At 70.6% G+C, this 110,586-nt stretch carries 106 protein-coding genes, 1 pseudogene and 1 riboswitch (2 of these 108 running past the window's edge); of the genes and pseudogenes, 49 read left to right on the forward strand and 58 right to left on the reverse strand.

All coding sequences use genetic code 11. The features are described from left to right. Positions 1-112 carry the start of a polyamine ABC transporter substrate-binding protein gene (locus CRP50_RS10560; RefSeq protein WP_097279126.1) on the reverse strand. It extends 1,001 nt beyond the left edge of the window, so 112 of the gene's 1,113 nt are visible here — the first part of the coding sequence; the start codon lies at positions 110-112; the stop codon falls past the left edge of the window. Positions 113-303: 191 nt separating this feature from the next. Next, on the reverse strand, positions 304-1,686 hold the full coding sequence (locus CRP50_RS10565) for an aspartate aminotransferase family protein (RefSeq protein WP_097279127.1): 1,383 nt from the start codon (positions 1,684-1,686) through the stop codon (positions 304-306). A gap of 307 nt (positions 1,687-1,993) precedes the next feature. On the opposite strand from CRP50_RS10565, the gene CRP50_RS10570 reads away from it, so the two are divergent. Beyond that, a complete protein-coding gene (locus CRP50_RS10570; RefSeq protein WP_097279128.1) occupies positions 1,994-3,271 on the forward strand; it encodes an NAD(P)/FAD-dependent oxidoreductase in 1,278 nt (425 codons plus the stop codon). Positions 3,272-3,487: 216 nt separating this feature from the next. On the opposite strand, the gene moaD is transcribed toward CRP50_RS10570, so the two are convergent. The 6 genes from moaD to CRP50_RS10600 form a co-directional block, all read right to left on the reverse strand. Beyond that, on the reverse strand, positions 3,488-3,742 hold the full coding sequence (gene moaD / locus CRP50_RS10575) for a molybdopterin converting factor subunit 1 (protein ID WP_176525121.1): 255 nt from the start codon (positions 3,740-3,742) through the stop codon (positions 3,488-3,490). Then, the gene (gene pgsA / locus CRP50_RS10580) at positions 3,739-4,371 is read right to left on the reverse strand and encodes a CDP-diacylglycerol--glycerol-3-phosphate 3-phosphatidyltransferase (RefSeq protein WP_245913435.1); all 633 of its coding nucleotides are present in this window, start codon (positions 4,369-4,371) and stop codon (positions 3,739-3,741) included. The genes moaD and pgsA overlap by 4 nt, the downstream gene beginning before the upstream one ends. Positions 4,372-4,429: 58 nt before the next feature. Then, on the reverse strand, positions 4,430-6,382 hold the full coding sequence (gene uvrC, locus CRP50_RS10585) for an excinuclease ABC subunit UvrC (protein ID WP_097279130.1): 1,953 nt from the start codon (positions 6,380-6,382) through the stop codon (positions 4,430-4,432). Positions 6,383-6,849: 467 nt separating this feature from the next. Then, positions 6,850-7,263: a dihydroneopterin aldolase gene (gene folB, locus CRP50_RS10590; RefSeq protein ID WP_322090850.1), complete on the reverse strand. Its 414-nt coding sequence runs from the start codon at positions 7,261-7,263 to the stop codon at positions 6,850-6,852. Between the two features lie 81 nt (positions 7,264-7,344). Further along, positions 7,345-8,133: an SDR family oxidoreductase gene (locus CRP50_RS10595; RefSeq protein ID WP_097279132.1), complete on the reverse strand. Its 789-nt coding sequence runs from the start codon at positions 8,131-8,133 to the stop codon at positions 7,345-7,347. Beyond that, positions 8,130-9,104 (reverse strand): calcium/sodium antiporter, encoded by a 975-nt coding sequence (locus CRP50_RS10600; protein ID WP_245913436.1) that lies wholly within the window; start codon positions 9,102-9,104, stop codon positions 8,130-8,132. Before CRP50_RS10600 ends, CRP50_RS10595 begins: the two co-directional genes overlap by 4 nt. A 281-nt stretch (positions 9,105-9,385) precedes the next feature. Here CRP50_RS10600 and CRP50_RS10605 point away from each other — a divergent pair, with 281 nt between their 5' ends. Next, a complete protein-coding gene (locus CRP50_RS10605; RefSeq protein WP_097279133.1) occupies positions 9,386-10,741 on the forward strand; it encodes a glutamine synthetase family protein in 1,356 nt (451 codons plus the stop codon). A gap of 63 nt (positions 10,742-10,804) precedes the next feature. Here the strand turns inward: CRP50_RS10605 and CRP50_RS26345 are convergent, their stop codons facing one another. Beyond that, on the reverse strand, positions 10,805-10,933 hold the full coding sequence (locus CRP50_RS26345) for a hypothetical protein (RefSeq protein ID WP_281257914.1): 129 nt from the start codon (positions 10,931-10,933) through the stop codon (positions 10,805-10,807). Positions 10,934-10,941: 8 nt separating this feature from the next. Continuing rightward, positions 10,942-11,526, reverse strand: a complete 585-nt coding sequence (locus CRP50_RS10610; RefSeq protein ID WP_097279134.1) for a hypothetical protein — start codon at positions 11,524-11,526, stop codon at positions 10,942-10,944. Between the two features lie 136 nt (positions 11,527-11,662). Between CRP50_RS10610 and CRP50_RS10615 the strand changes: the two genes are divergently transcribed. Both CRP50_RS10615 and murI read left to right on the forward strand, forming a co-directional pair. Then, positions 11,663-13,261, forward strand: a complete 1,599-nt coding sequence (locus CRP50_RS10615) for a glucan biosynthesis protein (protein WP_097279135.1) — start codon at positions 11,663-11,665, stop codon at positions 13,259-13,261. Between the two features lie 89 nt (positions 13,262-13,350). After that, the gene (gene murI / locus CRP50_RS10620) at positions 13,351-14,175 is read left to right on the forward strand and encodes a glutamate racemase (RefSeq protein ID WP_097279136.1); all 825 of its coding nucleotides are present in this window, start codon (positions 13,351-13,353) and stop codon (positions 14,173-14,175) included. 10 nt (positions 14,176-14,185) lie between these two features. On the opposite strand, the gene CRP50_RS10625 is transcribed toward murI, so the two are convergent. Beyond that, positions 14,186-14,413: a hypothetical protein gene (locus tag CRP50_RS10625; RefSeq protein WP_097279137.1), complete on the reverse strand. Its 228-nt coding sequence runs from the start codon at positions 14,411-14,413 to the stop codon at positions 14,186-14,188. Between the two features lie 247 nt (positions 14,414-14,660). Between CRP50_RS10625 and CRP50_RS10630 the strand changes: the two genes are divergently transcribed. From CRP50_RS10630 to CRP50_RS10650, 5 genes are all read left to right on the forward strand, one after another. After that, entirely contained in the window at positions 14,661-14,948 is a 288-nt protein-coding gene (locus CRP50_RS10630) for a YciI family protein (RefSeq protein ID WP_097279138.1), read from the forward strand. Positions 14,949-14,954: 6 nt separating this feature from the next. Further along, positions 14,955-15,368 carry an EVE domain-containing protein gene (locus CRP50_RS10635; protein ID WP_097279139.1) on the forward strand — a complete coding sequence of 138 codons (414 nt, stop codon included), beginning with the start codon at positions 14,955-14,957 and terminating at the stop codon, positions 15,366-15,368. Beyond that, entirely contained in the window at positions 15,365-15,796 is a 432-nt protein-coding gene (locus CRP50_RS10640) for a Rieske (2Fe-2S) protein (RefSeq protein ID WP_176525122.1), read from the forward strand. Before CRP50_RS10635 ends, CRP50_RS10640 begins: the two co-directional genes overlap by 4 nt. A 205-nt stretch (positions 15,797-16,001) precedes the next feature. Further along, a complete protein-coding gene (gene acs / locus CRP50_RS10645; protein ID WP_097279141.1) occupies positions 16,002-17,939 on the forward strand; it encodes an acetate--CoA ligase in 1,938 nt (645 codons plus the stop codon). A gap of 144 nt (positions 17,940-18,083) precedes the next feature. Then, positions 18,084-18,455 (forward strand): PRC-barrel domain-containing protein, encoded by a 372-nt coding sequence (locus tag CRP50_RS10650; protein ID WP_097279142.1) that lies wholly within the window; start codon positions 18,084-18,086, stop codon positions 18,453-18,455. A gap of 204 nt (positions 18,456-18,659) precedes the next feature. Here the strand turns inward: CRP50_RS10650 and CRP50_RS10655 are convergent, their stop codons facing one another. From CRP50_RS10655 to CRP50_RS10665, 3 genes are read right to left on the reverse strand one after another with little or no spacing between them, the layout of a single operon-like run. Next, positions 18,660-19,157, reverse strand: coding sequence for a DinB family protein (locus tag CRP50_RS10655; protein WP_097279143.1), 498 nt, complete (start codon positions 19,155-19,157; stop codon positions 18,660-18,662). Beyond that, positions 19,154-20,092 (reverse strand): DMT family transporter, encoded by a 939-nt coding sequence (locus CRP50_RS10660; RefSeq protein WP_097279144.1) that lies wholly within the window; start codon positions 20,090-20,092, stop codon positions 19,154-19,156. Before CRP50_RS10660 ends, CRP50_RS10655 begins: the two co-directional genes overlap by 4 nt. Positions 20,093-20,130: 38 nt before the next feature. Continuing rightward, positions 20,131-20,370: a DUF1127 domain-containing protein gene (locus CRP50_RS10665; protein ID WP_097279145.1), complete on the reverse strand. Its 240-nt coding sequence runs from the start codon at positions 20,368-20,370 to the stop codon at positions 20,131-20,133. Between the two features lie 132 nt (positions 20,371-20,502). Here CRP50_RS10665 and CRP50_RS10670 point away from each other — a divergent pair, with 132 nt between their 5' ends. Further along, complete coding sequence (locus CRP50_RS10670) at positions 20,503-21,444, forward strand: transcriptional regulator GcvA (protein WP_097279146.1); 942 nt, start codon at positions 20,503-20,505, stop codon at positions 21,442-21,444. Positions 21,445-21,470: 26 nt separating this feature from the next. Here CRP50_RS10670 and CRP50_RS10675 read toward each other — a convergent pair whose 3' ends face one another. Further along, complete coding sequence (locus CRP50_RS10675; protein WP_097279147.1) at positions 21,471-21,821, reverse strand: hypothetical protein; 351 nt, start codon at positions 21,819-21,821, stop codon at positions 21,471-21,473. An 84-nt stretch (positions 21,822-21,905) separates the two neighbouring features. Here CRP50_RS10675 and CRP50_RS10680 point away from each other — a divergent pair, with 84 nt between their 5' ends. Both CRP50_RS10680 and CRP50_RS10685 read left to right on the forward strand, forming a co-directional pair. Next, complete coding sequence (locus tag CRP50_RS10680) at positions 21,906-22,349, forward strand: GIY-YIG nuclease family protein (RefSeq protein ID WP_245913437.1); 444 nt, start codon at positions 21,906-21,908, stop codon at positions 22,347-22,349. A 26-nt stretch (positions 22,350-22,375) separates the two neighbouring features. Then, positions 22,376-22,587: riboswitch (cobalamin riboswitch) on the forward strand. Positions 22,588-22,643: 56 nt separating this feature from the next. Then, positions 22,644-23,324: an energy-coupling factor ABC transporter permease gene (locus CRP50_RS10685; RefSeq protein ID WP_097279149.1), complete on the forward strand. Its 681-nt coding sequence runs from the start codon at positions 22,644-22,646 to the stop codon at positions 23,322-23,324. A gap of 81 nt (positions 23,325-23,405) precedes the next feature. Here the strand turns inward: CRP50_RS10685 and parE are convergent, their stop codons facing one another. Further along, positions 23,406-25,394: a DNA topoisomerase IV subunit B gene (parE, locus tag CRP50_RS10690; protein WP_097279377.1), complete on the reverse strand. Its 1,989-nt coding sequence runs from the start codon at positions 25,392-25,394 to the stop codon at positions 23,406-23,408. Positions 25,395-25,510: 116 nt separating this feature from the next. On the opposite strand from parE, the gene CRP50_RS10695 reads away from it, so the two are divergent. Then, a complete protein-coding gene (locus CRP50_RS10695) occupies positions 25,511-25,906 on the forward strand; it encodes an acyl-CoA thioesterase (protein ID WP_097279150.1) in 396 nt (131 codons plus the stop codon). A 33-nt stretch (positions 25,907-25,939) separates the two neighbouring features. Here CRP50_RS10695 and CRP50_RS10700 read toward each other — a convergent pair whose 3' ends face one another. Then, positions 25,940-27,910 carry a cache domain-containing protein gene (locus tag CRP50_RS10700; RefSeq protein WP_097279151.1) on the reverse strand — a complete coding sequence of 657 codons (1,971 nt, stop codon included), beginning with the start codon at positions 27,908-27,910 and terminating at the stop codon, positions 25,940-25,942. 581 nt (positions 27,911-28,491) lie between these two features. Here CRP50_RS10700 and CRP50_RS26485 point away from each other — a divergent pair. Both CRP50_RS26485 and CRP50_RS26050 read left to right on the forward strand, forming a co-directional pair. Next, a pseudogene (locus CRP50_RS26485) lies at positions 28,492-28,626 on the forward strand (Lrp/AsnC family transcriptional regulator); the annotation flags it as partial. A 57-nt stretch (positions 28,627-28,683) separates the two neighbouring features. Next, positions 28,684-28,974 (forward strand): Lrp/AsnC ligand binding domain-containing protein, encoded by a 291-nt coding sequence (locus tag CRP50_RS26050; RefSeq protein WP_245913438.1) that lies wholly within the window; start codon positions 28,684-28,686, stop codon positions 28,972-28,974. A 19-nt stretch (positions 28,975-28,993) separates the two neighbouring features. Here CRP50_RS26050 and CRP50_RS10710 read toward each other — a convergent pair whose 3' ends face one another. The 3 genes from CRP50_RS10710 to CRP50_RS10720 all read right to left on the reverse strand — a co-directional run bounded on the left by CRP50_RS10710 (position 28,994) and on the right by CRP50_RS10720 (position 32,874). After that, a complete protein-coding gene (locus CRP50_RS10710) occupies positions 28,994-29,590 on the reverse strand; it encodes a DUF924 family protein (protein WP_097279153.1) in 597 nt (198 codons plus the stop codon). Between the two features lie 88 nt (positions 29,591-29,678). Beyond that, on the reverse strand, positions 29,679-30,857 hold the full coding sequence (locus tag CRP50_RS10715) for a GNAT family N-acetyltransferase (protein ID WP_097279154.1): 1,179 nt from the start codon (positions 30,855-30,857) through the stop codon (positions 29,679-29,681). Between the two features lie 58 nt (positions 30,858-30,915). Further along, entirely contained in the window at positions 30,916-32,874 is a 1,959-nt protein-coding gene (locus tag CRP50_RS10720; protein WP_176525123.1) for a DUF2207 domain-containing protein, read from the reverse strand. A 218-nt stretch (positions 32,875-33,092) separates the two neighbouring features. On the opposite strand from CRP50_RS10720, the gene CRP50_RS10725 reads away from it, so the two are divergent. Both CRP50_RS10725 and CRP50_RS10730 read left to right on the forward strand, forming a co-directional pair. Further along, positions 33,093-33,929 carry an ABC transporter ATP-binding protein gene (locus tag CRP50_RS10725; RefSeq protein ID WP_097279156.1) on the forward strand — a complete coding sequence of 279 codons (837 nt, stop codon included), beginning with the start codon at positions 33,093-33,095 and terminating at the stop codon, positions 33,927-33,929. After that, the gene (locus CRP50_RS10730) at positions 33,926-34,795 is read left to right on the forward strand and encodes an ABC transporter permease (RefSeq protein WP_097279157.1); all 870 of its coding nucleotides are present in this window, start codon (positions 33,926-33,928) and stop codon (positions 34,793-34,795) included. The genes CRP50_RS10725 and CRP50_RS10730 overlap by 4 nt, the downstream gene beginning before the upstream one ends. A 16-nt stretch (positions 34,796-34,811) precedes the next feature. On the opposite strand, the gene CRP50_RS10735 is transcribed toward CRP50_RS10730, so the two are convergent. Together CRP50_RS10735 and CRP50_RS10740 are read right to left on the reverse strand one after the other, a co-directional pair. After that, positions 34,812-35,318, reverse strand: a complete 507-nt coding sequence (locus CRP50_RS10735) for a GNAT family N-acetyltransferase (RefSeq protein WP_097279158.1) — start codon at positions 35,316-35,318, stop codon at positions 34,812-34,814. Positions 35,319-35,350: 32 nt separating this feature from the next. Then, on the reverse strand, positions 35,351-37,642 hold the full coding sequence (locus CRP50_RS10740; RefSeq protein ID WP_097279159.1) for an MASE3 domain-containing protein: 2,292 nt from the start codon (positions 37,640-37,642) through the stop codon (positions 35,351-35,353). Between the two features lie 565 nt (positions 37,643-38,207). On the opposite strand from CRP50_RS10740, the gene CRP50_RS10745 reads away from it, so the two are divergent. From CRP50_RS10745 to CRP50_RS10765, 5 genes are all read left to right on the forward strand, one after another. Then, complete coding sequence (locus CRP50_RS10745) at positions 38,208-40,409, forward strand: VTT domain-containing protein (protein WP_097279160.1); 2,202 nt, start codon at positions 38,208-38,210, stop codon at positions 40,407-40,409. A gap of 4 nt (positions 40,410-40,413) precedes the next feature. After that, positions 40,414-41,175, forward strand: coding sequence for an endonuclease/exonuclease/phosphatase family protein (locus CRP50_RS10750; RefSeq protein WP_097279161.1), 762 nt, complete (start codon positions 40,414-40,416; stop codon positions 41,173-41,175). Next, positions 41,172-43,949 (forward strand): ATP-binding protein, encoded by a 2,778-nt coding sequence (locus CRP50_RS10755; protein ID WP_097279162.1) that lies wholly within the window; start codon positions 41,172-41,174, stop codon positions 43,947-43,949. Before CRP50_RS10750 ends, CRP50_RS10755 begins: the two co-directional genes overlap by 4 nt. Before the next feature lie 42 nt (positions 43,950-43,991). Further along, positions 43,992-44,696 carry a response regulator gene (locus tag CRP50_RS10760; protein ID WP_097279163.1) on the forward strand — a complete coding sequence of 235 codons (705 nt, stop codon included), beginning with the start codon at positions 43,992-43,994 and terminating at the stop codon, positions 44,694-44,696. Between the two features lie 67 nt (positions 44,697-44,763). Continuing rightward, positions 44,764-45,246, forward strand: a complete 483-nt coding sequence (locus CRP50_RS10765) for a hypothetical protein (protein WP_097279164.1) — start codon at positions 44,764-44,766, stop codon at positions 45,244-45,246. 262 nt (positions 45,247-45,508) lie between these two features. Here CRP50_RS10765 and CRP50_RS10770 read toward each other — a convergent pair whose 3' ends face one another. Both CRP50_RS10770 and CRP50_RS10775 read right to left on the reverse strand, forming a co-directional pair. Continuing rightward, a complete protein-coding gene (locus tag CRP50_RS10770) occupies positions 45,509-46,081 on the reverse strand; it encodes a PRC-barrel domain-containing protein (protein ID WP_176525124.1) in 573 nt (190 codons plus the stop codon). Positions 46,082-46,121: 40 nt separating this feature from the next. Further along, positions 46,122-46,985: a LysR substrate-binding domain-containing protein gene (locus tag CRP50_RS10775; protein ID WP_176525125.1), complete on the reverse strand. Its 864-nt coding sequence runs from the start codon at positions 46,983-46,985 to the stop codon at positions 46,122-46,124. A gap of 118 nt (positions 46,986-47,103) precedes the next feature. Here CRP50_RS10775 and CRP50_RS10780 point away from each other — a divergent pair, with 118 nt between their 5' ends. After that, complete coding sequence (locus CRP50_RS10780; RefSeq protein ID WP_097279167.1) at positions 47,104-47,715, forward strand: isochorismatase family protein; 612 nt, start codon at positions 47,104-47,106, stop codon at positions 47,713-47,715. A gap of 45 nt (positions 47,716-47,760) precedes the next feature. After that, positions 47,761-48,267 carry a MarR family winged helix-turn-helix transcriptional regulator gene (locus CRP50_RS10785; RefSeq protein ID WP_176525126.1) on the forward strand — a complete coding sequence of 169 codons (507 nt, stop codon included), beginning with the start codon at positions 47,761-47,763 and terminating at the stop codon, positions 48,265-48,267. 15 nt (positions 48,268-48,282) lie between these two features. Here the strand turns inward: CRP50_RS10785 and CRP50_RS10790 are convergent, their stop codons facing one another. Both CRP50_RS10790 and CRP50_RS10795 read right to left on the reverse strand, forming a co-directional pair. Further along, positions 48,283-49,347: a glycosyltransferase family 4 protein gene (locus tag CRP50_RS10790; protein WP_097279169.1), complete on the reverse strand. Its 1,065-nt coding sequence runs from the start codon at positions 49,345-49,347 to the stop codon at positions 48,283-48,285. Continuing rightward, entirely contained in the window at positions 49,281-50,210 is a 930-nt protein-coding gene (locus CRP50_RS10795) for a UDP-2,3-diacylglucosamine diphosphatase (RefSeq protein WP_097279170.1), read from the reverse strand. Before CRP50_RS10795 ends, CRP50_RS10790 begins: the two co-directional genes overlap by 67 nt. Positions 50,211-50,438: 228 nt before the next feature. Between CRP50_RS10795 and CRP50_RS10800 the strand changes: the two genes are divergently transcribed. Then, on the forward strand, positions 50,439-51,389 hold the full coding sequence (locus tag CRP50_RS10800) for a diacylglycerol/lipid kinase family protein (RefSeq protein ID WP_245913439.1): 951 nt from the start codon (positions 50,439-50,441) through the stop codon (positions 51,387-51,389). A 222-nt stretch (positions 51,390-51,611) separates the two neighbouring features. Here CRP50_RS10800 and CRP50_RS10805 read toward each other — a convergent pair whose 3' ends face one another. From CRP50_RS10805 to CRP50_RS10820, 4 genes are all read right to left on the reverse strand, one after another. Next, positions 51,612-52,682: a porin gene (locus CRP50_RS10805; RefSeq protein ID WP_097279171.1), complete on the reverse strand. Its 1,071-nt coding sequence runs from the start codon at positions 52,680-52,682 to the stop codon at positions 51,612-51,614. Positions 52,683-52,961: 279 nt separating this feature from the next. Beyond that, on the reverse strand, positions 52,962-54,065 hold the full coding sequence (locus CRP50_RS10810) for a porin (protein ID WP_097279172.1): 1,104 nt from the start codon (positions 54,063-54,065) through the stop codon (positions 52,962-52,964). A 392-nt stretch (positions 54,066-54,457) separates the two neighbouring features. Next, positions 54,458-55,813: a TldD/PmbA family protein gene (locus CRP50_RS10815; RefSeq protein ID WP_097279173.1), complete on the reverse strand. Its 1,356-nt coding sequence runs from the start codon at positions 55,811-55,813 to the stop codon at positions 54,458-54,460. A gap of 239 nt (positions 55,814-56,052) precedes the next feature. Then, positions 56,053-57,561, reverse strand: coding sequence for a UbiD family decarboxylase (locus CRP50_RS10820; RefSeq protein ID WP_097279174.1), 1,509 nt, complete (start codon positions 57,559-57,561; stop codon positions 56,053-56,055). Between the two features lie 247 nt (positions 57,562-57,808). Here CRP50_RS10820 and CRP50_RS10825 point away from each other — a divergent pair, with 247 nt between their 5' ends. Continuing rightward, a complete protein-coding gene (locus CRP50_RS10825; RefSeq protein ID WP_097279175.1) occupies positions 57,809-59,566 on the forward strand; it encodes an HD family phosphohydrolase in 1,758 nt (585 codons plus the stop codon). A 28-nt stretch (positions 59,567-59,594) separates the two neighbouring features. On the opposite strand, the gene CRP50_RS10830 is transcribed toward CRP50_RS10825, so the two are convergent. The 9 genes from CRP50_RS10830 to cobS form a co-directional block, all read right to left on the reverse strand. Beyond that, a complete protein-coding gene (locus CRP50_RS10830; RefSeq protein WP_097279176.1) occupies positions 59,595-59,966 on the reverse strand; it encodes a DUF2237 family protein in 372 nt (123 codons plus the stop codon). 69 nt (positions 59,967-60,035) lie between these two features. After that, complete coding sequence (locus tag CRP50_RS10835) at positions 60,036-61,478, reverse strand: cobyric acid synthase (RefSeq protein WP_097279177.1); 1,443 nt, start codon at positions 61,476-61,478, stop codon at positions 60,036-60,038. Positions 61,479-61,521: 43 nt separating this feature from the next. Beyond that, positions 61,522-62,505, reverse strand: coding sequence for a lipid-binding SYLF domain-containing protein (locus tag CRP50_RS10840; protein ID WP_097279178.1), 984 nt, complete (start codon positions 62,503-62,505; stop codon positions 61,522-61,524). Between the two features lie 49 nt (positions 62,506-62,554). Next, positions 62,555-63,172: a cob(I)yrinic acid a,c-diamide adenosyltransferase gene (cobO, locus tag CRP50_RS10845; RefSeq protein WP_097279179.1), complete on the reverse strand. Its 618-nt coding sequence runs from the start codon at positions 63,170-63,172 to the stop codon at positions 62,555-62,557. After that, positions 63,169-66,879, reverse strand: coding sequence for a cobaltochelatase subunit CobN (gene cobN / locus CRP50_RS10850; RefSeq protein ID WP_097279180.1), 3,711 nt, complete (start codon positions 66,877-66,879; stop codon positions 63,169-63,171). The genes cobO and cobN overlap by 4 nt, the downstream gene beginning before the upstream one ends. Then, the gene (gene cobW / locus CRP50_RS10855; RefSeq protein WP_097279181.1) at positions 66,879-67,940 is read right to left on the reverse strand and encodes a cobalamin biosynthesis protein CobW; all 1,062 of its coding nucleotides are present in this window, start codon (positions 67,938-67,940) and stop codon (positions 66,879-66,881) included. The genes cobN and cobW overlap by 1 nt, the downstream gene beginning before the upstream one ends. A 16-nt stretch (positions 67,941-67,956) precedes the next feature. Beyond that, a complete protein-coding gene (cobU, locus tag CRP50_RS10860) occupies positions 67,957-68,532 on the reverse strand; it encodes a bifunctional adenosylcobinamide kinase/adenosylcobinamide-phosphate guanylyltransferase (RefSeq protein ID WP_097279182.1) in 576 nt (191 codons plus the stop codon). Then, on the reverse strand, positions 68,532-69,122 hold the full coding sequence (locus tag CRP50_RS10865; protein WP_097279183.1) for a histidine phosphatase family protein: 591 nt from the start codon (positions 69,120-69,122) through the stop codon (positions 68,532-68,534). Before CRP50_RS10865 ends, cobU begins: the two co-directional genes overlap by 1 nt. 8 nt (positions 69,123-69,130) lie before the next feature. Beyond that, positions 69,131-69,907, reverse strand: coding sequence for an adenosylcobinamide-GDP ribazoletransferase (gene cobS, locus CRP50_RS10870; protein ID WP_097279184.1), 777 nt, complete (start codon positions 69,905-69,907; stop codon positions 69,131-69,133). A gap of 77 nt (positions 69,908-69,984) precedes the next feature. Here cobS and cobT point away from each other — a divergent pair, with 77 nt between their 5' ends. Together cobT and CRP50_RS25780 are read left to right on the forward strand one after the other, a co-directional pair. Further along, the gene (cobT, locus tag CRP50_RS10875) at positions 69,985-71,034 is read left to right on the forward strand and encodes a nicotinate-nucleotide--dimethylbenzimidazole phosphoribosyltransferase (protein ID WP_176525127.1); all 1,050 of its coding nucleotides are present in this window, start codon (positions 69,985-69,987) and stop codon (positions 71,032-71,034) included. 103 nt (positions 71,035-71,137) lie between these two features. Continuing rightward, positions 71,138-71,815, forward strand: a complete 678-nt coding sequence (locus CRP50_RS25780) for a prepilin-type N-terminal cleavage/methylation domain-containing protein (RefSeq protein WP_097279186.1) — start codon at positions 71,138-71,140, stop codon at positions 71,813-71,815. Positions 71,816-71,911: 96 nt separating this feature from the next. On the opposite strand, the gene CRP50_RS10885 is transcribed toward CRP50_RS25780, so the two are convergent. The 5 genes from CRP50_RS10885 to CRP50_RS10905 all read right to left on the reverse strand — a co-directional run bounded on the left by CRP50_RS10885 (position 71,912) and on the right by CRP50_RS10905 (position 75,436). After that, entirely contained in the window at positions 71,912-72,367 is a 456-nt protein-coding gene (locus CRP50_RS10885) for a phasin family protein (protein WP_097279187.1), read from the reverse strand. 126 nt (positions 72,368-72,493) lie between these two features. After that, on the reverse strand, positions 72,494-73,213 hold the full coding sequence (locus CRP50_RS10890) for a hypothetical protein (RefSeq protein ID WP_141415105.1): 720 nt from the start codon (positions 73,211-73,213) through the stop codon (positions 72,494-72,496). 42 nt (positions 73,214-73,255) lie between these two features. Next, positions 73,256-74,053 carry a pyrroline-5-carboxylate reductase gene (gene proC, locus CRP50_RS10895; RefSeq protein WP_097279189.1) on the reverse strand — a complete coding sequence of 266 codons (798 nt, stop codon included), beginning with the start codon at positions 74,051-74,053 and terminating at the stop codon, positions 73,256-73,258. A 160-nt stretch (positions 74,054-74,213) separates the two neighbouring features. Continuing rightward, a complete protein-coding gene (locus CRP50_RS10900) occupies positions 74,214-74,711 on the reverse strand; it encodes a YbjN domain-containing protein (protein WP_097279190.1) in 498 nt (165 codons plus the stop codon). 305 nt (positions 74,712-75,016) lie between these two features. Then, the gene (locus tag CRP50_RS10905) at positions 75,017-75,436 is read right to left on the reverse strand and encodes an accessory factor UbiK family protein (protein ID WP_097279191.1); all 420 of its coding nucleotides are present in this window, start codon (positions 75,434-75,436) and stop codon (positions 75,017-75,019) included. A gap of 180 nt (positions 75,437-75,616) precedes the next feature. On the opposite strand from CRP50_RS10905, the gene rfaD reads away from it, so the two are divergent. From rfaD to ychF, 11 genes are all read left to right on the forward strand, one after another. After that, the gene (gene rfaD / locus CRP50_RS10910) at positions 75,617-76,603 is read left to right on the forward strand and encodes an ADP-glyceromanno-heptose 6-epimerase (RefSeq protein WP_097279192.1); all 987 of its coding nucleotides are present in this window, start codon (positions 75,617-75,619) and stop codon (positions 76,601-76,603) included. A 22-nt stretch (positions 76,604-76,625) separates the two neighbouring features. Beyond that, positions 76,626-77,456, forward strand: coding sequence for a prolipoprotein diacylglyceryl transferase (gene lgt, locus CRP50_RS10915; RefSeq protein ID WP_097279379.1), 831 nt, complete (start codon positions 76,626-76,628; stop codon positions 77,454-77,456). Further along, positions 77,453-78,556: a class I SAM-dependent methyltransferase gene (locus CRP50_RS10920; RefSeq protein ID WP_097279193.1), complete on the forward strand. Its 1,104-nt coding sequence runs from the start codon at positions 77,453-77,455 to the stop codon at positions 78,554-78,556. The genes lgt and CRP50_RS10920 overlap by 4 nt, the downstream gene beginning before the upstream one ends. Next, on the forward strand, positions 78,553-79,320 hold the full coding sequence (gene pgeF / locus CRP50_RS10925) for a peptidoglycan editing factor PgeF (RefSeq protein ID WP_097279194.1): 768 nt from the start codon (positions 78,553-78,555) through the stop codon (positions 79,318-79,320). Before CRP50_RS10920 ends, pgeF begins: the two co-directional genes overlap by 4 nt. A gap of 15 nt (positions 79,321-79,335) precedes the next feature. Beyond that, positions 79,336-80,328, forward strand: coding sequence for a hypothetical protein (locus CRP50_RS10930; protein WP_097279195.1), 993 nt, complete (start codon positions 79,336-79,338; stop codon positions 80,326-80,328). A 165-nt stretch (positions 80,329-80,493) separates the two neighbouring features. Then, positions 80,494-81,426, forward strand: a complete 933-nt coding sequence (locus tag CRP50_RS10935; RefSeq protein ID WP_097279196.1) for a ribose-phosphate pyrophosphokinase — start codon at positions 80,494-80,496, stop codon at positions 81,424-81,426. Positions 81,427-81,504: 78 nt separating this feature from the next. Further along, positions 81,505-81,756 (forward strand): antitoxin, encoded by a 252-nt coding sequence (locus CRP50_RS10940; protein ID WP_097279197.1) that lies wholly within the window; start codon positions 81,505-81,507, stop codon positions 81,754-81,756. Beyond that, positions 81,753-82,148, forward strand: a complete 396-nt coding sequence (locus CRP50_RS10945) for a type II toxin-antitoxin system VapC family toxin (RefSeq protein WP_097279198.1) — start codon at positions 81,753-81,755, stop codon at positions 82,146-82,148. Before CRP50_RS10940 ends, CRP50_RS10945 begins: the two co-directional genes overlap by 4 nt. A 170-nt stretch (positions 82,149-82,318) precedes the next feature. Then, a complete protein-coding gene (locus CRP50_RS10950; protein WP_097279199.1) occupies positions 82,319-82,933 on the forward strand; it encodes a 50S ribosomal protein L25/general stress protein Ctc in 615 nt (204 codons plus the stop codon). Positions 82,934-82,954: 21 nt separating this feature from the next. After that, positions 82,955-83,692 (forward strand): aminoacyl-tRNA hydrolase, encoded by a 738-nt coding sequence (gene pth / locus CRP50_RS10955; protein WP_097279200.1) that lies wholly within the window; start codon positions 82,955-82,957, stop codon positions 83,690-83,692. Between the two features lie 2 nt (positions 83,693-83,694). Further along, positions 83,695-84,798, forward strand: coding sequence for a redox-regulated ATPase YchF (gene ychF / locus CRP50_RS10960; RefSeq protein ID WP_097279201.1), 1,104 nt, complete (start codon positions 83,695-83,697; stop codon positions 84,796-84,798). 52 nt (positions 84,799-84,850) lie between these two features. On the opposite strand, the gene CRP50_RS10965 is transcribed toward ychF, so the two are convergent. The 4 genes from CRP50_RS10965 to CRP50_RS10980 all read right to left on the reverse strand — a co-directional run bounded on the left by CRP50_RS10965 (position 84,851) and on the right by CRP50_RS10980 (position 92,906). Beyond that, positions 84,851-88,186, reverse strand: a complete 3,336-nt coding sequence (locus CRP50_RS10965; RefSeq protein ID WP_097279202.1) for a PAS domain S-box protein — start codon at positions 88,184-88,186, stop codon at positions 84,851-84,853. Positions 88,187-88,261: 75 nt separating this feature from the next. Beyond that, the gene (locus CRP50_RS10970) at positions 88,262-89,674 is read right to left on the reverse strand and encodes a CHASE domain-containing protein (RefSeq protein ID WP_097279203.1); all 1,413 of its coding nucleotides are present in this window, start codon (positions 89,672-89,674) and stop codon (positions 88,262-88,264) included. 196 nt (positions 89,675-89,870) lie between these two features. Beyond that, positions 89,871-91,904, reverse strand: coding sequence for a methyl-accepting chemotaxis protein (locus CRP50_RS10975; protein ID WP_097279204.1), 2,034 nt, complete (start codon positions 91,902-91,904; stop codon positions 89,871-89,873). Positions 91,905-92,060: 156 nt separating this feature from the next. Beyond that, on the reverse strand, positions 92,061-92,906 hold the full coding sequence (locus CRP50_RS10980; RefSeq protein ID WP_097279205.1) for a 23S rRNA (adenine(2030)-N(6))-methyltransferase RlmJ: 846 nt from the start codon (positions 92,904-92,906) through the stop codon (positions 92,061-92,063). A gap of 443 nt (positions 92,907-93,349) precedes the next feature. Here CRP50_RS10980 and pal point away from each other — a divergent pair, with 443 nt between their 5' ends. From pal to CRP50_RS11000, 4 genes are all read left to right on the forward strand, one after another. Beyond that, positions 93,350-93,844, forward strand: coding sequence for a peptidoglycan-associated lipoprotein Pal (gene pal, locus CRP50_RS10985; RefSeq protein WP_101613986.1), 495 nt, complete (start codon positions 93,350-93,352; stop codon positions 93,842-93,844). Between the two features lie 191 nt (positions 93,845-94,035). Further along, the gene (locus CRP50_RS10990) at positions 94,036-94,554 is read left to right on the forward strand and encodes a hypothetical protein (protein WP_141415106.1); all 519 of its coding nucleotides are present in this window, start codon (positions 94,036-94,038) and stop codon (positions 94,552-94,554) included. A 106-nt stretch (positions 94,555-94,660) separates the two neighbouring features. Further along, positions 94,661-97,249, forward strand: coding sequence for a glycosyltransferase family 2 protein (locus tag CRP50_RS10995; protein WP_101613988.1), 2,589 nt, complete (start codon positions 94,661-94,663; stop codon positions 97,247-97,249). Positions 97,250-97,410: 161 nt separating this feature from the next. Continuing rightward, on the forward strand, positions 97,411-97,824 hold the full coding sequence (locus tag CRP50_RS11000) for a hypothetical protein (RefSeq protein ID WP_097279209.1): 414 nt from the start codon (positions 97,411-97,413) through the stop codon (positions 97,822-97,824). A gap of 37 nt (positions 97,825-97,861) precedes the next feature. Here CRP50_RS11000 and CRP50_RS11005 read toward each other — a convergent pair whose 3' ends face one another. Next, on the reverse strand, positions 97,862-98,167 hold the full coding sequence (locus CRP50_RS11005; RefSeq protein ID WP_097279210.1) for a hypothetical protein: 306 nt from the start codon (positions 98,165-98,167) through the stop codon (positions 97,862-97,864). 199 nt (positions 98,168-98,366) lie between these two features. Here CRP50_RS11005 and CRP50_RS11010 point away from each other — a divergent pair, with 199 nt between their 5' ends. From CRP50_RS11010 to CRP50_RS11020, 3 genes are all read left to right on the forward strand, one after another. Beyond that, a complete protein-coding gene (locus CRP50_RS11010) occupies positions 98,367-99,332 on the forward strand; it encodes a calcium/sodium antiporter (RefSeq protein ID WP_097279211.1) in 966 nt (321 codons plus the stop codon). Between the two features lie 43 nt (positions 99,333-99,375). Further along, positions 99,376-99,627: a hypothetical protein gene (locus CRP50_RS11015; protein WP_097279212.1), complete on the forward strand. Its 252-nt coding sequence runs from the start codon at positions 99,376-99,378 to the stop codon at positions 99,625-99,627. Between the two features lie 66 nt (positions 99,628-99,693). After that, complete coding sequence (locus tag CRP50_RS11020; RefSeq protein ID WP_097279213.1) at positions 99,694-100,455, forward strand: SDR family oxidoreductase; 762 nt, start codon at positions 99,694-99,696, stop codon at positions 100,453-100,455. A 10-nt stretch (positions 100,456-100,465) separates the two neighbouring features. Here CRP50_RS11020 and CRP50_RS11025 read toward each other — a convergent pair whose 3' ends face one another. Next, positions 100,466-101,407: a radical SAM protein gene (locus tag CRP50_RS11025; protein ID WP_245913440.1), complete on the reverse strand. Its 942-nt coding sequence runs from the start codon at positions 101,405-101,407 to the stop codon at positions 100,466-100,468. A 157-nt stretch (positions 101,408-101,564) separates the two neighbouring features. On the opposite strand from CRP50_RS11025, the gene CRP50_RS11030 reads away from it, so the two are divergent. Continuing rightward, the gene (locus CRP50_RS11030) at positions 101,565-102,146 is read left to right on the forward strand and encodes a hypothetical protein (protein WP_141415107.1); all 582 of its coding nucleotides are present in this window, start codon (positions 101,565-101,567) and stop codon (positions 102,144-102,146) included. 133 nt (positions 102,147-102,279) lie between these two features. On the opposite strand, the gene CRP50_RS11035 is transcribed toward CRP50_RS11030, so the two are convergent. The 3 genes from CRP50_RS11035 to CRP50_RS11045 all read right to left on the reverse strand — a co-directional run bounded on the left by CRP50_RS11035 (position 102,280) and on the right by CRP50_RS11045 (position 106,153). After that, a complete protein-coding gene (locus CRP50_RS11035) occupies positions 102,280-103,239 on the reverse strand; it encodes a ribonucleotide-diphosphate reductase subunit beta (RefSeq protein WP_097279216.1) in 960 nt (319 codons plus the stop codon). 70 nt (positions 103,240-103,309) lie between these two features. Beyond that, entirely contained in the window at positions 103,310-105,169 is a 1,860-nt protein-coding gene (locus tag CRP50_RS11040; RefSeq protein WP_097279217.1) for a ribonucleoside-diphosphate reductase subunit alpha, read from the reverse strand. Between the two features lie 144 nt (positions 105,170-105,313). After that, positions 105,314-106,153 carry a hypothetical protein gene (locus CRP50_RS11045; protein WP_097279218.1) on the reverse strand — a complete coding sequence of 280 codons (840 nt, stop codon included), beginning with the start codon at positions 106,151-106,153 and terminating at the stop codon, positions 105,314-105,316. A 133-nt stretch (positions 106,154-106,286) separates the two neighbouring features. Between CRP50_RS11045 and CRP50_RS11050 the strand changes: the two genes are divergently transcribed. Both CRP50_RS11050 and CRP50_RS11055 read left to right on the forward strand, forming a co-directional pair. Further along, entirely contained in the window at positions 106,287-106,826 is a 540-nt protein-coding gene (locus CRP50_RS11050; protein ID WP_097279219.1) for a hypothetical protein, read from the forward strand. Then, a complete protein-coding gene (locus CRP50_RS11055; RefSeq protein WP_097279220.1) occupies positions 106,823-107,674 on the forward strand; it encodes a Clp1/GlmU family protein in 852 nt (283 codons plus the stop codon). Before CRP50_RS11050 ends, CRP50_RS11055 begins: the two co-directional genes overlap by 4 nt. A 19-nt stretch (positions 107,675-107,693) precedes the next feature. On the opposite strand, the gene CRP50_RS11060 is transcribed toward CRP50_RS11055, so the two are convergent. The 5 genes from CRP50_RS11060 to hisH all read right to left on the reverse strand — a co-directional run. After that, positions 107,694-108,056: a histidine triad nucleotide-binding protein gene (locus CRP50_RS11060; protein WP_097279221.1), complete on the reverse strand. Its 363-nt coding sequence runs from the start codon at positions 108,054-108,056 to the stop codon at positions 107,694-107,696. 352 nt (positions 108,057-108,408) lie between these two features. Further along, positions 108,409-108,738 carry a phosphoribosyl-ATP diphosphatase gene (locus CRP50_RS11065; RefSeq protein WP_097279222.1) on the reverse strand — a complete coding sequence of 110 codons (330 nt, stop codon included), beginning with the start codon at positions 108,736-108,738 and terminating at the stop codon, positions 108,409-108,411. A gap of 13 nt (positions 108,739-108,751) precedes the next feature. Then, positions 108,752-109,510: an imidazole glycerol phosphate synthase subunit HisF gene (gene hisF, locus CRP50_RS11070; protein WP_097279223.1), complete on the reverse strand. Its 759-nt coding sequence runs from the start codon at positions 109,508-109,510 to the stop codon at positions 108,752-108,754. A 172-nt stretch (positions 109,511-109,682) separates the two neighbouring features. Further along, a complete protein-coding gene (gene hisA, locus CRP50_RS11075; RefSeq protein WP_097279224.1) occupies positions 109,683-110,414 on the reverse strand; it encodes a 1-(5-phosphoribosyl)-5-[(5-phosphoribosylamino)methylideneamino]imidazole-4-carboxamide isomerase in 732 nt (243 codons plus the stop codon). Beyond that, positions 110,411-110,586, reverse strand: partial view of an imidazole glycerol phosphate synthase subunit HisH gene (hisH, locus tag CRP50_RS11080; protein ID WP_097279225.1) — the final stretch only. The gene runs 466 nt beyond the window's last position; only the last 176 of its 642 coding nucleotides appear in the window; the start codon falls outside the window, past its right edge; the stop codon is at positions 110,411-110,413. The genes hisA and hisH overlap by 4 nt, the downstream gene beginning before the upstream one ends.

The following is a 110,586-nucleotide window of genomic DNA, read 5'->3' on the forward strand; positions in this document are numbered from 1 at the left end:
AGTTGTAGACGTTCAGCACCTTGGGCTCGGCGGCCGTGGCGCCCGTCGCGGCGGCAGCCGTCATCGCGGCCAGGCAGACGCCGGCCGCCAGCAGGCGGGTAAAGGTCTTCATGCGGTGAACCTCCCAGTTCGCGAAGGATCCTCCCGTGGAGCCCTGTTTTCTGTGCCGTCGTCTTGCCGCGACGTGCCGTGGGCTTCCGTAACCTGTTCTACGTGCCGGCCGATTGTCGGTGTTTCAAGTGCCCCCGCGGTGCCGCCGGCCGTACGGCCCGCGGGGGTGAAGAAGAAGATGGTAGCAGAAAATTACAGCAGGCCGACGTCCTTGGCGGTCAGGTCGAGCACGCGGCGGATCTTGCCGACCATCTCGTCGACGTGGTCGCGCGTCACGATCAGCGGCGGCGACAGCACCATGGTGTCGTAGACACCGCGCATGATCAGCCCGTTGCGGAAGCTGTGGTCGCGGCAGAGCGTGCCGACCTTGCCGGCGTTCGGGAAGAACTCGTGCTTGGCCTTGTCCTTGATCAGCTCGATGCCGGCGATGAGGCCGATGCCGCGCACTTCGCCGACGATCGGGTGATCGCTCAGCTCGCGCAGGCGGCCCTGGAAGTAGGGGCCGATGTCGGAGCCGACGCGGTCGACGATGCCCTCGTCCTCCAGGATCTTCAGGTTGGCGAGCGCCACGGCCGAGGCCACCGGATGACCGGAGTAGGTGTAGCCGTGGTAGAACTCGCCGCCCTTCTCGATGAGCGTGTTCGCCACCCGGTCGCCGACCAGCACGCCGCCGATGGGCTGGTAGCCCGACGACAGGCCCTTGGCGATGGTCATCAGGTCGGGCTTGATGTCGAAGGTGAACGAGCCGAACCACGTGCCGGTGCGCCCGAAGCCGCAGATCACCTCGTCGGCGATGAGCAGGATGCCGTATTCATTGCAGATGCGCTGGATCTCGGCCCAGTACGTGCGCGGCGGATAGATGAGGCCGCCGGCGCCCTGGATGGGCTCGGCGATGAAGGCGGCCACCTTCTCCGGCCCGATCTCCTTGATCTTGTCTTCCAGCCACCCGGCGGCGCGGATGCCGAAGGCGTCCTCGTCCTCGCCCCAGCCCAGCTGGAAGTGGTGCGGCGGGTCGATGTGGGCGAAGCCCGGCAGCAGGCCCGACTGGGTGTGCATGGCCGACATGCCGCCGAGCGACAGCGCCGCGACCGTGGACCCATGGTAGCCGTTCTTGCGGCCGATGATGACCTGCCGCTCCGGCTGACCTTCCAGCGTCCAGTAGCGGCGCACCATGCGCACATTGGTGTCGTTGGCTTCCGAGCCGGAGCCGGCGAAGAACACATGGTTCATGCCCGGCGGCGCCAGTTCCACCAGCTTGCGGGCCAGTTCGGTGGCCGGCATGGTGGTGGTCTTGAAGAAGGTGTTGTAGTACGGCAGCTCCATCATCTGCTGATAGGCGGCCTCGGCCAGTTCCTTGCGCCCGTAGCCGACGTTGACGCACCACAGGCCGGCCATGCCGTCGAGGATCTGCTCGCCCTCGCTGTCCCACAGGTAGGGGCCGTCGGCCTTGACGATCAGGCGCGACCCTCCTTCCGAGGCGAGCGCCTTGAAGTCGGTGAAGGGGTGCATGTGGTGCGCCGTGTCGATCTGCTTCCACTGCTCGGTGGTGCGGTTGAAGGCCGTCAAGGCGGTCATGGTGGCTCCTGAGACGAAGGGCCCCGCGGGCCGTGTTGCGACTCGGTGTCCCGCTCGGCGGGCGTCCGTGGTGATTATTTTGAACACATCCGCGCGGGCCGGAAAAGCCGAAAAGTGCCCATTGCGCCGCACACCAAGGCGCAAATCCTTGTTCCGCAACCACTTGAGCGGTGAAAATCCTCCGACAGGCGCAGTCGGATCGCCGAACGGCAGCCCTGCGATGTTTTACACCCTGCTTGACAGCTCCCGTCGCGCGGGCATACCGAGAAACCATCTTCCCGCCCCACCACAGCGAGTCGCCCACCCCATGACGCTGCCGCCCCACACGCCGTCCTACTACGCCGCCTCGGCCAATCCCTTCCCGGAGCATCCTCCGCTCCAGGGGGAGGTGACCGCCGACGTCTGCGTGGTCGGCGGCGGCATGACGGGATGCTCGGCGGCGCTGCACCTGGCGGAGCGCGGCTACAAGGTGGTGCTGATCGAAAGCCAGCGCATCGGCTGGGGCGCGTCGGGCCGCTCGGGCGGGCAGCTCATCGCCGGCTACGCCACCGACATGAGCAACGTAGAGAAGCACGTCGCCCCGGAAGACGCCAAGACCCTGTGGGACATGAGCGTCGAGGCCATCGACTCGGTGAAGGAGCACGTCGCCCGCCACGCCATCGCCTGCGACTACCGGCCCGGCCACATCCACGTCGGCGTCAAGCCGCGCCACGAGCGCGAGCTGCACGACCTGGCGGAGGAATGGCAGCGCTACGGCTACGGCGGCCTGCAGTACCTGGACCGCGCCGCGGTACGCGAGCGGGTGGATTCGGAACGCTACACCTGCGGCCTCTACGACCCCGCCGGCGGCCACATCCATCCGCTCAACTACACCCTGGGCTTGGCCGCCGCCGCCGAGAAGGCCGGCGCCATGCTCTACGAGACGACGCCCATGGTGCGGTGGGAGAAGGGCGACCCGGCGGTGGTGGTGACGCCGCAGGGGCGGGTGACGGCCAAGTGGGTGGTCATGGCCGGCAACGCCTACCTGTGGGAGACGGAGCGCAAGCTCGGCCAGACCATCATGCCCGTCGGCACCTACATCCTGGCGACCGAGCCGCTGGGCGAGAATCGCGCCGCCAAGCTCATCCCGCAGAACGAGGCGGTGGCCGACATCCTGTTCGTGCTCAACTATTTCCGCCGCTCCGCCGACCACCGCATGCTGTTCGGCGGCAAGGTGAGCTATTCGCGCATCGACCCCGGCAACGTCGCCGAGTCCATGCGGCGGACCATGCTGCACTACTTCCCGCAGCTGTCGGACGTGAAGGTGGATTTCGCCTGGGGCGGCTACGTGGCGATCACGGTGAACCGCCTGCCGGACTTCGGCCGCCTCGCGCCCAACGTGATCTACGCCCAGGGCTTCTCCGGCCACGGCGTCGGCCTGACCACGCTCGCCGGCCGGCTGATGGCCGAGACGGTGGCGGGCCAGGCGGAACGCTTCGACCTCATCGGCCGCCTGCCGACCATCCCCTTCCCCGGCGGCACCCTGTTCCGCACCCCCGCCCTGGTCCTCGCCATGGCCTGGCGCCGCCTGCGCGACGCGCTGTGAGGGTGGTGGGGCGGGCCGGCGTGCGCCACCGCCCCTCGCCATCGCACGAAATTGTCATGGCCGGACTTGATCCGGCCATCCACGGCGTCCCCGGCGACGGCCGAGGGCTCCGTCTTCCACGGCACCCGCCAGGGGAGCCGTGGATACCCGGCTCAAGGCCGGGCATGACAAGGAAGGAAGAAAGGAAGGAAGGCGGCACGCGGGCGCCCCGCGCCCTCACCCGCCCGTGACGGGCGGGAAGAAGGCCACTTCGTCGCCGGCCTTCACCGCCGTCTGCAGCGTCGCGTAGTCCTGGTTCACCGCGCAGCGCAGCCGCGTCGTGTCGCCGAAGGCCTGGGCGTGCTTGTCGGAGCGGGCAGCCAGCCAGGCGATCAGGTCGGCGACCGTCTCGACGGACGGCGGCGGGTCGATGTCTTCGCGGCCGGTGCCGACGCCGTCGCGCAGCCAGGCGAAGTACAGAACGGTGATCATTCGCCGGCCTCCTTGTGCAGGTCCTGCTGCTGCATGGCCGCGCGCTCGGCGACGCGGGCCTCGGCGCGGCGGCGGTCGTTTTCCTTCATGTGGAACAGGCCGTGGGTCAGGTAGTCCCAGCCCGTCACCACGGTCATCAGCGCCGCCACCCACAGCGCCACCTCGCCGATCAGCGTCGCGGGAATGCCCCACGGCGCCGAATCGCCCAGGATGAGCAGCGTCAGCGCCACCAGCTGGAAGGTCGTCTTCCACTTGGCCAGCTTGGTGACCGGCATGCTCACCTGGATCTCGGCCAGGAACTCGCGCAGGCCCGACACCAGGATCTCGCGACAGAGGATGACCACCGCCGGCAGGTAGCTCCACACCGACAGCCCCTCGAAGCCGACCAGCATGAGCAGCACGGCGGCCACCAGCAGCTTGTCGGCGATGGGGTCGAGGAAGCGCCCGAACGAACTGACCTGGTTCCACCGCCGCGCCAGCCAGCCGTCGAACCAGTCGGTGACGGCGGCCGCGACGAACAGGCCGCAGGCGATCCACTGCGACAGGTCGCCGGGCACATAGAACAGAGCCACCACCGCCGGAATCGCGAAGATGCGCGACAACGTCAGGATGTTCGGCAGGGTATACAACGGCCGGTCCTCTTGCTGGCTGTCCCCGGGGGCGGACTGCGGCGCGATCTTAGCCGCCTTACCCCTCGGGATGGAAGTGATCATAGATCTTGCGGGCAAGTGCGGCGGAAATGCCGTCGACACTTTCGAGATCCTGCAGCGCCGCTTCCGACACCGCCCGCGCCGACCCGAAGTGGTGCAGCAGCGCCTTCTTGCGCGCCGCGCCGATGCCGCCGATGTCGTCCAGGCTCGACTTCTGGATGTCCTTGGAGCGCCGCGCCCGGTGGCCGCCGATGGCGAACCGGTGGGCCTCGTCGCGCAGCCGCTGCAGGAAATACAGCACCGGGTGGTTGGGCGGCAGCTGGAAGGGCGCGCGGTCGGCCATGAAGAAGCGCTCGCGGCCGGCGTTGCGGTCCGGCCCCTTGGCGATGGACACCAGCGCCACGTCCTCGACGCCCAGTTCGGCGAAGACCTCGCAGGCAACGGTCAGCTGGCCCTGGCCGCCGTCCACCAGCACCAGGTCGGGCCACTGGCCGCGGTCGCGGTCGGGGTCGTCGCGCTGGGCGGCCTTGAAGCGGCGCGTCAGCACCTCGCGCATCATGCCGTAGTCGTCGCCCGGCGCCACCGGCCCCTTGATGTTGAACTTGCGGTAGGCATTCTTCATGAAGCCTTCCGGCCCCGCCACGATCATGCCGCCGAGCGCATTGGTGCCCTGGATGTGGCTGTTGTCGTAGACCTCCACCCGCTCGGGCGTGCGGTCCATGCCGAACACCTCCGCCACGCCGTCCAGCAGCTTGCGCTGGGCGGAGCTTTCCGCCAGCCGGCGGCCGAGCGCCTCGCGGGCGTTGCGTTCGGCGGTCGCCACCATGGCGGCGCGGTCGCCGCGCTTGGGGATGTGGATGCGCACGCGGCGGCCGGCCTTGGACGTCAGCGCCTCGGTCATCAGGGCTTCCTGCGGCAGGGCGTGGCTGAGCAGTAGTTCCTTCGGCGGGTCCTTGTTGTCGTAGAACTGGCCGATGAAGGCCTCCAGCACCTCGCCCGGCTCGGCGTCCTGGCTGTGGGCCGGGAAGTAGGCGCGGTTGCCGTAGTTCTGCCCGGCGCGGAAGAAGAACACCTGCACGCAGGCCTGGCCGCCCGCCTGGTGGATGGCCATGACGTCGGCGTCGGCGGCGTCGGGCAGGTTGACCTCCTGGTGCGCCTGGATGCGCGTCAGCGCCCGGATGCGGTCGCGGTACATGGCCGCTTCCTCGAACTCCAGGTTCTCCGACGCCGTCTCCATGCGGCGCGCCAGCTCGCGCTGCACGCGCGCGCTTTCGCCCGACAGGAAGGCTCGTGCCTCCTCCACCAGCTCGCGGTAGGTGTCGCGCGGGATGCGCTCGACGCAGGGGGCGGAGCAGCGCTTGATCTGGAACAGCAGGCACGGCCGGGTGCGGCTGCCGAACACGGCGTCGGAGCACGAGCGCAGCAGGAAGGCCTTCTGCAGGTGGGCGAGCGTCTGGTTGACGGCGCCGGCGCTGGCGAAGGGGCCGAAGTACTGGCCCTTCAGCGACCGCGCCCCGCGATGCTTGACGATCTGCGGATAGTCATGCCCGTCGGTGACGACGACGTAGGGGAAGCTCTTGTCGTCGCGCAGCAGGATGTTGTACCGCGGCTTCAGGCGCTTGATGTAGTTGCTCTCGAGGAGCAGCGCCTCGACCTCGGTATTGGTGACGACGATCTCCATGGCCGCCGTCTCGGTGACCATGCGCTGCAGCCGCATGGGCAACTGGCCGATGCGGGTATAGGCGACGACGCGCTTCTTCAGGCTTTTCGCCTTGCCGACGTAGAGCACGTCGCCGCGCGCATTCATCATGCGGTAGACGCCGGGCTTGTCGGGCAGCGTCTTCAGCGTGCGCACGATGACGGCGACGCCGGGATGGGGGGCATCCGCCGCGTCCTCGGCGGTCACGGCCGTCTGGTCCACGCGGATGGTCGCCGCGGGGTCCACCAGCGCGGCGGCGGTCTCTTTCGGATCACGGGTCGGGGCGGTCATGGCTGCAACTTCGGGCAGGACGGAACGCGGGTCAACGGGTGCAACACCGCCGTCACACTGGAGAATCGAGGAGTCCGTAGGGGAACCCTTACGTCCATCGACATATCCACGGACGCTGTGGATAACTGTGTGCAAAGCTGTGGAGCAAACACTCCGAACCCGCAGGAGCCCACGAGTCTCATCGCTTTGCCCATTTTTTGGGCGACGCAGCCAAGCCTTTGATTTTCAACATTTTTGATGCGCGGTAAGGCTGCGTGGCGGGGCTGCCATGTTCCTTCTTGACAGGCATGTTGCGGTAGGGCAGCCGCCCTGATGCCTGTGCAAAACCCACCGTCGGCGGACGCGGAACAGCTTGACAGACCGAAAGAGCCACCGGCAGTTACACCTTTCGACCAGGGCGCGGGCCGACCGGATAAGTTCCGGGCGGCATCGGACCGCTTCGCCGGCCGCCGTCGCCGGCGACCGACTCAGCCGAGGGTGCTGAAGCGCTCGATCTCGACGCCGACGGAGGAGACGTCGTCGAACACGTCCAGCTTCTCGACGCGCACCCGCACCGAGCGGATTCGCCCGTCGGCGAGGCAGGCCTGCGCGATGCGCTCGGCCATGGTCTCCACCAGGTTGACGTGGCGGTCGAGCACCACGTCGCGCACCTTGTTGCGGATTTCCTCGTAGCAGACCACCTCGTCCAGTCGGTCGCCGACCGGGCCTTCGCCCTCGCGCACCGCCAGGTCCAGGTTGATGCGCACGCGCTGCGCCGTCTCGTGCTCGTGCTTGTAGACGCCGACCTTGGCGACGATCAGCAGGTCACGCAGGAAGACGTGCCGCAGGCCCAGGTGGGCGTTGGCGATGGGGAACGGCTTGACGACGGGACTGGGGGTCATGGGCATCCGGATCCGCTGGGCGTGCGCGGCCGCCGGGCGGTCAGCCGTGCGGCGCGGAGGCGCGATATGGGGCGGGTCGGGTCACTCCGCCAGGAATTGCGGTCCCTGGCCGTGACGCGGCGCCTGGTTCCACGCCAGATGCTGCCCGCCGTCGAGGGCAATCATTTGCCCGGTCATGGCCGGCGCCGCAAGGATGAATCGCACCGCGTCCGCCACTTCCTGCGGATTGGTGCCGCGCGTCAGCGGCATGGCGGCGCACTGCTCGGCGAACTGCTCCTCGCTCTGGCGCGGGCTCGGCAGGGTCGGGCCGGGGCCGACGCCGTTGACCCGGATGCGCGGCGCCAGCGCCAGCGCCAGCGTCTGCGTCAGTGTCCACAGGCCGGCCTTGGACAGGGTGTAGCTGACGAAGTGCGGCGTCAGGTTCCACACCCGCTCGTCGATGACGTTGACGACGCAGCCATGGGCGGGCTCCGCCACCTGACGGGCGAAGGCCTGGGTCAGCACGAAGGGAGCGCGCAGGTTGGCCTCCATGTGCAGGTCCCACGAGGCGCGGTCGGCCGAGTCCCAGCTGTCGTACTCGAACACCGAGGCGTTGTTGACCAGCGCGCCGAGCGGGCCGAGGGCCTCCACCGCGCGGTCGACCAGGGTCGCCGTCTCCTCCTCGCGGGCGAGATCGGCGCGCACGGCGACGGCACGGCCGCCCTGCGCCTCGATTTCGGCGCACACGGCCTCGGCCTCGGCGGGGTCGGAGCGGTAATGGACGGCGACGCTCCAGCCGTGGGCGGCGAGATCGAGCGCCACGGCGCGGCCGATGCGCTTGGCGGCGCCGGTGACCAGGACCGTCTTGGGCGAAGGCAGGGGCTGGGTCATGCGAACACGGTTTCCACGCCGATGAAGAGGACGGCTATATAAGCGGCGTAACCGCCGAGGAGAAGCCCTCCCTCGGCGCGCGACAGCTGGCGGCCCGACAGGAAGAAGGGCACCAGCAGCAGGGTGACGCCGAGCATCACCCAGACATCGAACTGCATCACCTGGGCCGGCGCCGCGGACGGCTTCACCAGCGCCGCCACGCCCATGATGCCGAGGATGTTGAAGACGTTGGAGCCGACCACGTTGCCGAGCGCCACGTCGTTGTGCTTCTTCAGCGCCGCCGCGACGGCGGTCGCCAGTTCGGGCAGCGAGGTGCCGACGGCGACCATGGTCAGGCCGATCACCTCCTCCGGCACGCCCCAGTCGCGGGCGATGGCGGTGGCGCCGACCACCAGGAAGCGCGCCCCGGCCACGACGCCGGCGAGGCCCACCAGGGTGGCGCCGATGATGACCCACCACGGCTTGTGTTGCAGGGTCGACAGTTCCTCCAGTTCCGCCGCGGCGGCGCGGGCCTGCGCGGCGCTGCGGCGTTCGCGGAAGTAGGACCACAGCAGGTAGGTGGCCAGCGCCGCCAGCAGGATCCCGCCTTCCAGGCGCATCACTCCGTCGCCCCAGGTGAAGGCGACCATGGCCAGCGTGGCGGCGATGAGCACCGCCGATTCGCGGGCGAAGGGCTTCATCTCGGCGTGCACCGGCTGGATCAGCGCCGCGAAGGCGAGGATCAGCATGATGTTGGCGATGTTGGACCCGATGACGTTGCCGTAGACCAGGCCGCCCGACCCCTCCAGCGCCGCCTGCACGCAGACCACCAGCTCGGGCGCCGAGGTGCCGAAGGCCACCACCGTCAGACCGACCACCAGCGGCGAGATCCCGAGACGCTCGGCCATGGCGACGGCGCCGCGCACCAGCGCCTCGGCGGCGATCACCAGCAGCACGAGGCCGGCGACGAACGAGATCCACGACATGAGCATGGGGCGGTCTTCCTCCTGGGGTCGTGCGGGACCGTCGGGACCATGGGCGCCCGCGGCAGGGGAGTCAAGGAAGCGCCGCCTCCGACGCGGGTGGGGTGTCAAATAAATTCATCGGGCGATTGACAGCCCCACGCGGCCACGGGCACCCTGTAAAGGCACAACAGAAAGCCTGCGGCCGTCCGCCTAACCGGTGATGTGCGCCGGATGGTTCCGCGCGGTGTTCGAGATTTGCGACGGAAGCCAGGACGGGCTGCAAGGCTCACATGGGGAGTATCACGATCATGAAACCGGGCGTCGAGGAGCTGACCAGCTTCCTGGCCGACCACCCTGACGTGGAATACGTGGACGCCATTCTGTTCGACCTGTGCGGCATCGTGCGCGGCAAGCGCTATCCGCGGCAGGACGCCAAGGGCCTGTTCACCAACGGCATGCAGATCCCCTACAGCGTGTTCCTGCTCGACGTGACGGGCGATTGCCCCGACGCCGGCGGGCGCGGCTTTTCCGACGGCGACCCGGACGGCATCGCCGTGCCCGTCGCCGGCACCCTGAAGCGGGTGCCCTGGGCCCGCGTGCCCTCGGCGCAGGTGCTGCTGACCATGACCGACCAGGACGGCACCGCCTCCAGCCTCGATCCGCGCAACGTGCTGCGCGCCGTCGAGAGCCGGCTGGTCGAGGACGGGCTGCACCCGGTGACGGCGCTCGAGCTCGAGTTCTACCTCATCGACCGCCAGCGCATGACCGACGGCAGCCCGCAGTTCCCCATCGCCCCCGACACCGGGCAGCGCGACAAGAACACCCAGGTCTACGGCATGTGGGAAATCGAATCCTACGCCGCCGTGCTGCGCGACATCGAAACCGCCTGCAACGTCCAGGGCGTGCCCTGCTACACGGCGTCGAGCGAATATGCGCCGGGGCAGTTCGAGGTGAACCTGCGGCACGTGACCAGCGGCGTCTCCGCCGCCGACCACGCCAGCCTGCTCAAGCGCGTGGTCATGGGCGTGGCGGAGCGTCACGGCTTCGAGGCGACGTTCATGTCCAAGCCCTTCAGCAAGATGTCGGGCAACGGGCTGCACATCCACCTGTCGCTGTGCGACGAGACGGGCAAGAACCTGTTCGACGACGGCGGCGACGGCGGCACCGACATGCTGCGCTGGGCCATCGGCGGCATGCAGGCGACCATGGCCGAGGCGATGGCGATCTTCGCGCCCAACGCCAATGCCTACCGCCGCTTCCAGCCCAACCTCTACGTGCCGACGGGCCCCACCTGGGGCATCAACAACCGCTCGGTCGCCTTCCGCGTGCCCTCGGGCGAGGGCGCGGCCCGGCGGGTGGAGCACCGCATCTGCGGCGCCGACGCCAACCCCTATCTCGCCCTGGCGGCGGTGATGCTCGGCGCCCATCACGGCATCAAGAACCGCATCGACCCCGGCCCGGCCCACACCGGCAACGCCGGCAAGGAGATGGACGAGTCGGTGCCCTGGACCTGGCGTTCGGCCCTGCAGCGCCTGGACGAGGCGAAGATCCTGCCGGGCTACATCAGCCGCGAGTACCTGTCGCTCTACCACGAGACCAAGTGGGCCGAGATGGAGAAATTCCAGAGCCTGATCGCCCCGCACGAATACAACTGGTACCTCTGAACGACGACGGGCCGGCTCCCCTGGGGACCGGCCCGTTTTCCTTTCCGCCGCCGCGGCGCAGCGTCAGGAGCGATGCAGCTTGCGCCGCTCTTCCTCCCGCACCTCTTCGAGCAGGTGCAGGAACAGCGGCCGGACGCCGATGAGAATCAGCACGACGGACAGGAGCGCGAGCCCCTTCGTGAGAAGAATCAAGGTGTCCATCATTGGCTGCGCCCTCCAGCGCCGTCGGGAAGTGGGCGGCGGGACGTGTCCTCGCCCGTCGCTGATTTGATGATAGGCGTCGCTTCCAGCCACGACAAGGTGAACTCGATCAGGAACCCCATGGCGATGGCCCAGCCGACGAGGCTGCGGGCGGCCTGCAGATCCTCCGCATCGAGCTTGTTGTTCGCCATCCCGAGCATTGCCAGCAGGAACACGAGGAACACCAGCATCACCAGCATGGCGAGCCCAAGCCCGAGGTAACCCATCCGCCGCCTTCCGCCGACGGAATGCACCGCGAGGGCATGGTTCACCACATTAGTGAAAGAAACGCACAGCAGCGGAACGACGGCCAGAATCATTTGCCCGAACTGTTCCTTCTCGTTCAATAGCGTCGCAAGGCGCCAGAACTTGCTGGTGAACGGCCATGCCTGCACGGTCAGCAGTGGCCCCAGGAACGCGAGGCACAAGGTCACCAATTGGACGGTCACCTTCACCGACGCGAGGGTGACGAACCGCCAGCACACTTGAAGGAACGCCTTCACCACCCGCCTCGCCCCCGTCCACGGCACATCGCGCAGTTGCACGCTTATACGCATTCCCGCCGCGCCTGGAAAGCACCCGCACCCGGTGACAGGCCCGTGACTCCGCAAGTGTCGATGCATCCTCCCGCCGCCGTCTGCGTTTGAGCAGGGGTCGCAGCCAGAGGAGGAGCATCCGCCCATGTCGTCGCGCGTTTCGCGTCGAGCTTTCGTCACCGGCACCCTCGGTCTCGCCTTCGCCGCCGCCCTGCCCGGGGCCGGCCGTGCGCAAGGGGCCGCAGACGCTCCCGGCGGGCTGAAGCTCGGCGAGCCCTTCGCCTTCCGCTTCGACGACCTGATCGCCCGCGCCCGCACGGCGGCCGGCGACCCCTTCCGCGAGCCCTACCGCCCCCTGCCCGAGGTGACGGCGGCCATCGACTACGCCGCCCACGGGCAGATCAAGTTCAAGCCCGACCTCGCGCTCTATGCCGACGGGCCGAGCGCCTATCCGGCCACCTTCTTCCACCTGGGCGAGTTCTTCCAGGCGGCGGTGAAGATGCATCGCGTGGTCGACGGCCAGGCGCAGGAAATCCTCTACAGCCCCGACTATTTCGCCATGCCCGCCGACAGCCCGGCGCACCGGCTGCCGCCCGACGCCGGTTTCGCCGGCTTCCGCCTGCAGGAGAGCACCGGCGAGGACCGCTGGCGCACCCACGACTGGCTGGCCTTCCTCGGCGCGTCGTACTTCCGCGCCATCGGCGAGCTGGAGCAATACGGCCTGTCGGCACGCGGTGTGCTGATCGATGCCGCCGTGCCCGACCGGCCCGAGGAATTCCCCCTGTTCACCGAGTTCTACATCGCCCCCGCCGAGGAGGGCGAGGCGGTGGTCATCCACGCCCTGCTCGACGGCCCGAGCCTCACCGGCGCCTTCCGCTTCCAGGCGACGCGCGGCAAGGCGGTGGTGATGGAGGTGGAAAAGCACCTGTTCCTGCGCCGCGACGTGCAGCGTCTGGGCATCGCGCCGGTCACCTCCATGTTCTGGTACGGCGAGCACGACCGCCCCTTCCGCGTCGACTGGCGGCCCGAGGTCCACGACAGCGACGGCCTCGCCCTGTGGACCGGCGGCGGCGAGCACCTGTGGCGCCCCTTGCGCAACCCGCAGGCCACCACCGTCTCCAGCTTCCTCGACGAAAACCCGCGCGGCTTCGGCCTCGCCCAGCGCGACCGCAACCCGGAGCACTTCCTCGACGGCGTGCGCTACGAGAACCGCCCGACGCTGTGGGTGGAGCCGCTCGGCGACTGGGGACGCGGCGCCGTCGAACTGCTGGAGATCCCGACCGACGACGAGATCCACGACAACATCGGCGCCTATTGGGTGCCGGAAGCGCCGGCGCGGGCGGGCGATGCCCTCACCTATCGCTACCGCCTGCACTGGGTGGCGCACGAGCCATTCCTGCCCGGCACCATCGCCCGCACCGTCGCCACCCGCATCGGCCGCGGCGGCGAACCGGGCAAGCCGCGGCCGGCGGGCGTGCGCAAGTTCGTGGTGGAGTTCGAGGGCGGCCCCCTGCCCTACCTGAAGACCGGCGTCATCCCCGAAGCCGTCATCACCGCCTCACGCGGCGAGGTCTCCCATGTCTTCGTGGAGGCGGTGCCGGGGCTGTTCGGCCGCTGGCGGGCCCACTTCGACCTCACCGCCGCTGGCAGCGAGCCGGTGGAGCTGCGCCTCTACCTCAGCCTCGACGGCGAGCCGCAGACCGAGACCTGGCTGTTCCAGTACGTGCCGCGGCTGGAGAGCTGACCCGCCGCACGCGGGGGATTCGCAGCACCGCGAGAAGGGAGTAGAGTCCGCGGCGGTTCGACCGCTCGTTTCCGGACTCGCTTCCCATCATGCACCCTGCATCCGTTCTCGTCCTCGATTCCGGCATCGGCGGCATGACCGTCGTGCGGGCGATCCGCGAGGTCTGCCCAGGCGTCGCCGTCACCTATGTCGCCGACGACGCCTGGTTTCCCTACGGCCGCCTGCCGCCGGAGGCGCTGACCGAGCGCATCCGCACCCTGGTGGCGCAAGGCCTGGAGCGGCAACGGCTGGATGCGGTGGTGATCGCCTGCAACACCGCCACCACCGTCGCCATCGACGTGCTGCGCGCCGGCTTCACGCTGCCCTTCGTCGGCGTCGTGCCACCGGTCAAGACTGCCGCGGCGCTGTCGAAGACCCGCACCATCGCCCTGCTGGCGACGGAAGGCACGGTGCGCAGCGCCGCCGTCGACCGCCTGATCGCCGACTTCGCCGCCGACTGCCGGGTACTGCGCATCGGCTGCCCGAGCCTGGCCGCCCTGGCCGAGGCCAAGGTGCGCGGCCTGCCGGTGGACCTCGACCGGCTGCGCGCCGACCTCGCGCCGCTGTCGCAGGCCGACGCGGCGGCGGTGGACGTGGTGGTGCTCGGCTGCACCCACTATCCGGTTCTGACGGAGGAACTGGCGGCGCACTTCCGGCCGGACGTGACGTGGCTCGACCCGGCGCTGCCGGTGGCGCGGCGTCTGGCGGCGGTGCTGGCGGACCATCCGGCGGCGGCCATGGCGGAGCGGGCCGCCGGGCCGGACGTCGCGTGGTTCACCGCCGCCCGCGAGCCCGACCCCGCCCTGCTGCCGTTCCTGGCGTCGGCGGGCTTCGGGCGGGCGGCGCGCTGGCCGGCGACGGCGGTGCCGGCCTGACGGACGGGCGTCAGGCCGGTTCGTCGGTGGCCGGGCCGGCGGCGCGGCGGAACAGCCGGCTGTCGACCAGGGCCGACACGGCGATGGTGATGACCTGCCCGGTCCTCAGTTCGCGGATCTTGGTGTGCGGCGGCAGGTCGCCGTATTCCTGGATCGACTCCACCCGCCAGACGTGCTGCATGGGGTCGCTGGTCTTGACGAAGTAATCTCCGACCGCGATGGACCGGCGGCGCGACATTCGATCTTCCTCTCGCTCTCGTTGCTCTTGTTGGGGACGGACGTCCGCATCCGTGAAGTACGCGCGGATGCTGGGCACGGTTTATGGCGAAACCATGCCGCGGCAATGGGGTTCCCCGTTTTGTCACAGGGGCCGTGCACCCTCTCCTTTTGCTCCCGGTGGCAGACCGAGCACCCGGCACTGGAACCGCCGCGCCCACCCCGCTACCTTGGACGGCAGCTTCGACATCCGTGAAAGGAACCGTCCCGTGCTGTTCGCCGTCACCTGCCTCGACAAACCCGATTCGGCGCACATCCGCCAGGAAAATCGCCCCGCCCACCTCGAATACGCCAAAGCCAGCGCCAACCTGAAGATGGGCGGCCCGCTGCTGTCCGACGACGGCGAGCGCATGATCGGCTCCATGCTGGTGCTGGAAGCGGCCGACCGCGCCGAGGTCGACGCCTGGTGCGCCGCCGATCCCTACGCCAAGGCCGGCCTGTTCGAGTCGGTCACCATCCGCCCGTTCAAGTGGCTGCTGCCGGCCGCGGTGGGCTGAGCGACCATGAACTACTGGCTCATCAAGAGCGAGCCCGGCACGTGGTCGTGGGACGACCAGGTGAAGAAGGGCACGGAACACTGGAACGGCGTGCGCAACTACCAGGCCGCCAACAACATGAAGGCCATGAAGATCGGCGACCGCTGCTTCTTCTATCACTCGGTGAACGAGAAGCGCATCGTCGGCATCTGCGAGGTGGTGAAGGAATACTATCCTGACCACACCGACGAATCGGGCCGCTTCGGCATGGTCGACGTCAAGGCGCTGGAAGCCCTGCCCAACCCGGTGACGCTCGATCAGGTGAAGACCGACGAGCGCCTGAACCACCTGGCCCTGGTGCGCCAGTCGCGCCTGTCGGTGATGCCCATCGACGCCGAGGCCTGGCGCCTCATCTGCGAACTGGGAGGCGTGACGCCGTGACCGGGGGTGGCGGAGACGGCGGCGGGCAGGGCGGCGGCGACCCCTTCGCCTTCCTGCCGCGCGACCCTTCGCCGCTTCCACAAAATTCGGAGGGTCACTGGGAACTTTGCCCGGTCGACGCTGTTCCTGAGGACGGCGCGCGGGGCTTCGTGCTCGACGACGCCGGCGTCCGGCTGGGCGTCGTGGTGGTGAACCGGGGCGGCCGGCTGTTCGGTTACGTCAACAGCTGCCCGCATCTGAACATCCCGCTGAACCTGTGGCCGGACAAGTTTCTCTCCCCGGATGGGCAGGTACTCCAGTGTGCCACCCACGGGGCCCGCTTCCGCATCGAGGACGGCCTGTGCATCGCAGGACCGTGCGAGGGGCGTTTCCTCACCTCCTTTCGCTTAGTCGTAAAAAACCGCAAGATTGTTGCGTTGGAGCCGTGACACGGGCCTCCGATTTGCCTAAGATGCGCGCCGGAACCGCTCGCAAGAAGCGGAGGGAGGGAGCCAACGCCGCGTGCGTGCGGGGAGGCAGGTCGCGGCTCCGGTCTCCTGGACAACAACAGAAAACCGTCCGACCGGGTGGGGATGCCCCCGGTCGCCAGGATAGGGCCCATGGGGCTCACGCGGATCATCAAGGAGACCACGAATGTCTGATAACGTGTTCCCGGTCGTGGAGGAAATCGCCAAGCAGGCGTGGGTTGACGAAGCGAAGTACAAGGAAATGTACGAGCAGTCGATCAAGAACCCCGACGCCTTCTGGGCCGAGCACGGCAAGCGCATCGACTGGATCAAGCCCTTCACCAAGGTGCGCGACGTCTCCTACGACCCGCACGACGTCCACATCAAGTGGTTCCACGACGGCACCCTGAACGCCTCGGTGAACTGCCTGGACCGCCACCTGGAGAAGCGCGGCGATCAGGTCGCCATCATCTGGGAAGGCGACGATCCGGCCGACGACGCCAAGATCACCTACCGTGACCTGTACGAGCGCGTCTGCAAGTTCGCCAACGCCCTGCGCACCATGGGCGTGAAGAAGGGCGACCGCGTCTGCATCTACCTGCCGATGATCCCCGAGGCCGCGGTGGCCATGCTCGCCTGCGCCCGCGTCGGCGCGGTGCATTCCATCGTGTTCGGCGGCTTCTCGCCCGACAGCCTGTCCAACCGCATCCAGGACAGCGAGTGCAACGTCGTCATCACCGCCGACGAAGGCCTGCGCGGTGGCCGCAAGGTGCCGCTGAAGGCCAATGCCGACAAGGCGCTGGAGTCCTGCCCCTCGGTCGAGACCATGGTGGTCGTCAAGCGCACCGGCGGCGCCGTCACCATGAAGGACGGCCGCGACGTGTGGTACCACGAGGTGGTCGCCAACGAGCCGGCCGAGTGCCAGCCCGAGGAAATGAACGCCGAAGATCCGCTGTTCATCCTCTACACATCGGGCTCCACCGGCAAGCCCAAGGGCGTGCTGCACACCACCGGCGGCTACATGGTCTACACGTCGATGACGCATCAGTACGTCTTCGACTACAAGGACGGCGACGTCTACTGGTGCACGGCCGACGTGGGCTGGGTCACCGGCCACAGCTACATCGTCTACGGCCCGCTCGCCAACGGCGCCATCTCGCTGATGTTCGAGGGCATTCCCAACTACCCGAGCGTCTCCCGCTTCTGGGAAGTCATCGACAAGCACCAGGTCAACATCTTCTACACCGCCCCCACCGCCATCCGCGCCCTGATGCGCGAAGGCGTCGAGCCGGTGAAGAAGACCAGCCGCAAGTCGCTGCGCATCCTCGGTTCGGTGGGCGAGCCCATCAACCCGGAAGCCTGGATGTGGTACCACGACGTGGTCGGCGACAAGCGCTGCCCCATCGTCGACACCTGGTGGCAGACGGAAACCGGCGGCATCCTGATCTCGCCGCTGCCCGGCGCGACGGCGCTGAAGCCCGGTTCGGCCACGCTGCCGTTCTTCGGCGTCTACCCGATCCTGGTGGACAACGAGGGCAACGAGCTGTCCGGCGCGACCGAAGGCAACCTCTGCATCTCCATGAGCTGGCCGGGCCAGATGCGCACGGTCTACGGCGACCACGAGCGCTTCGTGCAGACCTACTTCACCACCTACAAGGGCAACTACTTCACCGGTGACGGTGCCCGTCGCGACGCCGACGGCTACTACTGGATCACCGGCCGCGTCGACGACGTCATCAACGTGTCCGGCCACCGCATGGGCACGGCGGAGATCGAATCGGCGCTGGTCGCCCACGCCAAGGTGGCCGAAGCGGCCGTCGTCGGCTACCCGCACGACATCAAGGGCCAGGGCATCTACGCCTACGTCACCCTGGTGGCCGACGAGGAGCCGACCGAGGAGCTGCGCAAGGAACTGGTGAAGTGGGTGCGCGACGAGATCGGCCCCATCGCCAGCCCGGACGTCATCCAGTGGGCCCCGGGCCTGCCGAAGACCCGCTCGGGCAAGATCATGCGCCGCATCCTGCGCAAGATCGCCGAGAACGATTTCGGCGCGCTCGGCGACACCTCGACGCTGGCCGACCCGAGCGTCGTCGACGACCTGATCGAGAACCGCGGCGGCAAGTAAGCCGGCGGCATCGCCAGGAAGACTGCGGAACGGGGGCGCCGGCGGCGCCCCCGTTTCCTTTTGCCCGCGGTCATCGTGCACCCATATGGCGCGGCGCGCGTTGCTTCCCAAGAACAACGACGAACCGATAGAGGAGACTTCGACATGAAGATCGCCACCCTCGCCCTCGCCGCCGCCACCCTCGCGCTGCCGGGTGCCGCGCTCGCCCAGGCGCAGAACCAGCCGACGACGCAGAGCCAGCAGCAGGCCGCCATCGGCGCCAGCCAGTTCCACGACGTCGACGACCTCGCCGTCATGACCCAGGACGGCAAGCGCCTCGGCGAGATCGAGAACGTGCTGGTCGACGGCAGCGGCACCATGGCCTACGTGGTGGAAATCGAGGACGGCTTCCTCGGCATGAACGAGACCGAAGTGGTCGTCCCCGCCGATCGCCTGAGCTTCGACGCCCAGAACCGCGGCTTCACCACCACCATGACCGAAGCCGACATCAAGGGCCTGCAGGCCTGGGAGGACTGACGTCCTCGGTCGCCCGCGGCGTCACCGGCTGACGCCGCGGCACCGCCCTCCACGGCTTCCGTCAGGGGAGCCGTGGATGCTCGGCCCGATGGCCTGGCATGGTAAGCGATTGAAATATCAGCTTAAATTGTCATGGCCGAACTTGATCCGGCCATCCACGGCGTCCCCGGCGGCGGCCAAGAACGCGGCCCTCCGCACGCCCCCTTACCGCGTCTCCCGCACGTAGAACAGCAGGTCCAGCGGCGGCGGCTCGACGCCGCACTGGCTCAGCATGTCGTGCGCCTGGCCGCGGTGGTGGGTCTGGTGGTTGAAGACGTGCGCCAGAACCAGATGCAGCGGCTGCTCGAAGGCGTCGCCGGCGAGCGAGCGGTAGCGCAGCGGCTGCATGATCTGGGCGTCGGTCCAGGCGTCGGTCACGGCGACGATGTGGGCGTCGAAGTCCTCGCGCGCCGCATAGAGATGCTCCAGGTTCTCGTAGAGCACCTCGTCCAGGCGGCGGGCGCCGTAGTCGACGCCTTCGATGCGGCCGAACCAGATGCGGTCGGCCACCAGGATGTGGTTCAGGGTGTTGACGATGGAGCCGAAGAAGCTCGGCCGCGCCTTCGCCGCCTCGCCCGCCGGCAGGGCCAGGCAGGCGTCGTAGAGGCGGCGGTTGGCCCAGGCGTTGTAGCGCGCGAAGGTCTGGTAGTGGGCGGCGATCATCCCTGGTCCCCCTGCTTGGCGACGGCCGGCGCCACGACGGCGGCCGGCAGCGGCAGTTTGACACGGCCGCGCGTCAGCACCAGCACGTTGCCCACCAGCACCAGCGCCATGCCCGCCACCGCCACCGGCGGCCAGTGGTAGCCCTCGAGCACGGTCGAGATGCCGAGCGCGATCACCGGGAACAGCACGCTGGCGTAGGAGGCCCGCGCCGGCCCGATGCGGCCGAGCAGCGTGAGGTAGAAGCCGAAGCCCAGCACCGACCCGAACAGCGCCAGGTAAACGAGCGCCGCGGCGTATTCCGTCCGCCCGTCCCACGCCCAGTCGATACCCGGCGCGAGCGTGACGTAGAGCGCCGTCGCCACACCGCCGTAAAGCATGCCGAAGGCGTTGGTCTGCAGCACCGGCAGGCCGGCCTTCTGGTTGCGCGACGAGATCATCATGCCGCCGCTGGCGGCCAGCGTGCCGACCAGCGCCAGCGCGACGCCGAGCGTCACGCGGTCGGTCAGGTCGACGCCGCGCAGCTCCGGCCAGAACACCAGGGCGATGCCGGCCAGCCCGATGGCGGCACCCAGCGCCACCCGCGGCTCGATGCGATGGCCGAGGAAGACGGCGCCGAGGAACAGGTTGAACACGATGACGCACGAGAAGGCGACGGCCAGCAGGCCGCTGGTCAGCCACTGCGCCGCCCAGTACATGGGAATGTAGTTGATGCAGAACAGCCCGAGGCCTTGCGCCGCCATGAAGAGGTGCTGGCGCCCGGTGAACCGCATGGGCAGCCGGCGCACACCGCACCACGCCATGAGCATGGCGGCGGCCAGCAGGAAGCGCAGCGCCACCGAAACCTCGGGGGCGACGACGCCCACCTGGTACTTCACGGCGATCCAGGTGGACCCCCAGATGAGCACGACGGCGACGTAAAGGGCCTGGTTGACCATGCGAAAGGTCCCGCGCGGGAGGAGGAGGAAGTCGGGTGTCAGAAGCGCTCGACGTCGCTCCGCGACAGCCCGAGGTCGGCGAGGCGGCGGTCGTCGAAGCTGCCGAGCAGGCGGCGCTGGGCGGCCGCTTCCCGGCGCGCCTCGATGCCGTCGAACAGCACGATCATACGGTCTTCCAGACGCCGGGCCAGGGCCATAACGGCCGGCCCGAAGCCGGACACGGGGGCGAGCGAAGGGGTTTCGCACCGCGCGCTGCGCGGCGAGGCGATGGTGGCCATGACGATGTCTCCTGTCGGCGGGAGAGCGGCTTCAGCGCCGCCGTCCCCATGACTCAGGAGTACGCCGATGCTGCAACGCCCACAAACGAGAAGTTCTTGCGGCTCGCATAAGCACGCCTTATCCGTAGATGCATGAGACTGCCGCCGCTCAACGCCCTGAGGGTCTTCGAGGCCGCCGCCCGCCACCTGTCCTTCACCAAGGCGGCGGAGGAGCTGCACGTCACCCAGGCGGCGGTCAGCCAGCAGGTGCGCGGCCTGGAAGAGCAACTGGGCGTGCCCCTGTTCCGCCGCCTCAACCGCGCGCTGCTGCTCACCGACACCGGCCAGCGCTATGCGGTGGCCGTGCGTGGGGCGCTGGAGCAGATCGCCGAGGCGACGGCGGCCCTGCGGCCGGCGCGCGAGGACGACGGCTCCATGACCGTCTCCGTCATGCCGAGCTTCGCCCACAAGTGGCTGATGCCGCGCCTCGGCCGCTTCCTCGACCGCCACCCGGAGATTTCCCTGCGCGTCCACGCCAGTTTCGAGGCGGTGGACTTCGACCGCGACCGCATCGACTGCGCCCTGCGCCAGGGCACCGGCGGCTACGACGGGCTCTATTCCGAACTGCTGCTGGCCGAGGAGGTGACGCCCATGTGCGCCCCCGCCGTGGCGGCGCGCCTGCACGACCCGCGCGACCTGCTGCGCGAGACGCTGCTCTACGACTACGGCGCCGACTGGCAGGACTGGCTGGCGGCGGCCGGCGTCACCGGCGGCACCCTGCCCAAGGGGACGGAGTTCTTCGACAGCTCCATGGCGCTGCAGGTGGCGATGGATGCGCGGGGCGTGGTGCTCGGCCGCACCGGCCTGGCCGCCGACGACCTGGCGAGCGGTCGGCTGGTGGCGCCCTTCCCGGTGCGCCTGCCCTATGCCTACGCCACCTGGTTCGTCTGCCCGCGCGGCACCGAGGATCACCCGAAGATCAAGGCCTTCCGCGACTGGCTGCGCGAGGAATGCGCCGCCTTCGGCAGCGCCGCCCCGCCGGTGCCGCTGCCGCACGTGCCGCTGCGCTCGTTCTTCCCGGGCGACGACCGCTGACGCGGCCTCGGGCCTGGGAACGTCCGTCAGGGCGCGACGAAGACCTTGCAGTCGGAATAGCCGTCGTTGACGAAGTGATAGGTGCGGTCGGCGACGGCCTTGCCGTGCGGATCGCTCAGGTTCCAGCCGCGCTTGGCGACGCCCGTGTTGCCGCGGCCGATGTTGTCCTTGCCCGTGTACCAGATCTTCAGGCGGTTCTTCTGCACCTGGTTGAACTGGTCCCGCCGGCACAGCATCGACAGTTCCTTGTCCAGCTTGCCGACGTCCCAATAGGGCTTGTTGGTCCAGGCGTAGGTGGAGCCCGCATGGGCGACGGGCACCGCGGCGGCGAAACCGGCGGCGGCGGCGACCAGGAACAGGGCGAGGCGGTTCGGCATGGGGATCCTCAGCGTCCGGCGACTTGCGCGAGGCGCGATCATCAGGCACCACTTTCCGCGTAACGCTTCCGGATGTCAAACACCGTGACGGCCTGGACCACCCACCCCGACCGCCTGCCGGCCGCCCCCGGCGCCTATGCCCTGCTCATCCGCCTGCCGCGCCGCTGCCCGTTGCCGCCGCGCTTCGGGCCGAGCGCCGCGTTGCCGGCCGGGCGCTACCTCTACCTGGGCTCGGCCAGGGGCGGCGGCGGCATCCGCGCCCGCTGCACGCGGCACATGGCGGCGGACAAGACCCTGCGCTGGCACGTCGACTGGCTGACGACGCAGCCCGGCACCACCGTGCGCGCCGCGCCCTTTCCCGGCGGCGACGAATGCGCCCTGACGGCGCGGGCGCTCGCGGCCGGGGCGACGGCGCCGGTGCCCGGCCTGGGGGCCAGCGACTGCCCGCGGTGCGCCGCCCACCTCCTCCACCTGCCCGCCGCCCTCGACCTGCGGGCGGTGGCCGCAGCCCTCGCCGGTGGTGAATGACGATTGATTCGCGGTCGCAGAAGAGGGTATGTCCAAGGGGCATGGGTTTCCGACAGGCAAAGCCTGGGAATTAATAGGGAACACGGAAGGGATGACCCGATCGGGGCCCGCGCCGTGACTGCCCCCGCAACTGTGAGCGCGAGCCGCTTCCGCACGCCACTGGACGAAACGGTCCGGGAAGGAGGAAGCCGGTGACGAAGCGCGAGTCAGGAGACCTGCCCATGCGTCGCCCATTGGGGCCGGCATGAAACCGGCCGTCCTTGCGCACGGAGGGTGCGCGAAAGGAGCAACGCCATGCATATCGAACCGGGCATCGTCGACGGTGCCAAGATCCTGCTCAGCTACGGTACCGCCGGGGCCTGTGGCCTCTACGCCCTGAAGAAGGCCGCCGAGACCGTCCGTGACGACGGCGCCGCCGCCTTCCTGACGCGCAGCGTGCTGTCGACCGCCGCCGTGTTCTGCTTCTTCGAGGTCTTCCCGCACCACCCCGTGGGCGTGTCGGAGGTCCACCTGATCCTGGGCTCGACCCTGTTCCTGCTGTTCGGCGCAGCGCCCGCCGCCTTCGGCCTCGCCGCCGGCCTGCTGGTCCAGGGCGTGTTCTTCGCGCCGTTCGACCTGCCGCAATACGGCATGAACGTCACCACCCTGCTGGTGCCGCTGTTCGCCCTGAGCGCCCTCGCCGGCCGCATCATCCCGCCCAAGACGCCGTACACCGAGGTCAAGTACGGCCAGGCGCTGGCGCTGTCCACCGCCTACCAGGGCGGCGTGGTGGCGTGGGTCGCCTTCTGGGCCATCTACGGCCACGGCTTCACCGCCGAGACCTTCGCCAGCGTCGGCACCTTCGGCGCCGCCTACATGACCGTCATCATCGTCGAGCCGCTGGCCGACCTGGCGGTGCTGGCCGCCGCCAAGGCGATGCGCCGCCTGCACGACAGCAAGGCCTTCCACGCCCGGCTCTACCATCCGGCCGTGTGAGGCGGGCTTCCGTCGAGTCATGAAAAAGAGGGGGGCTGCGGCCCCCCTCTTCGCGTCCGGGTCGTCGCGGCGACCGGTGTGTCAGATGTCCAGCTCTTCCACGAAGCGGGCGTTTTCCTGGATGAACTGGAAGCGCAGCTCCGGCTTGCGGCCCATGAGGCGTTCCACTAGACGCGCGGTGCTGGCGGCGTCCTCGCGGCTTTCCTCGGTGCGCACGTCGGGGATGCTGACGCGCAAAAGGGTGCGCGTCGCCGGGTTCATGGTGGTTTCCTTCAGCTGCATGGGCGGCATTTCACCCAGGCCCTTGAAGCGGCTGATCTCCACCTTGGCGTTGGCCTTGAACTCGGACTTCAGCAGGCGTTCCTTGTCGGCATCGTCGCGCGCATAGATGCTCTTGCCGCCGTGGGTCAGGCGGTAGAGCGGCGGCATGGCGAGATAGAGGTGGCCGTTCTCGATGAGCTTCGGCATCTCGCGGTAGAAGAACGTCATCAGCAGGCTGGCGATGTGGGCGCCGTCGACGTCGGCGTCGGTCATGATGATGACCTTCTCGTAGCGCAGCTTCTCGTCGTCGTAGCGGTCGCGGGCGCCACAGCCGAGCGCCTCCAGCAGGTCGGTCAGTTCCTGGTTGGCGCGCAGCTTCTCGTTGGAGGCCGAGGCGACGTTGAGGATCTTGCCGCGCAGGGGCAGCACAGCCTGGGTCTCGCGCATGCGGGCCTGCTTGGCCGAGCCGCCGGCCGAGTCGCCCTCCACCAGGAACAGTTCGGTCCCTTGCGCGATGGAGCGCGAGCAGTCGGCCAGCTTGCCGGGCAGGCGGAGCTTCTTGGTGGCGGTCTTGCGGGTCGTCTCCTTGTCCGCCTTGCGGCGGGCGCGTTCGTCGGCGCGCGTCAGGGCGTGGGTGAGCAGGGCGTTGGCGGCCTGGGCGTCGCCCGACAGCCAGTGGTCGAACTGGTCCTTCATGGCCTGCTCGACCAGCCGCGTCGCCTCGGCGCTCGCCAGCTTTTCCTTGGTCTGGCCCTGGAACTGCGGCTCGCGGATGAAGCACGACAGCATGACGCAGGCGCCGCCCAGCACGTCCTCGGCCGTCAGGTTGGCGGCCTTCTTGGTGTTGGTCATGTCGCCGAAGGCGCGCAGGCCCTTGGTCAGCGCGTTGCGCAGGCCCTGTTCGTGGGTGCCGCCTTCGGGCGTCGGCACGGTGTTGCAGTAGGAGGAGAAGAACGCCTCCTGGTCTTCCGGCCAGGCGATGGCCCATTCCACCGCGCCCATGTCGTCGGGGAAATCCTGGCGGCCGGCGAAGACGGCGGGGGTGACGGTCTCGCGCCCCTCCATCAGCTCGGCCAGGAAGTCGGTCAGGCCGTTGGGGAAGTGAAGCTCGGCGCTCTGCGGCGTCGGGTTGTCTTCCTTGATGAGCTCGGGCGCGCAGCTCCAGCGGATGCGCACGCCGCGGAACAGGTAGGCCTTGGACCGCGTCATGCGGTACATGGTGCCCGGCTTGAAGCGGGCACGCGGGCCGAAGATGTCGGGGTCGGGGTGGAACACCACCGTGGTGCCGCGGCGGTTCTGCACCGTGCCGAGGTCTTCGAGGCCGGTGACGGGCACGCCGCGCGAGTACTTCTGCCGCACCAGCTTGCGGTCGCGGGCGACTTCCACCGTCAGGCTGTCGGACAGCGCGTTGACCACCGACACGCCGACGCCGTGCAGGCCGCCGGACACCTTGTAGGCGCCGCCGCCGAACTTGCCGCCCGAGTGCAGGGTGGTGAAGATCACCTCCAGCGCCGACTTCCCCGGGTACTTGGGGTGGGGGTCGACGGGGATGCCGCGGCCGTTGTCGCGGATGGTCACCACGTTGTCGAGGCCCAGCTCCACGTCGATGACGGTGGCGTGGCCGGCCACCGCTTCGTCCATGGCGTTGTCGAGGATCTCCGCCACCAGGTGGTGGAGAGCCTTCTCGTCGGTGCCGCCGATGTACATGCCGGGCCGCTTGCGGACGGGCTCCAGGCCCTCCAGGACCTCGATGTCCTTGGCGGTGTACTCGGTGACCTTGGCGGCGGTGTTCTGGAAGAGATCGGACATGGCGCGCATTATAGGGAGCGCCCCGCACAGCGGCAAGACGATGAAGTGGCCGCGCGCCGCCGGCGCCGCTATATGTTGTGCAGCCTATTTCCGACCCTTCCGAAGGACCGACACCCATGTCCGCCGACCACGAGACGCCCCAGGGCGAGATCATGATCCGCACCCTCGCCATGCCGGCCGATACCAACCCGGCGGGCGACATTTTCGGCGGCTGGCTCATGAGCCAGATGGACCTGGCGGGCGGCATGGCGGCGGGGCACCGCGCCGACGGCCGCGTCGCCACGGTGGCCGCCGACCGCATGACCTTCCACCGTCCCGTGCGGGTCGGCGACGAGCTGACCTGCTACACCCGCGTCACCCGCGTCGGCCGCACCTCCCTCGCCGTCGCCATCGAGGCCTGGGTCCGCCGGCGCGGCAACGGCCAGCTGGAGAAGGTGACCGAGGGCACCTTCACCTTCGTCGCCATCGACGAAAACGGACGCCCGCGCGAGGTTCCCCCCGCACGGGCGTGACGGTCTTCCGGCAGTGGCGCGAGGGTGAGGCCGTCAGGCCGCACCCTCGTGTTCCTTCATGAAGGACAGGAACTTCTTCACTTCCGCCGCCAGTTCCGTCGACAGGTCGTCGAGGGTGCGGGCGGCGGTCAGCACGTCGCCCGCCGACCGCTGGGCGGAATCGGCGGCGGCGGCGACGGTGGCGATGTCGGTGGTGACGACGCCGGTGCCGCTGGAGGCCTGCTGGATGTTGCGGCTGATTTCGGCCGTCGCCGCGTTCTGCTCCTCCACCGCCGCGGCGATGGTCGACGACACCGAACTGACCTCGTGGATCGCCTCGGAGATTTCGCCGATGGCACTGACGGCTTCGCGCGTCGCCGTCTGCACGGCGGCGATCTGACGGGCGATGTCTTCGGTCGCCCGCGCGGTCTGGCCGGCCAGCGTCTTGACCTCGTTGGCGACCACGGCGAAGCCCTTGCCGGCCTCGCCGGCGCGGGCGCTTTCGATGGTTGCGTTCAGCGCCAGCAGGTTGGTCTGGCTGGCGATGTCGTTGATGAGGTTGACCACGTCGCCGATCTGGGTGGCGCTGGCGTTCAGGCCCTCGATCACCTTCTGGGCATGGGTCACCTTGCCGGCCGCCGAGTCGGACAGGTCGGAGGCATGCGCGACGCTGCGGCCGATTTCGGAGATGGAGGCCGTCAGTTCCTCGGCGGCGGCGGCCACCGTCTGCACGTTGGCGCCGGCCTGTTCCGCCGCGGCGGCGACGGAGGTGGAGCGGCTGCCCACCTCGCCGGCGTCGGACTGCATGCTCTGCGCCAGCGCCGTCAGCGAGTCGGCGGCTTCCGACACCTGCCCGACCGAGGCCTGCACCGTCTTCTGGAAGTTGTCCATCATGGCGACGTAGTGGGTCACGTCGGTCCAGTTGAGCATGGGGCCGATGTAGGCGCCGGTCTCGTCGTAGATGGGAATGACGGTGTTCTCGATGACGATGTCGCCCATGGCGAAGCGGCCCGAGTACGGCAGCTTCGACGGGTCGGACAGCAAGGCGCGCACCATCTCGGGCTTGCGGTGGAACGACAGGACGGACCGGCCGATCACCTCCTCCGGCGTGCAGTGCATGAAGGGCGCCAGCTTCTCCAGCAGGCCCTTGGCGGCGCCGTTGACGTAGGTGATGTTGAGGTCGCTGTCGCACAGCATGACCTTGGCGGGTTGCAGCTCCACCATCTGGTTGAGGCGGAAGGCCTGGCGCACCGACAGGCGCAGGCGGTCCATGGCCTGGCTCATGCGGCCGATCTCGTCGCGGCGATCGAGGTCGCCGGCATCGATGTCGGTACGGCCTTCCGCCAAGGCCGAAACGGCGGCGGTGACGCCGGCCAGCGGCTTGGTGATTCCGCGTATCACGACGAAGGCGAGCAGGCCCGTCACCAGCACCACGGCCAGGCCGCCGCCGATGAGCAGGGCTTCGCGCTGCCACAGTTCGCGTTCCAGGTCGTCGACGTAGACACCGGTGCCGACCACCCAGCCCCACGGCGCGTAGAGACTGGCGTAGGAGACCTTGTCAACCGGCATGTCGGAGCCCGCCTTCGGCCATTTATAGGCGACGAAGCCGCCGTTCGGCTGCTTGGCGGCTTGCACAAGATTAGCGATGAGCGGCACGCCGTCGGGATCCTTCACGCCGCTCAGGTCCTTGCCTTCCAGCTCGGGCTTGGCGCCGTGCACCACGTTGATGCCACGGTCGGTGTAGACGAAGACGTATTCCTGCCCGGCGAAGCGCACGGCACGCAGGGCGGCGCGCGCCAGCGTCTTGGCTTCGTCCTCGGTCAGTTCACCGGCCCGGGCGCGGCGGTCGAACTCGGCCGTCACCGTCAGCGACGCCGTGACGATCTCCTTCACCAGCGCGCGCTTGTCTTCCATGAGCGCGGTGCGCAGCTGCAGCATGCCGCCGGCGACGGCGACCACCAGCGCCACCATGAGCGCACCGACGACGCCCCAGATCTTCCATGACAACCCGATGTTCTTGAGCATGGCCCATTCCCCCCTCCAGTCCCGGTCGGGCCGCGGACAGCATGGCCGCGGCGACCATCTGGATCTAAAGTACTATTTTAGATGCGGATTTACTCGACTCACCAGGAAATTCGGCAGAAGATGGTATCGTTCTAAAGCCGGGCGAACCTTACGAGACGCACAACCGAGAGCGCTGGACTATCGCCGGTGTCGATGGACACCGCCGGTGAAGACCAAAGCGCTGCGGTTCAGAATAATCGATCGGCGCGATCTTGTAAGTCGTCTTGGCCCCAAAAGCCTGCGTGGGCGGATCATGACGCCCTAGACCCTGCTGCGGGCAATCCCGGGCAGGACGCGGGGGTCTTGCGTCCCACCCGGGACTCCTGGCCGGCCCTCGGCCGCGCATCGGGTAGAGGAGCGGCCGGGTCGGTTTGGCCGGACCGTCAGCGCACTCGGGAAGAGTGACGGACGGTTTAAGAATAACCGCCGGACCCCCGCAGAATGCGCGCAAATTGCGTCACCTGCATGATAATTTTCCGCACAACTCGCCGGGCTTTCATGCGGGCATCTCCCGCTGAATCCGGTTCGGCAAAGGGAAACACATGCACCTCGATTCATTCGACCTACGGATACTGACCGAGCTTCAGCGCGACAATCGTCTGACCAGCGCTTCACTGTCCGAAGTGGTGCATCTTTCCCCCGCAGCTTGTCTTCGCCGCACCGAACGGTTGCGCCGCGCCGGAGTCATCGTTGCAGACGTCTCCATTGTGGCGCCCGAGAAAGTCGGTATCGCCGTGCAGTCTCTGGTGCGCGTCTCACTCGAAACCAAGCGGGCCCTGGACATGGCCGCCTTCGAGACCGCCATCGCCGCCGCACCCGAGGTGCAGCAGGCGTGGTACGTGTCCGGCGGGTTCGACTACGGCCTGCTGGTCTGCGCCCGCGACATGGCGTCCTACGAAGCCTTCATCCGCCGCTTCCTGGTCGACGAACCCCTGGTGCGCGATTTCGAGGCCAACATCACCCTGCGCCGCCTGAAGACCGGCACCGCCGTCCCCGTCTACCTGCCCGACTCGGAACCGACCTGAGCGGCCTGCCGGCCGCGCGTCAGAAGCCGCGGCCGCGTTCGCTCAGGAAGGCTTCTTCCGCCGCCGTGCTGGTGCGGCCGAGAACGGCGTTGCGGTGGGGGAAGCGGTCGAAGCGCTCGACGATGTCGTAGTGCTTGCGGGCGAACTCCAGCCAGCCCGGATCACCCAGCGCCGTGAACAGCGCCATGCTGACCTCCTGGTCGGCCATGCTCTCGCTGTGCTCGAAGGGCAGGTAGAGGAACAGGCGGTGGACCGGCTTCAGCTGCTCGTCGAAGCCCTGTTCGATGGCGTGGCGGGCGACGGTGCGCGCCTTCTGATCGCAGGCGAAAGCGCGCGCACTGTCGCGCCATACGTTGCGCGGAAACTGGTCGAGCAGGATGCACAGCGCCACGCAGCCGAGCGGCGAGTCCATGAGCGCATCGAGGCGACCGTCGGCGGCGGCGTCCATCTCCTCCTCGAAGCGCTCGGCGATGGCGCGGTCGAAGGCGTCGCTCTGCTTGAACCACTCGGGCCGCGGCGCGCCTTCTTCCGACGAGCCGGGGGCGCCGAACCAGAAGGCGAGCACACGCGCCATGGTTTCGGAGGGCAGCGGGGTCATGGGGCCGGCATAGGGCATGGGGTCATCCTCGATGCTGCCTTCTGCAAATTGCATGGCAGCCATGCGTCGTGTTCATGTCGCAATATCGGATAGGGGGACCGGCGGTTCAACCCCCGTCGCCCTCGCCGCAGCGGCGGTAGGGGGCGAATTCGGCCAGGTCCTCCATCTCCGCTTCCATGGCGGCGCGCTCCTGCCGCAGGAAGCGGGCGACGGCGGCGCGCAGGCCGGGGTCGGCGATCCAGTGGGCGGACCATGTGGGGGTCGGCAGATAGCCGCGCTTGATCTTGTGCTCGCCCTGCGCCCCGGCCTCGACGCGGGCGAGGCCGTGCTCGATGGCATAGTCGATGGCGCGGTAGTAGCAGGCCTCGAAATGCAGGAAGCGATACTCGCCGAGGCTGCCCCAGTTGCGGCCGTAGAGGCAGTCGGCGCCGCGCAGGTTGAGCGCGCCGCACACCAGCCGGCCGTCGTCCTCGCCCGTCACCAGCACCACCCGGTCGCCCAGGCGCTCGCCCAGCAGGTCGAAGAAGGCGCGGGTCAGGTAGGGATTGCCCCACTTGCGGTCGCTGGTCGCCTGATAGAAGCGGTAGAAGGCGTCCCAGTGGCGCGGCGTGATCTCGGCGCCCGTCAGGGTGTGCAGGCGGACGCCGGTCGCCTGCGCCTTCTCGCGCTCCTTGCGGATGTCCTTGCGCTTGCGGCTGGCGAGCGTGGCGAGGAACTCGTCGAAGCTGGCGTAGCCGCGGTTCTCCCAGTGGTACTGGGTGCCGAGGCGCACCAGCAGGCCCATGTCCTCCATCTCGCCCACTTCGGGCTCGGTGGGGAAGGTGACATGCACCGACGAACAGCCGAGTCGCTCCGCCAGGTCGACCATGCCGCCCACCAGGGCGCGGCGCAGCAGGGCGGGGTCGGGCGCGTCGGGGCGGACCATGAGGCGCGGCCCGGTCACCGGCGTGAAGGGCACGGCGCACTGGAGCTTGGGGTAATACCGCCCGCCCGCCTGGGCATAGGCGTTGGCCCAGGCCCAGTCGAACACGTACTCGCCGTAGGAGTGGCTCTTGAGGTAGAGCGGCGCCACCGCCAGCACGCGGCCGGCGGCGTCCTCCAGCACCAGGTGCTGCGGCTGCCAGCCTTCCTCGCCGCTGGCCGAGCGCGAGTCCTCCAGCGCCGACAGGAAGGCGTGCGACACGAAGGGATTGTCGGCGCCGGCACAGGCGTCCCAGGCGGCGGGATCGACGGCGGCGATGCGGGAAACGGCCTTGAGCGTCAGGCTGGCGTCGTCGGCGGACATGCGGCCTCGTGCGTGATGGGTGCCGCCGATGTGGGGGCGACGGTGCCCGGCCTCAAGGTCAGAAGCCGCCGCCGCCACCGCCGCCGAAGCCGCCGCCGACGCTGATGCCGCCGCCCGAGGACGACGAGGAGTCACCGTCGCCGGAGGGCGTGGCGGCGCGGTCGATGCCGGCCGTCAGGTCGTTTCCGAGGTCGTCGCACAGGCGGTCGGCGTCGACACCTGCGTTCTGTCCGCCACCGCCCGTGCCGTACCACAGCCACAGGCCGTCGCCGCCGGCCGCCACGCCCGCCGCCGCGACGGCGGCCCCGAAGCCGGCCGCCCAGCGGCGCTCCAGGTCGAGCGCCAGGGCGTAGGGCAGGTAGCGGTCGGGCGGCAGAGCGGCGTCGCCCACCGCCTGCGCCGCCGCCTCGGGGCTGACGGCGGCGTCGAGGAAGGCGGCGAGGCCCTCGATCTCGTCCTGCACGCGGCGGCCGTCGCGGGTGGGCGCCTTCAAGGCCCAGGCGAAGAAGAAGGGCGCGACCAGCAGCACGGTCAGCCCGACCAGCACGGCGATGGAGATTTCCGTCAGCAGCGCCGCCGCGATCAACCCGGCGAGAAGCCCCGCCGGCAGGGTCGCGAACAGCCAGCGCAGCGACCGCCAGACGTGACGCCCGCGCACCGCCTGGCGCGCGCGCCGCACCAGTTGCACGCCCACATAGGCGACGAAGGCCCCGGCCGCCGCCAGGATCAGCGTCATGAGGAAGGCCGAGCCGATGTCCATGGTACCGGCCAGCATGGCGACGGCGGCGAGGGCCGACAGCACGATGCCGCCGCCGAGATAGAGGCGGTTGGTGACGAACAGGCGGTCGGCGTTGCCCTTCTCCAGCGCCTCCTTCAGCGCGTCGGAGGCCTGCCGCAGCCAGCGGCCGTCGGCGTCGTCGAGGCCGCGCTCGAAGGCCATGGCGAAGAACAGCTTGCCGGCGAGGGCGCGCTCCTCGGGGAACAGCACGTCCTCCGGGGCGCCGGTGCGGTGCAGGCGCCAGCCGCCGTCGGGCGTGCGGTCGAGGGTGAGGTAGCCGTTCACCGCCATGTTCACCAGGGCGGCGGCGAGGCAGCGGGTGTCGTAGCCCATGCGCCGCACGAAACGCACGGCGGCGGGGCTCATGGCGGTCGGCGGCAGGGCACGCGGCACGACGCGCCCGGCGGCCGGATCGCGCCCGACCCACCACCACACGCCCCCGAAGTAGATGAGCACCACGCCGAGGGCGCCGAGCACCACCGGCAGGCCGTCCAGCGGCGCCACCGCCACCTCTGCCGGTTCATCCGCCATGGCGTCGGCGTCACCGAGCGCCGCCGTCTCCACCAGCCCCTTGGGCAGGTCGAGGCGCACGGTCATGCCATGGCCCGGCGGCAGGCCGGCGCGGCTGCGGGCGGTGAAGGCCCCGTCGGCGCCGACCGCCGCCTCGGCGGTGTTCTCGCGGCTGCCGGGGGCGCCGGTGGCGACGGCCCAGGCGAGCGGCGGCCTCGCGCCGGGCAGGGCGACGCGCACCGAGGCCTCGGCGATGGGGAAGTCCCAGGCGTTGCCGGTGACGTTCCACGCCAGCACGTCGGCGCTCTCGCCTGCCTGCAGGACGCCGGAGGCGCGATAGACCAGGGTGAAGACGTGGTCGCCGACGGGCAGGGTCTTGTCGGGATCGCCGAGGCGCACCGTCACCGTATCGCCGTCGCGGATCAGTTCCGTCGGCACCGGACCGCCGGCGCGGTCGGCGGAGACCAGCGCGAAGCCCATGGCCCGCCCTTCCGGCCCGCCCAGCGGCACGGTGCGGAAGATGCCGCGGCGGATGCGGTCGCCTTCGGCCCGCACGGCGATGGTTTCCGTCACCAGCACGTCGCCCGAGGGCTGCACCGCCAGGTCGGCGGCGAAGCGCAGGATGTGCTCGGCGGCACGGGCGGCGCCGGGCAGTGCGGCAACCACCAGCAGCAGGCACAGGGCGACGAAGACGCGGGCGGCCTGTGCCCGAACCGTGCGGAACCACATGAGATGCGACCCATTACCCCCAGGGATCACCGCAGGACGCGGCCGCCGGACTATAGCACGGCCGCCGCCGCGGTGGGTGACGGCCATCACTTGTCACAGGGCGGGGCCGCGGGCGGGGCGGCGGAGCGACGGGCGCGGGCGGCAACGATCGGCCTCCCACCGCCGCCACCACCACGCCGCCCCTTCCCGCGGCGGCCGCGCGGGCTCATATTCGGCGCATGACCGCTGCCTCCTCCCTCGCCATCGCCGTCTCGGGCCTCACCAAGCGCTACGGTACCGTCACCGCCGTCGACGGGCTCGGCTTCGAGGTCGCCTCCGGCCGCACCGTCGCGCTGCTCGGCGGCAACGGGGCCGGCAAGACGACCACCATCTCCATGTTGCTCGGGCTGCTGCTGCCGAGCGCCGGGACCATCCGCGTGCTCGGCCACGACATGCTGAGCGAGCGCCACCGCGCCCTGCCGCGCATGAACTTCTCCAGCCCCTACGTCGACCTGCCGCACCGCCTGACCGTGCGGCAGAACCTGACGGTCTACGGCCACCTCTACGGCCTCAAGGACACGCGGGCGCGCATCGCCGAACTGGCCGCCGACCTCGACATCGCGCACCTGTTGTCGCGCCCCTCGGGCAAGCTGTCGGCGGGGCAGAAGACGCGGGTCGCGCTCGCCAAGGCGCTGCTCAACGATCCGGCCCTGCTGCTGCTCGACGAGCCGACGGCCTCCCTCGACCCCGACACCGGCGACTGGATCCGCACCTACCTGCGCGACTACCAGCGGCGCACGGGGGCGACCCTGTTCCTCGCCAGCCACAACATGCAGGAGGTGGAGCGGCTGTGCGACGACGTGATGATCATGAAGTCCGGCCGCGTGTTCGACCGCGGCCCGCCACAGGCGCTGCTCGACCGCTACGGCCGGTCGAACCTGGAGGAGGTGTTCCTCGACATCGCGCGCGGCCGCACCGCCGCCGACCCCGCGCCGCCGCCGCCGGCCGCCGAGCCGCCGGCGCGTGATCCCCGGCTGCCCGGCGGCGGCAGCGGCCCGGAGAGCCTGTCGGAATGAGCCCGCACGATCATCGCCCGCCACACCCGCCGGAGCAGGGCTTCAGCCCCATCCAGCGGCCGACGTCCACCGTCTTCGCGCCGCGGCGCGTGGGCGCCATCGTGCTGCGGCACCTCTACGTGCTGAAATCCTCGGTGCCGCGCCTGCTGGAACTGGCCTACTGGCCGACCGTGCAGATGGTGCTGTGGGGCTTCATCACCACCTTCTTCGTGCAGCATTCCAGCTGGCTCGCCCAGGCCTTCGGCGTGCTGCTGGCCGCCGTGCTGCTGTGGGACGTGATGTTCCGCGGCAACCTCGGCCTGTCCATCTCCTTCATGGAGGAGATGTGGTCGCGCAACCTCGGCCACCTGTTCGTCAGCCCCCTGCGGCCCTACGAGCTGGTGGCCGCCATCATGACCATGAGCTTCATCCGCACCACCATCGGCCTCTTGCCGGCGGCGCTGCTCGCCATCTGGTTCTACGAATACAACATCTTCGCCATGGGCCTGCCGCTGGTGACCTTCTTCGCCAACCTGCTGGTGACCGGCTGGGCCATCGGGCTGGCCGTCAGCGCCCTCATCCTGCGCCACGGCCTGGGGGCGGAGAGCCTGGCATGGGTGGCGATCTTCGCCTTCGGGCCGGTGAGCGGCATCTACTACCCCATCGAGAGCCTGCCCGGGTGGCTGCAGCCGGTCGCCTGGGCGTTGCCGCCGGCCTATGTGTTCGAGGGCATGCGGGCGGTGCTGTTCGACGGCACCTTCCGGTGGGACCTGTTCGGCGGCGCCGTGGCGCTGAACGTGCTCTACCTCGGCCTCGCCGTCGTGCTGTTCCTGCGCACCTTCACCAAGGCGCGGCGCCTCGGGCTGCTGCTCGACGTCGGGGAATAGCCGCCGCGCTTCGGCCTCAGCCCGGCAGGTGCGGCCAGACGTAGCGCACGGCGCGCACCCGGGTGCCGGCGACCACGTCGTCCTCCGCCTTGTCGGCGGTGCCGCCGCGGCGGCGGTAGAAGCCGCGCGTCGGATTGCCGGCCAGCACCCACAGCGCCAGCCCGCGGCAGCCGTCGCGGGCGAGGCGGCGGCAGGCGGCGGTGAACAGCGCCTTGCCGTGGCCGCGGCCGTGATGCGCCTTCAGCAGATAGAGCGCCACGATCTCGCCGGTCGCCGCCGGCAGGTCGCCGTCGCGGGCCGGGCCGCCGGAGACGAAGCCGACGATGCGGCCGCCGTCGCGCGCCGCGATGACCCAGCCGCCGCCCTCCATCACCCGTCGCCACAGGGCGGTGCGCTCGGGCACCGACAGAGTATCGAGGGCGCGGTCGGGGAGCAGCCCGGCATAGGTTTCGCGCCACGCGGCGACGTGCACCTCGGCGAGGGCACGGGCGTCTTCGGGGCGGGCGTCGGCGATGCGGACCATGGGCTCGTCATGCCGCCGGCGCGGCGGCCCTGTCAAGCCGGGACGCGGTCGGCGGCCGGTTGCTCGGGCGAGGCCGCCGGCTCGGCCAGCGGCAGGGTGAAGACGAAGGTGCTGCCGACGCCGGGCTCCGACCGCAGGGTGATGCTGCCGCCGTGGCGCTCGACGATGCGCTTGACGACCGCGAGCCCGATGCCGGTGCCCTCGTATTCGGTGCGGCCGTGCAGGCGGGTGAAGATCTGGAAGATGCGGTCGAAGTCGGCGGCGGCGATGCCGATGCCGGTGTCGGACACGGCGAAGGCGGCGAAGCCGGGCGGTGCCGGCTCGGTGCCGACGGTGATGCGCACCGGCCGGTCGGCGGCGCGGTACTTGATGGCGTTGCCGACGAGGTTCTGGAACACCCGTTCGAGCTGGGCACGGTCGGCCCGCACCGTCGGCAGGGGGGCGGCGACCGTCACCTCGGCGTCGGCCTCGGCCAGGGCCGGCCCCAGGTTCTCCACCGCCGCCGCCCCCGCCTCGCCGGCGGGCACGGCCTCGAACTCCTGGCCACGGGTGCTGATGCGCGAATACTCCAGCAGGTCGGAGATCAGGCGCGCCATGCGGGTGGACCCCTCGACGGCCAGATTGACGAACTCGCGCCCCTGGTCGTCCAGCCGCTCGCCATAGCGGCGGCGCACCAGCGACAGGTAGCCCGAGACCATGCGCAGCGGCTCCTGCAGGTCGTGGCTGGCGACGTAGGCGAACTGCTCGAGGTCGCGGTTGCTTTCCTCCAGGCGGCGCGATTTCTCGGCCAGCGCCTGCTGCTGCTGCTTGCGCACGGTGATGTCGGTGTGGGTGCCGACGGCACGCAGCGCCCGGCCGGCCTCGTCACGGTCCACCACCTTGCCCTTGTCGAGGATCCAGGCCCAGGTCCCGTCGACGCGGCGCACCCGGTGCTCGCACTCGTAGAGCGGCGTCCGGCCCTCCAGGTGGTCGCCGAGGACGGCCTGCACCATGGCGCGGTCGTCGGGGTGGACCAGACGTTCCCAGGCGTCGACGTGACACTCCCACGAGCCCGGCTCGTAGCCCAGCATGGTCTCCATGGTGGGGCTGAAGTAGACGCTGCCGGTCTGCACGTTCCAGTCCCACAGGCCGAGCTCTCCGTTGTCGAGCGCCATGGTGAGGCGCTCGGCGTGGGTGCGCACCCAGTCCTCGGCGCGGCGGCGGGCGGTGACGTCGTGCAGCACGACGATGGTGCCGCCTTCCGTCAGGTCGTCCGGGGCGTCGTTGCGCTGCGGCCCGACGCGGGTGAAGGTGACGAGGTAGGTGCGGCCGGTGAGGGGATGGAAGATCTCCCGCTGCGGCACCGGCAGCCCGGCGGCAATGGCGGAGCAGTCCGGGCAGCCGTTGGGACCGACGGGATCCATGGGGTGGAGCAGCGCATGCAGCGGCTGACCCACCAGATGCGCCACCGGCGTGTGGAACTCGTCGGCGGTGGCGCGGTTGGCCTGCACGATGCGGCCGTCGCGGGAGACCAGCAGGGTCGGGTCCGGGATGGCGTCGTAGGTGGAGGCGGCGCGCGCCAGCACGCGGAAGGGCTCGGTCAGCGTCGTGCGGACGATGGCCTCGAAGATCAGCCAGAAGGCGAAGAACTTAAGGATGTGGCCGGCGATGTTGGCGACCGCGGTGACGTCGACGTAGAGGGTGAAGGCCAGTTCGGACGCCGCCGTCGCCGCGATGGAGCCGAGCACCAGCCGCAGTACCGTCGCGTCCAGCATCTCGCGGCGGCGCCACAGCAGCAGGGCGGCCGCGGCCAGCACGGCGACGATGGCGTATTCCGCCCCGATCTTGAAGGCGGTGAGCCCGAGGCCCTCGCGGTAGGCATCGGGATACCAGCCGAGGGCGATGAGCGCCCCCTGCCCGGCCGCGAGCACCGCCGGCACCGCGAAAGCGACCACCGGCGTCGTGGGGCGGGAGAGGAACAGCGGCGCCGTCGCCAGGGTCACGGCCTGCACGATGCGGCCGGCGATCCACAGTTGGGTCGGCAGGTTGGCGTCGTCGCCGGGAAAGACGTGCATGCCCTTGTAGGCGAGCGTGTGCACGAGATCGATCAGCGCCGTCCAGAAGTACCCGCAGCCGAGCCACAGCAGGAAGTCGTTGCGGGTCAGCCGCCGCGTGCTCGTCACCACCACGAAGAGCACGAGGCCGACGACGCAGGCGAACAGCTCGGCGACGACGTGGAAGGTCAGGAAGGCCGTGAAACTCACCGCGACGAGCACGGCGCCGAGGGTCAGCGGCAGGACCCAGATTCGCGAGCCTTGGGCGGAGGAGACGGGAGCGGGAACCATGGGTGCTCTGCGTACCGAAGGGATTAGCACGAGAAGACAATGGCGGTCTTCCGAAGGCAATAGAAATCCCTGGGCTCATGCCTTCGGTGCTTTGCACGGGGCGAAAGTCTCCCCCAATCTTCCACCAAAGGATAAGGGGGAGGCCGGTCTTTGCCGACTCTCCCCCTTCCTGAAGCCCCGTGTTCTACTTGCCATGGCGAGCGGCACGACGCGACCGCGACCATCTCGCCCCTGTCACTGGCCCGCACCTCCAGGCAAGCGCCATGCCACACCCGAAAGCGCCGGGATCCGCCCCGGCGCCCGCGAGCGGGCGACCATCTGCCGCCAGGATGGGCGCCATACTGCCCATTTATTGATCATTTTCGGCGTTTGACGGTTTTTTGACCTGCGGCAACCGCGGCCCGGCTCGTGCGTTTTCCCGGGTTCTTCCTGCGGAACCGCCGCCGCCGTTTCGGCGTTGGTGGTGACGACAGGGGCGCGTGGTGGCGGCCGCGCCAAGGCGGCGGGCCGGCGGCTGTGCGTCCCCGCGCCACCCGCCGAGGATACCGCCCTGACGGACCAGACCTTGTCGACACCCCGACCGACCGCCGACGCCGCCCCGCTCACCGTCGCGCCGCCCGCCGATGTCCTGCACCGGCCGGGCGTGGCGTGGCGCGTTTCGCGGGCCGGGCGGGCGACGGCGCTGGTCGATGGGGCCGCCTATTTCGCGGCCTTGCGCCAGGCGCTGCTGACGGCGCGCCGGCAGGTGATCCTGCTCGGATGGGACGTCGACGGCCGCACCGAACTGGTCGGCGAGACGCCGCCCGGCGACGGCGGCCCGCGCGCCTTGCGCGACTTCCTGGGGTGGCTGGTGGACCGCCGCCCCGACCTGAACGTCCACATCCTGTTGTGGGACTACACCCTTCTCTATGCCCTCGACCGCGAGCCGCTGCCCAAGGTGACGCTCGGCTGGACGACGCCCGACCGCGTCCGGCTGCACCTCGACGACCGCCTGCCCATGGAAGCGAGCCACCACGAGAAGGTGGTGGTCATCGACGATGCGCTCGCCTTCTGCGGCGGCATGGACGTGTCCATCCGGCGGTGGGACACCCCCGCCCACGACCCCGCCGACCCGCGCCGCCGCGACCCCGGCGGCGAGGCCTATCCGCCGGTGCACGACGTCCAGATGCTGCTTTCCGGCCCCGCCGCCGCCGACCTCGGCGATCTGGCGCGGGCGCGCTGGCAGCGGGCGACGGGGGAACGGTTGGCGGCGCCGCTGCCGGACGACGGCCCGCCGCCGTGGCCGCCGGGCCTGCCCGCCGCCTTCCGCGACGTCCCCGTCGCCATCAGCCGCACCCGCCCCGCCCGCAAACCGGAGCGGGCGGTGGCCGAGATCCGCGACCTCTACTGCGCCGCCATCGGCGCGGCGCAGCATTTCGTGGTGGTCGAGAACCAGTACCTGACCGCCGCGCCCGTCGCCGACGCCCTCGCCGCCCGCCTGCGCGAAGCGCCCGACCTGGAGGTGCTGCTGGTCGGTCCCCGCACCGCCATGGACTGGCTGGAGGAAAGCACCATGGGCGCCGGCCGCGCCGCCTTCATGGCCCGCCTCGCCGCCACCGGCGCCGGCGACCGCGTGCGGCTGGTGGCGCCGCTGGTGGGCGAGGGCGAGGCGGCGCAGGACGTCAAGGTCCACAGCAAGCTGATGATCGTCGACGACCGCCTGCTCACCATCGGCAGCGCCAACCTCGCCAACCGCTCCATGGGCCTCGACACCGAGACCAACGTGACCCTCGCCGCCGAACACGAAGGCCACGCGAGCGCCATCGCCGAGCTGCGCCGCCGCCTGCTCGCCGAGCACATGGGCTGCACCCCCGACGCCGTGGCGGAGGCCGAGGCGGCGGCCGGCGGGTCGCTGCTGCGGGCGGTGGAGGCCCTCGACGGTCGTTGCCCGACCCGGCGGCTGGAGACGGTGGACCCCGGCCCCGCCGACCCCGCCGAGACGACCGCCCTGCTCAGCCGCATCGGCGACCCCGAGCGACCCATCGACTTCGAGCGCTTCGTCGCCGATCAGGTGCCTGAAGCGCCCGTCGGCGCCCGCCGCCGGCCGCTGACGGCGCACCTGTGGATCGGCCTCGTGGTGGTGGCGCTCATCGCCGGAGCCGTCGCCCTGTGGCAGCTCACGCCCCTGCGCCAGGGGCTCGACCCGCAGGTGCTGCTGGCCTGGGCCGGGCAGGTGCGCGACGTGCCGTGGACGCCGGCGGCGGTGATCGGCGGCTACGTGGTACTCGGGCTGGTGGCCTTTCCCATCACCGTCCTCATCACCGTCACGGCCATGATCTTCGGTCCGACGCTCGGCTTCGCCTACGCCGCCGTGGGGGCCGTCACCTCGGCGATGGTCAGCTTCGGCCTCGGCTCGGCGCTCGGGCGGCGGCTGGTGCGGCGCTATGCCGGCGCCACCGTCAACCGCATGAGCCGCGCCATGGGCGACCGCGGCATCGTCGCCGTGGTGTTCCTGCGCGTCGCGCCGGTGGCGCCGTTCCTGCTCATCAACCTGGTGGCCGGGGCGAGCCACGTCCGCTTCCGCGACTTCCTGGCCGGCACCCTCATCGGCATGCTGCCGGGCATCGCCGTCATGACGCTGCTCGGCACCAGCATCATGGACCTCATCGACGAGCCGACGCCGGGACGCATCGCCCTGCTGGTCGGCTGCCTCGTCCTGTGGCTGGCGGTGTCGGTGGGCCTGCAGCGCCTGGTGGCGCGCCGCCGGCGAGGGCGCGACGGGAACTGACGCCATGCCCCTGCGCTTCGCCACCTACAACGTGCATGCCTGCGTCGGCGCCGACCGCGCCTGCGACCCGGCGCGCATCGCCGCCGTGCTGGCCGAGATCGACGCCGATGTGGTAGGCCTGCAGGAGGTATCGGCGCGCGGCGACACCCGCGGCGACCAGTTCGCCTACCTGGAGCGCGCCACCGGCATGACGGCCGTCGCCGGGCCCAACATCGTGCGGCCGGAGGCGCGCTTCGGCAACGTGCTGCTGACCCGCCGGCCGCTGCTCGACGCCCGCCTGGTGGACCTGTCGGTCGACCCCTACGAACCGCGCGGCGCCGTGGTCGCCGACATCGACGCCGACCGCGGCCGCCGCGTGCGGGTGGTGGTGACGCACCTCGGCCTGCGGGTGTGGGAACGGGCGCGGCAGCACGCGCGGCTCGGCGAAATCATCGCCGCACGGGGCGAGGTTCCTGTGGTAATACTCGGAGACTTCAACAGTTGGTGGCCGGACATCAAAGTCCTGCGCCACCTCGGCCCGCGCCTCGCCTGGCGCAAGACGCCGGCGAGCTTTCCGGCCCACTTGCCGGTTCTTGCCCTGGACCGTATCCGGGCGGTGCCGGACACGGTGGTCGGGCGGGTGCGTACCCACGGCAGCCGCCTGGCGCGCCAGGCGTCGGACCACCTGCCCGTGGTGGCGGACATCATGCTGCGGCGAGGCGACGCCGCGTCGGAGGAGGAGATCGCACCATCGTCACCAGCCCGCGCAAGGATGATCCGGCGATGAAGGACGACGCGGCGCCCCTGCCCGAGACGCCGCAGCCGGCGCCGGCCCCGGCCCCGGTCGAGGCGGCACCGCGCGGCCGGCTGAAGGTGTTCCTGGGCGTCGCGCCGGGCGCGGCGACCGTGCCGACCGTGCTCGCCGCCTATACCGATACCCTGCACCGCCTGCGCCGCGACCGCGCCACCGAGACGCGGCGGCCGGTCATCGGCCTGCTCATCCCCGACGACGTCGCCGCCCTGCCGCCGGAGATCCAGGACAGCGACGCCGTGCTGGTGCGTGCCTCCAGCGTCGACGACATCATGCGGCAGGAACCGGACGTGGTGGTGGTCAAGGGCCTGCGCGGCGGCAACCGCCAGATCGCGCGCCTGCAGGCCGGCACCTCGGAACTGGACGCCATCCTCGACGGCGGCATCGACGTCTACGCCGCCGTCTCCGCCGCCCATCTGGAAACGGCGCGCGACCGCATCAGCGTGCTCGCCCTGATCCCGACCGAGGACGTGCTGCCGGAAGGGCTGCTGACGGAAGCCGACCAGATCGAGCTGATCGACGCCACCCCGCAGGACCTCGCCAACCGGTTCGAGGCCCACCAGCTCATGCTGGGCGAGGACGATTACGACGCGCTGGCGCCGCTCTACGGCATCGAATGCCTGACCGTGCTGCGCGAGGTGGCCATCGGCGTCACCGCCCGCCACGTCCACCGCCAGTCGCTGGAGCAGTGGTCGGAGAGCGTCGGCAGCCCCGTGGAGTCGACCCCGGCCGAGCCCGGCGTGCCGCCGCGCATCCTGGTGCTGCTGTCCGACGTCGGCCGGCCCGACCGGCTGGTGCACGACGGCCATCGCCTCGCCGACCGCAACGGCGCGGCGTGGTATGTCGCCTATGTGGACACCGCCTGGAACCACCGCCTGCCGCGCGCCCTGCAGCGCGAGGTGAGCGAGAGCCTGCACCTCGCCGACCACCTGGGCGCGGAGGTGGTCTCCCTCGGCGGCCCCGACCTGCTCGACGAGGTGAGCGACTTCATTCGCACCCAGCGCATCACCGAGGTGGTCGTCGCCCGCCCGCCGGTGCGCGGCCTGCGGCGGCTGTGGAAGCGGCCCTTCGCCGACCAGTTGATGGAGCGCTTCCGCAACCTCGGCGTCCACATCGTGCCGGGGCCGGAGGTGACGGTGGACGCCTTCGCCCTGCCGTGGCGCATCGACGACGGCCGGCCGTGGTTCCACGAGTACCTGGCGGGCGCCGTGGCGGCCTGCATGGCGGCCGGCCTCATCAAGGTGCTCGACCCGCTGCTGCCGTCCGAGAGCCTGTCCATCATCATGCTCATGGCGGTGGTCTACGCCGCCACCGCCTACGGCTTCGCCTCGGCCCTGTTCACCTCGGTGATCGGGCTCGCCATGTTCAACGTGTTCTTCGTCGAGCCCAAGTTCGCCCTGACGCCCGACAAGCCGGAGCAGATCTTCCAGCTCGCCATCTATCTGGTGCTGGCCGCCATCACGTCGAACCTCGCCGGTCGCCTGCACGACCAGGCCCAGGCGGCACGGCGGCGCGAGCGGCATACGGGCGCGCTCTACCACCTGTCGCGCGAGGTGGCGGCGACCTCGGACCCCCATGCGGTGATGGACGCCATCGCCCGCCAGCTGCGCGACCTCCTGTCGGTGGAAGTTTCCATCGTGCTGCCGCGCCGCATGGTGGCCGAAGCCGACCCCGGCCCGGCCGGCTCCGACGCCGAGGCCGACGAGCTGTGCGTCGCCTGGCCCGACGGCGGCGCCCTGCCCGACGGCGACTGGAAGATCGCCGCCTGGGTGCGCCGCTACGGCGAGGCCGCCGGCCGCGGCACCGCCGTGCACAGCAATGCGGGGCGCATGTTCCACCCGCTGCGCACCGGCTCGACCATCATCGGCGTGCTGGTGGTGGAAGCCGAGGACCCGGCGTCCTTCCGCAGCCCCACCTTCCGCCGCCAGCTCGACAGCCTGGCCGGCTTCTCCGCCCTGGCGCTGGAGCGCATGCAGCTCAACCGCGAGGTGGAGAACGTGCGCGTGGTGGCCGAGACCGAAAGCCTGCGCTCGGCCCTGCTGTCGTCGCTCAGCCACGACCTGCGCACGCCGCTCGCCTCCATCATCGGCTCGACCACCTCGCTGCTCGCCTACGGCCGCTCCTACAGCGAGGAGGTGCAGCGCGACCTCTTGAAGACGGTGCTGGAGGAGGCCGAGCGCCTCAACCGCTTCGTCGGCAACCTGCTGCAGATGACCAAGCTGGAGGCCGGCGCGACGGTGCCCAAGCCGCAGTGGGCCGACCTCGACGACCTGGTCGGCACCACGCTGGAGCGCATGGAAAGCCGGCTCGAGAAGGTGCGGGTGGAGGTCGACATCGCCCCCATGATGCCGCTGTTCCAGGTGGACTTCGTGCTCATGGAGCACGTGCTCATGAACCTCATCGACAACGCCGTGAAGTATTCCCCGGTCGGCTCCACCATCACCATCCGCGGCCGCCACGCCGCCAACTGGATCGTGCTGGAGGTGCAGGACGAGGGCATCGGCATCCCGCAGGAACACTGCAAGCGCATCTTCGACAAGTTCTTCCGCGTTTATGCGCGCGATCGCGTGGTGGCGGGGACCGGCCTCGGGCTTGCCATCTGCAAGGGGATCGTCGAAGGTCACGGCGGCACCATCGAAGCCGAAAGCCCGGGCGCCAACCAGGGCAGCATCTTCCGCGTGCGCCTGCCGGTGCGAACCCCCGGCCAGAGCGACCCGCTGGAAGACCCGGAAGCCGCCGCCGACGCCTGAGGCGGCGCCGCCAGACGCAAGGGACGGAGAGAGAAGGACCCCATGCCCACCGACGCCACCGGCAACGCCAAGATCCTGATCGTCGACGACGAGCCGCAGATCCGCCGCTTTCTCAAGGCGTCCCTCAACGCCCACGGCTACGGCGTGGTGGAGGCCGAGGACGCCAACGCCGCCATCCGCGCCGCCACGGTCGACAAGCCGGACCTCATGGTGCTCGACCTCGGCCTGCCGGACATGGACGGGCTCGACGTCATCGCCCGCGTGCGCGAATGGTCGACCATGCCGATCATCGTGCTGTCGGTGCGCTCCGACGAAGGCGACAAGGTGGAGGCGCTCGACCGCGGCGCCAACGACTACATCACCAAGCCCTTCGGCATGGCCGAACTCATGGCCCGCATGCGCGCCGCGCTGCGCCAGGTCGGCCCGGCCGGCAGCGACGAGCCGGTGCTGAAGACCGACCGGGTGGAGATCGACCTCGCCAAGCGGCTGGTGACGGTGGAAGGCCAGGCGGTACGCCTGTCGCGCAAGGAATACGACCTGCTGCGGGCGCTGGCCGCCCACCCCGGCAAGGTCATCACCCACCAGCAGCTGCTGCGCGACATCTGGGGCGAGGCCTACGTGGAGGAGACGCAGTACCTGCGCGTCTACGTCGGCCAGTTGCGCCAGAAGCTGGAGGCCGACCCGTCGCGCCCGCGCCTCATCGTCACCGAGCCGGGCGTCGGCTACCGCCTGCAGATCGCCGGCTGAGGCGCCGAACGGGCCGGCCGGGCCGGCGTTGGTCAGGGACAGGCCAACCCAGCCAGGAGGCAGCCCCATGACCATCACGGTGCGCGACGAGAAGCGCCTGCTGAGCGACGACGAGTTCGAGACCGTCGCCCGCACGCACTACCCCGCCATCTGCGACCTCGGCCGCAAGGATCTGGTCGATCACCAGAAGCGCCTGCGCGACCTGCGCGCCAAGGCCCGCGACCGCTCGCGCGAGCAGCGCCGCGAGGTGCGCGGCAAGGCCGCCCCGCGCGGCGCCCGCCCGGCCACCGACAACACCGGCACCGCCCGCAAGGAGCAGGTCTTCGTCGGCGCGCTGAAGCGGGTCAACCGCGAGATCAGCCGCTTCGCGAAGGCCGAGGGCCACGAGAGCCAGCGCGACATCATGCTGCGCGCCCTCGAGCAGAAGCGCGCCGCCCGCAAGCAGACCCACCCCCGCGCCGGCGCCACCGCCCACCACGGCATGACCGCCAAGCCCGACGGCGGCAAGCACCCCAAGGTCGACCCCGACTACCCCACCAGCGGCGGCTGAGGCGGCCGGCGGGAGGGGGGCTTCGCGCTTCGCCCTTTGCCCTGCGCTCTTCCCCCTCCGCCGGCCCTTCGCCCCCTTCGCCCTCCTCCGTTGTCATGCCCGGACTTGATCCGGGCATCCACGCCCCCACCGGCGGATGCCGTGGAGGACGGCGCTACGACGGCCGCCGCCGTGCACGCCGTGGATGGCCGGGTCGAGCCCGGCCATGACATTTTCCTCTTTTACGTCAGGCGATTATGCCGTCCCCCGGCACCCGCCGCCCCTACTCCGATCCCATGCGCTCCTCCGCCTGCTCCGCCGTCAGCGGGGCGATCAGGCGGTCGCCGTCGACGTCCAGGTCGGCCAGCGGCAGGCGCATCTGGCCGCCGTCGAACACCAGGAAGCCGTCGCCGTCCACCACGGCCATGTCGGCGCCACCGTCGGGATCGGCCAGCACTTCGCTCAGTTCGCCCAACTGCTCGCCGTCCGACGAGTAGACGTCGCGGCCGATCAGGTCCACCAGCCGGTCCTCGTCGCCCAGGCGCGGCGAGGCCTCGACGATCGTGTCCTTGCGCTGTTCGGTGGCGGCGTTGACCTCCTGCGGCTGGTCGGTGCGCTGCAGCTCGGTCACGCCGCCGGCGGTGGCTTCGTCGGGCGGGGCGGCGGGGGCCACAGAGCCCTTCACCGAGGGGTCCTGGACGGTGGCGGCCGCTTCGTTCTTGTCGGTTTGCTCGCGCTGTTCGGGTGCGGTCTCGCCGGTCCAGCTCTCGTCGGGCTGCGATTCGGCGGCGGCGGGAAGGGCCAGCACCAGCGCTGCGACGAGCGCGGACGCGGCGGCGACGGGACGCTTGGGCATGACGGCCTCCTGCGGTTGACGGGTCTGCACCATCAACGCCTCAGCCGAGCAGGCGGGCGCGTTCCTGGTCGAACAGGGCCGTCAGCCACTCGGCGACGGCCCGGACGCGGGCCTGCCGGCGCAAGGCTTCGTGGATGACCAGCCAGCACTCGCGGCGGCCCGGCGGGTCGTCGGACAGCCGCACGAGGCGCGGGTCGGCATCGCCCATCCAGCACGGCAGCACGCCGATGCCGTGCCCCGCCGCCACCGCTTCCAGCAGCGCCACCACATGCGGCGTGCGCAGGATGACCGGCGCGCCGCCGCGCGCCCGCTCCGCCCAGCGCGCTTCCGGCAGGTGGGCGAGCGCATCGTCGTAGCCGACCCACGACCGCTCCGTCAGCCCGACGCGACCGTCCGCGGCGGCGCCGTAGGGCGCCCAGCCCAGGTCCGCCACCTTGCGCGCCACCACGCCCGAATCCTGCGGCCGGTTGAGGCGCAGCGCCATGTCGGCCTCGCGCCGGGTGAGGTTCAGCGTGCCGGCGCCGGGCACGATTTCCAGCGCGATGCGCGGCCAGCGGGCCCAGAAGGCGCCGAGCCGCGGCACCAGGAAGTGGGTGACGATGCCGTCCGTCGCCGTCAGCCGCACCGAGCCCGCCGCGGCCGCATCGCCGCCCTCGGCCACCAGCCGGGCGATGGCATCGGCCTCCGCCGCCATGGCCGCGCCGCGCGCCGCCACCGCCTCGCCCAGCGGCGTCGGCACGTGGCGGCCGTCGGCGCGGGTGAAGAGCGTCGCGCCGAGCGCCGCCTCCAGCGCCGCCAGCCGCCGCGCCGCCGTGGTCTGGTTGACGCCAAGCACGCGCGCCGCCGCCGACAGGGTGCCGCCTTGCGCGACGGCGACCACGACCCGCACATCATCCCAATCCACCGCCGCGCCTCTCTCTGCGGAAATGCAGATCCGAACGGCGAAGTCTCGGATGGAGGCTGCAACAGTGCAAGCCATAAGGTGTCACCGAAGACACTCACCCCCAGCGGAGACCGCGTCCATGACCTCCCCCGCCCCCACCACCCTGCTCGCCATGGCGCGCGCCAACCTGGCGCCGTCGCGCCTGGCGGAGGCCGTGCTGCTGCTGATCGATTGCCAGAACGAGTACCTGGAAGGGCCGCTCGCCCTGCCCGGCGTGCGCCCCGCCGTCGCCGAGGCCGCCGCCCTGCTGGAGCGGGCGCGGGCGGCGGGCACGCCGGTGGTGCACGTGGTCCACCAGGGCGCGCCGGGCAGCCTGTTCGACCTGGACGCGCCGCGCGGCGCGATCATCGACGCCGTGGCGCCGCACCCCGGCGAACACGTGGTGCGCAAGCGCCTGCCCAACGCCTTCGCCGGCACGGACCTGGACGCCGTGCTGAAGGCCACCGGCCGGCAGGAGGTCATCGTCGTCGGCTTCATGACGCATATGTGCGTCAGCGCCACCGCCCGCGCCGCCCTGGATCACGGCTGGCGCGCGACGGTGGTCGCCGCCGCCTGCGCCACCCGGCCGCTGCCCGACGCCGTCGGCGGCGGCACGGCGGTGGAGGCCGAGACGCTGCACCGGGTGGAGCTGGCGGCGCTCGCCGACCGCTTCGCCATCGTGGTGCCCAACCAGGAAATGGTGCCGGCCTGAGGCTCACCCCTTGAACGGGCGGCGGTCGGCATGCATGTTGTCTGCATGACCAAGAAAGCCACCGCCAACAAGCTCGGCGCCCTGGGGCTCGCCCTGGTGGACGCCATGGCCGAGGGCTGCGGCGACCTGTCGCCCTCGGCCACCGCCGCCCTGCTGACGCTGCGCCATCACGCCAGCCTCGGCACCACCGAACTCGCCGGCGTCGTCGGCCTGTCGCAGCCGGCCTGCACGCGCATGGTCGACAAGCTGGTGGCCGACGGGCTGGTGAGCCGCCTGCCGGCCAGCGGGCGCATCGTCCCCATCGCCCTCACCGACGAGGGCCGGCGCCTCGGCGAACTGATCCAGGCGCGGCGCCTCGGCGTGCTGCGCGACATGGTGGAGGTGCTCGACAAGAAGGACCGCAAGGACTTCGACCGGCTGCTCGACAAGCTGCTGGCGGCGGCCGTGCGCGATCCCGGCCATGCGCGCCGCATCTGCCGCCTGTGCGACCGCCGCGCCTGCGGCGAGGGCGCCTGCCCCTCGCCCATGCCGGAACCGCCGCCCGCCGAGTAGCCCCCGCGCCCGGCGCTACTCCGCCGCCACCCCGTCGCGGGCGGGGACGAGTTCGGGAAAGAACTGGTCGGTGTCGAAGGGCGCCAGGTTGGCCAGGAACTGGTCGACGCTGGCGTCCCAGTTGTTGCGCAGGGCGAAGGCGCGGCAGCGGTCGCGCGGGATCTCCAGCGCCGCGAGCGCCGCCTTGCGCAGGTCGGTGTCGAGCACGCCCACCGGCTCGCCCTGCAGCACGTCCTTGGGGCCGGCGACCGGGAAGGCCGCGACGGGCGTGCCGCAGGACAGCGCCTCCAGCACCACCAGACCGAAGGTGTCGGTCAGCGACGGGAAGACGAAGACGTCGGCGGCGGCGAAGTGGCGCGCCAGTTCCTCGCCGAACTTCGGCCCGGTGAAGGTGACGGCGGGGTAGCGGCGGCGCAGGTCGTCCAGCATGGGGCCGCCACCCACCACCACCTTGCGGCCCGGCAGGTCGAGGTCGAGGAAGGCGGCGATGTTCTTTTCCACCGCCACGCGGCCGACGTAGAGGAACACCGGCCGGCCGTCGTCGTCGCGGAACAGGCCGCGCGCCGCCTCGTCGGGCTTGAACAGGTCGGTGTCGACGCCGCGCCCCCAGCGGCCGAGGTTGGTGAGGCCCCAGCGGCGCAGTTCCTCCTCGATGCCGTCGGTCGCCACCATGACGCAGCGCGACGGCCCGTGGAACCAGCGCACCGCCTTGTAGCCGACGGACAGCGGCAGGCGGGTGCGGGCCTGGATGTATTCCGGGAACTTGGTGTGGAAGGCGGTGGTGAAGGGAATGCCGCGCTTGATGCAGTAGGCGCGCGCCGCCAGACCCAGCGGCCCTTCCGTCGCGATGTGGATGACGCAGGGCCGGCACTTCTCGATCATCCGGCCGACCTTGTTGCCCGGCAGCAGGGCCAGCGGGATTTCCGGATAGGTCGGGCAGGGGATGGTGCGGAAGTCGGTCGGCGTGATGGCGACGACCTGGTGGCCGCGCTCCGTCAGCTTTTCCCGCAGGGTCAGGAGCGTGCGGACGACACCATTGACCTGAGGCGTCCAAGCATCGGAAACGAGGAGGATGCGCATGCCTGTGTGTTCTCCACGGGGGCCGGCTCCGGGCGCGTCGCCTCGGGCACGGTGACGGGACCGGACGGCTGCGTGCGGGCGTGCTCGTAGGCACCCAGCGGGTCGAAGGTGCGCAGGATCGTCCAGTCGAGAATTTCCATGCGGCCGTCGAAGTGCTCGACCAGCGCCGTGCAGCTTTCGACCCAGTCGCCGTCGTTGCAGTAGAGGATGCCGTCGACGTCGCGGATCTCGGCGTGATGGATGTGGCCGCAGACGATGCCGTCGACGCCGCGCTGGCGCGCCACTTCGGCCATGGCGTTCTCGAAGTCGGCGATGAACGACACGGCGTTCTTCACCTTGTGCTTCAGGTACTTGGAGAGCGACCAGTAGGGCAGGCCCAGGCGCTTGCGCGCCACGTTGAACCAGTGGTTCAGGGCGAGCGCGGTGGTATAGGCCCAGTCCCCCAGGTGCGCGAGCCACTTGGCGTACTGGATGACGCCGTCGAACTGGTCGCCGTGCATGACCAGGTAGGTGCGGCCGTCGGCGGCGACGTGGGTCGCCTCGAACATCACTTTCACCGCGCCGAATTCGTGGTCGGTGTAGCTGCGGGCGAACTCGTCGTGGTTACCCGGAATGAACACCACGTTGACGCCCTTGCGCGCCTTGCGCAGCAGCTTCTGCAACACGTCATTGTGGCTCTGCGGCCAGTACCAGTGCTTGCGCAGGCGCCAGCCGTCGACGATGTCGCCGACCAGATAGAGGTTGTCGCTCTCCACCACCCGCAGGAAGTCGAGCAGGAAGTCCGCCTTGCAGCCGCGCGTCCCCAGGTGGACGTCGGAAATGAAGACGGATCTGTACCGGCGCTGCGTGCTCACCGCGTTCATCTTCCGCTGTCTGCACAAAAGGCCGCGAGGGCGGTTGATCTCGGCGCAAGGTGTAGTATAAGAGCGCACAGCAGAGAACGAAATTCAGATACTGAAAAGAACAATTAATCACGCTGCAATACGGAAGACTTCTTTAGGACATATATCTGTAACGGATGATTTCCGGCTGTGCGTTTCCTCGGCGACAGGCCACTAGGCCGCTGCCGCATACCTCTTTCCTGGAGAAGCATGGTGTTCGACTCTCCGCGTGCCGATCGCACGGCCGCCGCCGATCCCGCCGCCGACCGGACGACCGCCCGCCGGCTGACGGTGATCTTCAACCCGACCGCCGGCGGCAACCGGCGCCGGCGCCTGCACGCCACGCTGAAGCACCTGGCGGAGGCCGGCTGCGTCGTCACCCTGCGCGAGACGGGCAAGGCGGGCGATGCCGAGGTCTTCGCCGCCGACGCCGTCCCCGAGGACTGCGACGTGCTGGTGGTGGCGGGCGGCGACGGCACCATCAACGAGGCCATCAACGGCCTGGTGGCGGCCGGATCGCGGGTCCCGCTCGGCATCATCCCGCTCGGCACCGCCAACGTGCTGGCGCACGAGATCGGCCTTCCCCTGGCGCCGCGCACCGTGGCGCGGGCACTCGCCGAAGGCCCGGTGCGGCGCATCCACCTGGGCCGCGCCGGCGACCGGCGCTTCACCCTCATGGCCGGCGCCGGCTTCGACGCCGTGGTGGTGGAGCATGTGTCGCTGCCGCTCAAGCGGCTGCTCGGCAAGGGCGCCTACGTGTGGGAGATGCTGCGCCAGTCGCGCCGCTACCGCTTCCCGACGCTCACCGTCACCGACCACGCCACCGGCGCCACCCACGAGGCGGCGACGGCGGTCGCGCTCAACGGCCGCCGCTACGGCGGCCCCTTCGTCGTCGTCCGCGAGGGCGGCCTCACCGAACCCTGCCTCGACATGGTCCTGCTGAAGAGAAAAGGCATGTGGAACGTCATCCGCTATTCCGTCGGCCTCGCCACCGGACGCCTCGCCGATTTCGCCGACGTGGAGGTCCTGCGCTCCACCGCCTTCACCATCGACGGCGGCCGGGCGCACGAGCCGGTGCAGGGCGACGGCGACATCATCGCCCGCCTGCCGACGCGCATGTCCGTGGCGGATGAAACGGTGGGGCTGGTCTTCCCGGCCTGAGGGACGCCGCGCCGAGGGTGCGCCGGCGGCCGCGAAAGGCGCGCCGCTCCCACGCCGACCGCCGCCTGCGACAGCTGCCCGACGTGGTCGGCGGCGGGGGCTCGCGCCGGCCGATTCGGATGAGGCTCACGCTGTCGAGCGGCGTCGGCTGAAGCCCCTGAAACGGAAAAAGGCCCGGCGCGAGCGCCGGGCCTTTCCCGTTCAGGCGGATGCGTCTGTCGATTAGAACGACAGCTGCAGGCCGACGATACCGCCGGTGCCGTCCGCGTCCACGTCGTTGCCGGCAGCGAAGTCCAGCTCGCCGGTGGCGTGGAACAGGGCGGCCGCCAGGGTGACGCCCGGGCCCATGTCGTAGGTGCCGTGCAGCGACCACTGACGGTACTCGGCGTCGTTGTCGACGGTGGCGCTCAGCTCGACGTCGGACTGCAGGTAGACCAGCGACACGCCGAACGGACCGGTCTTGTAGCCGATGCCGGCGTTCCAGGCGTTGGCGTCGAGGTCCTTCAGGCCGCCGCGGTCGTACAGGCCGAGGTAGCTACCGCCCACTTCGAAGCCGGCGTAGCTGACGATCAGGCCGGCGCGCCACGCGGTCTGGTCGTCCAGGTTGGCGACGTCGGCCGAGTTGGTGTGGATGTAGGCCACGTCGGCGCCGATGCCGACGCCGCTGAACTCGCCGTTGTAGGCGATGGCGGCTTCGATCTGGTCGTGCGAAGCGGTTTCCTGGTTCGCCTGCAGCGCGCCGCCCGGGGTCGGGGTCCAGGTCAGACCGACCGAGAAGCCGGCCAGCGACGGGGAGATGTAGGACACGCTGGCATCGTCGGACGACACGGTGGTGTCGACGATGTTGCTGTAGGCGGCGCCGAGCACGTTGCCCGGGTTGAAGAAGGCGGCGACGTCGTCGTCGGCCAGGCCGTACTGCGGGGCCTCGTGCGCCAGCTGGGCGTGCACGCCTTCCTTCTGACCGGCCTGGATCTGACCGAACGCGCCTTCGATGTAGGCGAACTGCTCGTCAGCGTTCGGGGTGCCGGTGTTGGTCTGGGCTTCCAGCTGGATCATGGCGCCGACGGTCAGGCCGTTGTCCAGCGTGGTGGCGCCGGAGAAGTAGACCTCGGTGTCGGTGTTGATGCCGGTCACGGTCGGATCGAACGCGGCGGTGTCGTCCTGGGACACGACGCCGAAGTACTGTTCCATCTTACCGCCGAGGCCGAGCTTGATCTTCTCCGCGGCAGAGGCGGGGGAGACGACGGCGGCGGCGAGGACCAGCGCGGAGGAGGCGAGGAGAAGCTGCTTCATTCTTGTTCAGGCTCCGAGAGACTGGGGTCATCACCGTCCGGGAACGGCGAGAGCGGGAAGTCGACCCCCTTGTTGATCACCAAGAGGAAGCCATCGCCCGGAACGGTTGACAAGAGGCAGAACCCCTCCCTGAAAGCTATTCTCATCTGAATGTTGCGGAAATATCACATCCGATCGCGCCGCCCCCCACCGCCCGATGCCTGAACGCGGTGCGGCCCGACCGCAATGCTGCGATCGGGCCGCGACCCCCTCGGCTCCCGGCACGCGGCCGGCAGCGGATCAGAACGCGAGCTGCAGGCCGACGACGCCGCCGGTGCCCTCGACGCTCTCCGGATCGACGCCGGCGGCGGTGCTGAACTCACCCTCGGCCCAGAACAGGGCGGCCCCCAGGGTGATGCCCGGGCCCATCTCGTAGGCACCGTGCAGCGACACCTGCTGGAAGTCCGACTCGTCGTCGGTGGCCGACTCGCCGTTGGAGTTCAGGTACACCAGCGACACGCCGTAGGGGCCGGTCTTGTAGCCGACACCGGCGTTCCAGGTGGTCTGCTCGTTGTCCTCGATGCCGCCCACGGCGTCCTGCTTCAGGTAGCCGCCGCCGACCTGGAAGCCGGCGTAGCCGAGGATCAGGCCGGCGCGCCAGGCGCTGGCGTCTTCGGCTTCGAGGGTGGTGCCGATCACTTCGTCACCGCTCGACTGCAGGTAGGCCGCGTCGGCGCCGACGGCGAAGCCGGCGAACTCGCCGTTGTAGGCGATGGCGGCTTCCCACTGGTCGTGCTGACCGGCGGTGGCGAGCGACGACGCCACGGTGTTGTCCTGCAGGCCGCCCTGCGGGTTCGGCATCCAGGTGGCGCCGAAGGTGAAGCCGGCGAGGCTCGGCGACACGTAGGTGATGCTGGCGTTGTCCTGGCCGGCCAGCGTGGTGTCGACACCCTGGAAGTAGGCGATGCCGCTGCCGAACTGGTTGGCCGGCACGAAGAAGGCGGCGACGTCGTCGTCCGCGAGGCCGTACTGCGGCGCCTCGTGGGCGAACTGGCTCAGCACGCCGTCCTTCTGACCGGCGGAGATGCGGCCGAAGGCGCCTTCGATGTAGGCGTACTGCTCGTCGGCGTTGGTGGCGGAGTCGGTCTCGGCCTCGAGCTGGATCACCGCACCGACCGTCAGGCCGTTGTCGAGGGTGGTGGCGCCGGTGAAGTACACCTCGGTGTCGGTGTTGATGCCGGTCATGGTCGGGTCGTAGGTGGCGGTGTCGTCCTGCGACACGATGCCGAAGTACGACTCGAGCTTGCCGCCGATGCCGAGCTTGATCTTTTCGGCGGCCGACGCCGGCATGGACAGCGTCGCGGCCGCGAGCAGGGCGGTGCTGCCGAGAAGAATCTTTTTCATGGTTCCGAAGTCTCCGTGACGAGAAGGGGATCGCGCCGTGCGACCCGCTGGATCTGTTCCCCCCTGGCGGCCTGCAGAGCCCCCCGGACCGACGGGCCAACCGCTCGCAGGTATGAAAGACACGATGATCCGGCGAAGACAATCGCGTGATAAACCGAACTTTGATCTTCAAGACACGCTGTTGCATGGAAGACACGATCCGCTTTCCGCGGGAAAGCAACCGGCCTTCCTTTGTGGTAAGTCTTCTCGTTCCCTTTGCCTTTACTTAATCTGTATGGATTAAAGCCTAAGCCGAACGATCACCGCCTGCGCCGGCCACGCAAAGACGAGGGGCGGCCCCTCGCGAGGCCGCCCCTTCGGCGGTACCGATGCACGATCGCAGGACGGCGGGTCTACTGCCCGGCCACCGTCACGCCGTCCAGGCGCAGGGTCGGCGCGTCCATGCCGAAGCGGATCTCCAGGTCGTTGGCCGGCGTCAGGGTACGGAACATGTCCTTGAGGTTGCCGGCGATGGTCATCTCGTTGAGCGGCGTGGTGCACTGGCCGTTCTCGATGCGGAACCCGGCGAAGCCGCGGCTGTAGTCGCCGGTGACGCCGTTGACGCCGCTGCCGAACAGGTCGGTGACGTAGACGCCGTCGGCGATGTCGGCCATCAGCTCGGCCGGCGACAGGGTGCCCGGCTCGATCCACACGTTGGTGGCCGAGGGCGACGGCGGCGACGAGGTGCCGCGGCTGGCGTGCCCCGTGCTCTGCAGGCCGAGCTGGCGGGCGGAGCGCAGGTCGAGCAGCCAGGTGGTCAGCACGCCGGCGTCCACCAGGTTGCGACGGCGGTTGGGCAGGCCCTCGGCATCGCAGGGCTTGGAGCGCAGGCCGCGCGGGCGGTGCGGGTCCTCGACGATGGTGATGCCCTCGCTCATCACCTGCTGGTCCATCTTGTCCTTCAGGAACGAGGTGCCGCGGGCGATGGAGGCGCCGTTGATGGCGCCCAGCACGTGACCGATCATGCCGCGGGCGACGCGCGGGTCGAAGATCACCGGCACGCGCTGCGACTTCATGCGGCGGCCGCCGGTCCGGCGCACCGCCCGTTCCGCCGCCAGCCGGCCGATCTCCTCCGGCGCGCGCAGGGCGGCGACGTAGTTGGTGGTGTCGTACTCGTAGTCGCGTTCCATGCCGCCGTCCGGCCCGGCCGCCAGCACCACGCAGGACAGCGACACGTTGGAGCCGCGATAGGCGAGGGTCATGCCGTTGGAGCCGACCACCGCCACCGACGACTGGCCCCAACCGGCCTGGGCGCCTTCGCTGTTGACCACCTTGGGGTTCTGGCGGGCGACGTCTTCGGCCTGGCGGACCATCTCGATCATCTGCTCGGCCGACAGTTCGGTCGGGTCGAAGCAGTCCAGCTCCGGCAGGTCGGTCGCCAGCTGGTTGGGATCGGCGAGACCCGAGAACTCGTCCTCCGGCACCAGGCGGGCCATGGCGACGGCGCGTTCCACCAGCTCGTCCAGCGCCGCCGGCTTGGCGTCGGCCGACGACACGATGGCCGACCGCTTGCCGACGAACACCCGCAGGCCGATGTCCTGGCCCTCGCTGCGCTCCAGGTGCTCCAGCTCGCCGAGGCGGTAACCGACCGACAGCGAGCGGGCGTCGACCATCACCGCATCGGCCGCGTCGGCCCCGGCCGTCTTGGCCTTGCGCACCAGATCGTCGAGCAGGGAGAGCGCGTCGGTATCCACCAGGGCCTTGCTCATGGTTACTCCTTCTTGTGTTTGCCCCTCAGGCGCCGGGCGCGGGTCTCGCGACCCGCTTGGCTTCCGCGGCAGGGGCCGCGCGGCGCGGTCGCGCCGTAGGTTACTCTTTTCGGCCCCTCAAGCGCCGGGCGCGGGTCTCGCGGCCCGCTTGGCTTCCGCGGCAGGGGCCTCGCGGCGCGGTCGCGCCGTAGGTAGGCGTTGCGGCTTGCACGGCCTTCCATATAGGTCGCGCCAGACCCTCACTTCCAGATGGGCTTGCCGCTGCCGGGCAGGCCGTAGCTGTCCCATTTGCGGCTGACGGTGTCGATCACCTCGTCCGTCATGCGGATCTTCTCGCCCCATTCGCGCTTGGTCTCGGGCGGCCACTTGTTGGTGGCGTCGAGCCCGATCTTGCCGCCGAGGCCGCTTTCCGGCGAAGCGAAGTCCAGGTAGTCGATGGGCGTCCCCTCCACCACCGTGATGTCGCGCGCCGGGTCCATGCGGGTCGAGATGGCCCACATGACGTCCTTCCAGTCGCGGCAGTCGATGTCGTCGTCCACCACGATGACGAACTTGGTGTACATGAACTGCCGCAGGAACGACCACACGCCCATCATCACGCGCTTGGCGTGGCCGGGGTAGGCCTTCTTCATGCTGACCACGACGATGCGGTAGGAACAGCCCTCGGGCGGCAGCCAGAAGTCAACGATTTCCGGGAACTGCTGCACCAGCAGCGGGATGAACACCTCGTTCAGCGCCTCGCCCAGCACGCTCGGCTCGTCGGGCGGGCGGCCGGTGAAGGTGGACAGGTAGATGGGCTTGCGCCGCATGGTGATGGCCGACACCCGGAACACCGGGAAGGGCTCGACACTGTTGTAATAGCCGGTGTGGTCGCCGTAGGGCCCCTCGTCGCCGAACTCGTCGAGCATGACGTGGCCTTCCAGCACGATCTCGGCCGTCGCCGGCACCTTGAGCGGCACAGTCTTGCAGTCCACCAGCTCCACCTTGCGGCCGCGCAGCAGGCCGGCGAACTGGTATTCCGACAGGGTGTCCGGCACCGGCGTCACCGCCGCGAGGATCACGCCGGGATCGGCGCCGATGACCACGGCGGCCGGCAGCGGCTGCTTCTTCTCCTTGGCCCAGCGGGCGTAGTGCTGGGCGCCGCCGCGATGCTTCAGCCAGCGCATGAGGGTGGTGTTCTTGCCCGTCACCTGCATGCGGTAGATGCCGAGGTTGAAGGCGTCCTCGCGCTTGCCCGACGGCCCCTGCGTCACCACCAGCGGCCAGGTGATGAGCGGCGCCGGCTCGCCCGGCCAGCAGGTCTGCACGGGAATGCGCGACAGGTCCACGTCGTCGCCCGTCAGCACCACTTCCTGGCAGGGGGCGGAACCCACCGTCTTCGGCTTCATGGCCATGACGGTCTTCAGAAGCGGCATCAGCTCCAGCGCCTCACGCCAGCCGCCGGGCGGTTCCGGCTGCTTGAGGAAGGCGAGCGTCTCGCCCACCTCGCGCAGCTGCTCGGGCGTGCGGTCCATGCCCCAGGCGACGCGCTCCACCGTGCCGAACAGGTTGACCAGCACCGGCATCTCGTGCGGCGTGCCGTCCTCCCGCCGCACGTCCTCGAACAGCACCGCCGGCCCCTTGTCGGCCAGCAGGCGGGTCTGGATCTCGGTCATTTCGAGGACGGTGGACACCGGCGTGCGGACGCGCACCAGGCGGCCCTCCCGCTCCAGGCGGTCCATGAAGTCGCGCAACGAGGCAAAGGGCATGGGTCTATCGTGGTCCTTCAAAGCCTTGGCACACCACAGCGGATGCCGCCCGGCGCGTCAAGCGGCAAAGCCGCCGCAAAGGACCGGCTCCGGCATGGTGCGATGCGGAAGAAAAACGCGGCGGGGGCTATCTACCACCTATGACTATGGTAGAGTACGCAGTGGTGGGACGCCCGGATCGGCGGCAGGTATCATCATGGGGAGCGGCAGGTGGGCTGTGGGGGCCTCTGCCGGAAGGAGTCGGGGTATGGCAGTGGACACGACGCTCGGCCTGACGACGCCGGCCGCTTCGGCGGAGGACGGGCGCCGCAACCAGCGGCTCGAGAAGCTCATCGAGCTCGGCATCGCGCTGTCGGCGGAACGCAACCACGACCGCCTGATGGAACGCATCCTGCTGGAAGCCAAGGAGCTGACCAACGCCGACGGCGGCACGCTCTACCTGCGTACCGACGACGAGAAGCTGAAGTTCACCATCCTGCGCAACGACACGCTCAACACCGCCATGGGCGGCACCACGGGCGTCGTCATCCCCTTCCCGCCGCTGCCGCTGTTCAACCCGGAAACCGGCCAGCCGAACCACAACAACGTGGCGACCCACGTCGCCCTGACCGGCACCTCCATCAACATCGTCGACGCCTACGAGGCGGAAGGCTTCGACTTTTCCGGCACCAAGAAGTTCGACGCCGGCACCGGCTACCGCTCCAAGTCCTTCCTCACCATCCCGCTGAAGAACTACTCCGGCCTCGTCATCGGCGTGCTGCAGCTCATCAACGCGCGCGAGCCCGACGGCACGGTGGTCCACTTCTCGTCCGAAGTGCAGCCGCTGGTGGAGGCTCTGGCCAGCCAGGCCGCCGTCGCCATCGACAATCAGCAGCTGATGGCGGCGCAGAAGCGACTGCTCGACAGCGTCATCAAGGTGATCGCGGAGGCCATCGACTCCAAGTCGCCCTATACCGGCGGCCACTGCGCGCGCGTACCCAAGCTCGCCATCATGCTGGCCGACGCCGCCTGCGCCGAGCAGGCCGGCCCCTTCGCCGACTACGACCTGGACGACGACGAGAAGTACGAGCTGTACCTCGGCGCCTGGCTGCACGACTGCGGCAAGGTGACGACTCCGGAATACGTGGTCGACAAGGCCACCAAGCTCGAAACCATCTACGACCGCATCCACGAGGTGCGCACCCGATTCGAGGTGCTGCGCCGCGACGCCGAGATCGCCCTGTGGAAGGGCATCGCCCAAGGCGGCGACGAGGCCGCCCTGCGCGCCGACTTCGAGGCCACCTGCGCCGCCCTCGATTCGGACTGGCGCTTCATCGCCGAGTGCAACATCGGCGGCGAGTTCATGTCGGACGATCGCAAGGCGCGGGTGAAGGAGATCGCCGGCCGCACCTTCGTGCGCCACTTCGACCGCAGCCTCGGCCTGTCGTGGGAGGAAGCGCAGCGCCTCGCCGCCGCCCCGCCGGCGCCGCCGCCGGCCGTCGAGCCCCTGCTGGAGGACCGCCCCGACCACAAGGTCGGCGTCTACGACCGCGGCGAGGTCTACAACCTGTGCATCGGCCGCGGCACCCTGACCGACGAGGAACGCAAGGTCATCAACGACCACATCGTCGTGACCCAGGAAATGCTGAAGAAGCTGCCCTTCCCCAAGCACCTGAAGCGCGTGCCCGACATCGCCGGCAACCACCACGAAAAGATCGACGGCACCGGCTACCCGCGCGGCCTGAAGGGCGAGGAGATGGGGGTGTCGGAGCGCATCATGGGCATCGCCGACATCTTCGAGGCCCTGACCGCCGCCGACCGGCCCTACAAGACGCCGAAGAAGCTGTCGGAGTGCATCAAGATCCTCAACTTCATGCGCAAGGACCGCCACATCGACGGCGAGCTGTTCGAGCTGTTCCTGACGTCGGGCGTCTACCGCCGCTACGCCGAGGAATGCCTGCGCGAAGACCAGATCGACGACGTCGACATCGGCCAGTACCTGACCCGCAAGGACGCGGCGGAGTAGGCGACTCGGGCCGCCGCCCGACGGCCGGTCAGGTCGGGTCCAGCGCGTACTGCTGCAACACGTCCATGGGGATGACGGCCAGCGTCTCCTCGTGGGTGCTCTTCAGCACCACGCGCGGCGCCATGCCGGCGTCGTAGGCTTCGCGCCAGCGGCCGGCGCACAGGCACCAGCGGTCGCCGGGCTTCAGGCCGGGAAAGCCGAACTCGGGGCGCGGGGTCGACAGGTCGTTGCCGGTGCGCTTGCTGAAGTCGAGGAACTCGGCGGTCATGACGGCGCAGATCAGGTGCAGGCCCAGATCCTCCGGCCCCGTCTCGCAGCAGCCGGTGCGGTAGAACCCCGTGCGCGGGTTGCCGCTGCAGGGCTCGATGGGGTCACCGAAGACATTCAACTGGTCCGACATGCCGTCCTCCTCTCGCGCACAATCGCCCCTGAGGTGGCGGTTGCGGCGGGGCGCGTCAACCCGACTCGCCTAAAGGCCTGCCGCCCGTTCGAGGGCCGGCAGGTCGGCATGCGCCTCCAGGTGGTCGGCCAGCGCGTCGAGGGCGGCGTCCACGCCCGCCTCGTAGGCGACCGGCGCGCCGTCGAGCCCCAGCACGGCGCGGCGAAAGGCGTCGGCGGCGAACAGGCCGTGCAGGTAGCAGCCGCGCACCCGCCCGTCGGCGGAAACGGCGCCGTCCGGTCCGTCGCCGAGGTGCAGCCATGGGCGGTCGCGGTCGGGGCCGGCGGTCTTGCCCATGTGCATCTCGTAGCCCGCCACCGCGAGGCCGGAGCCGACCTCGGTCCCCGCCGCCTCGCGCAGGGTTTTGGGGCCGCGCATGACCGTTTCCACGTCGAGCAGCCCGAGTCCCGCCGCCTCGCCGGGCGGTCCCTCGATGCCCTCCGGGTCGCGCACCACGCGCCCGAGCATCTGATAGCCGGCGCAGATGCCGATCACCCGGCCGCCGCGGCGCAGGTGGGCGGCGAGGTCGACGTCCCAGCCTTGCGCGCGCAGGAAGGCGAGGTCGGCCAGCGTCGCCTTGGAGCCGGGCAGGATCACCACGTCGGCGTCGCCGGGGATGGCCCGCCCCGGCTGCACCCAGGTCAGCGCCACCTCGGGTTCGGCGGCCAGCGGATCGAAGTCGTCGAAGTTGGCGATGCGCGACAGGCGCAGCACGGCCACCTTCACCCGCCCTTCGCCGCCCGCCGGGCCGTCCCGCCGCTGGTCGAGCGCCATGGCGTCCTCGGCCGGCAGGTCGGCGGCGCGGGCGAACCACGGCAGCACCCCGAGCGACGGCCACCCCGTATGCCCGCCGATGATGTCGAGCGCCGGGGTGAAGAGGCTGGGGTCGCCGCGGAACTTGTTGACGAGGTAGCCCACCACCCGCGCCCGTTCGGCCGCCGGCAGCAGGGCGTGGGTGCCGACGATCTGCGCCAGCACGCCGCCGCGGTCGATGTCGCCCACCAGCACCACCGGCAGGTCGGCGGCCTCGGCGAAGCCCATGTTGGCGATGTCGGCGGCACGCAGGTTGACCTCCGCCGCGCTGCCCGCCCCTTCCACCAGCACCAGGTCGGCCTCGGCGGCGAGCGCGGCGTAGCTTTCCAGCACCTTGGGCAGCAGCGACGGCTTGAGGCGGAAGTAGTCGCGCGCCCCGGCATTGGCGAGCACGGTGCCCTGCACCACCACCTGGGCGCCGACGTCGGTCTGCGGCTTCAGCAGCACCGGGTTCATGTGGCGGCTGGTGGCGATGCCGCAGGCGCGCGCCTGCAGGGCTTGGGCGCGGCCGATCTCGCCGCCGTCGGGGGTGACGGCGGCATTGTTACTCATGTTCTGCGGCTTGAAGGGGCGCACCCGCAGGCCGCGGCGGGTGAACAGCCGGCAGAAGCCCGCCACCAGCAGGCTCTTGCCGACGTCCGACCCGGTGCCCTGGAACATCAGGGCCGGCGTGCGCGTCCCCCCGCTCACGGCCGCGCCGGCCTTACTGCGACGGCGGCGGGGCGAGCGTCTCGCCCTGCACCCCGCCGGGGGTGAGCGGCGTCGGCGCGCCGGTCGCCTGCGGGCTGCCGCCGGTCATGGGTTCGGGCGCCATGCCTTCCACCGGCGCCGTTTCGCCCGGCTGGACGGGGCGGGCGCCGATGATGCCCGACTGCGGATCGCCGGCCGGCTGCTGCTGCGCCTGGCCCGTCAGCGGCTGCGGCTGACCGGCGGCGCCGGCGCCCGGCTGCGCCTGATAGGGCGACTGGCTGTAATCCATGTCGCGCACCGTCAGGGCCTGCCACAGGGCCTCGGCCTCGGGGTTGGGGTAGCGGCGGTCGAGCACGATGGCCTTGGGCGTGGCGCCGCGGCCGTAGAAGGCCTGGTTCCAGTCGTGGCGCGGCTTGATGACCGCCCCTTCGATGGCGGCACCGCCATAGGCGCCCTTGGCGCGGGCGAAGGCCAGGATGTCGTTGGACAGGTTGGTGGTGGTCGCCGCTTCCAGGTTCGCCCCTTCGGTGATGAAGGTGACGCCGACGCCGGCCCCCAGCTTGAACTCGTCGTTCATGAGGGCGGTGAGGCCGCGGTCGGTCATGATCATGAAGATCATCTGCGCCGACTGGCCGCCGATCTGCAGCCCGAGCGAGCCGCCGCCCATGGTGTAGAAGGCCGGTGCCGAGAAGTTGCCGTCGCGGTCGCGGGTCATCAGCAGGCCGTTGCCGTAGGACCCGCCGATGATGAAGCCGCCCTTCAGGAAGCTCGGCACGATGAGCACGCCCTTGGCGCGCCGCAGGTAGCGGTCGAAGTTCTTCTGGAAGTTCTCGTCACCGCGCACGTTGTAGACGGTCGCAATGGACTGGTTCAGCACGACGCGGGCGTCGGCCAGGTCCTGCTGGACGCTCTGCGCCAGCACCGGCGCACAGGGCGCCACCGTCACCACGGCGCCGAGCGCCAGGGCGAGGGAGAAGGAGAGGGCGCGCACGATCATGTAGTTGCCTCCGCCGGGAGCGGTTGAGGGGAAACGGGGTGAGGGTCGGTCAGAACTCGACGCCGGCCTGGGCCTTGATGCCGGCGCGGAAGGGGTGTTTCACGAGCTTCATCTCGGTGACCAGGTCGGCCGCCTCGATCAGTTCCTCGGGGGCGTTGCGGCCAGTGAGCACGGCGTGCTGGTGGGCCGGGCGGGCGCGCACGGCCTCCAGCACCTCCTCCACCGGCAGGTAGCCGTAGCGCAACACGACGTTCATCTCGTCGAGGATCACCATGCCGTACTCGGGATCGGCGAGCCACGCCTTGGCGACCTCGAAGGCGCGGCGGGCGGCGGCGATGTCGCGCTCGCGGTCCTGGGTTTCCCAGGTGAAGCCCTCGCCCATGGCCTTGAAGTCGACCAGATCGTCGAAGCGGGCCAGTACCTCGCGCTCGGCGGTGTCCATGGCGCCCTTGATGAACTGCACCACGCCGACTTTCATGCCATGGCCGACGCAGCGCAGCGCCATGCCGAAGGCGGCCGTCGACTTGCCCTTGCCGGCGCCGGTGTTGACGATGACGATGCCGCGCGCGGCCGTCTTCTCCGCCATGATCTTGTCGCGGATGGCCTTCTTCTTGGCCATCTTCTGCTTGTGGCGCTCGTTGAGGTCTTCGGGTGCTTCGGTGGTCATGCGGGTTCCTCCCTGATGCCGGCGAGCACGCGGGCCACGTCGTTGCGGCGGGACCGCCACAGGCCGCGCGCCAGCGCCTCGTCGAACCGGTCGGCCATTTCGCGCAGGGCCGCCGGGTTGTGCTCGGCGAGGAAGCGGCGCACCGCATCGTCCCCGAGATAGGCCTCGAATATGGCGTCAAGATGGTGATCGGACACGCATTTCGCCGTCGCCGCGAAGGCGAACAGGTAGTCAACGGTGGCCGCCATCTCGAACGCGCCCTTGTAGCCATGACGCATGACGCCGGCGATCCACTTGGGGTTCGCCGCCCGGCCGCGGACGATGCGGGCGATTTCTTCCCCCAGCGTGCGGATGCGGGGGCTTTCCGGGCGCGAATGGTCGGGGTGATAGGTCGCCGGCTGGGCGCCGGACAGCACCCGCACGGCCGCCGTCATGCCGCCTTCGAACTGGTAGTAGTCGTCGGAATCGAGCAGGTCGTGCTCGCGGTTGTCCTGGTTCTGCACCACCGCCTGCACCTTGGACAGGCGCTCGCGGAAGGTGCCGTGGGCGGCCTCGCCCTCCGCCCCCGCGCCGTAGGCATAGCCGCCCCAGGCGACGTAGGCCTCGGCGAGGTCGGCGTCGGTGGTCCAGCCCTTCTCGTCGATCAACGCCTGCAGGCCGGCGCCGTAGGCCCCTGGCTTCGACCCGAACACCCGCGCGCCAGCGCGGCGGGCGGCGGCGGCCGGGTCGAGGCCGTCGGCGGCGAGGCGCTCCGTCTCCGTCCGCACGCGGGCGGCGAGCGGGTTGTCGTCGGCGCTTTCCTCCAGGGCCGCCACGGCGCGGGCGGCGCTGTCGAACAGGTCGACGAGGCCGGGGAAGGCATCGCGGAAGAAGCCGGAGATGCGCAAGGTCACGTCCACCCGTGGCCGCCCGAGCACCGACGCCGGCAGCACCTCGAACCCCGTCACCCGGCGCGAGGCGGCGTCCCACGTCGGCTTGACGCCCATGAGCGCCAGCCCCTGCGCGATGTCGTCGCCGCCGGTGCGCATGTTGGAGGTGCCCCAGGCGGTGACGGCGATGGTGGACGGGTACTCGCCGTGGTCCTGCCAGTGGCGTTCCAGCAGCAGGCTGGCCGATTTCCACCCCAGGCTCCAGGCGGCGGGCGTCGGGACGGTGCGGGTGTCGACGGAATAGAAGTTGCGCCCGGTCGGCAGCACGTCCGGCCGTCCGCGCGTCGGCGCGCCGGAGGGGCCGGGGGCGACGAAGCGGCCGGCGAGCCCGATCAGCAGCCCGCCGAGTTCCGCCGCGCCGCAGGCGTCGATGGCCGGGGCGAGGGTATCGCGCACATGACCGAGCGCGGCGGCGGCGGCGGTCCAGGCGGGGTCGGCGGCGGTGCTGCCGGCCACCAGGGCGCGGGCGAGCAGTTCCAGCCGCTCCACCGTATCACCGGCGGTGCGCCAGGGGTCGTCGGCGACGGCGGCGAGCGCCGGCGGCCGCGGGCCGCCCCACGGTGCCGCCATGTCGCAGTCGAGCGGGTCGAAGCCGGCCCCGAGCGCCAGATCCTTCGCCAGCGCCCGCGTCAGCGCCAGCCCCTCCTGCCCCGCCGGCGGCACGCGGGCCAGCGCCACCAGCAGGTCGGTGCGCTGGTCGCCGGCGGGGGAGACGCCGAAGACGTGCAGGCCGTCGCGGATCTGCAGTTCCTTCAGCTCGCACAGGTGGGCGTCGAGCTTGGCGAGCGCCGTATCGGCGTCGTCGTTGGCGGCGATGCCGAGGTCTTCGTCCAGCCCGAGCGTGCGGGCGAGGCCGAGGATGTCGGCGCGCAGCACCTTCAGCCGGCGCGGGTCGACGCCCGCCGCCTCGAAATACTCGTCCACCAGGGCTTCCAGGTCCTTGAGCGGCCCGTAGCTCTCGGCGCGGGTGAGCGGCGGCGTCAGGTGATCGATGATGACGGCCTGGGCGCGGCGCTTGGCCTGTGTGCCCTCGCCGGGGTCGTTGACGATGAAGGGGTAGAGGTGCGGCAGCGGGCCGAACACGGCTTCCGGGAAGCAGTCCTCCGACAGCGCCAGGGCCTTGCCGGGCAGCCATTCCAGGTTGCCGTGCTTGCCCATGTGGACCACCGCATGCACGCCGCATATCTCGCGCAGCCAGACGTAGAAGGCGAAGTAGCCGTGCGGCGGCACCAGGGCCGGGTCGTGGTAGCTCTGCACCGGGTCGATGTTGTAGCCGCGCGCCGGCTGGATGCCGACGACCACGTTCCCAAGCGGCAGCACCGACAGCGCGAAACCGCCGCGGTCGGCGCGGAAATGCGGATCGTCTGCGGGCGCGCCCCAGCGCTCCATCACCTGCCGGCGCACCGCTTCGGGCAGGCGGGCGAAGGCGCCCTCGTACACGGCCAGCGGCAGCACGGCGCGCACGGTGCGGGCGGCGCGGGCGGTGAGGTCGTTGGTCGGCCCCTCCTGGAGCGTGCGGACCAGGGCATCACCGTCGGCCGGAATGGCGGAGACGCCGTAGCCGGCCGCGCGCAGGGCCTTCAGCACTTCCACCGTGCCGGCCGGCGTGTCGAGCCCGACACCGTTGCCGAGGCGGCCATCGCGGTTGGGATAGTTGGCGAGCACCAGCGCCACCCTACGCTCCGCGGCCGGCGTGCGGCGCAGGCGGGCCCAGCGGGCGGCGAGCGCGGCGACGAAGGCGACGCGGTCGGCCACCGGCTCGTAGGCGACGATGTCGCATTGCGTCGCCTCGTCGCGGCGGGCGCGGCCCTTGAAGCTGACGGCGCGGGCGAGCACCCGGCCGTCGACCTCCGGCAGGGCGACGTTCATGGCGATGTCGCGGGCCGACAGGCCGCGCGTACCGTCGCGCCACGCCGCTTCCGCGCCGCCCGAGAACACCACCTGCAGCACCGGGCAATCGGCGGCGGCGAAGGGGGTGTCGGTGGGCTTGCCGGGGGCGGCGACGGCGAAGCCGGTGGCGTTGAGGATGACGTCGGGCGGCGTTTCCGCCAGCACGCTTTCCACCACCCCGGCCGCCAGCGGGTCCTTGAGGCTGGTGACGAACAGCGGCAGCGCATTGACGCCCTCCGCCCGCAGCGCCGCGCACAGCGCCTCCACCACGCCCGTGTTGGCCGCCTGCACCAGGGCGCGGTAGAACACCACCGCCGCCACCGGCGCGCCTTCCACCCATGCACCGCGCATGAGAACGCCGGCGGGCGGCAGCGGCGCCGGTTCCAGCCACTCCAGATCCCGCCCGAGCAGGGTGGCGGCGTAGCGCAGGAAGTGCCCGGCATTGCCGGTGCCGCCGTGGATCAGATAGCCCCACAGGCGGTCATAGGCCGCCGCCGGCACGGTCGACAGGTCGCGCAGCTCGGCGTCCGGCTTGTCGTCGCCCGGCAGCAGCACGAGCAGGATGCCCTTGCGTCGGCAGACCGTCGCCACCTCGTCGACGCCATAGGGCCAGTAGCCGCGCCCGCCCAGCAGCCGCACCACCACCAGCTTGGCCTGCGCCACCACGGCCTCGACGTAGAGGTCGACGCTCATGTTGTGGCCGAGGTGCAGCAGGCTCGCCAGCCGCAACGACGGCACCGCGTCGCCCAGGGCGGCGCGGGAGGCGCTCAGGCAGGCGAGTTCGCTGTCGGCGGCGGACAGCACGACCACGTCGCCCGGCGTCTGGCCGAGGTCGACGGCCTCCGACCCGTCGTCGATGCCTCCCGGTGTGGCGGCGAGCAGATGCATCAGGCGGCCGGCGCCGTCAGTCCGCTGCGGATGGCCTCGGCGACGGCGGCCTCGTCGAGCCCGTGCAGGCCGATCACCACCAGGTGGCTGCGGCGGTGCTCCTCGGGCTTCCAGGGGCGGTCGTACCAGCGGTCGATGCGCGGGCCGACGGCCTGCACCAGGTGGCGCGCCGCCTTCCCCGGCACGTCGAGGAACCCCTTGACGCGCAGGATGTCGTGGCCGGCGATGGCGGCGTGCAGGCGAGCCTCGAAGGCGTCCAGGTCGTCGACCGGGCCGAACTCCACCACGAAGCTGTCGAAGTCGTCGTGATCGTGGTCGTCCTCAGTGTCGTGGTGGCTCGGGCGGACGTCGAGATCGTCCTCGGCGGCGGCGTCGAGGCCGAGCAGCACCGCCGGCTCCACCTTGCCGAAGGCGGCCGGCACCAGCTTCACGCCGGGGCGCAGGCGGGCGCGCAGGTCCTGCTCCAGCACGTCCATGCCGGCTTCGTCCAGCAAGTCGGCCTTGTTGAGGATGACCATGTCGGCGCAGGCCAGCTGATCCTCGAACACCTCTTCCAGCGGGTTGTCGTGGTCGAGCGCGGCATCGGCCTCGCGCTGCGCCTGCACGGCATCGGGATCGTCGGCGAAGCGGCCGCCGGCCACCGCATGGGCGTCGACCACCGTAACCACGCCGTCGACGGTGACGCGCGAGCGGATCTCCGGCCACTGGAAGGCCTTCACCAGGGGCTTCGGCAGGGCGAGGCCCGAGGTCTCTATGACGATGGCGTCGGGCGGGTTGGCGCCCATCACCAGCTTTTCCATGGTCGGCAGGAACTCGTCGGCGACCGTGCAGCAGATGCAGCCGTTGGCCAGCTCGACGATGTTGGTCTCCTCGCCGTCGCAGCCCTGTACGCCGCAGCCCGTCAGGATCTCGCGGTCCATGCCGAGGTCGCCGAACTCGTTGATGACGAGCGCGATGCGCCGGCCGTTCGCCTGCTCCATCAGGTGGCGGATCAGGGTGGTCTTGCCGGCGCCGAGGAAGCCGGTGACGACGGTGGCGGGAATCTTGCGGGCGACGCTCATGGGGGTCTGGCGGTCCTTATGCTTCGACGTTCTTGAGAATGAGAGGCACTCCGGCCGCCGTGAAGATAACGCGGTCGGCCGCCTCGCTCACCATCTGATTGAGCCGCCCGGCAAGATCCCGGAACGACCGGCCGAGCGGCGTGTCGGGCACGATGCCGAGCCCGACCTCGTTGCTCACCAGCACGAGGGGCGCGAAGGTGCGGCCGAGCGCCCCGATCAGGGCGTCGATGGCGTATTCCGGGTCGATGTCGGGGGCGCTCAGCATCTGGTTGGTCAGCCACAGGGTCAGGCAGTCCACCAGCACCGGCTCGCCGGGCGGCACGCGCGGCAGCAGGCCGGCGAGGTCCAGCGGCTCTTCCACCGTGCGCCAGAAGGCGTCGCGGCGCTCGCGGTGGACGCTGATGCGCTCGGCCATCTCGTCGTCCCACGCCTGGGCGGTGGCGACGTAGGTCGCGCGCGCTGCGCCGGAGGCCCGCACCATGGCCTCGGCCAGCCGGCTCTTGCCCGAGCGGGCACCGCCGAGCACCAGCGTCACGGGCGGCAGCGGCGAGAAGTCGGCCGGAGCGGGGGGGACCACGGGGGGCAGCGGCATCAGGGCTCCGGGCTCCAGTTGACGGTGCGGACGGCGGCGCCGCCGGCCATGAGGTCGATGCGCGTCAGCGACAGCGGATCGACGGCGAAGGATAGCGCAGCCGCGGGCCTGTCCTCCAGCCCGAGGGCGAGAACGAGGGCCGCTCTTATGGTTCCGGCATGGGCGACGGCCACGATGTCGCGGCCGTCGTGGGCGGCGGTGAGTCGCCCGACGGCCTCCTTCACCCGCGCCACCTGATCGGCGAAGCTCTCGCCGCCGGGCGGCCTGGTGCCGGCGGGGTCCGGCCAGAAGCCGGCGGTTTCGGCGGCCGGCAGATCGGTCCAGGCTCGGCCCTGCCAGGCGCCGAAATGCTGCTCCGCCAGCGCCGGCTCGGCCGGGCCGGCGAGCCCGAGGGCGGCGGCCGTGGCCGTGCAGCGGACGAGACCGCTGGTCACGACGACCGCATCGGCCGGCAGCACACGCGACAGGGCCGCCAGCCGCGCCGGATCGGGCGCCCGGCACGGGAGGTCGAGGGCGCCGACGATGATGCCGGCCTCCGCTGCCACCGGCGCATGCCGGATCCACCACCAGCGCGTCAGGCCGCTTTCCATGGTCCGCGTCAGTCCCCCGCGATGGCGGCGAGCGCCAGCAGCGCCGTGGTGGCCGCGGCCTGCTCGACCGTTCCCAGCACGTCGCCGGTATAGCCGCCGATGTGACGGCGCGCCAGTCCGGCGACCGCCAGCACCGCCATGAGCACCACGGCGAACAGCGGCGCCAGGGCCGAGCCCGGCAGCACCGCCCAGGCCGCCGCCGCGGCGAGCCCGACGCCGGCCGCGACCGCCGGGGCCGCCGCCCGCCCTGCCGCCGCACCCAGGCCGTCGGCGCGGGCCGGCTCCAGCAGGACCATGCCGAGCGGGATGGCGGCGCGCGACAGGGCGCCGGCGACGACGAGCGCCGCCGAGGCCGCCTCCACCCCCGCCGTCTGCAGCACCGCCAGCACCGCCGACCACCGCAGGCCGATAGCCAAGATCAGCGCCAGCACGCCGTAGGAGCCGATGCGGCTGTCGCGCATGATGGCGAGCTTGCGCTCCTTGTCGGCGCCGCCACCGAAGCCGTCGGCGACGTCGGCGAGGCCGTCCTCGTGCAGCGCGCCCGTCACCCACAGGCCCGCCGCCAACGCCACCAGCACGGCGGCGGCATCGGGCAGGTCGAGCAGGTGGGCGAGGTGCAGGGCGATGGCCGACACCAGCCCGACCACCGCCCCCACCAGGGGAAAGGCCCAGGCGGCGCGGCCGAGCGGCGTCGCCGCAGCCGCCTCGGACAGGCGCGGCAACGGCAGGCGCGTCAGGAAGACGAAGGCGAGGTGAACCTCCGCCAGGCGGCCGGATTTATCCATGGTGGGTGATTTCCCTGCGGCGGCGCGGTATGGATCGGGCCGAACCTTTCCACTCCCCAAGCGAAGGTGCAAGTGGCATGTCCCCGACCGTGCGCTCCGTGGCCGAGTTCCGCGATCTCCTCTCCCGCCTGCCGGCCGCCGACGGCGCTGCTGCCGCCGCCGCCGCGGCGCGCGAGCCGCAGCTGACCAAGCCGCCGGGCAGCCTGGGGCGGCTGGAGGATCTCGCGGCCTGGCTCGCCGCCTGGCAGGGCCGCCACCCGCCGGTGGTGGAGCGGGTGCGCTGCGCCGTCTTCGCCGGCAACCACGGCGTCGCCGCGCTCGGCGTCTCGGCCTTCCCGGCGGCGGTGACGGCGCAGATGGTGGAGAACTTCCGCCATGGCGGTGCCGCCGTGAACCAGCTGTGCCGCACGGTCGGTGCCGAGCTGACGGTCACCGCCCTCGCCCTCGACCGCCCGACGGCCGACTTCACCCAGGCCCCCGCCCTGACGGAAGACGACCTCGTCGCCGCCCTCAACGCCGGCCTCGCGGCGGCGGAAGCGGGCCTCGATGCCCTGTGCCTGGGGGAAATGGGCATCGCCAACACCACCAGCGCCGCCGCCATCGGCCTGGCGCTCTACGGCGGCGCCGCGGCGGAATGGACCGGCCCCGGCACCGGCGTCGCCGGTTCGGCGCTCGCCCGCAAGGCCGAGGTGGTGGCGCAGGGCGTCGCCCTGCACGGCGCCGACCGGCCGGACGGCGTCGAGGTGCTGCGCCGCCTCGGCGGGCGCGAACTGGCCGCCATCGCCGGCGCGGTGGCGGGGGCGCGGCTGGCGCGGGTGCCGGTGGTGCTCGACGGCTACATCTGCACCGCCGCCGCCGCCTGCCTGGAAGCGACGGTGCCCGGCGCCCTCGACCACTGCGTCGTCGCCCACGCCAGCGCCGAACCGGGCCACCGCCGCATGGTGGAGCGCCTGGGCAAGCAGGCCCTGCTCGACCTCGGCCTGCGGCTCGGCGAGGGCTCGGGCGCGGTGCTGGCGGTGAGCGTGCTGAAAGCCGCCGCCGCCTGCCACGCCGGCATGGCGACCTTCGCCGAGGCGGGCGTGGCGGCGGGAGACGAAGGGCGCGAGGCGGGTACCACGACCGCATAGCCCGTATGGGATACTTGTTCCGCACGGCGAATCGGGGTGCCATGCGGCCGCGTCGGGAACCGCGGCGCTCCGCCGAACCGAAGGGAACAGCAAGGCCCGGGCCATGCGCCGCTTTGCCATTGCACGACCAGCCGAACCCGCCTCCCCGGCCCGGAAGTCCCGCCGGGCCGATGCCGGGTTCACGCTCGTGGAGATGTCGATCGTGCTGGTGATCATCGGCGTCCTGGTCGGCGGCGTGGTCAAGGGCCGCGACCTCATCGCCTCGACCAAGGCGACGCGGGCCGTGCAGGAACTGGAAGCGGCGGCCACCGCCGTGCTGGCGTTCCGCGAGCGGTACGGCAAGAACGTGCGCGACGACACCGCCGACCTGTTCGGGCCGACCGGCATCAGCAACAGCGCGCTGCGGTCGCGCAAGGCCACCGTGCGGATGCGGCAGGCGGGGCTTCTGCCGCTCGCCGAGGGCGCGTCCACCATCACCACCGACCCGCACCTGCACGCCTTCGGCGGGACGGTCTCGTTCGAGGGCGGCACCATCCTCGGCTTCGACACCGACTACGGCGCGACCAGCCAGGAAGACACCGCCGTCTGCCTGCGCGCCGTGCCGGGTGCCGCCGGCGCCTGGATCGATGCCCGCGCCGACGACGGCGACGCCACCACCGGGCGGGTCCGCGCCACCGACGCCGTCGCCGCCGAGAACTTCGGCACGAGCGGCCCCGTGTCGGCCGTCGCCTACGGCTTCATCGACGCGGAAGGGACGGTCTGCCTGCTGGTGACGCGCTGACCACCGACACTCCGAATGCAAAACGGCCGCCCCCTGTCGGGAGCGGCCGTCGTCCGTCCGCGGCCGGGGCCGCGACTCGGTGCAGCGCCGGGGCGCTTACTTCTTGGCGGTGCCGGGAGCGGCCTTGGCGGCCTGGGCGACGACGCCCTTCAGCTCGTCCAGCACTTCGGTGAAGCGCTTGTTGAGCAGGTCGGCCACTTCGGTGTTCGACTTCGCCATCATCTCGGCCACTTCGCGGCCGTTGGAGACGGCGCGCTCGAAGGCTTCCTTGGTCAGCTCGGTCTGCTTGAGCATCTTGTCGGTCGGCGTGGAGGCGCCGGCGATGCCGGAGGCGGCGGCGGCGGCTTCCTCGACGGCCTGGCGGATCAGCTCGGCCTGGCGCTTCAGGATGGCCTGCATGCCCTCGAACGCCAGACGGTTGGCGGCGGTCATGGCTTCCAGGTTCTTCTGCTGGGTGGCGACCAGGGCGTCGACATCGACGCCGGGCACCTTCAGCTCGGACATGTACTTGGTCACATCGAAGTCGAACGGCATCTCGGTCTTGGCAGCCATGAGTCACCTCCCGGCAGATGGGGTTAAAAACTCGCTGGGTGACGGTATGTTTCGCAACTGCACAAGTCAAGCTGAAATATGCTGCGGCGCACAATGTGCGTCCTGCACTTGCGAGCCAGAGTCGTTTCAATCGTCGTCGGGCGGCATTTCGGGCTCGTCACCGGGGCGCGTGGTGCGCGCCGGGGTCGCCGTCGCGGGAGCGGAGGCGACTCCGTCGCCGTCTCCGGCATCGGACGCCTCGGCGCCCTTGACCCGGCCGCCGCGGCCGAAGCCGGGCACCATGCCGCAGAGGTCGTCGACCGTCTTCAGCGCCTTGTCGAGGGCCGCCATGGTACGGGCGAGGTCGGGCGTGTCGTCCTGCACGAAGGTGCGCAGCACCCACAGATAGGTATAGGCGAGCCCCTTGATGCGGACGTAACCGCCGAGGCCCGAGGCCGACACCCCCGCCGCCTCCAGCGTCACCGCCATGGAGCGGCCGAGCCGCAGTGCCGAATAAAGGCCGTCCACCGGCCGCAGCGGCAGGCCGCGCAGGTAGGAGGCGATGGCGTCGCGGAACGGCTTCATGGCCTCGAAGCGCGCCATCAGCACGTCGAACAGGCGGTCGCGCACGGGCTCCGACGGGTCGGCCTCGGTGCGGCCGGCGAGCGCCAGGCGGTCGGTGTAGCGGAAGGCCTCGTCCACCAGCGCCTCGTGGCCGGGGTGGGAGCGCAGCACCTCGTGCACGTCCAGGTCCGCCGCCAGCGCCACCTCGGCCGGCGTGACGCGCGCCCAGCCGCTGCGCTCGGCCACCGTCAGGACGGCGGCGCCGATGCGGTCGGGCAGGCTTTCGGTTTCGGCTTCGGGCATGCGCTCCTCCTCCATCCTCTGCTGCGATAGGAAACTCCCGGCCTAGGACGCGAGTTCCTTCGACCGGCGGGCGGCGGCGGCCACCGCCCGTTCCATCAGCGCCGCCAGACCGTCGTCGGCCATGAGCACGTCGAGCGCCGCGGCGGTGGTGCCGTTGGGGCTGGTGACGTTCTTGCGCAGCTGCGCCGGCTCGTCGTCGCCGCAGCGGTGCATGAGCTCGCCGGCGCCGCACACGGTGGCGCGCGCCAGCTGGGCCGCCAGGCTGGCCGGCAGGCCGGCCGCCTCGCCGGCGCGGGCCAGGGTCTCGGCGAGCAGGAAGACATAGGCGGGGCCGGAGCCGGAAACGGCGGTGACGGCGTCCATCTGGCCTTCGTCCTCCACCCAGGCGACCTGCCCCACCGCTTCCAGCAGCATGGTGCACTGGTCACGCATGGCGGGGCCGACGGCGTCGTTGGGGCAGCACACGGTGATGCCGCGCCCGACCGCCGCCGGCGTGTTCGGCATGGCGCGCACGATGGCCGCATCCGCGCCCAGAAGCCGCTCGAAGCTGGCGAGCGTGCGCCCGGCGGCGATGGAGAGGAACACCGCACCGGCCGCGGCGAAGCGGGCATAGGCCGGCAGCACGTCGTCCATCACCTGCGGCTTCACCGCCAGCACCACCACGTCGGGGCGGAACCCTTCGGGGATGCCGTCGGCGGCGGCCACCACCTTCACCGGCAGCTCGGCGCCGCCCGGCTCGACCACCACCACGTCTTCCGCCCGCAGCGACCTGTCGAGCCAGCCGGACAGCATGGCGCCGCCCATCTTGCCGCAGCCGACCAGAAGGATGGAAAGACTCATGGGGCCGTCTCCTCGCGACGCAGGGATTTCGATTCCCGCATGTAACGCCAGGACCGGCCGCTCTTACAAGCCCGGGTTGCCCGATCGCCGGGGAAAACCGACCCGGGCGGCAGCCTTGGGGAGCACCGCCGCCCGGGTCCGATGGCCGGCGAGGCGGGAGTCAGGCCTCGCCGACGGTATCCAGCATGGCCGCCGCGATGGCGTCCTGGGCGTTCTTGCCGCCCCACAGGCAGAACTGGAAGGCAGGATAGAAGCGCTCGCACTCGGCGACGGCGTGATCCATCATTTCCTCGAGCGTGTCCTCGTCGAGGCCGTGGCGCAGCATGGCGGTGTGGCGGAACAGCGGCACGCCGTCGTCGTGCCACAGGGCGAAGTGGCCGAGCCACAGGCGCTCGTTCAGCAGCGACAGCAGTTCGTAGATGTCGGCGCGGCGGTTCTTCGGCACCTTCAGGTCGAAGGCGCAGGTGAAGTGCAGGCTTTCCAGGTCCTGCGACCAGGCGAAGAAGAGGGTGTAGTCGCACCAGTGCCCGGGCACTTCCATCGCCGCCTCCAGTTCGGTGCGGCGATCGACGGCCCAGTCCTTGGTCAGGGCGATGGTTTCGACGAGATCGATGGGGTTGGCGTCAGTCGACGCGGCGTCGAGCGGGGCCGAATACATGCGGTCACCTCCCTGGCGCAGTGCGGAAAGGACGGGCCTCTCCGCGAGGATGGCGGCCGGGTCGGGTGACGCCTGTGGACAAATCTTGTTGTTCGGCCACCCCCTGGCCACAAGAAATAGCCTGCCAGACGACGCATAAGCGTGCAAGCACTCTGTTGCGCCCGCAAAACGAGGCATTCCGCCCTCGCCCGCCCGGTCATCGAAAATTCATTGTAGGTAAACGACTTGCCGACGCTTCCGCGCAACTGGAAAAGAAACGGCCCCGCCGTTCACTTGCGGCGGGGCCGACTGGACGGGTGGTCGCCTCACTCGGGCTTGTCGGAACCTTCGCCGCCTTCGGGGCCGCCTTCCGGCGCCGGCGTCTCGGCGGTCACGGTCTTCGGCTTGGCCGCCTTGGGCGCCGCCGAGTTGCGATGCGCCTTCAGCCGGCGGGTGGCGTTGACCGACGACGCCGAGGTCGACGGGCGGGTGGCGGGCTTGCGCTTCTGGGCGTCTTCCAGCTCGGCGAGGCGGGCGGCCAGGCGCTCGTTCTCGGCCCGCGCCTCGGCGGCCATGGCGCGCACGGCCTCGAATTCCTCGCGCGTCACCAGGTCCATCTCGGCGAGCACGCGCTCCAGCCGATAGCGGATGATGCCCTCGATCTCGTCGCGCACGCCGGTGAGCGCGCCGAGGGCGCCGCCGGCCACGCGGGCGAGATCGTCGAACAGGCGGTTCTGGGTCTGCATGATCGGGCTGCCTTCTGCTCTGGCCGGGCGGCGTGGGGGCCTGCATCCGGCGAATCCTGAAGCGGAGTATGGGTTGCCGCACAACGCCTTGCAACCGCACAACGCGCCGCCCACGCCTTGCGGTGGCGCCGGGGCGGGCCTATAACCGGACGGCCTGCGGATCTTCGGGAGTTTTCGCGCATGTACGTCGTCACCGGCGGCGCCGGCTTCATCGGCTCCAACATCCTCGCCGCCCTGGAAGCGCGCGGCGGCTCCGACCTGGTGGTGGTGGACCGGCTGCGCGACGGCGGCAAGTGGCGCAACGTCGCCAAGCGCGAACTGTCGGACATCGTGGCGCCCGAGCGCCTGTTCGACTTCCTCGACGGCCACCGCACGCGCATCGAGGCGATCTTCCACATGGGCGCCATCTCGGCCACCACCGAGCGCGACGCCGACAAGATCGTGGAGAACAACTTCAACCTCTCCATCGCCCTGTGGAAGTGGTGCACGGTGAACCGGGTGCGGCTGATCTATGCCTCCTCGGCCGCCACCTACGGCGACGGCGCGGCCGGCTTCGTCGACGACATGGCGCCCGGGCATCTGGCGACCCTGCGCCCGCTCAACGCCTACGGCTGGTCCAAGCATCTGTTCGACCGCCGCATCTCGCGCCGCATGCTGGAGCACCGCGAGGCGCCGCCGCAGTGGGCGGGCCTCAAGTTCTTCAACGTCTACGGGCCCAACGAATACCACAAGGGCCCGCAGTCGAGCGTCGTCAGCCAGGTCTATCCCAAGGCCGCGGTGGACGCGCACTTCGACCTGTTCCGCAGCCACAATCCGCGCTACCCCGACGGCGGCCAGCTGCGCGACTTCGTCTACGTGAAAGACGTTGTCGACGTGATGATGTGGCTGCTCGACACCCCGACCGTCTCCGGCCTGTTCAACGTCGGCACCGGCAAGGCGCGGTCCTTCGCCGACCTCGCCGCGGCGGTCTACACCGCCCTCGGCAAGGCACCGAACCTGCGGTTCAAGGACATGCCGGTGGAACTGCGCGACAAGTACCAGTACTTCACCCAGGCGGACATGAGCCGCCTGCGTGCCGCCGGCTACGACAAGCCCTTCACCGAGCTGGAGGACGGCGTCGCCGACTACGTGCAGCGCTACCTCGACACCGCCGACCCCTACCAGTGAGCGGCAGGAGCCCCGACCGTTGCTGACCTTCGCCCTGCCCTTCCCCGCCATCGACCCGATCGCCATCGAGCTCGGCCCGCTCGCCATCCGCTGGTACGCCCTCGCCTACCTGACCGGGCTGCTGGGCGGCTGGTGGTACCTGCGCTTCCTCGCCCGCCGCACGCCCGGCGGCCCCAACGACGTGCAGGTCGACGACTTCCTGGTGTGGGCGACGCTCGGCGTGGTGCTGGGCGGGCGGCTCGGCTACGTGCTGTTCTACAAGCCGTCCTATTACCTCGCGAATCCGCTCGACATCCTGAAGGTGTGGCAGGGCGGCATGGCCTTCCACGGCGGCGTGCTCGGCGTCCTCGTCGCCATCTACCTGTTCTCGCGCCTGCGCAAACTGTCGTTCCTGCGCCTGGGTGACCTGGTCTGCGCCGTGGTGCCCATCGGCCTGTTCTTCGGCCGCATCGCCAACTTCATCAACGGCGAGCTGTGGGGCCGCCCGGCGCCCGACGTGCCGTGGGCCTTCGTGTTCCCCCACGGCGGCGACGTGCCGCGCCACCCGAGCCAGCTCTATGAAGCGGTGCTCGAAGGCCTCGTGCTGTTCGTCGTGCTGCACCTGCTGTGGCGCGTGACCGCCCTGCGCGAGCGCCAGGGCTTCATCGCCGGCGCCTTCCTGGCCGGCTACGGCATCAGCCGCTTCATCGTCGAATTCTTCCGCGAGCCCGACGACTTCCTCGGCACCGTCGCCGCCGGCATGACCATGGGTCAGCTGCTGTCGCTGCCCATGATCCTGGTGGGCGCGGCCCTGATGATCGCCTCCGGCCGGTTCCGCTCCACCGAGCCGAACGGCGGCGGGCGGGCGGCATGAGCGGCGGCGGCACCGAAAGCGACATCGCCGCGGTCCTGCGCGACCGCATCCGCGCCGCCGGCTCCGTGCCGTTCGAGGAGTTCATGGGCGAGGCCATCGCCGCCTATTACGGGCGCGGCGACGTGTTCGGCCGCGACGGCGACTTCACCACGGCCCCCGAGATCAGCCAGATGTTCGGCGAGATCCTCGGCCTGTGGTGCGCGGTGGCGTGGCAGCTCATGGGCAAGCCGGCCCGCATCGCCCTGGTGGAACTCGGCCCGGGGCGCGGCACTCTCATGTGCGACATGCTGCGGGCGAGCCGCCTGCTGCCGCCGTTCCGCGCCGCGCTGTCGGTGCATCTGGTGGAGCGCAGCCTGCCGCTCCGCCGCCTGCAGGAGCGGGCGCTGGCGCCGGAGGGCGTCACGCCGGTGTGGCACGACCACGTCGCCGACCTGCCCGCCGACGTTCCGCTCCTCGTCGTCGCCAACGAATTCTTCGACGCCCTGCCGGTGCGCCAGGTGATGCGCACGCCGGACGCCTGGCACGAGCGCCACGTGACGCTCAACGACGACGGCGCCTTCGCCTTCACCCTCGGCCCGGCGGTGCCCGATGCCGAGGTGCCGGCCGCCGTCGGCCCGTGCCGGCCCGGCAGCATCGTCGAGCTCTGCCCCGCCGGCCGCGCCATCGGCGGCGAGCTGGCGGCCCGGCTGGCGCGGCAGGGCGGCGTCGGGCTGGTGCTCGACTACGGCTACGTCCGCTCCGCCGCCGGCGACAGCGTGCAGGCGCTGAAGCGCCACGCCTACCACCCCGTGCTAGCCGACGTCGGGCAGGTGGACCTGACCGCCCACGTCGACTTCCAGGCCCTCGGCGACGCCGCGGCGACGGCCGGCGCGCGGGTGCAGGGACCGGTGACGCAGGGCGCCTTCCTGACCGCGCTCGGCATCAACCAGCGCGCGGAAGTTCTCGCTGCCAACGCTGCACCGCAACATGCGGAGGACGTACATAAAGCCTTACATCGCTTGATTGATCCCGCGGAAATGGGCACCTTGTTCAAGGTCTTGGCGCTGGCTCATCCGGCGCTGCCGACCCTTCCGGGCTTTGAGGGATCCACCTCCGCATGATTACCGTCTCCGCGCTGAACGCGCTGTCCAACGTCCGTCATGCCTATTTCACCAGGAACCACGGTGTCTCGACGGGCGCGTTCGAGAGTCTCAACTGCGGGTTCGGGTCGGGCGACGACGCGGCGAACGTGCGCAAGAACCGGGCGATCGCCATGGAGCGCATGGAGATGCCACCGGAAGGGCTGGTCACCGCCAAGCAGGAACATTCCACCACCGTGCTCGTGGTCGACAAGCCGTGGGACAACGAGAACCCGCCGGTGGCCGACGGGCTGGTCACCACGGTGCCGCGCCTCGTGGTCGGCGTGCTGACCGCCGACTGCGCGCCGGTGCTCATGGCCGACGGCACCGCCGGCGTGGTCGCCGCCGTGCATGCCGGCTGGCGCGGGGCGCTGTCGGGCGTGCTCGACCGCGCCGTCGCCGTGATGATCGAACAGGGCGCCTCGCTCGACCGCATCATCGCCGGCATCGGCCCCTGCATCGGCCAGCGCTCCTACGAGGTGGGGCCGGAGTTCCCGCAGGCCTTCATCGACGACGACGGCAACAACGAGCACTACTTCAGCCCGTCGGGCCGCGACGGGCACTTCCGCTTCGACCTGCCGGGCTACGTGGCGCGCCGCCTCGCCCTCATCGGCATCACCATGGTCATGCCGACGCCGTGCGACACCTTCCGCGAGGAGGGACGGTTCTTCAGCTACCGCCGCAACACGCTGCGCGGCGTGAAGGACTACGGCCGCCAGCTGTCCGCCATCGCCATCGAGCGCTGATCGCAAGGCACGCCCATGCTGCTGCCGCGCCGGCCCCTCGTCGCGCCGATCCTGGGTTTCGCCGCGGTGCTGCTGCTGGCCGCCTGCGCGCAGCCGCCGCGGCCGTTCGGGCGCGGCTGGGACGACGGCGCGCAGGACCTCCGCCGGCCGGTGACCGGCACCACCGTCGCCGTCGTACCCGTGCCCGGCCTGCCGCCGCTCCTCGCCCAGGAACTGGCCGAAGCCCTGGCCGCCGGCCTGGCGGCGCAGGAGGTGCCGGCCCGCGTCACCCCCGACGGCGGCCTGCCCGGCGACCATCGTCTGTTCGGACAGGTGCTGGCGGTGGAGCCCGATCCCGCCTCCGACACGCTGCTGGTGGAGATCGCGCTGGAGTTGCGCGACTCCGCGGGTGTGCCCGTCATGCTGCATCGCCTGCGCGACCGCGTGACCGGCGCCCTGTGGGGCGGCACCCCCGCCGATGCGACCGAGGCGGAGCGCCTCGCCGCCCGCATGACCGCGGCCGCGGCGGCCGCCTTCGCCGGCGCCGAGCGGGCGCTGGTGCCGGTGCCGAGCGGCGAGCCCGAGGGCCTGCATCAGGGCGGCGGCCCGACCGCCCCGCCGCCGCCGCGCGAGGCCCTGGCCGTGCTGCCGCGGGTCGAGGTGCTGGCCGTCAGCGGCGCCCCGCGCGGCGGCAGCAACAACGAGGTGCTGGCCGCCGCGCTGCGCTCGGTGCTGCGTGACGTCGGCGTGCCGCTGACCGCCGACGCGGCGGCGGCGCAGGCGACGGTCGCGGCCGTCGTCACCCTGAAGCCCGTGGCGGGCGACCAGCAGGAACACATCCGCGTCGTCTGGTCGGTGCATGCGCCCGACGGCACCGAGATCGGCGTGGTGAAGCAGGAGAACATGCTGCCGAAGGGCTATGCCGAGGAGCAGTGGCCGGACCTGTCCTATCTCATCGCCGGGTCGGCGGTGGACGGCATCGTGCCGCTGCTGCGCGAGGTGCAGGAGCGCGGCGCCGCCGGCGGATGATCCGCCGGGAACGGCGGAAAACCGCTTGCCAGGGCACCGTGACAGGGCCGTGAAGACGGGTTTACACCCCGGGGTGCCGTTGATAAAGTCCGCCGCGCCCGGTGCCGCCCCGCAACCGGGCTTCAGCGTTTTTCCCCCTTCACTGCGCCCCGGGATCCGAAGGCAATGAAAGTCCTCGCCTGCAACGCCAACCGTCCGCTCGCGGAGGCCATCGCGGCCTATCTGCATCTCGAACTGACGCACGCGACGGTGCGCCGCTTCTCCGACATGGAGATCTTCGTCGAGATCCAGGAGAACGTGCGCGGCGAGGATGTCTTCGTCGTGCAGCCGACCAGCTATCCGGCCAACGACAACCTCATGGAACTGCTGGTGACGCTCGATGCGCTGCGCCGCGGCTCCGCCCGCCGCATCACCGCGGTGGTGCCCTACTTCGGCTATGCCCGCCAGGACCGCAAGACCGGCCCGCGCACGCCGATCACCGCCAAGCTGGTGGCCAACCTCATCACCCAGGCCGGCGCCAACCGCGTGGTGACGCTGGACCTGCACTCGGGCCAGATCCAGGGCTTCTTCGACATCCCGCTCGACAACCTCTACTCGGCCCCGGTGTTCGTGCAGGACATCAAGGACCGCTACCAGGGCGCCAACCTGATGGTCGTGTCGCCGGACGTCGGTGGCGTGGTGCGTGCCCGCGGCATCGCCAAGCGCATCGAGGCCGACCTCGCCATCATCGACAAGCGCCGCGAGCGCGCCGGCGTCTCCGAAGTGATGAACATCATCGGTGACGTGAAGGGCCGCGACTGCATCCTGGTGGACGACATCGTCGACTCCGCCGGCACCCTGTGCAACGCCGCCGTCGCCCTGATGAACGCCGGCGCCACCAGCGTCTCGGCCTACGTCACCCACGGCGTGCTGTCGGGCGGCGCGGTGGCCCGCGTCACCTCCTCGCCGCTGAAGGAGCTGGTCATCACCGACTCCATCCAGGCGACCGAGGCCGTGCGCCTGGCCGACAACATCCGCCAGATCACCATCGCCCCGCTGCTGGCCGAAGCCATCGACCGCATCAGCGACGAGCGCTCGGTCTCCAGCCTGTTCGACTGAGGCCGGCGGCCCCGCGCCGTTTGACGCCACAGCCTGCGACGCCCCATATTGTCCGATGGACGGTATGGGGCGTTTGTCATGGGCAAGATCACGGTTCAGATGAAGGACCCGAAACTGGCGGAGGTGCTCGCCTCCACCCGCGCCGGTGACGAAGTGGAGCTGAAGGACGGCGACGCCGTCGTCGGCAGCTTCGTGCGGCGGGAGGGGGAGCCGCGGCCGCGCGGCGTGCGGCGGTTCGGGGCGCTGAAGGGGAAGATCCACCTGGACGAGAGTTTCTTCGATCCGCTGCCGGAGGAGGAACTGCGCGCCTGGGAAGGCCGCGACGATTGAAACTCCTCCTCGACACCCATGCCTTGATCTGGTGGCTCGCGGCGGACCGTCAGCTGAGCCCGGCGGTAGTCCGCCTTCTCGACGACCCCGACAACGTCATCTACGTGAGCGCGGCTTCCGTTTGGGAAATCGCCACCAAGATCCGGATCGGCAAGTTGCCGGGGCTCGAAGCGCTGACGAGCGAACGTGACGGCATCCTGCGCATCATAGACCAGGAAGGCTTCGACCCTCTCGCCATCACGGTGGAGCACGCTGAAGTCGCAGGATCCCTGCGCGGCGCGCACCGGGACCCCTTCGATCGGATGCTGATGGGCCAGTCCCTGATCGAGAACATTCCGCTGGCGTCCAACGAAGAGATCTTCGATGCCTTCGGCGTGAAGAGGATCTGGTAAAGGGCTTACGAGCCCGTTGCCGACCGCCCCGCCCCATTCCCGGTTGCCATCCCCCGTCATCCGGTATAAATAGCCCCCTTCGAACGCCCCCGCCCATCAGCGCGGGGCGTTGCGTCTTGGGCACCCCTGGAGGCCCGGGACGTGTAAGGCCTGCATTTAGGAGCAAGACAATGGCCAATGAAAACACCCTGAACGTCGTGCGACGTGACCGGGCAGGTAAGGGGGCAGCCCGTGCGACCCGTCGGCAGGGCCTCGTGCCCGGCGTGGTCTACGGCAACAAGCAGTCCCCCGATCTGGTCGCGATCGACCCGCGCCCGCTGATGGCCGCCATGCACAAGGCCGGCTTCGCCACCCGCGTGTTCGACCTGACCATCGAAGGCGACTCCGCCGCGCAGTCCGTGATGGTGCACGACGTGCAGTTCCATCCCGTGACCGACGCGCCGATCGCCGTCGACTTCATGCGCGTGTCCGCCGAGACCGAAGTGGTCGTCGAGGTGCCGGTGCACTTCGTCAACCAGGAGCGTTGCCCGGGCCTGAAGCGCGGCGGCGTGCTGAACATCGTGCGTCACGAGATCGAGGTGAAGGCCAAGGCGAACGCCCTGCCCGAGTCCATCGACGTGGACCTCGCCGGTGTCGACATCAACGAGTCGATCCACATCAGCGCCGTCACCCTGCCGGCCGGTGTGGCCCCGACCATCACCGACCGCGACTTCACCATCGCCACCATCGCGGCGCCGTCGGGCCTGAAGTCCGAAGCCGCGGCCGAGGGCGAGACCGCCGAGTAACTCCGGCAGAAGGAGCGACCGATGCGATTGGTGGTCGGACTCGGCAATCCCGGTGCGGGATACGCCAGAAACCGCCACAACATCGGCTTCATGGCGGCGGACGAGATCGTCCGCCGCCACGCTTTTTCGGCCTGGCGCAACAAGTTCCAGGCCGAACTCGCCGACGGCACGCTGTCGGGCGAGAAGGTGATCGTGCTGAAGCCGCTGACCTACATGAACCTGTCCGGCCAGGCGGTCGGCGAGGCGCTGCGCTTCTACAAGATCCTGCCCAAGGACGTGATCGTCATCTATGACGAGATCGAGCTGCCGCCGGGCAAGATCCGCGTCAAGCAGGGCGGCGGCCATGCCGGCCACAACGGCCTGCGCTCGCTCGACCAGCACATCGGCAAGGATTATTGGCGCGTGCGCTTAGGGGTAGGCCGCCCGCCGCAGAAGGAGCAGGTGGCCAACTACGTCCTGCACGATTTCGCCAAGGCCGACGAGGCGTGGCTGACGCCGCTGCTCGACTCGGTGGCGACCCACCTGCCGGTGCTCGTGAAGGGCAACGAAGGCGGGTTCATGAACAAGGTCACGCTGGACATCGCCCCGCCCAAACCCGCCAAGCCGCCCAAGGCCGACCCGGCCGGTGCGGCCTCGCCCGCATCGGCGGCGGCGGATGTGGCGGCGGACAAACCCGACGCGGGCAAGAACGCCCTGCAGATCGCGCTCGAGAAGGCCAAGGCGAAGGTCTCGGGCAGCAACGGAACGGAGTCGTCGTAGAGATGGGTTTCAACTGTGGCATCGTCGGCCTGCCCAACGTCGGCAAGTCGACCCTGTTCAACGCGCTGACGTCCACCGCGGCGGCGCAGGCGGCGAACTTCCCCTTCTGCACCATCGAGCCCAACGTCGGCCGCGTCGCCGTGCCCGACGACCGCCTGGAGCAGCTGGCGGCCATCGCCGGCTCCAAGCAGATCATCCCGACCCAGCTCGAGTTCGTCGACATCGCCGGGCTGGTGCGTGGCGCGTCGCGCGGTGAGGGCCTCGGCAACCAGTTCCTCGCCAACATCCGCGAGACCGACGCCATCGTCCAGGTGCTGCGCTGCTTCGAGGACGAGAACATCACCCACGTCGAAGGCTCGGTCGATCCCATCCGCGACGCCGAGACCATCGAGACCGAGCTGATGCTCGCCGACCTGGAAAGCCTGGAACGGCGCATCGTGCCGCTGCAGAAGAAGGCCAAGTCGGGTGAGAAGGAAGCCAAGGAGTGGGTGGCGGTCATGGAGCCCGTGCTCGCCGCCCTGCGCGACGGCAAGCCGGCCCGCGTCGCCATGCCGACCACGCCCGACGACCTGAAGATCTTCCGCCAGCTGCAGCTGCTGACCGGCAAGCCGGTGCTCTACGTCTGCAACGTCGAGGAAAGCAGCGCCGCCACCGGCAACAGCCTGTCGGCCAAGGTGGCCGAGATGGCCGCCCGCCAGGGTGCCGCCAGCGTCGTCATCTCGGCGGCCATCGAGGCCGAGGTGGCGCAGCTCGAGGACGCCGAAGAGAAGCAGGCCTTCCTGGAAGACCTCGGCCTGTCGGAAACCGGCCTGTCGCGCGTCATCCGCGCCGGGTTCGAGCTGCTGCACCTCATCAGCTTCTTCACCGTCGGCCCCAAGGAAGCCCGCGCCTGGACCGTCCGCAAGGGCGCCAAGGCCCCGGAAGCCGCCGGCGAGATCCACACCGACTTCGAACGCGGCTTCATCCGCGCCGAAACCATCGCCTATGCCGACTACATCGCCTGCAAGGGCGAAGTGGGCGCCAAGGAAGCCGGCAAGATGCGCTCGGAAGGCAAGGAATACGTGGTGCACGACGGCGACGTCATGCACTTCCTGTTCAACGTCTGATCCGGCGCGGCTCCAGGAACGGCGGCACCCGCGGGTGCCGCCGTTTTGCGTTTCAGGACACGCCGTCGGCCGCCGGTGCGGCGTCGAAGGCCGCGAGCGCCCTCAGCGTCTCGTCGTAGGTCCGGCGCAGGGCGGGCATGGTCTGAGCCACCGCGTCCAGGTCGCCCGCCAGGGCATCGCCCTCCACCTCCTGGTAAAGGCGGTGCAGCGGCGTCAGGCCGAGCACGCCGGCCGCGCCCTTCAGGGCATGGGCCTCGTCGACGACCGTCGCGGCGTCACCGCCCGTGATGGCGGCGTCCAGCGTCTCCATGCGCGGCGGCGTGGTGGTGCGGAACAGCTCCACGAGGCCGCGCACGGCCTCCGGCCCGAGGTCGTCCCACTGCCGCACGATGAGCGAGTCGGACGGGACCAGACGCGGGTCCAGCGGCGGCAATGCCGGCCGGTCGGCCGCCGGAGCCGGAGCCGGGACGGGCGGAGCCGGCGCCCGCGGCGGGGCGGCGCGCGGCGGCGGCGCCGGTTCCCGCGGCAACGACGGCCCGGCGACGGCGTCCGCGGTCGCCCGCGGCGGCACGAGCGGCAGCGGACGCCCGAGCAGATCGGCCACCACCCGGTTCACCACATCGATGCGGAACGGCTTGGCGATGACCGTGTCGGCGCCGGCCTCGCGGGCGGCGGTGCGGCCTTCCTCGGTGATGTCGGCGGTGAGCACGACGATGGGCACGGTGGCGCGGGCGGTGTCCGGCAGGGCGCGGATGCGCCGGATCGCCTCGGCGCCGTCGATGCCCGGCATGTGCAGGTCCATGAGCACCAGGTCGAAGACGCCCTCGGCGGCGGCGGCGACGCCGTCCAGCCCGTCGGCGGCGGCCTTGACCCGATGGCCGGCCCGCCGCAGCAGTTCCACCGCCAGCATGCGGTTGACCTTGTCGTCCTCCACCAGCAGCACCCGCAGCCCGCCCGGCGGCGCCTCCGCCGCCACGCCCCCGTTCGCATCGGCCGGCGCCTCGCCCTCGCCCAGGTCGAGCGTCACCCAGAAGGTGCTGCCCCGCCCCGGCATGGTGTCGAAGCCGATGCGCCCGCCCATGGCCGTCACCAGCCCCTTGCACAGGGCGAGGCCGAGGCCGGCGCCGCCGTGCTGGCGGGCGGCCGAGGCATCGGCCACGGCGAACCGTTCGAACAGCCGGTCGCGCTGGTCCTCGGGGATGCCGGGGCCGCTGTCGTCGACGGCGATCTGCACCCGCAGGCCGCCGGCCGGGGCAGCGCCGAGGGGGCGCATGCGCAGGCGCACGCCGCCGCGCTCGGTGACCTTCAGGGCATTGGACACCAGGTGGAACAGCAGCTGGTTGATGCGCCCCTCGTCGCCGCGCAGCAGCGGCGGGATGCCGTCGGCCACCTCCACCGACAGCTCCAGGCGCTTGGACAGCGCCCACGGCCGCATGAGCGTGGCGATGCGATCGAGCAGGTCGCGCGGCGCGAAGTCGGCCTCCGCCAGCGCCAGGGTGCCGGCCTCGATGCGGCCGACGTCGAGAATGTCGCCCATGAGCCGCAGCAGGGTGTCGCCGGCCCGCTGGATGGTGTCGACGTAGGACGCCTGGGTCTTGGTGAGGCGGGTGCCGGCCAGCAACTGCACCATGCCGAGGATGCCGCTCATGGGCGTGCGGATCTCGTGGCTCATGACGGCCATGAACTCGGACTTGGCGCGCGCGAGGGTCTCGGCGTCGACCTTGGCGCGGGCGAGGATCTCCTCGGCGCGGCGGCGGTCGGTGATCTCGATGCCGACCGACACGGCGGCGTCCTCGCCCTCGTATTCCAGGGCGACGGCGGAGGCCACGCCCCAGCGGGCGCCGTCGGGACCGTCGGGCAGGCGGAACTCCATGTCGCGCAGGCAGCGGTCGCGGCGCAGCGCCCCCATGACGCGGTCGAACTCCTGCCGGTCGACGAAGAAGCCGACCGCGCCCAGGCCGACCGCATCCGCCGGCGACACGCCGAGATAGACGGCGGCGAGGTCGTTGCAGAACAGGATGCGGCCGTCGCTCAGGCGCACCACCGACAGCGGCAGCGGCAGGCGGGCGAGCAGGCTGCGCAGACGGTCCTCGCTGTCGCGCAGGGCGGCGGCGGCCTGCTTGCGGGCGTCGATGTCGACGAAGCCACCCAGGAAGGCCGGCCGTCCCTGATACGAAATGAGCGTGCCGGAGGTTTCCAGCCAGAGCGTGCGGCCCTTGCGGGTGCGCAGGCGCAGCTCCCACCCGGCGACGCCGCCCTCGCGCGCGATGGTCGCCATCAGGCGGTCGCGGTCGGCGGGGTCGTCGTAGAAGTCGGTGCTGCGCAGGCCGCCCAGTTCCTCCTCGCCGACCTCGAAGAGTTGGCGGGCGCCCCGATTGGCGGCCAGCGGCCGGCCGCTCGCCTGATCCACCAGCACCAGCGGGACGGGCGCGCTGTCGAACACCCGCCGCAGGGTTTCCTCGCTGTCGCGCAGGGCGGCCTCGGCGGCGACGCGGTCGGTGACGTCCTGGTCGATGCCGAACAGGCGCACCACGCGGCCGTCGGGTCCGAACTCGCGGTAGCCCTTGGAGAAGATGTGCCGTACCTCGCCGTCGAGCCGCACGATGCGGAACATCCGCTCCTTCTCCCGCCAGGTCTGGTCCTCTGCGTCGGCCAGGATGAGCGGCAGGTCGTCGGGATGGACGCGCGCCAGGAAGGCATCGAAGCTGCGGATGGGGTTGGCCGGATCGCCCTCCAGCCCGAAGATGCGCTCCAGCTCGCGCGACCACAGGGCTTCGTCGGCGCCCGGATAGAAGTCGTAGCAGCCGATGCGCGCCAGCGTCTCGATCTCGCGCAGGAGGCGGGTGTTGTTCTCCAGCTCGCGCAGCTTGCGGCGCAGGGCGGCGTCGGCGAGGTGGCGCTGGCTGGCGTCGCGGAAGGCGAGGATGGTGATGCCGTCGTGCAGGGTGCGGGCCGTCACCTCCAGGGGGACGTCGCTGCCGTCGAGGGCACGGCCGGTGCACTCGCGCACGCCGTTGCGCTCGGTGCCGAGCGTGGCCAGCGTCGCCGCCTCGCCGGCGCCCGGGACGATGTCTTCCAGCAGGCGGCCGGTCAGCGGCGGTTCCTCGCCGAACAGGTCGCGCGCCGCCCGATTGGCGGCGACCACGACGCGCGCCGGCGTCACCGCGACCACGGCGTCGGCGGTGCCGTCGAGCAGGCGTGTCTGCACCCGCATGCGGCGCTTGCAGCGCACCGCCTCCACCGCCAGCCAGCCGGCCGCCGCCAACGCCACGGCGCCCCCTGCCGGACCGGCGGCGGCGCCGGTGAGCGGCGCGCTGGCCGCAGCCAGAATGCCGCCCACGGCGGTCGCGGCGGCGGCGAGAAGGATGGCGTCGGAGCGGCGCGTCATGGGCAGGGGCCTTCCGGCGAGGCGGCGACGGGGAGACGACGGAATGAACAGTAGCACGGCCGCGCCGCCCCCGCCTCAGGCGGCATCGCGCTCGACCCCGGTGACCGGCCGCTGCAGGCGGGCCAGGGCGCGCGCCAGCACCTCGTCGAACCCGCCGTCCTCCTGGCGCACGGCGGTGGCGGCGGTGGCGAAGCGCGGCCGCAGGGTGCGGTCGCGCCACGGCACGCCGACCAGATCGAAGTGCCGCACGATGCGGCGCGCCACGGCAGCGGCGGCGGCCTGCGGCGTTTCCGGCATGAGCACGGCGAACACCCGCTCGTCGACCCGGGCGAGGGTGTCGATGGCGCGCAGTTCCCGGCGCCCGAAGGCGGCGACGGCGCGCAGCACGGCGGCGGCGGCGCCGCGTTGGTCGCCCGGCGCCGCATCGTCGCCGCCGATGTCCTCCAGTCGCAAGGCGAGGACGCTGAACGGGTGGCCGAAGCGCCGCGCCCGCGCCAGTTCGGCGCCGCCGGCGGCGTCCAGGTGGCGGCGGTTGGGCACGCCGGTGGCGAGGTCGACGGTGGCGGTGCGGCGCAGCGCCTCGGCCACCGCCCGCCGCTCGGCCGCCCGCGTCGCGCCGGTCCAGGCCAGCGCGCCGGCGGCGGCCACCAGGCAGACGGCGAGGCCGCGCACGGTCCACAGGGTTCCCTTGCGGCCGGTGCCCCAGCCGGCGGCCGGCACGGCGGCCATCTGCCAGCCGCCGCTGCCCGCCAGCGTGACGTCGAGCAGCACGGGCGCGGACTCGAACAGGCCGCCATCGCCGTAGAACACGTCGCCGGCGGCCCCGGTGGCGTCGCGGCCGCGCAAGGCCACGGCGAGCTCCGTCGCCGGATCGGCGAGGCCGGCCTCGTGGTAGATGCCGGCGGCGTCGAGCGGCAGGGTCACGAGGCCGACGAAGGCACCGCTGCGGGGCTCGCCGCCGGGCGGCGACAGGTGCACGGGCATGCGGCCGATGAAGGCCTCGCCGCCCTCCATCAGGTCCACCGGCCCGGCCACCACCACGTCGCGGGCGGCGATGGCGCGCAGGGCGGCCTCGCGCTGCTCGGGCCGCGCCGCCAGGTCGAGGCCGATGGCCGACTCGTTGCCCTCGCGCGGGTGGATGTAGGTGATGACGGTGCCGCGGGCGAAGGCCATGTTGCGGATGTGGCGCCCCTGGGTCACCAGGTCGCGGGCCAGCATGGCGAAGTCCTGCTCGCTCAGGCCCGGCCGGTTGGCGATGGTGGCCGCCATGCCGCGCAGCAGCAGGACGTTGCGGTTGACCGCCGTCTCCAGGCGGGCGCGCAGGCTGGAGGCGCGGTCTACGACGGCCGCCCGCTCCGCCGCCGTCAGCGATGCGGCGAGCATGCGCTCCACCCCGGCAAGGGCGAGCGCCGTCAGCACCGCCACCAGCAGCGCCGTCAGCAGCGGCCGCGACGGGCCGCGTCTCTCCCCCTGCTCCACCGCCGCCATCTCACCGCCTTCGCCTGCCCATCGCGCGGAAGTTTAAGAGGTCGGCCGTCGACACGACAATCCCATAGAGGATTTACGACTTCCGTCGATCCGCGGGAGCCCGACCCCGCTGCCCGAAACGGACCGTGCCGCCCACCGGAGGGGTGGGCGGCACGGGGATGCGATCGATCGGACGCCGGGGGAAGGGGTGGTGGCGTCAGCTCGCGCGCACCTGCACGAGGAAGTTCTGCATCTCCTGCCCCAGGCGGCGCGCCTGTTCCTGGAGTTCCTCCGAAGCGGTCAGCACCTGGCCGGAGGCCGTGCCCGTCTCGCCGGCGGCGCGGGTGACGCCGGCAATGTGGTTGCTGACCTCCTGGGTGCCGTGGGCCGCCTGCTGGACGTTGCGGGCGATCTCCTGCGTCGCGGCGGTCTGCTCCTCGACGGCGGCGGCGATGGTGGAGGAGATGGAGTCGATCTCGCCGATGGTGCGCGAGATGCCCTGGATGGCGTCCACCGTATCCTTGGTGGCGGTCTGGATCTCGGCGATCTGGGCGCCGATCTGGCCGGTGGCGTGGGCGGTCTGGTTGGCCAGCTGCTTGACCTCGTTGGCGACCACCGCGAAGCCCTTGCCGGCGTCGCCGGCACGGGCGGCCTCGATGGTGGCGTTGAGCGCCAGCAGGTTGGTCTGTTCGGCGATGTCGGTGATGAGGGCCACCACCTCGCCGATCTTGCCGGCGGCGTCGGCCAGACCGCGCACCAGGGCGTCGGTGCGCTCGGCCTCGCGCACGGCCTGGTGGGCCACTTGCGAGGACTGCGCCACCTGACGGCCGATCTCGGCGATGGAGGCGTGCAGTTCCTCCGACGCGGCGGCGACCGTCTGAACGTTGCTGGAGGCCTCTTCCGAGGCGACGGCGACGGCTTCCGCCTGCCGGCTGGCGCTGGCGGCGGCCTCGGCCATGGTCTCGGCGGTGCTCTTCATCTGGCTGGAGGCGGCCGTCACGGCGCCGACGATGCCGCCGACGGCGTTCTCGAAGTCGTCGGCCAGCCCCTGCATGAGGGCGCGGCGTTCCTCTTCGGCGCGGCGGGCCTGTTCCTCGCGCTCCGCCTCGTGGCGGCGGTTGGCTTCGGCGTGTTCCTTGAAGATCTGCACGGCGGCGGCCATGCGGCCCAACTCGTCGCCGCGGCCCTGGGCGGGGATGCGCACCTCGAGGTCGCCGTCGGCCAGCCGGGTCATGGCGTCGGTCATGGCGCGCACCGGGCGCGACAGGCCGGTGCCGAGCACCACCGCCAGCACGATGCCGATGAGCAGGCCGATGCCGCCGACCACCGGCGTGACGGTGGAGGCGGTGCGGGTTTCGGCCAGGGCGGCTTCCTTGATGCGTGCCGCTTCGTCCTGCGTCGCCTGCTGCAGGGCGTCGACGGACGACTGCAGGGCCCGGGCGCGGCCGGCGAGGGAGGAATCCATCATGGTGCGCAGCTGGCTCGCACCCATCTTGACGCTGGCGAGGCTTTCGGCCGTCTGCTGCATGGCCGTCTTCAGCGTCTCGAAGTTCTTCTTGTGCTCGTCGACCGTCAGCACCGCCCCGGCGAGGTCCACCGGCGTCGCCAGATCAGACAGGTTCTGCGCCGCGGCATCGGCGTTGGCGTTGTCCTTGTCGGCGAGGAAGCGGGCGATGTTGTAACGCAGCAGGATGGCGTGCTCGCGCGCCGGCCGCAGGTAGGAGATGGCGTCGCTGTTGCCGGTTATCATGGCGTCGTCGACCATGATGGCGATCATGTCGAGCACGGTCTGGGAGCTGGGCTGCAGCACCTCGGCGACCTGACGGTCCCAGTCGCGCTGGGCATCGGCATAGCGGGCGAAGGCGGCGAGGAAGATCTTGAACGACTTCTGGGCGCCCTCGGCGGTCTCGCGGGTGGCGTCGTCGTGGGCGCGGGCGACCGCCAGCTCGAACAGCGGCGTCAGGCTGGCGGCCAGGGCGTCGACGTCCTTGGCCCGCAGCTCGTCCCGCGTGGCGGCGAATTCCTGGGCGCGCAGGCGCAACTCGGCGAAGCCGGCGGTGATGCGGGCGGTGTTCTCTTCCGTCACCACCATCTCGGCGAAGGCGTTCACCTCGCGGCCGGTCCGGTCGGCGCTGACCATGGCGGCGCCCGAAACGCCCACCAGCACCAGCAGCACCGTGGAAATGCCGAGGATGATCTTGGCGCGGATGCCGAGCCGGGCAAGGCCCGGCAGGCGCGGGATCCTCTTCATTGCATGCTCCCCTGTCTTTCGGCCGCCGGTAAAACGTCCGGCGGTATGGATTTTTTATTGTCCAAGCATGCTACGAAAGGCGGGGGCGATCGCCAACCGGAGAAATCGGGTATCCGGCAGTTGGGAAAAGGTGCATCGGTAAGAAGTGTAGGAAACCTACCCGGGCTTTTTGCTCAACCACTCGACGCGCCAAGTACCGGCTTTCCCGCCTGAGAGGTTTTGCGCCAGCCACGGCAGCAGGCTCTGCGCCTGGTCTTGCAGCAGCCACGGCGGATTGACCACGGCGAGGCCGGTGCCGCTCAGGCGGTTGTCGGGGCCGGGCAGGGCCACCGTCAGCTCCACCGCCAGCACGTCGCCGAGGTCGGCATTGGCGAGCGCGCCGTGAAAGGCCGGCACCTGACCGCCGCCCTTGAGCGGATACCACAGGGCATAGGTGCCGGTCGGCCACTTGCGGTACGCCTCGGCCACGGAGTCGACCAGGGTGGCGAACTCGTCGGTCTTCTCGAACGGCGGGTCGACCAGCACGAGGCCGCGCCGTTCCTTCGGCGGCACATAGGCCTTGAGCGCCGTGTAGCCGTCCAGGTGGACCACCTTCACCTGGCGGTCGCGGCCGAACTCCGCCTTCAGCACCGCGGCGTCGTCGGGGTGCAGCTCGACCGCCACCAGACGGTCCTGCGGCCGCATCAGGGCCCGCGCCACCCGCGGCGAGCCGGGATAGCGGCGCCCCGGACCGGCGGCGGCCATGGCGCGCACGATGGCGAGGTAGGGCATCAGCTCGGCCGGCGGCGACTCGGCGGCCAGGACGCGGCCGATGCCGGCGTCCGCTTCGGCGGTGCGGCGCGCCTCGTCCGAGTCGAGGTCGTAGGCGCCGAGTCCCGCGTGGGTATCGAGCACGAAGAACGGCTTTTCCTTGCGCGTCAGGTACTCGACCATGAGCGCGAGAAGCGCGTGCTTGAAGACGTCGGCGAAGTTGCCGGCATGAAAGATATGCCTGTAGTTCATGGATGCCCTGTGATTCCTGCATGGCGCTTGCGCCTTTTCGCGGCTCGGAGCATATAGCGCGACGGCCGTCGGAGAACAGGGCAGGAGTGCTGCCCCGAGTCGCGCCCCATCCTGCGCAGGACCGATTTCAAGTGCCTCATCGTTCGCTGCCATGGATGATGCGGCGCGAAGAACGCCTTGTACCGCCGGGCCTTCGCCGGCCCCTCCGGCGCCGCCCGCAGGCGCCCCGCCCCCGTGGCGAAGCCGTTGCCCGGCGCGGTTTTTATGCCTTTCGTCGAGCCCGCAGACCGGCCTCTTCACCAGCTTGTCACGGGTTCGTCACTTTCATAAAGTCGATCCCATGATTTGATATTTTTCACTTTCGCGAATATGGGGTCATACGCATTATGCAGACGCTCCGCCCGGGCGGGGCACGCCTTACGCTTTTTTCTCTGGAGATTTTGATGAAACGGTTTGTCGTGTCCTCGACGGTCGCCCTGACCGTCGCCCTCCTGGCTGCCTGCTCCTCGACCTCGGACGAGGCCGGTGCTGCTGCCGGTGCCGGCGCCGGCTCCGCCGCGACCTCGACGGCGTCCTACGCCCCGGGTTCGGCCGCCGAATTCCAGGCCGTGGTCGGCGACCGCGTGTTCTTCGACTTCGACAGCTACGCCCTGGCCCCCGTGGCCCAGGACACCCTGCGCAAGCAGGCCGCTTGGCTGAAGAAGTACCCCGAGCGCAAGCTGAACGTCGAAGGCCACGCCGACGAGCGCGGCACCCGTGAGTACAACCTGGCCCTCGGTGAGCGCCGCGCCAACTCGGTGCGCGAGTTCCTGCTGGCCCAGGGTGTCAACGGCGCCCGCCTGATGACCGTTTCCTACGGCAAGGAACGCCCGACCTGCACCGAGGCCGCCGAGGCCTGCTGGTCGCAGAACCGTCGCGGCGTCTCCGTCGTCGAGTAATCGACGGCACGAAGTACAGGCTGCGTGTCCGGCTCCGGTCTCCCGCTTCCCCGTCCCGGCGGCGCGGGGGGCCGGCCGCCACGAAAAAAACGCTATTCCATCCTAAACCTGCGGGCATGGGGCACACGCTCCGCAGGAAGCGGGGCGAAGGGCCCCGGATCGGGATGGACCAGATCTTGGGGATGTACCGCATGTTCCGTATCGCGACGCCGCTCGCCGCGCTTGCCCTGATCGGACTGACCGCCGCGCCGATGGCGCTGGCCGCCGACCAGCCGGTGCCCGAGCGCAAGCCCGCCAAGGGGACCATCACCCTGGTGAACCGTGCCGAAGCGCCCGAGTGCGCCTTCACGGGCAAGCGGGTGGTGTCGCTGCTGTCGCGCGACGACGTCGTCGCCGCGACCGAGTTCCGCGAGTTCTACCAGGCCTTCGACTGCCCCTCCCTGCACCTGGCCGCCGCCTTCGGCTGCGCCGTCGACGTGCCGGAAGGCGCCGAGGAGCCCGTCAACGACCGCGTCGAGCGCTGCTGGGAGCAGCCGTCGTCGCGTCCGCTGCTGACCGTCGCGGCCCCGCCCGCCGCCACCGGCGACGCCGCCAAGGCGCCGGCCGAGGCCAAGCCGGCGGATGCCAAGCCCGCCGACGCCAAGCCCGCCGAAGCGCCGGCCGCCAAGGCCGACGCCAAGCCGGCCGACGCGCCCGCCAAGGCCCAGTAAGTCCACCGTTCCGGTCCCGGTTACCCGTTTTCGCGTCCACCACACGGCCAGGGCCCGCTTGCTGCGTCAGGCACCGCCGCACTCTGCTCCGAGGAGCACCACGTCCATGAGGATCCTTGCCGCCGCCCTGGTCGCGGGCTGTGTTCACGCGGCCCTGTGGTATGCCGGTCACGAGCGCATCCTGCCGCCGAACGCGCCGACCGGAATCGAGTCGCTGTCGTTCAGCCCCTTCGCGCCCGACCAGGACGCGGAGAAGCCGACGCTGATCCCGCGCGAGCAGATCGAGAACGACATCAAGGCGGTGGCGCCCTTCACCCGCATGGTGCGCACCTACTCGGTGGACGCCGGCCAGGAAGCGGTCGCCGAGATCGCCGGCAAGCACGGCGTCAACGTCATGCAGGGCATCTGGATCGGCAGCGACGAGGAGCGCAACAAGCGCGAACTCGAGACCGGCCTGCAGATCGCCCGCCAGAACCCCAACGTGCGCGCCCTGGTGGTCGGCAACGAGGTCATCCTCCGCAACGAAAAGACGCCGGAGGAGATGATCCAGATCCTGCGCGAGACGCGCCAGCGCTCCCGCGTGCCGGTGACCTACGCCGAAGTCTGGAACCTGTGGCTCGACAACCCGAAGCTCGCCAACGAGGTCGACTTCATCTCGGCGCACGTGCTGCCCTACTGGGAAGGCATCCCGACCGAGCAGGTCATGCAGTACACGCTCGACCGCTACGCCGACCTCAAGCGCGCCTTCCCGGGCAAGAAGATCGTCATCGCCGAGTTCGGCTGGCCGTCGGCCGGCACCAACGTCCGCGCCGCCCACCCGGGCGCGCTGGAGCAGGCCGAGCTGATCCGCAAGTTCATGGTCGAGGCCGACAAGCGCGGCATCGACTACAACCTGATGGAAGCCTTCGACCAGCCCTGGAAGACCAACGAAGGCGCCGTCGGCCCCTACTGGGGCGTGTTCGACGCCGACCGCAAGCCCAAGTTCGCCCTGGAAGGCGTGGTCGAGACGCCGGACCGCGCGCCGGTCGCCGCCATCGCCGTGATCATCGGCCTGGCCGCCACCCTGCTCGGTCTGCGCCGCCGCAACCCGACGCTGGCGCACGCGACGGTCTACGCCGCCGCCGCCAACGTCATGGGCGCCGGCATCGCCATGGCCGCCGCCTGGCCGTTCCTCTACTACTGGAGCGTCGGCACGCTCATCAGCTGGGCCTTCGGCCTGGCGCTGGTGGTGCCGCTCATGATGATCACGCTCGGCAAGGTGCACGAGATCGCCGCCGTAGTGTTCGGCCGCAAGCCGACCCGCCTGCTGTCGACCGTGGTCGCCAAGGCGCCGGAAGGCTATGCCCCCAAGGTGTCCATCCACATCCCGGCCTACAAGGAACGGCCGGAGATGCTGATGGCGACGCTCGACAGCGTGGCGGCGCTCGACTACCCGAACTTCGAGTGCCTGGTCATCGTCAACAACACGCCCGAGCCCGAGTACTGGGAGCCGATCCAGGCCCACTGCGAGCGGCTGGGCGAGCGCTTCAAGTTCCTGCACCTGCTGAACGTGAAGGGCTTCAAGGCCGGCGCCATGAACCTCGCGCTGAACTACATGGCGCCCGATGCCGACGTGATCGCCGTCATCGACGCCGACTACGTGGTCGACCGCGCCTGGCTGAAGGACACCGTGCCCGCCTTCCACGACCCCAAGGTCGCGCTGGTGCAGGCGCCGCAGGACCACCGCGACGGCCGCGAATCGCTGTTCAAGACCATGATGAACGCCGAATACGCCGGCTTCTTCGACATCGGCATGGTCCAGCGCAACGAAGACGACGCCATCATCGCCCACGGCACCATGCTGATGGTCCGCCGCACCGCCTTCGACGAAGTCGGCCAGTGGGGCACCGACACCATCGTCGAGGACACCGAACTGGGCCTGCGCCTGTTCGAGGCGGGCTATTCGGCCCACTACACCTCCAAGCGCTACGGCTGGGGCCTGCTGCCCGACACCTTCAAGGCCTTCAAGACGCAGCGCAACCGCTGGGCCTACGGCGCCGTGCAGATCATCAAGAAGCACTGGCCGCACATGCTGCCCGGCCGCAAGACCCTGTCGCCGAACCAGAAGACGGCCTTCGTCACCGGCTGGTCCTACTGGCTGTCCGATGCGCTGGGCGTCGCCGCCGCCTTCATGAACCTGGTGTGGGTGCCGTTCCTGCTGTTCGTCGGCGTCGCCATGCCGGAAACCACGCTGACCATCCCCATCCTGCTGGCCTTCCTGGTCAACATCTTCCACTGCGTCATCCTCTACCGGGCGCGCGTGGAAGCCTCGTGGGGCGAGGTGCTGGGCGCGGCGCTGGCGGCCATGAGCCTGCAGTGGACGGTGGCGGCGGCGGTGCTGACCGGCTTCGTGAAGGACAACCTGGCCTTCAAGGTCACCGACAAGGGCGGCAAGGCGAAGAAGACCGCCGGCGCGAAGTCCGACGACCCCGCCAAGTGGGAACTGCGCGTCGGCATGGCCCTGCTGCTGTCGGCGGTGGTGCTGGCGTCGATCAACCCGCTGCAGATCGTCGAGCTGTACCTGTTCGCCGCCATCCTGGCGACGCAGAGCGTGCCCTTCCTGTGTGCCGTGCTGATGCGCGGGGCCGAGTGGCTCGCCAACCGCAAGCCGGCGCCGGTGGCCTCCACCCAGCCGGTGGGCGAAATCGCCGGCTGACGGCGACCCTGCCCGAAGACCCCACGAAGGCCGGAGCATCCCGCTCCGGCCTTTCGTGTTTGCGGACGCGGGCGCGCCGGCAGCCGCCGGCAAAAACCTCCGCCGCCGGCATTTCCTTTGCGCTATCATAGGTCTTAGCACGTTCGCAGGAGGACCCGGCCATGACCATGCATCGACTGACGCCGCTCAAGGGCAGCGGCTGGCATCGCCTGGGACTGCTGATGGCGGTGGGGTTCCTGCCGGTGACCGCCATGCTGTGGACCACCGATTCCTTCGGCGGCGGCGACATCGGCATCACCTCGGCGGTGATCTTCTATCTGTCGGCGCTGGTGCTGAGCGGCCTGCTCGGGCTCGCCATGCCGTGGGCCATGAAGGGCTTCGCGGTGCGCGCCCACGGCGAGGGCGACGAGCGCGAGGAGGACGAGCGTCCCCATCGGCGGGAGGCACCGGGCGGCGCGGCCGGACACGGACCGGCCGGCCATGCCCCGGCGCACGGGCCGGCTCACGCCCCGGCGGCGGCGGGCGCCCATGCGGCGCCGGCCCGCGGCGGCCATGCGCCGGCCGGGCACAAGTAGGACAAGACGGGCGAGACGGACCGGTCGGCGGCGCGGCTTACTGCCGCATGCGGCCGCCTTCCACCAGGGCGCCGTCCACCTTGTCGTAGACGCAGGTGAACTCGTAGATGGCGGTTCGGCCGATGGCTTCCACCGTCACCAGGACCGTATAGGTGTCGGGGCTGGCGTCGGCCTTGGCCTCGGCCGCCACGACGCGCAGGTCGGGAATGGTCGGCAGCAGCCCGGCGGCAGACAGCACGCAGTCCTTCTGCTCCAGGGTCTCGGCCTGGGCGGCGAGCGCCGCGGCGGGAACCAGCGCCGCGCCGAGGGACGCCACGGCGGCGAGGGCAGACTTCAGTCTCATGATGTCCTTCCAAACGGTCCTTGTCCGCTCCCGTCCGCCACCGGGGGCGGGAGGCGCGGAAAGCGGCCGCACTATAGCATGCTTTCGAAAAGGGGAATGAAAAGATCCCTTTCGTTTCGCGGGGTGGCGCTGGAAACCGGCCCGTCCGATCCCCATAATGCAGGCGACTGCCATACCCTCCCAGGAGCCTGCCCTCCCCATGGTCTATGTCGAACTGATCGCCGGCCTGATCCTTCTTCTGGTGGCCGGTGACCTTCTCGTGCGCGGTTCGGTCGCCGTGGCGCGCCGCTTCGGCGTGTCGCCGCTGGTGATCGGCCTGACGCTGGTCGGCTTCGGCACCTCGCTGCCCGAGCTGATGGCGAGCCTGCAGGCCGCCCTGCTCGGCGCGCCGGGCATCGCCGTCGGCAACGTGGTCGGCTCCAACATCGCCAACATCCTGCTGATCCTGGGCGGTGCCGCCATCATCGCGCCGGTGGCCGCGACCGCCAAGGGCCTGCACCGCGACACCCTGGTGCTGGCGCTGGCGACCGTCGCCCTCATCGCCCTGGTGATCGCCGGCGTGCTGCCGCGCTGGGCCGGCGTGATCCTGGTGCTGGCGCTCATCGCCTATACCGGCTCCGCCCTGGTGCTCGACCGCCGCGAGCAGGCCAGCGCCGCCCTGCGCGAGCACGAGACGGAAACCGCCGAGGCCATCCCGCCGGCCAATCTCGGCCTGTGGGGCGGTGTCGCCTTCACCGTCGGCGGGCTCCTCGGCGTGGTGCTCGGCGCCCGTCTGCTGGTCGAGGCGGCGGTGGTGCTGGCCCAGTCGTGGGGCGTGTCGGAAACCATCATCGGCGTCAGCATCGTCGCCATCGGCACCTCGCTGCCCGAGTTGGCGACCAGCGTCATCGCCGCCCTGAAGAAGGAAAGCGACGTCGCCCTCGGCAACGTGGTCGGCAGCAACATCTTCAACATCCTCGGCATTCTCGGCGTCACCGCCATCGTGTCGCCGCTGACCGTGCCGGCGGAGATCCTGCAGCGCGACGCCTGGGTCATGCTCGGCGCCACCGTCGCCCTCATCGCCGCCGTCATGCTGCTGCGCCGCATCGGACGCGCCACGGGCGCCGTCTTCGTGGGCGCCTATGCGGTTTATGTCGGCGTGCTGGTGGCGGCGGCGAGCGCCTGATATATATCCCGCTCTTCCCTTTCCCCCTTGGAGTGACCGGGCCATGCGCTCGTCTCCGTTCATGATCCTCGCCACGGCGCTCGCCTGCGCCCTGCTCATCGGCGGCGAGGCCACCGCCTTCGCGTGGTTCCTCGACCTGATGATCACGGGCTACCTGCACCTGTCGGCCGAGACCGCGCGTCTGCTCGGCCTGGTCGGCGTCGCGGTCGGCGTCGTGGTGTTCGGCTGGACCGCCGTGCGCGTCTACCGCGCCGAGCAGGCCCTGGCGGCGGAAGCCGCCGGCGCCAAGGGCTGACGCCGCGATCCCGGCGGGGGTAGTCTCCGTTCCTGCCCGAGACAGGCAGCACGAAGGAGCATCCCCATGGCGACCCCCGCCCCCAAGGCCATCGTCACCGGCGGCGCCCAAGGCATCGGCCGCGCCATCGTCGAGCGCCTACTCGACGACGGACGGCACGTGTTCATGCTGGATGCCGACACCGCCGCCCTGGACACCGCCGCCGGCCGCCTGGCCGGTCGCGGCAGGCTGACGGCCGTCGCCTGCGACGTCGCCGACGAAGCCGCCGTCGCGGCGGCGGTGGCGACGGTCGCCCAGACCGACGGGCCGCTCACGGCGCTGGTCGCCAATGCCGGCATCATGGTGCGCAAGCGGGTGACGGAGCTGTCGCTGGCCGAATGGCGGCGGGTGCTCGACGTCAACCTCACCTCCGCCTTCCTGCTGGCGCGGGCCTGCGCGCCGCTCATGCAGCGGGACGGTGGCGCCATGGTGACCATCGCCTCCACCCGCGCCCACATGAGCGAGCCGCACACGGAGAGCTACAGCGCTTCCAAGGGCGGGCTGCTGGCGCTGACCCATGCGCTGGCCGTCAGCCTGGGGCCGCGGGTGCGGGTGAACTGCGTCTCGCCGGACTGGATCGACGTTTCCGCCTGGCGCGCCGATCCCGACGCGGTGCCCGATGCCCTGAGCGCGGAAGACCACGCCCAGCACCCCGCCGGCCGCGTCGGCCGGCCGGAGGACGTGGCGGACATGGTCGCCTGGCTGCTGTCGGAGCAGAGCGGCTTCGTCACCGGCGCCGAGTTCGTCATCGACGGCGGCATGACCCGCAAGATGATCTACGCCGAGTAGACCGCCCCCCTCACCCGCTGCAGGACGCGCCGCCGAGCACGCAGAACTTGGCGCAGTGCGGGTGGTTGAGCGATACGTCGGCGGCGCCCTCGGCCAGCGTCTCGCCCAGCTCGAAGCGCCGATCGTAGGCCAGCAGGGTGCAGGCGAGCACCGCCGGGCGCGCCGCGCCCTTGCGCTTCACCACCATGCGGGCGGAGGCGCACATGACCGACTCCGGGCTCTTGTTCAGGATGCCCCAGCAGGCGGTGGTGATTTCCGGCACGTCGGCGTGCTCGTCCATTTCGGGGAACAGCACCAGCCGGTGGGGGTCGGCGGCGTCGAGCGGAAGGCCCTCGCGCACGAACAGGGCGGCATAGCCGGCGCGCTCGTCCGCCATGGCCTCGCCCCAGCGGGTGCGGCCGGCGACGGCGGTGGAGAAGCCCTCCGCACACAGCCAGCGCAGCCCCTCCAGCGCCAGCGCGAAGGACCCCGGCCCGCGCTCGGCGTCGTGGTGGTCGGCCGTGTAGTGGTCGAGGGAGACGCGGATCTCCAGCCGGTCGCCGAAGCGCGCGCGCAGGCGCAGCAGGTCGGCGCGGCGGTGGGTGAGCGGCTTCATGGCGTTGGTCAGCACCAGCACCCGGAAACCGCGCTCCAGCGCCGCCGTCAGCAGCGCCCCGATCTCCGGGTTCATGAAGGGCTCGCCGCCGGTGAAGCCGATCTCGGCGGTGCCGAGGGCCGCCGCCTCGTCCAGATAGGGCTCCGTCTCGGCCAGGGTGATGTAGGCCAGCCGGTCGTTCTTCGGGCTCGACTCGATGTAGCAGTGGGTGCAGGCGATGTTGCACAAGGTGCCGGTGTTGATCCACAGGGTCTCCAGCCGGCGCAGGCGAACATGCGCCCGCGCCTCGCCCTTGGCGGTGACGGCGGGATCGTCGAACTTGCGGCGGGGAATGGCCTGGCGGCCGTCGTCGGGCAAGGGGTGTCTCCTCGGCAGCGGCACGACATCGGTCTCTATCTCTACGACGACGATGGTGTCGCAGATGACCACGGACAAGTCACGAGCCCGTGTCCCCTTGGCGGCGGGGGTGCGGCGGTCTACCGTCGAACTCCATGCAGCGGGGGAGGAACGGGCGATGCGTCTGGTGGGGGCGGCGGTTGTCGGCATGGCGGCCCTGGCGGCGGTGGGATCGGCGGCGGAAGCCGGCGAGGGGCGCGGCTGGGTGACGGACGGCGCGGCGGCAGTCTACCTGGCCGGCGCCGGTGCCGCCGTGGTCTGCAGCGAAGGACGCCTGCTCCCCCTCGTGCCGTGGCGCACGGCGGCGGACGGCACGGTGTGGCTGGACCTGCCCGAAGGCCCGCGCCCCCTGCCCGCTCCGCTCGCGCCGGCCGGTGATCTCACCGCCGCCCTGGAACCCGGCCCCTGCCCCGGCGTCACCATGGCCGTGCGCACGGCGCAGGAGCGCGCCACCGCCGTCGGCCACGGCGCCGATCCGACCCTCCTCGACGCCCTGCGCCGCCGCGCCGCCCCGATCCGCTGGACCGACGGACTCGCCGCCGCCTGGGCGGATCCAGTCACCCTGGAGGGCGGCTGGGTGGCGGCCGGCGAGACCTTCGCAGGCCATGTGGAGTGGGATTACGACGCCGCGCTGATCTGCATCGTCGGCCATGGCGTCGACCTGTGCAGCGCGACGGACACGGTGGCCGCCGGGCGCTGAACGCAAAACCGGCCCCGCGGCGGGGTCCACGGGGCCGGATCTTGCATGCTCACTCGGTAAGATCGGTGTTCACGCGGGGTACGCACGGTATAACCGCCGTCGCGACCGATGGTTCCACGCGACGCAAACGTTTTTATGCGAAGGCTTCGTCCCAGGTGCCCTGGGTGGCGGCTTTCGAATATTCCGTCGCGCGATTCTCGAAGAAGTTGGTGTGCTCCACCGCGTTCAACATGGCGTCGAGCCACGGCAGCGGGTTCTTCTCGATGAGGTAGACCGGCTCCATGCCCAGCTGCGTCAGGCGGCGGTCGGCGATGTAGCGGATGTAGCGCTTCACGTCCTCGGCGGTCAGACCCTCCACGGCGCCCAGCTCGAAGGCCAGGTCGATGAAGGCGTCCTCGTGGTGGACGATGGTCTTGCAGGCTTCCGCCAGTTCCACCTCGATCTTGGCGCGGTCGACCTCGGGGTTTTCCTGCAGGAAGGTCTTGTAGAGGCGGATGATGGAGTTGCAGTGCAGCGTCTCGTCGCGCACCGACCACGTCACGATCTGCCCCATGCCCTTCATCTTGTTGAAGCGCGGGAAGTTGAGCAGGATCGCGAAGGACGCGAACAGCTGCAGCCCTTCCGTGAAGGCACCGAACACCGCCAGCGTCTTGGCGATGTCTTCCTTGGTGTCGACGCCCCAGACCTGCATGTAATCGTACTTGTCCTTCATCGCCTTGTAGTCGAGGAAGGCCGAGTATTCCGTCGTCGGCATGCCGATGGTGTCGAGCAGGTGCGAATAGGCGGCGATGTGGATCGTCTCCATGTTGGAGAACGCCGCCAGCATCATCTGCACTTCGGTGGGTTTGAACACGCGGGTGTAATGCCGCATGTAGCAGTTGTTCACCTCGATGTCCGACTGGGTGAAGAAGCGGAAGATCTGCGTCATCAGGTGACGCTCGCTGTCCGACAGCTTGTGGTGCCAGTCCTTCACGTCGTCGGCCAGCGGCACTTCCTCCGGCAGCCAGTGGATCTGCTGCTGCAGAAGCCAGGCGTCGTAGCACCAGGGGTAGGCGAAGGGCTTGTAGACGGGCTTGGCGTCGAGAAGGGGCATCGGATGTACCTGTCGAATGAACTCGGGGCCGCCGGGCGGCTCGTATGACTGGGGTCTGGGGCGCGCCGCCTCACTGGCAGGCGAGGCATTCCTCGAAGTCGGTGGAGGTCGCAGCCGCCGCCGGGTCCAGGGTCGCGCCGGCCGGCAGGGCGGCGGAGGCCACCAGGTCCTTCAGCGAGTCGGGCACCGCCTTGTTGGCCACCACCTCGGCCCGCGCCATGGACTTGGAGCGGCAGTAGTAGAGGCTCTTCACGCCCTTCTTCCAGGCCTGGTAGTGCAGCTGGTGCAGCACCTTCTTGTGCACGTTGGCGGGCAGGAAGATGTTCACCGACTGGCTCTGGTCGATGAAGGGCGTGCGGTCGGCCGCCAGGTCCACCACCCAGCGCTGGTCCAGTTCGAAGGCGGTCTTGAACACGTCCTTCTCGTCCTGGGTCAGGAAGTCCAGGTGCTGCACCGAGCCCTCGTTGACGGTGACCGAGGTCCAGGTGTCCTCGTCGTCGCGGCCCTTCTCGGCCAGCAGGGCCTTGAGGTAGGGGTTGCGCACGTTGAACGAGCCCGACAGCGTCTTGTGGGTGTAGCTGTTGGCCGCGATGGGCTCGATGCCGGGGCTGGAGCCGCCGCAGATGATGGAGATGGACGCCGTCGGCGCGATGGCCGTCTTGTGGCTGAAGCGTTCCATGAAGCCGTAGTCGGCGGCGTCGGGGCACGGCCCGCGTTCCACCGCCAGCGCCTTGGAGGCGGCGTCGACGTAGGTCTTCAGGTGCTTGAAGATGGTGCGGTTCCACACCTTCGCCATCACCGACTCGAACGGAATGCGGTGCTTCTGCAGGAAGCTGTGGAAGCCCATGACGCCCAAGCCCACCGAACGCTCGCGCATGGCGGAATAGCGGGCTTTCGCCATGCTGTCCGGGGCGCGGTCGATGAAGTCCTGGATGACGTTGTCGAGGAAGCGCATGACGTCCTCGATGAACTGCGGGTCGTCCTTCCACTCCTCCCACGTCTCGAGGTTCAGCGACGACAAGCAGCACACGGCGGTGCGGTCGCGGCCCATGTGGTCGCGGCCCGTCGGCAGGGTGATCTCGGCGCAGAGGTTGGAGGTCTTCACCCGCAGGCCGGCCAGCTTGTGGTGCTGCGGCTGGTGGCGGGCGACGGTGTCGTTGAAGATGATGTAGGGCTCGCCGGTCTCGACGCGCGCCAGCAGGATGCGGATCCACAGCGCGCGCGCCTTGATGGTGCGCATCACCGACCCGTCCTTGGGGCTGATGAGCGCCCAGTCGGCGTCCTCTTCCACCGCCCGCATGAAGGCATCCGACAGCAGCACGCCGTGGTGCAGGTTGGGCGCCTTGCGGTTGGGGTCGCCGCCGGTCGGGCGGCGGATCTCGACGAATTCCTCGATCTCCGGGTGGTCCACCGGCAGGTACACCGCCGCCGAGCCGCGGCGCAGCGAGCCCTGCGAGATGGCGAGCGTCAGGCTGTCCATGACGCGGATGAACGGCACCACGCCCGAGGTCTTGCCCACCGAGCCCACCGTCTCGCCGATGGAGCGCAGGTTGCCCCAGTAGCTGCCGATGCCGCCACCGCGCGCCGCCAGCCAGACGTTTTCCGTCCACAGGCCGACGATGCCGTCCAGGCTGTCGTCCGCCTCGTTCAGGAAGCACGAAATGGGCAGGCCGCGGTTGGTGCCGCCGTTGGACAGCACCGGCGTCGCCGGCATGAACCACAGGCGCGAGATGTAGTCGTACAGGCGCTGGGCGTGCGCGTCGTCGTCGCCATAGGCGCTGGCGACGCGGGCGAACAGGTCCTGGAAGCTCTCGCCGGGCAGCAGGTAGCGGTCTTCCAGCACGGCCTTGCCGAAGTCGGTCAGAAGGGCGTCGCGGCTGTGATCGACCTGCACCCGGGGCCCTTCCGTCACCTGCACCACGTTCAGCACGGCGTCATTCCTCCAGCGTCTCGGTGAATAGGCAGCAACGGGGAGCGCAGAGGCACCCCGTCAAGCGGCCCACATATGGTATGAAAATGGGGGTCGCCGTCAATATGTTGATGACGGGAGTCGGCGGCGACTACCTCTTCCGACTTATTCCTCGACCATCACCGTGGTCAGGACGCGGCGCGCCAGGCCGGTCGCCTCGTCCATCGTCGGCTGGGCGCCGCAGGACGGGCAGCCGCCTTCGCAGGTCTCGGCGATGGAGGCCAGCAGGTCTTCCGAATAGGGCGGCTCGCCCACCTTCTCCGAATGATCGCAGGCGAGGCAGCGGATGAGCGTCACCATGCGATGGCGCGGCCGGTGGGCGGAGAGCACCACGCCGCCGCCGCCGGCCGAACCGTCGGACAGCACCGGGCGCGGCTTGCGCTCCTGCAGGCCGACGACGCGCTTGCTGGTCCAGGCGGCCATGGCGCGGGCGACGTGCAGGGCCGCGTCCACCTTGGCCGGCTTGGCGCCGTTGCGCTCGGCCATGAAGGCCCAGAATTCCACCACTTCCTGCGCCACCGAATCGGAGGCGACGATGGCGAACACCGGCTCTTCCGGGTGGGCGCTGCGCAGCACCGAGTGGGGGTGGTTGCGCTCGACGTGGGCGGTGCGCACCGTCGGCATCTCGCCGGCCGGAGTCGGCTGCGGCAGGCGCTTTTCCAGCCACGCCTCCATGGCGCGGCGCTGGCGGTCGGCCCGTTCCAGCTTGTCGTCGGGGGTGCCGCGGTTGCGGGCGCAGAACTCCCAGTACTCGACGGTCATGGAGGCGACCAGGTCGCGGGCGCGCAGCACGAAGACCGGCTCGTCGGCGGCGGCCTTGTTGATGGTGCTGTCGGGCGCCGTCAGCTCGTCGCGGGCGGAGACGTAGCGGATGCGCGCCCGCAGCTCGCGGGCGGCGGCGTCGAGCGGGTCCTTGGCGCCGGCCGGAACCGTATCCGTCGTCATGGGGGAAGGCCTCTTCTGCCAGGGGAGCGGGCGGCGGATATTGACGGCTGCCGCGCCCGCGCGCAACCCTGTGCAAACCCTGAGTTATGGGGATAACTTGTGGAAAACCTGCCGGCTCAAGGAGTTGCCCCATATGCTCAAAAAGCTGATGACGCTGGCCGCCGGCGCCGTCGCCGCCGCCGTGACGGCCTGCGGCGACGCGCCGCGCACCACGGTCCGCTACCGCGACCCGGCGGGATCGTTCCAGTTCATGCAGTGGGCGGCCAGCCGCGGTCCGGTGCTCGCCACCCTCCACGGCACCGCCTTCGCCGGCGAGAGCCCGGAGCGCACGGCCGAAGTCGCGCTCGGCGCCATGGGCCGCGCCATCGCCGAGTACAAGACGCTGCGCTTCACCACCGACCCGGCACAAGCCGGCGACCGCCGCTACCACGTCACGCTCGCCTTCAACGCGCCGCGCCGCGTCTCCGGCCGCGCCCTGTGCCGCGGCGAGGTGCCGCCGGAGGAACCGGGCGAGCGGCTGACGGTGCTGGCCGTGTTCTGCGAGGAGGACCGTGTGCTGACCGACGTCGCCGGCTCCGTCGGCGGCGACCCGGAGGACCTGACCCTCGACAGCGAGCGCTTCCGCCAGCTCATGGTGCAGGTGTCGCAGAGCCTGTTCCGCGACAAACCGTGACCGCGCCGGGAAACGGAGACCTGGACGTCCCCGCCGCCTGGACCGCCGCCCTCGACGCCGTGGCGGCGGGCGTGCGGCGGGTGATGGTGGTCGGCGCCACCGATACCGGCAAGACCACCTTCTGCCGCTGGCTCGCCGCCGCGGCGTCGAGGGCGGCGGTGCTGGTCGACGCCGACCCCGGCCAGCCGGGCCTCGGCCCACCCGCCTGCGCGGCGCTCGGACGGCCGGGGGAGCCGGTGGAACGGCTGGTCTTCCTGGGCGTGCTGGAGCCCCTGCGCGCCCGCGCCGCCCTGCTCGCCGCCGCCGCCCGGCTGACGGACGCGGGCGCGAGGGGCGGGCGGCTGGTGGTGGTGAACACCTGCGGCTTCGTCCGCGGCCCCGGCCAGCGCCTGCAGACGGCGACGGCGCAGGCCGTGCGGCCCGACCTGGTGGTATGCCTGGAACGGACGACGGAAGCGGCGGCGCTCGCCGAGGCCTTGGCCGCTCGCACGCCCGTCCTGCGCCTGCCGTCGAGCCCGGCCGTGCGCCGCAAGAGCCAGGCGCAGCGGCGCCGCCTGCGGGAAACGGCCTTGGCGGCGGCCTTCGCCGGTGCCGCGGAGACGCGGGTGCCAGCGGACCGCCTGCCGGTAGAGCGGCTGGTCGCGCTGGCCGAACCGCTGCCGCCGCGCCTGCTGTGTGCCCTCGCCGACGCCGCCGGCGACGACACTGCCCTGGCGCTGCTGCTGGGGGAGGACGCGGGCTCCCTGCGCCTGCTCACGGCCGGCGACCCGGCGGCGGCGGTGCGCTTGCGCACGGGGGCCCTGGTGGTGGCGGAGGACGGGGCGGCGACGGTGGTGCCGCCGCCCTGACGCCGGCGCGACGCCCGCCTCAGCCGGCCTTCACCATGGGGCCGCAGGACGACCCGCCGAGGATGTGCAGGTGCAGGTGCGGCACCTCCTGGTGACCGTGCTCGCCGGTGTTGGAGATGATGCGGTAGCCGGTCTTGTCGACGCCGGTCTGCTTGACGATGAGCCCGACGGCCTTCCACAGCGCCGCCTGCTCGACGTCGGAGGCCTCGGCGGCGAAGGTGGTGGCGTCCTCGTAAGGGCCCTTGGGGATGACCAGGACGTGGACCGGGCGCTTGGGCGCGATGTCCTCGAAGGCCAGCACGTGATCGTCCTCGTAGACCTTCTTGCACGGGATCTCGCCGCGCAGGATCTTGGCGAAGATGTTGTTCTGGTCGTAGGCCATCGCGAAGGGGCTCCTTTGGGTTTGGGCTGTCGTGATCGTGACCGATCCCGCCAGCGCCCTCAAGCGCCGGGCGGGCGCTCCTCGCGCCCTTGGCTCCCGCGGCAGGGGCCGCGCGGCGCAGTCGCGCCGTCCGTCCCGCCCGGGGCGGGCCGGCAGTCGGCCGGTCGTCGTGATCGTGACCGATCCCGCCTGCGCCCTCAAGCGCCGGGCGGGCGCTCCTCACGCCCTTGGCTCCCGTGGCAGGGGCCGCGCGGCGCAGTCGCGCCGTCCGTCCCGCACAGGGCGGGCCGGGGTCGGCCGGTCGTCGTGATCGTGACCGATCCCGCCAGCGCCCTCAAGCGCCGGTCACCCGTCAGGACTTGCGGGCCGCCTTTTCCGCCAAGCCCGAAAGCCCGACGCGGCGCTCCAGTTCGCCGTAGACTTCGGCCGGCGCCACGCCGGCGTCGGCCCACAGCACCAGCAGGTGATAGAGCAGGTCGGCGCTTTCGCTCACCACCTCGTCGCGGCCTTCGGATACGGCAGCGAGCGCGCATTCCACGCCCTCTTCGCCGACCTTCTGGGCGATCTTCTTGCGGCCCTTGGCGAACAGCTTGGCGGTATAGCTGGTGTCGGCGTCGGCGCCCTTGCGGCCCTCGATCACCGTATACAGGCGGTCGAGCACGGCGGCGGTGGCTTCGCTCATGGGCTGGTCTCCGTCAGTCGCGCACCGGGATGCCGGCGGCCTTCATGTGGTCCTTGGCCTGGCGGATGGTGTATTCGCCGAAGTGGAAGATGGACGCGGCGAGCACCGCCGTCGCGTGCCCTTCGGTGATGCCTTCCACCAGGTGATCCAGCGTGCCGACGCCGCCCGAGGCGATGACGGGGATGGACACCGCATCGGCCACCGCGCGCGTCAGCGGCAGGTTGAAGCCCTGCTTGGTGCCGTCGCGGTCCATGCTGGTCAGCAGGATCTCGCCGGCGCCGTATTCCTCCATGCGCCGCGCCCACTCCACCGCATCGAGGCCGGTGGCGTTGCGGCCGCCGTGGGTGAAGATCTCGAACTTGTCGGGGCCGACCGACTTGGCGTCGATGGCGACCACGATGCACTGGCTGCCGAACTTCTCCGCCGCCTCGCGCACGAACTCCGGGCGGTGGACGGCGGCGGTGTTGATGGACACCTTGTCGGCGCCGGCCAGCAAGAGCTTGCGGATGTCCTCCACCGTGCGCACGCCGCCGCCGACGGTGAGCGGCATGAAGCACTGCTCGGCCGTGCGGGCGACCACGTCGTAGAGAGTGGCGCGGTTGTCGGAACTGGCGGTGATGTCGAGGAAGCACAGTTCGTCGGCGCCGGCGGCGTCGTAGATCCGCGCCTGCTCCACCGGATCACCGGCATCCCGCAGCCCGACGAAATTGACCCCCTTCACCACACGGCCGTCCTTGACGTCCAGGCAGGGGATGATGCGCATCTTGAGCATCTGCGTGTCCTTGCTTACTTCTCGCCGGTCGGTCGGTTTTGAACCACCAAGACACCAAGGCACCAAGGAGACTTTATCCAGTTCCTCCCGAGGGGCCTGTCCCCGACCGCCTGCGCGCGGGAGCGTTCTCTTGGTGTCTTGGTGTCTTGGTGGTCAACCCGCTCTCGACCCGTCAGCCCTTCAGCACCGCCAGCGCCTCGGCCAGGTCGATGCGGCCGTCGTAGAGGGCGCGGCCGGAGATGACGCCGACGATGCCGGTGTCCTGGCGCGCCTTCAGCACCTTCAGGTCGTCGATGGACGCAACGCCGCCCGAGGCGATGACCGGCGTGGTCAGGCGCGCGGCCAGGGCCGCCGTCGCCTCGACGTTCGGTCCCTGCAAGGCGCCGTCGCGGTCGATGTCGGTGTAGATGATGGCGGCGACGCCTGCGTCCTCGAACTTCAGCGCCAGGTCGACGGCCGTCATTTCGCTGGTCTCGGCCCAGCCTTCCACCGCCACCATACCGTCGCGGGCGTCGATGCCGACGGCGATGCGGCCGGGGTGCGCCTTGCAGGCGTCGATCACCAGTTCCGGATGGCGCAGGGCGACGGTGCCGAGGATGACGCGGCGGATGCCCTTCTCCAGCCACAGGTCGATGGTGGCGCGGTCGCGGATGCCGCCGCCGAGCTGCACCGGCACGTCCGGCCCCATGACGGCGAGGATCTGCTCCACCGCCTCGGCGTTCACCGGCTTGCCGGCGAAGGCGCCGTTGAGGTCGACGACGTGCAGCCACTCGCAGCCGGCGTCCTTGAACAGGCGGGCCTGATCGGCGGGGGAGGTGTTGAAGACGGTGGCCTTGTCCATCTCGCCTTTCAGCAGGCGGACGCAGGACCCGTCCTTCAGGTCGATGGCGGGGAAAAGGATCATGGAGCCCAACGCAGGAAGTTGCCGAGGAGCGTCAGGCCGGTGGCCTGGCTCTTCTCCGGGTGGAACTGGGTGCCGACCATGGTGTCGCGGCCGACGAGCGCCGTCAGCGTGCCGCCGTACTCCATGGTGGCGAGGCGGTGCGCCGGGTTTTCCGGCACCAGATGATAGCTGT

Source organism: Caenispirillum bisanense, from assembly GCF_900230255.1.
Classification (GTDB): domain Bacteria; phylum Pseudomonadota; class Alphaproteobacteria; order Rhodospirillales; family Rhodospirillaceae; genus Caenispirillum; species Caenispirillum bisanense_A.

Excerpts from the sequence above, each read along its gene's own strand:
- CRP50_RS10695 (WP_097279150.1), top strand. The coding sequence starts at position 25,511 with ATGTCCGCCGACCACGAGACGCCCCAGGGCGAGATCATGATCCGCACC.
- CRP50_RS11020 (WP_097279213.1), top strand. The coding sequence starts at position 99,694 with ATGGCGACCCCCGCCCCCAAGGCCATCGTCACCGGCGGCGCCCAAGGC.
- CRP50_RS10670 (WP_097279146.1), top strand. The coding sequence starts at position 20,503 with ATGAGACTGCCGCCGCTCAACGCCCTGAGGGTCTTCGAGGCCGCCGCC.
- CRP50_RS10650 (WP_097279142.1), top strand. The coding sequence starts at position 18,084 with ATGAAGATCGCCACCCTCGCCCTCGCCGCCGCCACCCTCGCGCTGCCG.
- CRP50_RS11015 (WP_097279212.1), top strand. The coding sequence starts at position 99,376 with ATGCGCTCGTCTCCGTTCATGATCCTCGCCACGGCGCTCGCCTGCGCC.
- CRP50_RS11035 (WP_097279216.1), bottom strand. The coding sequence starts at position 103,239 with ATGCCCCTTCTCGACGCCAAGCCCGTCTACAAGCCCTTCGCCTACCCC.
- CRP50_RS10660 (WP_097279144.1), bottom strand. The coding sequence starts at position 20,092 with ATGGTCAACCAGGCCCTTTACGTCGCCGTCGTGCTCATCTGGGGGTCC.
- hisF (WP_097279223.1), bottom strand. The coding sequence starts at position 109,510 with ATGCTCAAGATGCGCATCATCCCCTGCCTGGACGTCAAGGACGGCCGT.
- CRP50_RS10765 (WP_097279164.1), top strand. The coding sequence starts at position 44,764 with ATGACCATCACGGTGCGCGACGAGAAGCGCCTGCTGAGCGACGACGAG.
- CRP50_RS11030 (WP_141415107.1), top strand. The coding sequence starts at position 101,565 with ATGCGTCTGGTGGGGGCGGCGGTTGTCGGCATGGCGGCCCTGGCGGCG.
- CRP50_RS11005 (WP_097279210.1), bottom strand. The coding sequence starts at position 98,167 with ATGAGACTGAAGTCTGCCCTCGCCGCCGTGGCGTCCCTCGGCGCGGCG.
- CRP50_RS10795 (WP_097279170.1), bottom strand. The coding sequence starts at position 50,210 with ATGAACGCGGTGAGCACGCAGCGCCGGTACAGATCCGTCTTCATTTCC.
- CRP50_RS10615 (WP_097279135.1), top strand. The coding sequence starts at position 11,663 with ATGTCGTCGCGCGTTTCGCGTCGAGCTTTCGTCACCGGCACCCTCGGT.
- cobS (WP_097279184.1), bottom strand. The coding sequence starts at position 69,907 with ATGGATAAATCCGGCCGCCTGGCGGAGGTTCACCTCGCCTTCGTCTTC.
- CRP50_RS10995 (WP_101613988.1), top strand. The coding sequence starts at position 94,661 with ATGAGGATCCTTGCCGCCGCCCTGGTCGCGGGCTGTGTTCACGCGGCC.
- proC (WP_097279189.1), bottom strand. The coding sequence starts at position 74,053 with ATGAGTCTTTCCATCCTTCTGGTCGGCTGCGGCAAGATGGGCGGCGCC.
- CRP50_RS10900 (WP_097279190.1), bottom strand. The coding sequence starts at position 74,711 with ATGTATTCGGCCCCGCTCGACGCCGCGTCGACTGACGCCAACCCCATC.
- CRP50_RS10940 (WP_097279197.1), top strand. The coding sequence starts at position 81,505 with ATGGGCAAGATCACGGTTCAGATGAAGGACCCGAAACTGGCGGAGGTG.
- acs (WP_097279141.1), top strand. The coding sequence starts at position 16,002 with ATGTCTGATAACGTGTTCCCGGTCGTGGAGGAAATCGCCAAGCAGGCG.
- CRP50_RS10635 (WP_097279139.1), top strand. The coding sequence starts at position 14,955 with ATGAACTACTGGCTCATCAAGAGCGAGCCCGGCACGTGGTCGTGGGAC.
- uvrC (WP_097279130.1), bottom strand. The coding sequence starts at position 6,382 with ATGACCGCCCCGACCCGTGATCCGAAAGAGACCGCCGCCGCGCTGGTG.
- CRP50_RS10780 (WP_097279167.1), top strand. The coding sequence starts at position 47,104 with ATGACCTCCCCCGCCCCCACCACCCTGCTCGCCATGGCGCGCGCCAAC.
- CRP50_RS10625 (WP_097279137.1), bottom strand. The coding sequence starts at position 14,413 with ATGTCGCGCCGCCGGTCCATCGCGGTCGGAGATTACTTCGTCAAGACC.
- CRP50_RS10800 (WP_245913439.1), top strand. The coding sequence starts at position 50,439 with ATGGTGTTCGACTCTCCGCGTGCCGATCGCACGGCCGCCGCCGATCCC.
- CRP50_RS10740 (WP_097279159.1), bottom strand. The coding sequence starts at position 37,642 with ATGGTTCCCGCTCCCGTCTCCTCCGCCCAAGGCTCGCGAATCTGGGTC.
- CRP50_RS10700 (WP_097279151.1), bottom strand. The coding sequence starts at position 27,910 with ATGCTCAAGAACATCGGGTTGTCATGGAAGATCTGGGGCGTCGTCGGT.
- CRP50_RS10920 (WP_097279193.1), top strand. The coding sequence starts at position 77,453 with ATGAGCGGCGGCGGCACCGAAAGCGACATCGCCGCGGTCCTGCGCGAC.
- CRP50_RS10815 (WP_097279173.1), bottom strand. The coding sequence starts at position 55,813 with ATGAGCAAGGCCCTGGTGGATACCGACGCGCTCTCCCTGCTCGACGAT.
- cobU (WP_097279182.1), bottom strand. The coding sequence starts at position 68,532 with ATGCCGCTGCCCCCCGTGGTCCCCCCCGCTCCGGCCGACTTCTCGCCG.
- CRP50_RS10750 (WP_097279161.1), top strand. The coding sequence starts at position 40,414 with ATGCCCCTGCGCTTCGCCACCTACAACGTGCATGCCTGCGTCGGCGCC.
- cobT (WP_176525127.1), top strand. The coding sequence starts at position 69,985 with ATGTCCCCGACCGTGCGCTCCGTGGCCGAGTTCCGCGATCTCCTCTCC.
- CRP50_RS10975 (WP_097279204.1), bottom strand. The coding sequence starts at position 91,904 with ATGAAGAGGATCCCGCGCCTGCCGGGCCTTGCCCGGCTCGGCATCCGC.
- CRP50_RS11010 (WP_097279211.1), top strand. The coding sequence starts at position 98,367 with ATGGTCTATGTCGAACTGATCGCCGGCCTGATCCTTCTTCTGGTGGCC.
- CRP50_RS10930 (WP_097279195.1), top strand. The coding sequence starts at position 79,336 with ATGCTGCTGCCGCGCCGGCCCCTCGTCGCGCCGATCCTGGGTTTCGCC.
- CRP50_RS10710 (WP_097279153.1), bottom strand. The coding sequence starts at position 29,590 with ATGCCCTATGCCGGCCCCATGACCCCGCTGCCCTCCGAAACCATGGCG.
- CRP50_RS10600 (WP_245913436.1), bottom strand. The coding sequence starts at position 9,104 with ATGCTCATGTCGTGGATCTCGTTCGTCGCCGGCCTCGTGCTGCTGGTG.
- ychF (WP_097279201.1), top strand. The coding sequence starts at position 83,695 with ATGGGTTTCAACTGTGGCATCGTCGGCCTGCCCAACGTCGGCAAGTCG.
- CRP50_RS10715 (WP_097279154.1), bottom strand. The coding sequence starts at position 30,857 with ATGTCCGCCGACGACGCCAGCCTGACGCTCAAGGCCGTTTCCCGCATC.
- CRP50_RS11045 (WP_097279218.1), bottom strand. The coding sequence starts at position 106,153 with ATGACGACGGATACGGTTCCGGCCGGCGCCAAGGACCCGCTCGACGCC.
- CRP50_RS10595 (WP_097279132.1), bottom strand. The coding sequence starts at position 8,133 with ATGACCCAGCCCCTGCCTTCGCCCAAGACGGTCCTGGTCACCGGCGCC.
- CRP50_RS11060 (WP_097279221.1), bottom strand. The coding sequence starts at position 108,056 with ATGGCCTACGACCAGAACAACATCTTCGCCAAGATCCTGCGCGGCGAG.
- CRP50_RS11065 (WP_097279222.1), bottom strand. The coding sequence starts at position 108,738 with ATGAGCGAAGCCACCGCCGCCGTGCTCGACCGCCTGTATACGGTGATC.
- CRP50_RS10835 (WP_097279177.1), bottom strand. The coding sequence starts at position 61,478 with ATGTTCCAGGGCACCGGGTCGGACGTCGGCAAGAGCCTGCTGGTGGCG.
- hisA (WP_097279224.1), bottom strand. The coding sequence starts at position 110,414 with ATGATCCTTTTCCCCGCCATCGACCTGAAGGACGGGTCCTGCGTCCGC.
- CRP50_RS10760 (WP_097279163.1), top strand. The coding sequence starts at position 43,992 with ATGCCCACCGACGCCACCGGCAACGCCAAGATCCTGATCGTCGACGAC.
- murI (WP_097279136.1), top strand. The coding sequence starts at position 13,351 with ATGCACCCTGCATCCGTTCTCGTCCTCGATTCCGGCATCGGCGGCATG.
- cobN (WP_097279180.1), bottom strand. The coding sequence starts at position 66,879 with ATGCATCTGCTCGCCGCCACACCGGGAGGCATCGACGACGGGTCGGAG.
- CRP50_RS10725 (WP_097279156.1), top strand. The coding sequence starts at position 33,093 with ATGACCGCTGCCTCCTCCCTCGCCATCGCCGTCTCGGGCCTCACCAAG.
- CRP50_RS10790 (WP_097279169.1), bottom strand. The coding sequence starts at position 49,347 with ATGCGCATCCTCCTCGTTTCCGATGCTTGGACGCCTCAGGTCAATGGT.
- CRP50_RS10950 (WP_097279199.1), top strand. The coding sequence starts at position 82,319 with ATGGCCAATGAAAACACCCTGAACGTCGTGCGACGTGACCGGGCAGGT.
- CRP50_RS10970 (WP_097279203.1), bottom strand. The coding sequence starts at position 89,674 with ATGGCGGCGGTGGAGCAGGGGGAGAGACGCGGCCCGTCGCGGCCGCTG.
- CRP50_RS10730 (WP_097279157.1), top strand. The coding sequence starts at position 33,926 with ATGAGCCCGCACGATCATCGCCCGCCACACCCGCCGGAGCAGGGCTTC.
- CRP50_RS10830 (WP_097279176.1), bottom strand. The coding sequence starts at position 59,966 with ATGTCGGACCAGTTGAATGTCTTCGGTGACCCCATCGAGCCCTGCAGC.
- CRP50_RS10565 (WP_097279127.1), bottom strand. The coding sequence starts at position 1,686 with ATGACCGCCTTGACGGCCTTCAACCGCACCACCGAGCAGTGGAAGCAG.
- CRP50_RS10825 (WP_097279175.1), top strand. The coding sequence starts at position 57,809 with ATGGCAGTGGACACGACGCTCGGCCTGACGACGCCGGCCGCTTCGGCG.
- CRP50_RS10885 (WP_097279187.1), bottom strand. The coding sequence starts at position 72,367 with ATGGCTGCCAAGACCGAGATGCCGTTCGACTTCGATGTGACCAAGTAC.
- CRP50_RS11000 (WP_097279209.1), top strand. The coding sequence starts at position 97,411 with ATGACCATGCATCGACTGACGCCGCTCAAGGGCAGCGGCTGGCATCGC.
- rfaD (WP_097279192.1), top strand. The coding sequence starts at position 75,617 with ATGTACGTCGTCACCGGCGGCGCCGGCTTCATCGGCTCCAACATCCTC.
- CRP50_RS10720 (WP_176525123.1), bottom strand. The coding sequence starts at position 32,874 with ATGTGGTTCCGCACGGTTCGGGCACAGGCCGCCCGCGTCTTCGTCGCC.
- CRP50_RS10770 (WP_176525124.1), bottom strand. The coding sequence starts at position 46,081 with ATGCCCAAGCGTCCCGTCGCCGCCGCGTCCGCGCTCGTCGCAGCGCTG.
- pgeF (WP_097279194.1), top strand. The coding sequence starts at position 78,553 with ATGATTACCGTCTCCGCGCTGAACGCGCTGTCCAACGTCCGTCATGCC.
- cobW (WP_097279181.1), bottom strand. The coding sequence starts at position 67,940 with ATGAGCGTCGCCCGCAAGATTCCCGCCACCGTCGTCACCGGCTTCCTC.
- CRP50_RS10665 (WP_097279145.1), bottom strand. The coding sequence starts at position 20,370 with ATGGCCACCATCGCCTCGCCGCGCAGCGCGCGGTGCGAAACCCCTTCG.
- CRP50_RS10735 (WP_097279158.1), bottom strand. The coding sequence starts at position 35,318 with ATGGTCCGCATCGCCGACGCCCGCCCCGAAGACGCCCGTGCCCTCGCC.
- CRP50_RS10675 (WP_097279147.1), bottom strand. The coding sequence starts at position 21,821 with ATGCCGAACCGCCTCGCCCTGTTCCTGGTCGCCGCCGCCGCCGGTTTC.
- CRP50_RS10980 (WP_097279205.1), bottom strand. The coding sequence starts at position 92,906 with ATGAACTACAGGCATATCTTTCATGCCGGCAACTTCGCCGACGTCTTC.
- CRP50_RS10965 (WP_097279202.1), bottom strand. The coding sequence starts at position 88,186 with ATGACGCGCCGCTCCGACGCCATCCTTCTCGCCGCCGCCGCGACCGCC.
- CRP50_RS10570 (WP_097279128.1), top strand. The coding sequence starts at position 1,994 with ATGACGCTGCCGCCCCACACGCCGTCCTACTACGCCGCCTCGGCCAAT.
- CRP50_RS10865 (WP_097279183.1), bottom strand. The coding sequence starts at position 69,122 with ATGGAAAGCGGCCTGACGCGCTGGTGGTGGATCCGGCATGCGCCGGTG.
- CRP50_RS10820 (WP_097279174.1), bottom strand. The coding sequence starts at position 57,561 with ATGCCCTTTGCCTCGTTGCGCGACTTCATGGACCGCCTGGAGCGGGAG.
- CRP50_RS10785 (WP_176525126.1), top strand. The coding sequence starts at position 47,761 with ATGACCAAGAAAGCCACCGCCAACAAGCTCGGCGCCCTGGGGCTCGCC.
- CRP50_RS10810 (WP_097279172.1), bottom strand. The coding sequence starts at position 54,065 with ATGAAAAAGATTCTTCTCGGCAGCACCGCCCTGCTCGCGGCCGCGACG.
- cobO (WP_097279179.1), bottom strand. The coding sequence starts at position 63,172 with ATGACCACCGAAGCACCCGAAGACCTCAACGAGCGCCACAAGCAGAAG.
- CRP50_RS10685 (WP_097279149.1), top strand. The coding sequence starts at position 22,644 with ATGCATATCGAACCGGGCATCGTCGACGGTGCCAAGATCCTGCTCAGC.
- CRP50_RS10655 (WP_097279143.1), bottom strand. The coding sequence starts at position 19,157 with ATGATCGCCGCCCACTACCAGACCTTCGCGCGCTACAACGCCTGGGCC.
- pth (WP_097279200.1), top strand. The coding sequence starts at position 82,955 with ATGCGATTGGTGGTCGGACTCGGCAATCCCGGTGCGGGATACGCCAGA.
- CRP50_RS10990 (WP_141415106.1), top strand. The coding sequence starts at position 94,036 with ATGTTCCGTATCGCGACGCCGCTCGCCGCGCTTGCCCTGATCGGACTG.
- parE (WP_097279377.1), bottom strand. The coding sequence starts at position 25,394 with ATGTCCGATCTCTTCCAGAACACCGCCGCCAAGGTCACCGAGTACACC.
- CRP50_RS10905 (WP_097279191.1), bottom strand. The coding sequence starts at position 75,436 with ATGCAGACCCAGAACCGCCTGTTCGACGATCTCGCCCGCGTGGCCGGC.
- CRP50_RS10890 (WP_141415105.1), bottom strand. The coding sequence starts at position 73,213 with ATGCCCGAAGCCGAAACCGAAAGCCTGCCCGACCGCATCGGCGCCGCC.
- folB (WP_322090850.1), bottom strand. The coding sequence starts at position 7,263 with ATGACCCCCAGTCCCGTCGTCAAGCCGTTCCCCATCGCCAACGCCCAC.
- moaD (WP_176525121.1), bottom strand. The coding sequence starts at position 3,742 with ATGATCACCGTTCTGTACTTCGCCTGGCTGCGCGACGGCGTCGGCACC.
- CRP50_RS11050 (WP_097279219.1), top strand. The coding sequence starts at position 106,287 with ATGCTCAAAAAGCTGATGACGCTGGCCGCCGGCGCCGTCGCCGCCGCC.
- CRP50_RS10840 (WP_097279178.1), bottom strand. The coding sequence starts at position 62,505 with ATGATCGTGCGCGCCCTCTCCTTCTCCCTCGCCCTGGCGCTCGGCGCC.
- pal (WP_101613986.1), top strand. The coding sequence starts at position 93,350 with ATGAAACGGTTTGTCGTGTCCTCGACGGTCGCCCTGACCGTCGCCCTC.
- CRP50_RS10605 (WP_097279133.1), top strand. The coding sequence starts at position 9,386 with ATGAAACCGGGCGTCGAGGAGCTGACCAGCTTCCTGGCCGACCACCCT.
- CRP50_RS10805 (WP_097279171.1), bottom strand. The coding sequence starts at position 52,682 with ATGAAGCAGCTTCTCCTCGCCTCCTCCGCGCTGGTCCTCGCCGCCGCC.
- CRP50_RS10755 (WP_097279162.1), top strand. The coding sequence starts at position 41,172 with ATGAAGGACGACGCGGCGCCCCTGCCCGAGACGCCGCAGCCGGCGCCG.
- CRP50_RS25780 (WP_097279186.1), top strand. The coding sequence starts at position 71,138 with ATGCGCCGCTTTGCCATTGCACGACCAGCCGAACCCGCCTCCCCGGCC.
- CRP50_RS10935 (WP_097279196.1), top strand. The coding sequence starts at position 80,494 with ATGAAAGTCCTCGCCTGCAACGCCAACCGTCCGCTCGCGGAGGCCATC.